The sequence below is a fragment of the Pseudoduganella sp. GW821-FHT11H04 genome (assembly GCF_058807935.1).
Genome location: NZ_JBXARE010000003.1, coordinates 563459 through 674967 on the forward strand (window position 1 = coordinate 563459; position 111509 = coordinate 674967).

The 111509-nt window shown below is 63.0% G+C and carries 107 protein-coding genes, 4 tRNA genes and 1 riboswitch (1 of these 112 cut by a window edge); of the genes, 64 read left to right on the forward strand and 47 right to left on the reverse strand.

The genetic code is table 11. From position 1 onward, the window contains the following. The 11 genes in view from AC1RTP_RS09645 to AC1RTP_RS09695 are tightly spaced (at most 24 nt apart) and all read left to right on the forward strand, a layout consistent with a single transcriptional unit that may run on beyond the window. On the forward strand, window positions 1-55 hold the 3' portion of the coding sequence (locus AC1RTP_RS09645) for a DUF8689 domain-containing protein (RefSeq protein ID WP_498606920.1). The gene continues 1268 nt to the left of window position 1, outside the view; the window shows 55 of its 1323 coding nt (coding positions 1269-1323); its start codon lies off the left edge, out of view; the stop codon is at window positions 53-55. Then, entirely contained in the window at window positions 52-885 is an 834-nt protein-coding gene (gene cpaB / locus AC1RTP_RS09650; protein ID WP_498606922.1) for a Flp pilus assembly protein CpaB, read from the forward strand. The genes AC1RTP_RS09645 and cpaB overlap by 4 nt, the downstream gene beginning before the upstream one ends. A gap of 9 nt (window positions 886-894) precedes the next feature. Beyond that, on the forward strand, window positions 895-2271 hold the full coding sequence (locus tag AC1RTP_RS09655) for a type II and III secretion system protein family protein (protein ID WP_498606924.1): 1377 nt from the start codon (window positions 895-897) through the stop codon (window positions 2269-2271). Continuing rightward, window positions 2268-3671: a pilus assembly protein TadG-related protein gene (locus tag AC1RTP_RS09660; RefSeq protein WP_498606926.1), complete on the forward strand. Its 1404-nt coding sequence runs from the start codon at window positions 2268-2270 to the stop codon at window positions 3669-3671. Before AC1RTP_RS09655 ends, AC1RTP_RS09660 begins: the two co-directional genes overlap by 4 nt. Further along, complete coding sequence (locus tag AC1RTP_RS09665; protein ID WP_498606928.1) at window positions 3668-4105, forward strand: hypothetical protein; 438 nt, start codon at window positions 3668-3670, stop codon at window positions 4103-4105. The genes AC1RTP_RS09660 and AC1RTP_RS09665 overlap by 4 nt, the downstream gene beginning before the upstream one ends. Beyond that, window positions 4095-4655 carry a TadE family protein gene (locus tag AC1RTP_RS09670; protein WP_498606930.1) on the forward strand — a complete coding sequence of 187 codons (561 nt, stop codon included), beginning with the start codon at window positions 4095-4097 and terminating at the stop codon, window positions 4653-4655. The genes AC1RTP_RS09665 and AC1RTP_RS09670 overlap by 11 nt, the downstream gene beginning before the upstream one ends. Before the next feature lie 24 nt (window positions 4656-4679). Beyond that, the gene (locus AC1RTP_RS09675; protein ID WP_498606932.1) at window positions 4680-5855 is read left to right on the forward strand and encodes a CpaE/TadZ family protein; all 1176 of its coding nucleotides are present in this window, start codon (window positions 4680-4682) and stop codon (window positions 5853-5855) included. A 12-nt stretch (window positions 5856-5867) separates the two neighbouring features. Then, complete coding sequence (locus tag AC1RTP_RS09680; RefSeq protein WP_498606934.1) at window positions 5868-7211, forward strand: TadA family conjugal transfer-associated ATPase; 1344 nt, start codon at window positions 5868-5870, stop codon at window positions 7209-7211. 11 nt (window positions 7212-7222) lie between these two features. Then, entirely contained in the window at window positions 7223-8200 is a 978-nt protein-coding gene (locus tag AC1RTP_RS09685) for a type II secretion system F family protein (protein WP_498606936.1), read from the forward strand. Beyond that, window positions 8197-9135: a type II secretion system F family protein gene (locus AC1RTP_RS09690; protein WP_498606938.1), complete on the forward strand. Its 939-nt coding sequence runs from the start codon at window positions 8197-8199 to the stop codon at window positions 9133-9135. Before AC1RTP_RS09685 ends, AC1RTP_RS09690 begins: the two co-directional genes overlap by 4 nt. Before the next feature lie 9 nt (window positions 9136-9144). Continuing rightward, window positions 9145-9720, forward strand: a complete 576-nt coding sequence (locus tag AC1RTP_RS09695) for a LytR C-terminal domain-containing protein (protein ID WP_498606940.1) — start codon at window positions 9145-9147, stop codon at window positions 9718-9720. A 30-nt stretch (window positions 9721-9750) separates the two neighbouring features. On the opposite strand, the gene AC1RTP_RS09700 is transcribed toward AC1RTP_RS09695, so the two are convergent. Both AC1RTP_RS09700 and AC1RTP_RS09705 read right to left on the reverse strand, forming a co-directional pair. Next, entirely contained in the window at window positions 9751-10512 is a 762-nt protein-coding gene (locus AC1RTP_RS09700; RefSeq protein WP_498606943.1) for a GIN domain-containing protein, read from the reverse strand. 28 nt (window positions 10513-10540) lie between these two features. Continuing rightward, the gene (locus tag AC1RTP_RS09705) at window positions 10541-10738 is read right to left on the reverse strand and encodes a hypothetical protein (RefSeq protein WP_498606945.1); all 198 of its coding nucleotides are present in this window, start codon (window positions 10736-10738) and stop codon (window positions 10541-10543) included. A 202-nt stretch (window positions 10739-10940) separates the two neighbouring features. Between AC1RTP_RS09705 and AC1RTP_RS09710 the strand changes: the two genes are divergently transcribed. Both AC1RTP_RS09710 and AC1RTP_RS09715 read left to right on the forward strand, forming a co-directional pair. Beyond that, complete coding sequence (locus AC1RTP_RS09710; protein WP_498606947.1) at window positions 10941-11966, forward strand: sensor histidine kinase; 1026 nt, start codon at window positions 10941-10943, stop codon at window positions 11964-11966. Then, a complete protein-coding gene (locus tag AC1RTP_RS09715) occupies window positions 11963-12718 on the forward strand; it encodes a LytR/AlgR family response regulator transcription factor (protein ID WP_498606949.1) in 756 nt (251 codons plus the stop codon). Before AC1RTP_RS09710 ends, AC1RTP_RS09715 begins: the two co-directional genes overlap by 4 nt. On the opposite strand, the gene AC1RTP_RS09720 is transcribed toward AC1RTP_RS09715, so the two are convergent. Genes AC1RTP_RS09720 through mscL form a run of 4 tightly spaced genes read right to left on the reverse strand, consistent with a single transcriptional unit; the run spans window position 12715 to window position 16060 of the window. Then, entirely contained in the window at window positions 12715-13791 is a 1077-nt protein-coding gene (locus tag AC1RTP_RS09720; protein WP_498606952.1) for a tartrate dehydrogenase, read from the reverse strand. The genes AC1RTP_RS09715 and AC1RTP_RS09720 overlap by 4 nt on opposite strands. Then, complete coding sequence (locus tag AC1RTP_RS09725) at window positions 13788-14480, reverse strand: DUF2461 domain-containing protein (RefSeq protein WP_498606954.1); 693 nt, start codon at window positions 14478-14480, stop codon at window positions 13788-13790. The genes AC1RTP_RS09720 and AC1RTP_RS09725 overlap by 4 nt, the downstream gene beginning before the upstream one ends. A gap of 1 nt (window position 14481) precedes the next feature. Continuing rightward, window positions 14482-15603, reverse strand: a complete 1122-nt coding sequence (locus AC1RTP_RS09730; protein ID WP_498606958.1) for a Do family serine endopeptidase — start codon at window positions 15601-15603, stop codon at window positions 14482-14484. A 31-nt stretch (window positions 15604-15634) separates the two neighbouring features. After that, a complete protein-coding gene (mscL, locus tag AC1RTP_RS09735) occupies window positions 15635-16060 on the reverse strand; it encodes a large conductance mechanosensitive channel protein MscL (RefSeq protein WP_498606961.1) in 426 nt (141 codons plus the stop codon). Between the two features lie 203 nt (window positions 16061-16263). Here mscL and petA point away from each other — a divergent pair, with 203 nt between their 5' ends. The 5 genes from petA to AC1RTP_RS09760 all read left to right on the forward strand — a co-directional run bounded on the left by petA (window position 16264) and on the right by AC1RTP_RS09760 (window position 20360). Then, window positions 16264-16872, forward strand: coding sequence for a ubiquinol-cytochrome c reductase iron-sulfur subunit (petA, locus tag AC1RTP_RS09740; RefSeq protein WP_498606964.1), 609 nt, complete (start codon window positions 16264-16266; stop codon window positions 16870-16872). Between the two features lie 3 nt (window positions 16873-16875). Next, the gene (locus AC1RTP_RS09745; RefSeq protein ID WP_498606967.1) at window positions 16876-18288 is read left to right on the forward strand and encodes a cytochrome b; all 1413 of its coding nucleotides are present in this window, start codon (window positions 16876-16878) and stop codon (window positions 18286-18288) included. Between the two features lie 35 nt (window positions 18289-18323). Then, on the forward strand, window positions 18324-19088 hold the full coding sequence (locus AC1RTP_RS09750) for a cytochrome c1 (protein ID WP_498606970.1): 765 nt from the start codon (window positions 18324-18326) through the stop codon (window positions 19086-19088). Window positions 19089-19201: 113 nt separating this feature from the next. Next, window positions 19202-19813 (forward strand): glutathione S-transferase N-terminal domain-containing protein, encoded by a 612-nt coding sequence (locus AC1RTP_RS09755; RefSeq protein ID WP_090436157.1) that lies wholly within the window; start codon window positions 19202-19204, stop codon window positions 19811-19813. A 61-nt stretch (window positions 19814-19874) separates the two neighbouring features. After that, window positions 19875-20360, forward strand: a complete 486-nt coding sequence (locus AC1RTP_RS09760) for a ClpXP protease specificity-enhancing factor (RefSeq protein WP_498606972.1) — start codon at window positions 19875-19877, stop codon at window positions 20358-20360. A gap of 97 nt (window positions 20361-20457) precedes the next feature. Here the strand turns inward: AC1RTP_RS09760 and AC1RTP_RS09765 are convergent. From AC1RTP_RS09765 to AC1RTP_RS09825, 13 genes are all read right to left on the reverse strand, one after another. Beyond that, window positions 20458-20533 (reverse strand) — tRNA-Thr (locus AC1RTP_RS09765). Window positions 20534-20585: 52 nt separating this feature from the next. Next, on the reverse strand, window positions 20586-21737 hold the full coding sequence (locus AC1RTP_RS09770; RefSeq protein ID WP_498606973.1) for a hypothetical protein: 1152 nt from the start codon (window positions 21735-21737) through the stop codon (window positions 20586-20588). 15 nt (window positions 21738-21752) lie between these two features. Next, a complete protein-coding gene (locus AC1RTP_RS09775) occupies window positions 21753-22907 on the reverse strand; it encodes a DegT/DnrJ/EryC1/StrS family aminotransferase (protein ID WP_498606975.1) in 1155 nt (384 codons plus the stop codon). Between the two features lie 2 nt (window positions 22908-22909). Beyond that, window positions 22910-24097, reverse strand: coding sequence for a carboxylate--amine ligase (locus AC1RTP_RS09780; RefSeq protein WP_498606978.1), 1188 nt, complete (start codon window positions 24095-24097; stop codon window positions 22910-22912). 82 nt (window positions 24098-24179) lie between these two features. Beyond that, on the reverse strand, window positions 24180-24650 hold the full coding sequence (locus AC1RTP_RS09785) for a DoxX family protein (protein ID WP_498606980.1): 471 nt from the start codon (window positions 24648-24650) through the stop codon (window positions 24180-24182). Further along, window positions 24647-24841, reverse strand: a complete 195-nt coding sequence (locus AC1RTP_RS09790; RefSeq protein WP_498606982.1) for a hypothetical protein — start codon at window positions 24839-24841, stop codon at window positions 24647-24649. Before AC1RTP_RS09790 ends, AC1RTP_RS09785 begins: the two co-directional genes overlap by 4 nt. After that, window positions 24834-25571, reverse strand: coding sequence for an HvfC/BufC family peptide modification chaperone (locus AC1RTP_RS09795; protein ID WP_498606985.1), 738 nt, complete (start codon window positions 25569-25571; stop codon window positions 24834-24836). The genes AC1RTP_RS09790 and AC1RTP_RS09795 overlap by 8 nt, the downstream gene beginning before the upstream one ends. Further along, entirely contained in the window at window positions 25568-26386 is an 819-nt protein-coding gene (gene bufB / locus AC1RTP_RS09800; protein WP_498606987.1) for an MNIO family bufferin maturase, read from the reverse strand. The genes AC1RTP_RS09795 and bufB overlap by 4 nt, the downstream gene beginning before the upstream one ends. 20 nt (window positions 26387-26406) lie before the next feature. Next, window positions 26407-26682 carry a BufA2 family periplasmic bufferin-type metallophore gene (gene bufA2, locus AC1RTP_RS09805; RefSeq protein WP_498606989.1) on the reverse strand — a complete coding sequence of 92 codons (276 nt, stop codon included), beginning with the start codon at window positions 26680-26682 and terminating at the stop codon, window positions 26407-26409. A 43-nt stretch (window positions 26683-26725) separates the two neighbouring features. Then, a complete protein-coding gene (locus AC1RTP_RS09810; protein ID WP_498606991.1) occupies window positions 26726-26992 on the reverse strand; it encodes a BufA1 family periplasmic bufferin-type metallophore in 267 nt (88 codons plus the stop codon). Between the two features lie 119 nt (window positions 26993-27111). After that, the gene (locus AC1RTP_RS09815; RefSeq protein WP_498606994.1) at window positions 27112-28395 is read right to left on the reverse strand and encodes a DUF3472 domain-containing protein; all 1284 of its coding nucleotides are present in this window, start codon (window positions 28393-28395) and stop codon (window positions 27112-27114) included. A 98-nt stretch (window positions 28396-28493) separates the two neighbouring features. After that, complete coding sequence (locus AC1RTP_RS09820; protein WP_498606996.1) at window positions 28494-29258, reverse strand: hypothetical protein; 765 nt, start codon at window positions 29256-29258, stop codon at window positions 28494-28496. Beyond that, complete coding sequence (locus tag AC1RTP_RS09825; RefSeq protein ID WP_498606998.1) at window positions 29255-29437, reverse strand: hypothetical protein; 183 nt, start codon at window positions 29435-29437, stop codon at window positions 29255-29257. The genes AC1RTP_RS09820 and AC1RTP_RS09825 overlap by 4 nt, the downstream gene beginning before the upstream one ends. A 179-nt stretch (window positions 29438-29616) precedes the next feature. Here AC1RTP_RS09825 and aqpZ point away from each other — a divergent pair, with 179 nt between their 5' ends. Together aqpZ and AC1RTP_RS09835 are read left to right on the forward strand one after the other, a co-directional pair. Continuing rightward, window positions 29617-30306 carry an aquaporin Z gene (gene aqpZ, locus AC1RTP_RS09830; RefSeq protein WP_498607001.1) on the forward strand — a complete coding sequence of 230 codons (690 nt, stop codon included), beginning with the start codon at window positions 29617-29619 and terminating at the stop codon, window positions 30304-30306. A 48-nt stretch (window positions 30307-30354) separates the two neighbouring features. After that, window positions 30355-30687, forward strand: a complete 333-nt coding sequence (locus tag AC1RTP_RS09835; protein WP_498607003.1) for a cupin domain-containing protein — start codon at window positions 30355-30357, stop codon at window positions 30685-30687. Here the strand turns inward: AC1RTP_RS09835 and AC1RTP_RS09840 are convergent. The 6 genes from AC1RTP_RS09840 to AC1RTP_RS09865 form a co-directional block, all read right to left on the reverse strand. Continuing rightward, on the reverse strand, window positions 30668-32077 hold the full coding sequence (locus AC1RTP_RS09840; protein WP_498607005.1) for an ATP-binding protein: 1410 nt from the start codon (window positions 32075-32077) through the stop codon (window positions 30668-30670). The genes AC1RTP_RS09835 and AC1RTP_RS09840 overlap by 20 nt on opposite strands. Window positions 32078-32132: 55 nt before the next feature. Next, window positions 32133-33140: an NAD(P)H-dependent glycerol-3-phosphate dehydrogenase gene (locus AC1RTP_RS09845; RefSeq protein ID WP_498607008.1), complete on the reverse strand. Its 1008-nt coding sequence runs from the start codon at window positions 33138-33140 to the stop codon at window positions 32133-32135. Continuing rightward, the gene (locus AC1RTP_RS09850; protein ID WP_498607010.1) at window positions 33140-33586 is read right to left on the reverse strand and encodes an SH3 domain-containing protein; all 447 of its coding nucleotides are present in this window, start codon (window positions 33584-33586) and stop codon (window positions 33140-33142) included. The genes AC1RTP_RS09845 and AC1RTP_RS09850 overlap by 1 nt, the downstream gene beginning before the upstream one ends. An 86-nt stretch (window positions 33587-33672) precedes the next feature. Continuing rightward, on the reverse strand, window positions 33673-34164 hold the full coding sequence (gene secB, locus AC1RTP_RS09855; RefSeq protein WP_498607012.1) for a protein-export chaperone SecB: 492 nt from the start codon (window positions 34162-34164) through the stop codon (window positions 33673-33675). A gap of 139 nt (window positions 34165-34303) precedes the next feature. After that, on the reverse strand, window positions 34304-34564 hold the full coding sequence (grxC, locus tag AC1RTP_RS09860; RefSeq protein ID WP_057265991.1) for a glutaredoxin 3: 261 nt from the start codon (window positions 34562-34564) through the stop codon (window positions 34304-34306). Between the two features lie 10 nt (window positions 34565-34574). Next, window positions 34575-34973: a rhodanese-like domain-containing protein gene (locus tag AC1RTP_RS09865; protein ID WP_498607016.1), complete on the reverse strand. Its 399-nt coding sequence runs from the start codon at window positions 34971-34973 to the stop codon at window positions 34575-34577. A 112-nt stretch (window positions 34974-35085) separates the two neighbouring features. On the opposite strand from AC1RTP_RS09865, the gene gpmA reads away from it, so the two are divergent. The 19 genes from gpmA to AC1RTP_RS09960 all read left to right on the forward strand — a co-directional run bounded on the left by gpmA (window position 35086) and on the right by AC1RTP_RS09960 (window position 55567). Then, window positions 35086-35832: a 2,3-diphosphoglycerate-dependent phosphoglycerate mutase gene (gene gpmA / locus AC1RTP_RS09870; protein ID WP_498607018.1), complete on the forward strand. Its 747-nt coding sequence runs from the start codon at window positions 35086-35088 to the stop codon at window positions 35830-35832. A gap of 74 nt (window positions 35833-35906) precedes the next feature. Next, a complete protein-coding gene (locus tag AC1RTP_RS09875) occupies window positions 35907-37286 on the forward strand; it encodes a murein hydrolase activator EnvC family protein (protein ID WP_498607161.1) in 1380 nt (459 codons plus the stop codon). A gap of 16 nt (window positions 37287-37302) precedes the next feature. Continuing rightward, the gene (locus tag AC1RTP_RS09880; protein ID WP_498607020.1) at window positions 37303-38709 is read left to right on the forward strand and encodes a S41 family peptidase; all 1407 of its coding nucleotides are present in this window, start codon (window positions 37303-37305) and stop codon (window positions 38707-38709) included. Beyond that, complete coding sequence (locus AC1RTP_RS09885; RefSeq protein ID WP_498607022.1) at window positions 38706-39455, forward strand: HesA/MoeB/ThiF family protein; 750 nt, start codon at window positions 38706-38708, stop codon at window positions 39453-39455. Before AC1RTP_RS09880 ends, AC1RTP_RS09885 begins: the two co-directional genes overlap by 4 nt. Window positions 39456-39474: 19 nt before the next feature. Then, window positions 39475-41598 (forward strand): amidohydrolase family protein, encoded by a 2124-nt coding sequence (locus AC1RTP_RS09890; RefSeq protein WP_498607024.1) that lies wholly within the window; start codon window positions 39475-39477, stop codon window positions 41596-41598. A 40-nt stretch (window positions 41599-41638) separates the two neighbouring features. After that, window positions 41639-42073: a type II secretion system major pseudopilin GspG gene (gene gspG / locus AC1RTP_RS09895; protein ID WP_498607026.1), complete on the forward strand. Its 435-nt coding sequence runs from the start codon at window positions 41639-41641 to the stop codon at window positions 42071-42073. Then, window positions 42042-42530 (forward strand): type II secretion system minor pseudopilin GspH, encoded by a 489-nt coding sequence (gene gspH, locus AC1RTP_RS09900; protein ID WP_498607027.1) that lies wholly within the window; start codon window positions 42042-42044, stop codon window positions 42528-42530. Before gspG ends, gspH begins: the two co-directional genes overlap by 32 nt. 3 nt (window positions 42531-42533) lie before the next feature. Further along, entirely contained in the window at window positions 42534-42896 is a 363-nt protein-coding gene (gene gspI / locus AC1RTP_RS09905; protein ID WP_498607030.1) for a type II secretion system minor pseudopilin GspI, read from the forward strand. Next, complete coding sequence (locus tag AC1RTP_RS09910; RefSeq protein WP_498607032.1) at window positions 42893-43615, forward strand: PulJ/GspJ family protein; 723 nt, start codon at window positions 42893-42895, stop codon at window positions 43613-43615. Before gspI ends, AC1RTP_RS09910 begins: the two co-directional genes overlap by 4 nt. After that, window positions 43612-44601, forward strand: coding sequence for a type II secretion system minor pseudopilin GspK (gene gspK / locus AC1RTP_RS09915; protein WP_498607034.1), 990 nt, complete (start codon window positions 43612-43614; stop codon window positions 44599-44601). The genes AC1RTP_RS09910 and gspK overlap by 4 nt, the downstream gene beginning before the upstream one ends. A gap of 19 nt (window positions 44602-44620) precedes the next feature. Next, the gene (gene gspL / locus AC1RTP_RS09920; protein ID WP_498607036.1) at window positions 44621-45856 is read left to right on the forward strand and encodes a type II secretion system protein GspL; all 1236 of its coding nucleotides are present in this window, start codon (window positions 44621-44623) and stop codon (window positions 45854-45856) included. Beyond that, window positions 45856-46374 carry a type II secretion system protein M gene (locus AC1RTP_RS09925; RefSeq protein WP_498607037.1) on the forward strand — a complete coding sequence of 173 codons (519 nt, stop codon included), beginning with the start codon at window positions 45856-45858 and terminating at the stop codon, window positions 46372-46374. Before gspL ends, AC1RTP_RS09925 begins: the two co-directional genes overlap by 1 nt. Then, window positions 46371-47144, forward strand: a complete 774-nt coding sequence (gene gspN / locus AC1RTP_RS09930) for a type II secretion system protein N (RefSeq protein ID WP_498607039.1) — start codon at window positions 46371-46373, stop codon at window positions 47142-47144. Before AC1RTP_RS09925 ends, gspN begins: the two co-directional genes overlap by 4 nt. Continuing rightward, window positions 47144-49339 (forward strand): type II secretion system secretin GspD, encoded by a 2196-nt coding sequence (gene gspD, locus AC1RTP_RS09935; protein WP_498607042.1) that lies wholly within the window; start codon window positions 47144-47146, stop codon window positions 49337-49339. Before gspN ends, gspD begins: the two co-directional genes overlap by 1 nt. A gap of 9 nt (window positions 49340-49348) precedes the next feature. Next, window positions 49349-50770 (forward strand): type II secretion system ATPase GspE, encoded by a 1422-nt coding sequence (gspE, locus tag AC1RTP_RS09940; protein WP_498607044.1) that lies wholly within the window; start codon window positions 49349-49351, stop codon window positions 50768-50770. 3 nt (window positions 50771-50773) lie between these two features. Next, window positions 50774-51994: a type II secretion system inner membrane protein GspF gene (gspF, locus tag AC1RTP_RS09945; RefSeq protein WP_498607046.1), complete on the forward strand. Its 1221-nt coding sequence runs from the start codon at window positions 50774-50776 to the stop codon at window positions 51992-51994. Window positions 51995-52009: 15 nt separating this feature from the next. Continuing rightward, window positions 52010-52576 carry a type II secretion system protein N gene (locus AC1RTP_RS09950; RefSeq protein ID WP_498607048.1) on the forward strand — a complete coding sequence of 189 codons (567 nt, stop codon included), beginning with the start codon at window positions 52010-52012 and terminating at the stop codon, window positions 52574-52576. Between the two features lie 143 nt (window positions 52577-52719). Continuing rightward, window positions 52720-54855 carry a patatin-like phospholipase family protein gene (locus AC1RTP_RS09955; protein ID WP_498607049.1) on the forward strand — a complete coding sequence of 712 codons (2136 nt, stop codon included), beginning with the start codon at window positions 52720-52722 and terminating at the stop codon, window positions 54853-54855. 94 nt (window positions 54856-54949) lie between these two features. Beyond that, entirely contained in the window at window positions 54950-55567 is a 618-nt protein-coding gene (locus tag AC1RTP_RS09960; protein WP_498607051.1) for a YceI family protein, read from the forward strand. On the opposite strand, the gene AC1RTP_RS09965 is transcribed toward AC1RTP_RS09960, so the two are convergent. From AC1RTP_RS09965 to AC1RTP_RS10010, 10 genes are all read right to left on the reverse strand, one after another. Next, window positions 55561-56442, reverse strand: coding sequence for a winged helix-turn-helix domain-containing protein (locus tag AC1RTP_RS09965; protein WP_498607053.1), 882 nt, complete (start codon window positions 56440-56442; stop codon window positions 55561-55563). The genes AC1RTP_RS09960 and AC1RTP_RS09965 overlap by 7 nt on opposite strands. Next, the gene (locus tag AC1RTP_RS09970; protein ID WP_498607056.1) at window positions 56432-56635 is read right to left on the reverse strand and encodes a hypothetical protein; all 204 of its coding nucleotides are present in this window, start codon (window positions 56633-56635) and stop codon (window positions 56432-56434) included. Before AC1RTP_RS09970 ends, AC1RTP_RS09965 begins: the two co-directional genes overlap by 11 nt. Continuing rightward, complete coding sequence (gene hslU / locus AC1RTP_RS09975; RefSeq protein WP_498607058.1) at window positions 56635-57969, reverse strand: ATP-dependent protease ATPase subunit HslU; 1335 nt, start codon at window positions 57967-57969, stop codon at window positions 56635-56637. The genes AC1RTP_RS09970 and hslU overlap by 1 nt, the downstream gene beginning before the upstream one ends. After that, window positions 57966-58508: an ATP-dependent protease subunit HslV gene (hslV, locus tag AC1RTP_RS09980; protein ID WP_498607060.1), complete on the reverse strand. Its 543-nt coding sequence runs from the start codon at window positions 58506-58508 to the stop codon at window positions 57966-57968. The genes hslU and hslV overlap by 4 nt, the downstream gene beginning before the upstream one ends. A 63-nt stretch (window positions 58509-58571) precedes the next feature. Further along, entirely contained in the window at window positions 58572-59900 is a 1329-nt protein-coding gene (locus tag AC1RTP_RS09985) for an STAS domain-containing protein (protein ID WP_498607061.1), read from the reverse strand. Between the two features lie 104 nt (window positions 59901-60004). Next, the gene (dksA, locus tag AC1RTP_RS09990) at window positions 60005-60448 is read right to left on the reverse strand and encodes an RNA polymerase-binding protein DksA (protein ID WP_090436115.1); all 444 of its coding nucleotides are present in this window, start codon (window positions 60446-60448) and stop codon (window positions 60005-60007) included. 72 nt (window positions 60449-60520) lie between these two features. Then, window positions 60521-61588: a CobW family GTP-binding protein gene (locus AC1RTP_RS09995; RefSeq protein ID WP_498607063.1), complete on the reverse strand. Its 1068-nt coding sequence runs from the start codon at window positions 61586-61588 to the stop codon at window positions 60521-60523. Between the two features lie 92 nt (window positions 61589-61680). Continuing rightward, window positions 61681-62625, reverse strand: a complete 945-nt coding sequence (locus AC1RTP_RS10000; protein WP_498607065.1) for a tyrosine recombinase XerC — start codon at window positions 62623-62625, stop codon at window positions 61681-61683. Window positions 62626-62629: 4 nt separating this feature from the next. Beyond that, on the reverse strand, window positions 62630-63301 hold the full coding sequence (locus AC1RTP_RS10005) for a DUF484 family protein (protein WP_498607066.1): 672 nt from the start codon (window positions 63299-63301) through the stop codon (window positions 62630-62632). 161 nt (window positions 63302-63462) lie between these two features. Next, window positions 63463-64557 (reverse strand): porin, encoded by a 1095-nt coding sequence (locus tag AC1RTP_RS10010; protein WP_498607068.1) that lies wholly within the window; start codon window positions 64555-64557, stop codon window positions 63463-63465. Between the two features lie 307 nt (window positions 64558-64864). On the opposite strand from AC1RTP_RS10010, the gene AC1RTP_RS10015 reads away from it, so the two are divergent. After that, entirely contained in the window at window positions 64865-66124 is a 1260-nt protein-coding gene (locus tag AC1RTP_RS10015; protein WP_498607070.1) for a tetratricopeptide repeat protein, read from the forward strand. Window positions 66125-66174: 50 nt separating this feature from the next. Here the strand turns inward: AC1RTP_RS10015 and dapF are convergent, their stop codons facing one another. Genes dapF through AC1RTP_RS10030 form a run of 3 tightly spaced genes read right to left on the reverse strand, consistent with a single transcriptional unit; the run spans window position 66175 to window position 68788 of the window. Further along, window positions 66175-67038 (reverse strand): diaminopimelate epimerase, encoded by an 864-nt coding sequence (gene dapF, locus AC1RTP_RS10020; protein ID WP_498607072.1) that lies wholly within the window; start codon window positions 67036-67038, stop codon window positions 66175-66177. Continuing rightward, window positions 67035-67931 carry an LpxL/LpxP family acyltransferase gene (locus AC1RTP_RS10025; RefSeq protein WP_498607073.1) on the reverse strand — a complete coding sequence of 299 codons (897 nt, stop codon included), beginning with the start codon at window positions 67929-67931 and terminating at the stop codon, window positions 67035-67037. Before AC1RTP_RS10025 ends, dapF begins: the two co-directional genes overlap by 4 nt. Then, window positions 67928-68788 carry a lysophospholipid acyltransferase family protein gene (locus AC1RTP_RS10030; RefSeq protein ID WP_498607076.1) on the reverse strand — a complete coding sequence of 287 codons (861 nt, stop codon included), beginning with the start codon at window positions 68786-68788 and terminating at the stop codon, window positions 67928-67930. Before AC1RTP_RS10030 ends, AC1RTP_RS10025 begins: the two co-directional genes overlap by 4 nt. A 190-nt stretch (window positions 68789-68978) precedes the next feature. On the opposite strand from AC1RTP_RS10030, the gene metK reads away from it, so the two are divergent. The 4 genes from metK (at window position 68979) to metF (ending at window position 73068) form a co-directional block, all read left to right on the forward strand. Further along, window positions 68979-70142 (forward strand): methionine adenosyltransferase, encoded by a 1164-nt coding sequence (gene metK / locus AC1RTP_RS10035; RefSeq protein WP_498607078.1) that lies wholly within the window; start codon window positions 68979-68981, stop codon window positions 70140-70142. 126 nt (window positions 70143-70268) lie between these two features. Next, window positions 70269-70336: riboswitch (S-adenosyl-L-homocysteine riboswitch) on the forward strand. A gap of 29 nt (window positions 70337-70365) precedes the next feature. Continuing rightward, window positions 70366-71781 (forward strand): adenosylhomocysteinase, encoded by a 1416-nt coding sequence (gene ahcY, locus AC1RTP_RS10040; protein ID WP_498607080.1) that lies wholly within the window; start codon window positions 70366-70368, stop codon window positions 71779-71781. A gap of 116 nt (window positions 71782-71897) precedes the next feature. Then, complete coding sequence (locus AC1RTP_RS10045; RefSeq protein WP_498607081.1) at window positions 71898-72248, forward strand: phage holin family protein; 351 nt, start codon at window positions 71898-71900, stop codon at window positions 72246-72248. Next, complete coding sequence (gene metF / locus AC1RTP_RS10050) at window positions 72241-73068, forward strand: methylenetetrahydrofolate reductase [NAD(P)H] (RefSeq protein ID WP_498607162.1); 828 nt, start codon at window positions 72241-72243, stop codon at window positions 73066-73068. The genes AC1RTP_RS10045 and metF overlap by 8 nt, the downstream gene beginning before the upstream one ends. A gap of 98 nt (window positions 73069-73166) precedes the next feature. On the opposite strand, the gene AC1RTP_RS10055 is transcribed toward metF, so the two are convergent. Further along, window positions 73167-73751 carry a 5-formyltetrahydrofolate cyclo-ligase gene (locus AC1RTP_RS10055; protein WP_498607083.1) on the reverse strand — a complete coding sequence of 195 codons (585 nt, stop codon included), beginning with the start codon at window positions 73749-73751 and terminating at the stop codon, window positions 73167-73169. A gap of 27 nt (window positions 73752-73778) precedes the next feature. Between AC1RTP_RS10055 and AC1RTP_RS10060 the strand changes: the two genes are divergently transcribed. Genes AC1RTP_RS10060 through AC1RTP_RS10080 form a run of 5 tightly spaced genes read left to right on the forward strand, consistent with a single transcriptional unit; the run spans window position 73779 to window position 79079 of the window. Continuing rightward, a complete protein-coding gene (locus AC1RTP_RS10060; protein ID WP_498607085.1) occupies window positions 73779-75755 on the forward strand; it encodes a lytic transglycosylase domain-containing protein in 1977 nt (658 codons plus the stop codon). A gap of 17 nt (window positions 75756-75772) precedes the next feature. Next, complete coding sequence (locus AC1RTP_RS10065) at window positions 75773-76492, forward strand: glutathione S-transferase family protein (RefSeq protein WP_498607087.1); 720 nt, start codon at window positions 75773-75775, stop codon at window positions 76490-76492. Between the two features lie 5 nt (window positions 76493-76497). Beyond that, window positions 76498-77589, forward strand: coding sequence for a tRNA nucleotidyltransferase/poly(A) polymerase-related protein (locus tag AC1RTP_RS10070; protein WP_498607163.1), 1092 nt, complete (start codon window positions 76498-76500; stop codon window positions 77587-77589). Window positions 77590-77599: 10 nt separating this feature from the next. After that, window positions 77600-78277: a GNAT family N-acetyltransferase gene (locus AC1RTP_RS10075; RefSeq protein WP_498607089.1), complete on the forward strand. Its 678-nt coding sequence runs from the start codon at window positions 77600-77602 to the stop codon at window positions 78275-78277. A gap of 13 nt (window positions 78278-78290) precedes the next feature. Continuing rightward, window positions 78291-79079, forward strand: a complete 789-nt coding sequence (locus AC1RTP_RS10080; protein ID WP_498607090.1) for a substrate-binding periplasmic protein — start codon at window positions 78291-78293, stop codon at window positions 79077-79079. A gap of 1 nt (window position 79080) precedes the next feature. On the opposite strand, the gene AC1RTP_RS10085 is transcribed toward AC1RTP_RS10080, so the two are convergent. Both AC1RTP_RS10085 and AC1RTP_RS10090 read right to left on the reverse strand, forming a co-directional pair. Then, window positions 79081-79860: a hypothetical protein gene (locus AC1RTP_RS10085; protein ID WP_498607092.1), complete on the reverse strand. Its 780-nt coding sequence runs from the start codon at window positions 79858-79860 to the stop codon at window positions 79081-79083. Between the two features lie 2 nt (window positions 79861-79862). Further along, window positions 79863-80384 carry an Lrp/AsnC family transcriptional regulator gene (locus AC1RTP_RS10090; protein WP_028103119.1) on the reverse strand — a complete coding sequence of 174 codons (522 nt, stop codon included), beginning with the start codon at window positions 80382-80384 and terminating at the stop codon, window positions 79863-79865. A gap of 127 nt (window positions 80385-80511) precedes the next feature. On the opposite strand from AC1RTP_RS10090, the gene hppD reads away from it, so the two are divergent. The 6 genes from hppD to AC1RTP_RS10120 all read left to right on the forward strand — a co-directional run bounded on the left by hppD (window position 80512) and on the right by AC1RTP_RS10120 (window position 95813). Next, on the forward strand, window positions 80512-81639 hold the full coding sequence (hppD, locus tag AC1RTP_RS10095) for a 4-hydroxyphenylpyruvate dioxygenase (protein ID WP_498607094.1): 1128 nt from the start codon (window positions 80512-80514) through the stop codon (window positions 81637-81639). A gap of 174 nt (window positions 81640-81813) precedes the next feature. Continuing rightward, on the forward strand, window positions 81814-85362 hold the full coding sequence (locus AC1RTP_RS10100) for an indolepyruvate ferredoxin oxidoreductase family protein (protein WP_498607096.1): 3549 nt from the start codon (window positions 81814-81816) through the stop codon (window positions 85360-85362). 128 nt (window positions 85363-85490) lie between these two features. Further along, window positions 85491-89258 (forward strand): M48 family metallopeptidase, encoded by a 3768-nt coding sequence (locus tag AC1RTP_RS10105; protein ID WP_498607098.1) that lies wholly within the window; start codon window positions 85491-85493, stop codon window positions 89256-89258. A 49-nt stretch (window positions 89259-89307) separates the two neighbouring features. Next, entirely contained in the window at window positions 89308-91062 is a 1755-nt protein-coding gene (locus AC1RTP_RS10110; protein WP_498607100.1) for a M14 family metallopeptidase, read from the forward strand. Between the two features lie 90 nt (window positions 91063-91152). Beyond that, a complete protein-coding gene (locus tag AC1RTP_RS10115; protein ID WP_498607102.1) occupies window positions 91153-93486 on the forward strand; it encodes a GH92 family glycosyl hydrolase in 2334 nt (777 codons plus the stop codon). Then, window positions 93486-95813 carry a GH92 family glycosyl hydrolase gene (locus AC1RTP_RS10120; protein WP_498607104.1) on the forward strand — a complete coding sequence of 776 codons (2328 nt, stop codon included), beginning with the start codon at window positions 93486-93488 and terminating at the stop codon, window positions 95811-95813. Before AC1RTP_RS10115 ends, AC1RTP_RS10120 begins: the two co-directional genes overlap by 1 nt. On the opposite strand, the gene AC1RTP_RS10125 is transcribed toward AC1RTP_RS10120, so the two are convergent. Genes AC1RTP_RS10125 through AC1RTP_RS10140 form a run of 4 tightly spaced genes read right to left on the reverse strand, consistent with a single transcriptional unit; the run spans window position 95794 to window position 99124 of the window. Then, complete coding sequence (locus tag AC1RTP_RS10125; RefSeq protein WP_498607106.1) at window positions 95794-96975, reverse strand: hypothetical protein; 1182 nt, start codon at window positions 96973-96975, stop codon at window positions 95794-95796. The genes AC1RTP_RS10120 and AC1RTP_RS10125 overlap by 20 nt on opposite strands. 55 nt (window positions 96976-97030) lie before the next feature. Next, on the reverse strand, window positions 97031-97933 hold the full coding sequence (ttcA, locus tag AC1RTP_RS10130) for a tRNA 2-thiocytidine(32) synthetase TtcA (protein ID WP_498607108.1): 903 nt from the start codon (window positions 97931-97933) through the stop codon (window positions 97031-97033). After that, a complete protein-coding gene (locus AC1RTP_RS10135) occupies window positions 97930-98328 on the reverse strand; it encodes a dihydroneopterin aldolase (RefSeq protein WP_498607110.1) in 399 nt (132 codons plus the stop codon). Before AC1RTP_RS10135 ends, ttcA begins: the two co-directional genes overlap by 4 nt. 22 nt (window positions 98329-98350) lie before the next feature. Next, window positions 98351-99124 carry an SDR family oxidoreductase gene (locus AC1RTP_RS10140; RefSeq protein ID WP_498607112.1) on the reverse strand — a complete coding sequence of 258 codons (774 nt, stop codon included), beginning with the start codon at window positions 99122-99124 and terminating at the stop codon, window positions 98351-98353. A 53-nt stretch (window positions 99125-99177) separates the two neighbouring features. On the opposite strand from AC1RTP_RS10140, the gene AC1RTP_RS10145 reads away from it, so the two are divergent. Then, a complete protein-coding gene (locus tag AC1RTP_RS10145) occupies window positions 99178-100341 on the forward strand; it encodes a class I SAM-dependent methyltransferase (protein ID WP_498607114.1) in 1164 nt (387 codons plus the stop codon). 12 nt (window positions 100342-100353) lie between these two features. Next, window positions 100354-101301, forward strand: a complete 948-nt coding sequence (locus AC1RTP_RS10150) for a J domain-containing protein (protein ID WP_498607116.1) — start codon at window positions 100354-100356, stop codon at window positions 101299-101301. Here AC1RTP_RS10150 and AC1RTP_RS10155 read toward each other — a convergent pair. After that, complete coding sequence (locus AC1RTP_RS10155) at window positions 101298-101789, reverse strand: chemotaxis protein CheW (protein WP_498607117.1); 492 nt, start codon at window positions 101787-101789, stop codon at window positions 101298-101300. The two genes, AC1RTP_RS10150 and AC1RTP_RS10155, sit on opposite strands and share 4 nt — an antisense overlap. Before the next feature lie 146 nt (window positions 101790-101935). On the opposite strand from AC1RTP_RS10155, the gene AC1RTP_RS10160 reads away from it, so the two are divergent. The 3 genes from AC1RTP_RS10160 (at window position 101936) to AC1RTP_RS10170 (ending at window position 106869) form a co-directional block, all read left to right on the forward strand. Beyond that, the gene (locus AC1RTP_RS10160; RefSeq protein ID WP_498607119.1) at window positions 101936-103516 is read left to right on the forward strand and encodes a DUF3369 domain-containing protein; all 1581 of its coding nucleotides are present in this window, start codon (window positions 101936-101938) and stop codon (window positions 103514-103516) included. Window positions 103517-103617: 101 nt separating this feature from the next. Then, window positions 103618-105270 carry a tetratricopeptide repeat protein gene (locus AC1RTP_RS10165; protein WP_498607121.1) on the forward strand — a complete coding sequence of 551 codons (1653 nt, stop codon included), beginning with the start codon at window positions 103618-103620 and terminating at the stop codon, window positions 105268-105270. 24 nt (window positions 105271-105294) lie between these two features. Further along, window positions 105295-106869, forward strand: coding sequence for an HDOD domain-containing protein (locus AC1RTP_RS10170; protein WP_498607123.1), 1575 nt, complete (start codon window positions 105295-105297; stop codon window positions 106867-106869). A gap of 138 nt (window positions 106870-107007) precedes the next feature. Here AC1RTP_RS10170 and AC1RTP_RS10175 read toward each other — a convergent pair whose 3' ends face one another. Further along, the gene (locus AC1RTP_RS10175) at window positions 107008-110265 is read right to left on the reverse strand and encodes an EAL domain-containing protein (protein WP_498607125.1); all 3258 of its coding nucleotides are present in this window, start codon (window positions 110263-110265) and stop codon (window positions 107008-107010) included. Between the two features lie 198 nt (window positions 110266-110463). Here AC1RTP_RS10175 and AC1RTP_RS10180 point away from each other — a divergent pair. The 4 genes from AC1RTP_RS10180 to AC1RTP_RS10195 form a co-directional block, all read left to right on the forward strand. Beyond that, a tRNA-Tyr gene (locus AC1RTP_RS10180) sits at window positions 110464-110549 on the forward strand. Between the two features lie 50 nt (window positions 110550-110599). Then, window positions 110600-110673, forward strand: a tRNA-Gly gene (locus AC1RTP_RS10185). Window positions 110674-110695: 22 nt separating this feature from the next. Next, window positions 110696-110770: transfer RNA gene (locus AC1RTP_RS10190), tRNA-Thr, on the forward strand. Window positions 110771-110838: 68 nt separating this feature from the next. Continuing rightward, on the forward strand, window positions 110839-111509 hold a 671-nt coding region (locus AC1RTP_RS10195; RefSeq protein WP_498607127.1), incomplete at its 3' end, for a GTP-binding protein.

Consider the following 111509-nt stretch of genomic DNA (forward strand, 5'->3'; position numbering starts at 1 on the left):
TCCCGCTACGCTGGACCAGGCCTGGTCCAGCATGTTCGCCGATGGTGCAGCATGAAAGGCCGGCGCAGTTTGATGATGCTGGGCCTGGCCGCCGTGCTGGGGCTTGCGGCCGTGCTTCTGGCCTCGCGCTGGCTGATGCACCGCGCGGCGCCGTCCACCGTGCGCATTGCAGTCGCTGCAGCGGATGTCGGCCTTGGCCAGCGCCTGGCGCCGGATATGCTGGCGCTGGCCGACTGGCCGGGCAGCAGCCTGCCGGCGGGCGCCCAGCGCGAACTTGCGCCCTTGTCGGGCCGTGTGCTGAAAACCAGCGTGCAGCGCGGCGAACCGGTGACTGCCACCAAGCTGGCGCCGGCCGGAACCCTTGGCGGCTTGTCGGCGCTGATCTCGGAAGGCAAGCGCGCCATTACGGTACGCGTGAATGATGTGGTGGGTGTGGCCGGCTTTGCATTGCCGGGCAACTTCGTCGACATCCTGGTCTATGCGCCGGGGCAGGGCAATCACGCCGACGAACCGGCGCTCTCGAAGATCGTGCTGGAACGTATTCTTGTGCTGGCCGTGGCGCAGGAGGTGGCGCGCGACGACACCAAGCCGCGTGTCGTGAATGCCGTCACCCTGGAAGTCACGCCCGACCAGGCCGAACGCCTGGACCTGGCGCGCAGCGTGGGCACACTATCGCTGGCGCTGCGCAACCAGGTCGACCCGCGCCCCGCCGCAACCGCAGGCGCTACGCGCCACAGTGTGCTGGGTATGCCCGCTGTAACGGACATCGCACCGCCCGCCGCGCCCCGGCTGGCGCGCGCCGTGCTACCCGCACCTCCCGCCGAACCGGCGCGCTACTGCATCGACGTCCTTAACGGCAACCGCAGCAGCAAGGAATGCCTGTGAGGAGCCGCCATGCGATCCACTTTCATCTGCCTGCCGGCCGAGCTGGCCCTGTCTGCCCTGCTGGGCTTCGCCGCCCCGGCCGCCTATAGCGACAGCCTGCGCTGCACGGGCGCTCCCGCCGTGCCGGGCAAGCTGGCGCTGGAACTGGGCAAGTCGACCCTGATGCGCCTGCCCGATGCCGTGAGCGGCCGCAGTATCGGCAACCCGCATGTGCTGCAAGCGACCCTGGTGGCATCGGACACGCTGTATCTGGTCGGCGCGGAGATCGGCAGCACCAACCTGATTGTGCAGGGCAAGAGCGGCGCCTGCAGCGTGGTGGAAGTATCGGTGGGGCTGGATGTCTCGCCGCTGCGCGCCAGCCTTGCCGAACTTCTGCCGCAGGAGAGCGGTATCAGGGTTAGCGCCGCTGCCGATGCCATTGCCCTGAGTGGCAGCGTGAGCGACGGCGCCACCCTGGCCCAGGTGCTGGACCTGGCGCAAGCCTTCGTACGCCGCGCACCGCAGCCGCTGGAGCGCAAGGATGGCGCCGCGCCGCCAGCCTCGCCGCCAGGACCGCGCCTGGTCAACCTGCTGGCGGTCAGCGCGCCGCAGCAAGTCAAGCTGGAGGTGAAGGTCGCCGAAGTCTCCAAGACTTTGCTCGACAAGCTGGAAGCCGGGCTGTCGCTGCGCCATGCCGGCGGCAGCTGGACCGCCATGGTGCTGGCCGACTTCCTGAGCGGCATCCTGGGCAGCGGGGTCTCGCTGAGTAAATCCAACGGCAGCTTTGTGCGCATCGATGCCGAGCGCCAGGATGGGCAGGTGCGCATACTCGCCGAACCGACCGTGATGGCGATGAGCGGGCAGGAGGGCAGCTTTCTCGCAGGCGGCAAGGTCATGGTGCCGGTTGCGCAGGACAATAACCGCGTCACGCTGGAAGAAAAGGAATTCGGCGTTGGATTGAAGTTCACGCCCACCGTGCTGGCGGGTGGCCGCATTAATTTGCGCGTGGCGCCCGAAGTATCGGAGCTCTCGCGCGACGGCATCGGCGTGACAAGCGGCGCCTTTAACGCGCGCGCCATCTTCCCCCTGATTACCACGCGCCGCGCCAGCACCACGGTGCAATTGCAGGATGGCCAGAGCTTCGCCATCGGTGGCCTGATCCGCAACACCACGGTCAATAATGTCAAAGGCGTGCCCTTCCTCAGCGAGATCCCTGTGCTGGGCGCGCTGTTCCGCAGCACGGATTTCCAGAACGACCGCAGCGAACTGCTGTTCGTGATCACGGCTCACCTGATCAAGCCGGAAGGAGAGGGTGCGGGCCTCGATGGCGCAGCAGCTGCGGCGGCACAGGCACGCTACCGCAAGTCCTTCAGCGAGCCGGCGCCGGATACTGGGGAGAAGAAATGATGGGGCGGCGCGAACGCGGTTCGGTGGCCATCATGGCAGCCTTCACGCTGCCTGTTGCGGTTGGCCTCTGCGGCCTGGCGCTTGAACTGTCGCTGGCCTTCCAGCGGCAGGCCCAGTTGCAGCAGTTGGCCGATGGCGTGGCGCTGAGCGCCGCCCAGCAACTCGATAGCACCGCAGGCGGGGTCGCGACCGCCTTCACCAGGGCGCAGCAGACAGCGAACAATCGTAGTATTCGCGGCGTCGGCCATGTCGTGCTGAATACGGGCGCGCTGTCCTTCGCCAGCGCAGCGGAAGGACCCTGGCTGGACTTTGGCAGCGCGTCCGCTACGCCGGCCGGCCTGCGCTATGTGCGCGCCGACATGTCCGCGTTAGGGACGGACTTCACCAACCTGCCCGCGATATTCGGCAGCATTCTGGGTACGCGCGGCGACACCACCGTGGGAGGTCGTGCGGTGGCCGGGCCAAATGGCTTGCGCGTGCTGCCCTTTGCTGTTTGCGCTGCGAGCAGCACACCGATCGCTATCCGCGACAACGGTGGCGGGGCGTTGGAGCAAGTCCATTACGGATTCCGCTTCGGCATTGGCTACAACCTGCTGGCGCTTAATCCTGCCGCCGGTGCGAGCAGCGGCGAATATTTCCTGGTCGATCCCGTCACCGCGCCAGGCGGCGCCGCGGCAGCCGCCAGCACTGACGACAGCCAGGTCGCGCCCTTCATGTGCATTGGCAAGCTCGCTTACTCCTCGCTGGCAGGCCGGCTGCATTTGCGCCGCAATAGCGCGTTCGGCCTGTGGCGGCAGCTCAATTCGCGCTTCGGCAGTTATGGCGGCAGCGATGCCTGCGACCCGTTCACGGCGCCAGCTGATACCAATGTGCGCGAATTCCGCGGCGCGCAGGCAAGCTGGATGAGCAGCTTTCCGCCGCAAGCCTCCGCCGCTTCCAGCACGCCGGCCGCCGGAAAACCCCTGATGACGATTGCCGACAATCCGCCGATCCTGCCGGCCGCGGCGCCGGCGCAATACGGCACGTTGTGGGCTTACGGGCCGGCGCGGCAGTCCGGCGGCAGCAATTTCGCCTTTAACAAATGGAGCGTGCTGTATCCGTCCTCGCCAGTGTTCAGCAATACCGGCGCCCCCTGGTCGAACAGTCCTGCGCCATACGCGGGCTTGGTCACCGCGCCCGGCGCGGACACGCCGAGCCGCAAGGAGCGGCGCTTGCTGTATGTGCCGCTGCTGTCCTGCCCCATCGCAGCGGGAACCCTTGTCGACGGCGCCGTGCTGGCGGTGGCGCGCTTCCTGTTGACGGCGCAGGCCTCGGCCAGCGAGGTGCCGGGCGAATTCGCCGGCATCCTCAGCGTCAAGGAAGCGGCGGCGCTGGCGACCGACGTGGAGCTGCTGCAATGAAGCGCCTGCGCTGCAAAGGCATTGCCGCGATAGAGGCTGCCCTGGTCATGTTTACCGCCACATCGCTGCTGGTGATCTTTGTCCATTGCGGACGCATGGCGCTGAACTGCGCAGCGCTGGACCGTGCTTCCAGCAGCGCGGCGCGCTATCTGGCTGCGGTCCCGCTCGAAGTCCTGCGCGACGCCGCACAGCGCGCACTGGCGCTGGCGGCGGCACAAAAGATAGTGGAGGAGACCCTGTGCGCTGCCAGCGTCGACGTGAGCGAGCTGCAGGTCGATTATCTGTGCGATCCGGCGACCTGCACCTTGCTGGGGCCCGCCAGCACGCCGTCCAGGGTGGGAGTGATGGTGATGGTCCAGTTCCATGATCCACTCTACCTCGATGGGCAGGCGACCCAGTTGTCATCCTATGCGGAGGTTGGCCGTGACAACTAAAGCCAGCATCCAGTGCGGCATGGCAAGCGTCGAATTCGGCCTCGTTTGCCTTCTGGTGATTCCCTTCCTGTTCGCGACGATGGAGTACGGCCACCTGCTGTTCCTCTGGAACGCGCTGCCCGAAGTGACGAGGCGTGCGGCGCGTGCGGCGGCGATCACGGATTTCACCAATGCCGGCGCCATGCAGGCTTTGCGCCGGTCTGCTTTGTTCCGCAGCGACGACAGCCCCCTGCCCCTGGCGCCGAATGTGGGCGGCGCCAACCTGGTCGTCGAATACCTGTGGCAGGACGCCAATGGCAACCTGGCGCCCTTACCGCTGCTGCCGGCCTGCCCGGTGGCCAACCGCATCAACTGCGCGCGCGACCAGCACAGCTCCAGCTGCATCAGTTTCGTGCGCGTGCGCCTGTGCGGGGCCGGCGCCGCTTGCCCGCAACTGGAATACCAGCCGCTGCTGCCTATGGTGCCGGTGCCGGCCCACATGCCGCCGGCCAGCACCCTGGTCCCGGCCGAATCGTTGGGTTACGCGCCGGGCCAGCCGCCTTGCCCTTGAATCAAGTATCCAGAAGGAGGTTCCATGAAAGCGCTGTTGATCAGCAATGACGAGCGGTTGCAGGCGGAGCTGGCGGCTCAGGGATCGGCGCGCCTGCCGGCGCTGCAGCTGGTTGCCGCGCGGCGCGATCTGCGCGACGCGGTCGAACGCCTGCTGCCGCAGCCTCCGGAACTGGTGCTGTTCGATGCCAGCGAAGTGGAGCCGTCCCAGGCCCAATTGCTTGAGCCGTTGGCGCGGCACTATCCCGATGCGTCCTTTATCCTGATGACGCGGGCGCCGCAGCACGAATTGCTGATCCGGGCCATGCGGGTTGGCATGCGCGAAGTCCTGCAGCTTCCACTGGTCCATCGCGCTTTGCACGAGGCGCTGGACCGCATCGAGATCGAGCGCGGCGTAACGGCGGTGCGCGAGGGCAAGGCGCTGGCTTTTATCTCCTGCAAAGGAGGCAGCGGCGCTACCTTCCTCGCCACCAATTTCGGCTACGCGCTGGCTGCGCTGGCCGGGCGCAAGGTGCTGCTGCTGGACCTGCACGGCCAGTTCGGCGACGCCACGCTTTATGTGTCCGACCAGAAGCCGGCCATGACGCTGTCCGATATCTGCAGCCAGATCGGCCGCCTGGACGCGGCATTCCTGGAATCCTGCCTGGTGCACGTTGCGCCCGGCTACGGCGTACTGGGCGCGGCCGACGATCCAACCATGGCCACGCAAATGAAGCCTGACCATATCGACGCCATCCTGCACGTCGCGCGCCACCACTACGACTACATTCTGCTGGACGTCGGCCGCCAGATCGATGCGCTGTCGCTGCGCGCATTGGACCAGGCCGACGCCATCTACCCGGTGCTGCAACTGGCCTTGCCCGATATCCGCGACGGCCGCCGCCTGCTCGACATCTTCCGCTCCCTCGGCTATCCGGGCGGGCGCACCCGCCTGATCGTCAATCGCTACGAGAAGGGGGGCAAGCTGCGGCTGGCCGACCTCGAGCAGGCGCTGGGCGCCGAAGTGCTGCACACGGTGCCCAACGATTACCTGTCCGCCACGGACTCGGTCAACCAGGGCATCCCGCTGCTGCAATTGGCGCGCCATAGCCCGGTGGCGCGCAGCCTGGCGGAGCTGGTGGAAGCGGTGACCGAACGCCGCCTGCCTGAGAGCAAGGGCCTGTTCGACCGCCTGTTCGGCCGCGCGGAAACAGAGCATTGAAAGGAGCCTGACATGAGTTTGCGAGAACGCCTGGCCTTGGGCGAGGATGCGCACCAGGCCCCGAGCGCGCCGGCGATGGCCGATGGCGCTTACCAGGAGCTGAAGAAATCCATGCACCAGATGATTTTGGAGCGCATCGATCTGGAGCGCCTGAAGCGCCTGACCCCGGAGCAGTTCAAGCACGAACTGGCATTGCTGGTGGCGCGCATTGTCGACGACGAACGCATCGTGCTGAACCAGGGGGAGCGCCATAAGCTGGTGCTCGATATCCAGAACGAGATGCTGGGCTTCGGCCCGCTGGAGCCGCTGCTGGCCGATCCTGGCGTTTCCGACATCCTGGTCAATACCCACGCCCAGGTCTACGTCGAACGAACCGGCCGGCTGGAGCTGACCGGCATCACCTTCCACGACAACACGCATTTGATGAAGATCATCGAGAAGATCGTCTCGCGCGTGGGGCGGCGCGTCGATGAGTCGAGCCCGATGGTGGACGCCAGGCTGCCGGATGGTTCGCGCGTCAACGCCATCATTCCGCCTCTGGCGGTGGATGGTCCGATCCTGTCGATCCGCCGCTTCTCGTCGCAGCCGCTGTCGATGGAGCGGCTGCTCGAATTCAAAAGCATGACGCCGCCGATGGCGGAAGTACTCAAGGCGCTGGGCCAGGCGCGCTTGAACGTGCTGATTTCCGGCGGCACGGGCAGCGGCAAAACCACGCTGCTGAATGTGCTGTCCGGCTTCATTCCCGCCACCGAGCGCATCGTCACCATTGAAGACGCGGCGGAACTGCAGCTGCGCCAGCCCCACATCGTGCGCCTGGAAACGCGCCTGCCCAACGTCGAAGGCAAGGGCGAGGTGACCCAACGGGCCCTGGTGCGCAATGCGCTGCGTATGCGGCCCGACCGCATCATCCTGGGCGAGGTGCGCGGCGCCGAAGCAATCGACATGCTGCAGGCCATGAACACCGGCCACGAAGGTTCGTTCGCCACCATCCACGCCAACTCGCCGCGCGATGCCTTGTCGCGGCTGGAAAGCATGGTCGGCATGGCCGGCGCCAACCTGACGCCGCGCACCGCGCGCCAGCAGATCTGCTCCGCGATCACGGTGGTGATGCAGTTGTCGCGCCTGAGCGACGGCGCGCGCAAGCTGGTCAGCCTGCAGGAGGTGACCGGAATGGAGGGCGACACGGTCGCCATGCACGAGATTTTCCATTTCGAGCAAACCGGGGTGGATGCGAACGGCAAGGTGCAGGGGCATTACTACGCCACCGGCGTTCGTCCGCGCTTTGCGGACCGCCTGCGCATGTTCGGCGTGCCGGTGCCGGACAGCCTGTTCGATCCGGGTAGGGTGTACGAATAAGGGAGGCTGCGATGGACTTTGCCTGGACTGGTTTTTCCGTCTTGCTGTTTGCTGCCGTCATCTGCCTGTGCGAGGGCGCCTGGCTGTGGTGGAGCAATAGCCATGGCAACGGCGCGCGGCGCGTGGCCCGGCGCTTGCGGCTGATGTCGGGCCGCACCGACAGCGCGGGCGGCGGCATCAGCATTCTCAAGGAGCGGCGCTATGCCACCGCGCCGGGGCTTGATGCTCTGTTGCGGCGCCTGCCGCAGGCGGTGGCGTTGGACCGCCTGCTATTGCAGTCCGGCCTGCGCTGGCAGGTGGAGCGCTTCCTGCTCCTGCAGGGCGCCGCCGTACTGGCTGCGCTGCTGCTGCCTTGGGCATTGCACTTACCGGCGCTGCCTGCGGCAATCGCCGCGGCCTTATGCCTGGCCGCGCCGTTCGGCGCGCTGCTGCGGGCACGTGCGGCGCGGGTGCGCCGCATCGAGGCGCAGTTGCCCGAGATGGCGGATTTCCTGGCGCGTGCGCTGCGCGCCGGCCATTCCTTCGCGAACGTGATGCAGATGGCGGGCGACGAGGTGGCCGATCCGCTCGGCGGTGAATTCCGCGCCACCTACGAGGAGGTGAACTTCGGCGTCACCATGCAAGATGCGCTGCACAACCTGGCGGCGCGCGTGCCCCTGACCGACTTGCGCTACCTGGTGATCGCGGTGCTAATCCAGCGCGAGTCGGGCGGCAACCTGGCCGAATTGCTGGACAACGTATCGCGCATGACGCGCGCCCGCTTGCAGTTGCTGGCCCAGGTGCGGGTGTCGTCGGCGGAAGGGCGCATGTCGGCCTGGGTGCTGACGCTGATGCCGATTGGCCTGATGGCGGCCATGCAGTTGACCAATCCCAGATACACCGGGGTGCTGTGGCATGACCCTAACGGCCAACGCTTGCTATGGTATGCCGCTTGCGCGGTGGTGGCGGGAATGCTGTGGATGCGCAGGATCGTCAGGGTGCGGGTATGAATCCCATCGACATCGCGATCCTGCTGCTGGTGTTTGCCGTGGTGGCGGGGCTGGCCTGGTGGGCGATGCTGGCCCTTTCCAGCGGGCCGCTGCGGGAGCGCCTGAAATCCTTCACTGGTGGCGCAGATGAAGAACCGACGCCGGGTCCGGGCGAGTGGATCGAGAAGGTGGCACGGGTGGCCGAGCCGTTCAGCCGCCTTTCGCTGCCAGAGCAGGGCTGGCAGCAGTCGGCGTTGCGCACCCGTTTCATGCATGCGGGCTGGCGCAATGCAGCGGCGCCCAAGCTGTACTTCGCGGCCAAGACCTTGCTGGCACTGGCGACGCCTGCCATTGTGGCGATGCTCGTCGCAGCCAACGGTGGCCGGAGTGGCAACCTGTCGCTGCTGCTATGCGCCAGCGCCGCTATCGGCTACTACCTGCCCAATGGCGCCCTGGCGCGCCGCGCCGAACGGCGCCAGCGCGACATCTTCGAGAGCTTGCCCGATGCGCTGGACTTGCTGACGATTTGCGTCGAGGCTGGACTGAGCATGGAGCGCTCGCTGGCCAAGGTGGCGGGCGAGATTCACATCAAGAGCCTGTGCCTTGCGCAGGAGTTGCAACTGGTGCTGATGGAGATGCGTGCCGGCTTTACCAAGGAGCGTGCACTGCGCAACTTCGCGCTGCGTACCGGGGTGGAGGATGTCGATGCACTGGTGGCCATGCTGGTGCAGGCGGAACGCTTCGGCACCAGCATGGGCGAGTCGCTGCGAGTGCATGCGGATAACTTGCGCCGCAAGCGTGCGGTGGTGGCGCAGGAGGCCGCAGCCAAGGTCGCGCTCAAATTGCTGTTTCCCTTGATATTTTGCATTTTCCCGGCGCTGATGATTGTGCTGCTGGGGCCTGCGTCAATCCAGATGAAGACTGTGCTGCTGCCTGCCGTGCAGGCTACGCGTTAGGAGGCTGATATGCGCAAGACCGTAATTGCAGTTTGTGCGGGGATACTGGCGGCGTGCAGCATGCCGGTAATGCCGACGGCGCCCGCCGTGCGGCCAGCTTCGAGCGTCGCACCGCCCGCGCCTGCGGCGTTGGCTGGCGAGGGGCGTTATGCGGAGGCGATTGCGCTGTTGGAGGGGCGTGTGCAGCGCGCCCCTGGCGCGGCCTTGCTGGGCGATCTTGGCTACGCCTACTACCTTGGCGGACGCCTGGAGCAAGCGCAGGCTGCGCTGGAGCGCGCGTGTCTGCTGGAGCCTTCCAGCCCGGTCGCGTGGGAGCGCCCGGCGGCGCGGGCGGAGGCTGGTGCCGCGCCGCTCCGGCTTGAGGTCAGCAACGGCAACGGCGTCCGTGGCATGGCTGCGGCCGTGGCGCAGCGTTTGCGGTCGGAGGGGATGCAGGTGGCCCGCCTGAGCAACACGATCCCGTTCAACGTCGAGCGGACGCGGGTCGAAGTGCGCACCAGCGGTGAGCCGCAATTGCGCATCGTGCTTGGCAGGGACGCGGGAATAAAAAAGCCGCCCGCGACTGGCGGGCGGCAAGCACCGTGAAGCAACTCACGAGTTGGTGGGAAATCTAGCTCAGTTCCAGGACACGCTGCCCAGGCCGCGCGCGGTGGACTGGCGGGTGGCCGGCTTGCCGTACACCGTTGCCGAACCCATGCCGGAGAGGCGCAGGTTGGCGGAAGTCTTTGCGTTGAAGGTGGCGCTGCCAAGGCCGGTCATGTCGGCGTCCACGTTTTCGCTTTGCAGCTGCTTCGCATCCAGGCTGCCGATGCCGCCCAGCTTTGCGAACAATTGCTTGCTCTGGCCGGAGATCGAAATCTCGCCAGCGCCTTTCAGGTTCAGGTCCACCACGTCGGCCTTGGTATCGCTGACGGTCATATGGCCGACGCCGGACAGGCGTACATCGACTTTCTTGAAGCGCGAGGCCACGTTCATTGCACCTGCACCGTCCAGGGAGAGGCGAACTTCATCGCCGTCGAATCCCTTCACGTCAGCCGAGCCCACGCCGGCGGAAACCAGTTCGCGCAATTGAGGCAGCGTCAGTTCCGCCATCAGTTTCGGGCTGCTGAAGTGGATGCCATTTATTTTCTCGGTGCCGATGCGGATCGTGTCGCCGTTCTGGGTCACCGTAATTTTTTGCAGGTAGCGCTTGTCGCCGGAGAGCACCAGTGCCGGTGCGCCTTGCTTCAGCTTCAGGTCTACCACGCCATCCAGGACTACTTTCACGGTACGGCCGTCAACAGTGCGCGCTTCGGTGATGATTTCGTCAGCTTGGGCTGCGCCGCCGGCGGCGAGCATTACTGCGGTCATCATCGTGGCGGTGAAAATCTTTTTCATGTCGAGGCTCCGTGAGGGTCTTATTAAATTACAGGGCAGCTTTTTCAGCAGCGCTCAGGCGCTTGGCGGTTACGGTCACCACTGGCATTGCTTTGGCGTCGGCCTTGGCGATGACGGCTGCCGGTGCGCTATGTTTCAGCGGGGTGGCGGCGGTGGCGAAGCCGGTTGCGCTGATCACTGCTACTGCTGCGAGGAAGATGTATTCCATGTTTTTGGCGATGTTCATTTTGCTCTCCGTTCGGTTGGGTTAAGTTCATTTCGCGTTTCGTTGATTGAACTATAGATATGTGCGGCGTCCAGTACTACCGGTGTGCGACGAAATGCAGAAATGGCGACTTGAAATGCATTAAAGCCGGTGTGACGAAGTTGCCAGCCCGTGTGACGGGGGGCATCGCGCCCCCGGGCCGGGGGTTATATACTCTCCAGCCATGAGAACCTTGCATTTCCTACGTGTCCTGGGCGTGTCCATCCTTGCCTGGGGCTTTATTTGCCTGATTGGCGCCGGATCCTCCTATGGGGCGCTGCTGCAGCGGGGCGCCCATCCAGTGTATTGGGAGCTGCTGGGCGAATGGGTCGGCGCCCACACCCTGATGGTGCTGTTTAGCGCCGTGCTGTTCATCGCACTGGAGTGCTGGCCGCAGTCGCTCGCCAGCCCGCGCGGGATAGTGCGCACTTACCTGCTGGTGCTGGTCTTTTTCCTGCCCCTGGAATGCGGCTTCGTCTCGCTGCAGCAGGAGCGGAGCTGGTTCGCTGTCTTCCTCGAGCTGACCTGGACAACCTTTACCTTCGTGACGGTGGCCGGGACCCGCATCTGGCAAATGCAACGGGCGCGCGAAACCGACAACCTGTCGCTGCGCCTGGAGCTCGAGCAGCAGCGCCTGGCGGCCCTGCGCGGCCAGTTGGAGCCGCATTTCCTGTTCAATGCACTGAATGCCGTCAGCGCCCTGGTACGCATGGACGACAAAGGCGCCACCCTGAGCGCCATCAGCCGTCTGAGCGGCCTGCTGCGCTACGCCCAGTCGGCCAGCTCGCGCGACTGGGTCACGCTGGCGGAGGAGCTGCAATTCGTGCGCGACTACCTCGCCTTGCAGTCCATGCGTTACGGCGAGCGCTTGAATGTGACCATTGAGGGCGACAGCGGCGCCGTGCTTGCGGCTGATTGCCCGCCCCTGCTGCTGCAACCGCTGGTGGAAAACGCCTTGCGCCACGACCTCGATTGCCACGACGGCGCCGGCGATATCCAGATGCGCTTCGCAGAGCAGGGCGGCATGCTGCATATCCACGTCAGTAATTCTGTGCGCGAGGTGCCGCCCAATCCCGGCATGGGCATGGGCTTGCGCCATATCGAGGCGCGCCTGCGCATGGCTTGCGGTAACGGAGCCGAGCTGCGTACAGCACGCGCCGATGGCCGTTTCGTCGCCGAAATCAATATGCCGATGTACTTTGCCGCATGAAGATCCGCGCCCTGATCGTCGATGACGAGGAGCCTGGCCGCATCAACCTGCGCTACGGCCTGGCGCCGCACGCCGAGTGGCAACTGGTGGGCGAGTGCGCCAACACCGCAGCAGCGCGCGCCATGCTGGACGCGCAGGAGGTCGACGTTATCTTCCTCGATATCCAGATGCCGCAGGAAACCGGCCTGGCGTTCGCGCGCGAATTGGCCCAGCGCGAAGAGCCGCCCCTGGTCATCTTCGCCACTGCCTACAACGAGCACGCTATTGAAGCCTTTGAAGTGTTCGCACTGGATTACCTGCTCAAGCCTTTCGATGACCAGCGCCTGGCGCAGGCGCTGGGCCGGGCTGCCTCCATGCTGGAGCAACGCCAGCGCGCCGCTTACGCCCGCGCCATGCGCGCCTTCGCGGCGCCGGAGCAAACCTGGCTGCAACAGCTCAATGTGCGCTCGGTGGGCCGCATCGAGTGCGTGCAGGTGGAGGAGGTTTTGTGGATCGAGGCCGCAGGCAATTACGTCGAGCTGCGCCTGGCGCAGCGCCGCGTTCTGCACCGGGTGCCGCTGGCGAAGCTGGAGCAGCACCTGGACCCGTCAAGCTTCCTGCGCGTGCACCGGCGCGCGCTGGTGCGCAGGAGCGAGGTCGCTTCGCTGGAGCGCGATACGGAAGGAACAGGCCAGCTGCTGCTGCGCTGCGGCGACCGCGTGCCGGTCAGTGAGCGGCATTTGGCGGCGGTGAAGGCTTTGCTGGGCGCTTAAATCAGGGCCGCGATGGCCGTTCCCATCTCGGTGGTGGAAGCCGCGCCGCCCATGTCCGGCGTGCGCGGACCTTGCACCAGGACAGCTTCGATGGCGCGCATGATGGCGTCCTGCGCCTGGGTATACTTCGCGTCGCCGTTGCCGAGGAAGTCAAGCATCATCGCGCCTGACCAGATCATGGCGACCGGGTTGGCGATGTTCTTGCCGTAGATATCCGGCGCCGAACCATGCACCGGCTCGAACAAGGAAGGCAGGGTGCGTTCCGGGTTCAGGTTGGCCGATGGCGCGATGCCGATGGTGCCGGCGCAGGCCGGGCCAAGGTCGCTCAGGATATCGCCGAACAGGTTGGACGCCACCACCACGTCAAAGCGCTCCGGGCTCAGGACGAAGCGCGCTGCCAGGATGTCCACGTGGTATTGGTCCCAGCGTACATCGGGATAAGAGGCAGACATCGCCTTCACCCGCTCATCCCAATACGGCATGCTGATCGCGATGCCGTTCGACTTGGTGGCCGAGGTCAGGTGCTTCTTGGGCCGCGACTGCGCCAGCTCGAAAGCGAACTGCAAGATGCGGTCCACGCCCTTGCGCGTGAATACAGCTTCCTGCAGCACGGTTTCGCGCTCGGTGTTTTCGAACAGGCGGCCGCCGACAGCGGAATATTCGCCCTCGGTGTTCTCGCGCACCACGTAGAAGTCGATATCGCCGGGCTTTTTCCCAGCCAGCGGGCAAGGCACGCCCGGCATCAGGCGCACCGGTCGCAGGTTCACATACTGGTCGAACTCCCGCCGGAACTTGATCAGCGAGCCCCACAGGGAGATATGGTCGGGCACCGCATCGGGCCAGCCGACTGCGCCGAAGTAGATGGCATCAAAGCCTTTCAGCTGGTCGAACCAGTCATGCGGCATCATCTGGCCGTGCTGCACGTAATAATCGCAGTTGGCCCATTCGAAGGTCGTGAATTCCAGGCCCAGCCCAAAGCGGGCTGCGGCTGCGTGCAGGACACGCAAGCCTTCCGGCATTACTTCCTTGCCGATGCCGTCGCCGGCGATGACCGCGATGCGGTGGGTGTTCATGCGGCCTCCGCTTCCTCGACCGGGGCCGAGCGCATCCACTGCACCAGCGGCCAGGCATCCTTGAAGGCGCCGGCGATCATGCCCAGCAGCTCGTCCGGCTTATTCAGCGGCAGCTTCACTTCCTGGTAGACGAAGAAGCTTTTCAGCTTGATGAACTCAATGTGCTCGTGCTCCGGATCGAAGCCCTTTGGCGGGCGCTGCAGCTTGTGTTCTTCGGTGATCGTGCCGTAACGCGCCTTCAAGGCCTTGTTGTTCAGGGCTTTCTTGAAACCGGCGGCGTCGTTGACCATGTGCTTGCGCAGGGCCTTCAGGCGGTGCGGCGGCGGGATATATTCGCCGGCGCCGATGCCCAGCACGCCGTCAGGGCTGATCTGGAAATACCAGGTCGGGCCGCCGGCCATGCTTGGGCGGCGCATATCGTTGGGCGCAATTGCGGCCGAGAAATGGGTCTTGTAGGGGCTCTTGTCGTGGGCAAAGCGCACGTCGCGGTTGATGCGGAACATGGCCTTCTTCGGGTTGCAGAACTTGACCTGGGCGTCGAACTTGCCCAGCTCCGCGATCACCTGGGTCACCAGCTCCAGGAATTCCTCGCGCAGGATGTCGTAGCGCGGCTTGTTCATGACGAACCAAGGGCGGTTGTTGTTATCGGTCAGTTCCGTCAGGTAGCGGGTAAGGTCGCGCAGGTGCATATTATTTTTTGACTGGGGGGCGTTTGCCCACGGTGAGTTGGAGTTCGCTCTCGCGGCTCTTGCGCAGGATGCGCAGGGTCGACTGGCCGCCTGGCGACAGCTGGGCGATCAGGTTCAGCATTTCATTGGTGTCCTTGACCGGCTTGCCGTCCACCGACAGCAGGATGTCGCCGGGCTTCATTCCCGCCTTGTCGGCCGGGCCGTTGCGCACCACGCCGGCGATGATGGCGCCGGTGTCGCGCTGCAGGCCAAAGCTGTGCGCCATCTCCGGCGTGATTTCCTGCGATTCGACGCCGATCCAGCCGCGCACCACATGGCCATCCTTGATGATGGCCTCCAGCACCGAGCGCGCCGTGCTGACCGGGATCGCAAAGCCGATGCCGACCGAACCGCCGGTCTGCGAGTAGATCGCCGAATTAATCCCGAGCAGGTTGCCCTGGCTGTCGATCAGGGCGCCGCCCGAATTGCCGAAGTTGATCGCGGCATCGGTCTGGATGAAGTTTTCGAAGTGGTTGATGTGCAGGTTGTTGCGGCCCAGGGCGGAAATAATGCCCATGGTGACCGTCTGGCCTACGCCGAACGGGTTGCCGATGGCCAGCACCACGTCGCCCACCTTGGCCTGCTCCACCTGGCCCAGGGCCACCACCGGCAGCTTGTCCAGCTCAATGCGCACCACGGCCAGGTCGGTTTCCGGATCGGTGCCGACCAGCTTGCCGGCGGCCTTGCGGCCGTCAGGCAGCACCACCTGGATTTCGTCGGCGCCTTCCACGACGTGGTAATTGGTCAGGATGTAGCCCTGCGGGCTGACGATTACGCCCGAGCCCAGGCTGTTCTGGTCATCTTCCTCGTCACGGTCGCCGAAGAAACGCTTGAAGAATGGGTCTTTTGACAGCGGATGGCGCTTGCGCACCGCCTTGGAGGTGAGGATATTGACCACGGCCGGCATGGCGCGGCCGGCGGCATTGCGGTAAGAGCCTGGGGCGGCTGGGGTGACCGCCGCGATGGCAGAAGGCGCAGCGGGGACGCCGTTCAGAGGCGCCGGCCGCTGCACGGCCGCATAAACAAAATACAGTGCCAGTGCGATGGTCACCGTTTGTGCAAACAATAACCAGAGTCTTCGCATGGCGCTATTGCTACAAAATGGGAGTTAACTCCTATTTTCGCAAAGAATCGCGAATTTCGCGCAGGAGCACGATATCTTCTGAAGGTGGAGCAGGTTCTGCCGCCGCGGCAGCCGGTGCTTCGGCGCGACGCAGCTTGGCCACCAGGCGCACCATCTGGAAGATGACGAAGGCCAGGATGATGAAGTTCAGCAGGATGGTGAAGAAGTTGCCGTAAGCCAACACCGCGCCCAGCTTCTTCGCTTCGACCAGGCTCAGATTGTGCGCCTGCCCGTTGAGAGGAACGTAATAGTTGGCGAAATCCAGGCCGCCCAGCATTGCGCCGATCGGCGGCATGATCACGTCGGCCACCAGGGAATCGACGATTTTGCCGAAGGCGGCGCCAATGATCACACCGACCGCCAGGTCGATCACATTGCCTTTCATTGCAAATTCTTTAAATTCTTGCATCATTCCCATAGCAGATTCTCCCAGGAAGTTTATGGATTTGTATCAACTTTGCTGCAAATTCATCGAACACGCAAGGGGCGCAACATTGGGATGGATTAGCTAAATGCAAGGTTTTGCTTCAAATCGCCTTGGCACTCCTCTATAATTTAAGGTTGCTAGAAGCTTTGTTATTGCTTAATAAAGATTTCGGATTTTTACTGATTGGGGTTTGTATGAGTATCGAAAAGCAGGTCGATTCCAGCCGGCGCGGTCTGCTCGTCGCAACGTGTGCGGCGGGTGGCGTGGTTGGTTTGGGTGCTACTGGCGCCCTGGTAAGCACTTTCCAGCCTTCCGAGCGCGCGAAAGCGGCCGGTGCGCCAGTGGAAGTGGATATCTCTTCGCTGCAGCCTGGCGAGAAGAAAATCGTGGAATGGCGCGGTAAGCCAGTCTGGATCCTGAAGCGTACCCCGGAAATGGTGGCATCGCTGGCAAAGGACGAAGCTGACCTGGCCGACCCGAAATCCGAGCGCTCCCCCGACGACCTGACCCCGGAATACGCCCGCAACCAGCACCGTTCGATCAAGCCGGAAATCCTGGTTGCTGTGGGCATTTGCTCGCACCTGGGCTGCTCCCCATCGGACAAGCTCTCCCCTGGCCCGCAGCCTTCGCTGCCGGACAACTGGGAAGGCGGTTTCCTGTGCCCATGCCACGGTTCGACCTTCGACCTGGCCGGCCGCGTGTTCAAGAACAAACCAGCACCGGACAACCTGCAAGTCCCACGCCATATGTATATGGGCGATACCAAGCTGGTGATCGGTAAAGACGAGAAAGGCGAGGCATAATCCATGGCCGCATTCAAGGAAACCAAATTCCCGGCCGACGCACCGGCCGCGCAGAAGGCACTGGGCTGGGTCGACGACCGCTTCCCGCTGACCAAACTGTGGAACGACCAGTGGGGCAAATACTACGCTCCTAAGAACTTCAACTTCTGGTACATCTTCGGCTCCCTGGCCATGCTGGTCCTGGTGCTGCAGATCGTTACCGGTATCTTCCTGACCATGCACTACAAGCCGGACGCTGGCCTGGCATTCGCATCGGTTGAATACATCATGCGCGAAGTGCCATGGGGCTGGCTGGTGCGTTATATGCACTCGACCGGCGCCTCGGCCTTCTTCATCATCGTGTACCTGCACATGACCCGCGGCCTGATGTACGGTTCCTACCGCAAGCCACGTGAACTGATCTGGCTGTTCGGTTTCGCCATCTTCCTGTGCCTGATGGCCGAAGCGTTCTTCGGCTACCTGCTGCCATGGGGCCAGATGTCGTACTGGGGCGCCCAGGTGATCGTCAACCTGTTCGGCGCGATTCCGCTGATCGGCCCTGACCTGTCGCTGTGGATCCGTGGCGACTACGTGGTGTCCGACGCGACCCTGAACCGCTTCTTCGCTTTCCACGTGATCGCTATTCCCCTGGTCCTGCTGGGCCTGGTGGCTGCTCACCTGATCGCACTGCACGAAGTGGGCTCGTCCAACCCGGACGGCATCGAAGTGAAAGAAAACCTGGGCGCCGACGGCCACCCAGTGGATTCGATCCCATCGCACCCGTACTACACCGTGCACGACCTGTTCGGCGTGTCCGTGTTCCTGACCATCTTCTCGGCTGTGGTGTTCTTCGCGCCTGAGATGGGCGGCTACTTCCTGGAGTACAACAACTTCCTGCCGGGCGATTCGCTGAAGACCCCGAACCATATTGCGCCGACCTGGTACTTCACCGCCTTCTACTCGGTGCTGCGCGCCACCACTTCGCAGTTCCTGTGGGTGCTGATGGCCGGTATCGCTGGCTACACCGCCTTCCTGTGGCTGAAGTCCAAGCTGTCGGGCATGGTCAAGATCGCTGTCAGCGTGATCGCGCTGCTGATGATCGTCGGCATGCTGCCAGGCGCACTGGATGCGAAATTCTGGGGCGTGGTGTTCTTCGGCGGTTCCGTGGTGATCCTGGCCTTCCTGCCATGGCTGGACCACTCGCCGGTGAAATCGATTCGTTACCGTCCTGACTGGCACAAGTATGTGTACGCTGGCCTGGGCATCGCCTTCGTTGCCCTGGGCTACCTGGGTACCCAGCCGCCAAGCCCTGTCGGCACGATCATCGCGCAGATTGCGACCCTGTACTACTTCAGCTTCTTCCTGCTGATGCCATGGTGGAGCGAGATGGGTACGTTCAAAAAAGTGCCGGACCGCGTTGTATTCCACGCGCACTAATCGAACGACCAGAACGCTAAGCAAAGGACTAATAAATGATCTTTTCCAAGAAACTGCTGGCTCTGCTGGCCCTGGTACCGGCGCTGGCCTTCGCTAACGAAGGCGGCTACCCGCTGGACAAGGCCCCGGACCGCTCGCACAACATGGCTGCCCTGCAAAACGGCGCCAAGCTGTTCGTGAACTACTGCCTGAACTGCCACAATGCTTCGTCCATGCGTTACAACCGCCTGCGCGACCTGGGCCTGACCGAAGAGCAGATCAAGAACAACCTGCTGTTCACCGGCGAAAAAGTGGGCGAAATGATGACCACTGCCATGCCGGCCAAGGACGCCAAGGCATGGTTCGGCACCGTGCCGCCGGACCTGTCCGTGATCGCCCGTGCCAAGGCCACCCCGTCGGCAAGCGGCAGCGATTACCTGTACACCTACCTGCGTACCTTCTACAAGGACGAGACCCGCCCAACCGGCTTCAACAACATGGTACTGCCGAACGCGGCAATGCCACACGTGCTGTGGGAATTGCAAGGCGTGCAAGCGGCCAAGTTCGAAGAAGTGGAAGATCCGCATGAACACGGCAAGAAGGTGCACAAGTTCGCAGGCTTCGAGCAAGTGAGCAAGGGCACCATGAGCAAGCTGGAGTACGACACCGCCGTAGCCGATATCGTAGGCTACATGGAGTGGATGGCCGAGCCTGCAGCACAGAAGCGCAAGCAGCTGGGCGTATGGGTGCTGATCTTCATGTCGATCTTCGCCACCCTGGCATGGCGCCTGAACGCGTCGTACTGGAAAGAAGTTAAATAATCAGCGTGCGCCGGCTTGTCCGGCGCGTGTTTGCGTCGTCCGATTCGTCGGTCGGCCCAACTGGGGTGAACCGTTCGCGGTCTCGCCCCCTTTGTTTCTAAGGAACTAGGAAAATGATGGTTCTCTATTCGGGCACTACCTGCCCATTCTCCCAGCGCTGCCGCCTGGTTCTGTTCGAAAAGGGCATGGACTTTGAAGTGCGTGATGTTGACCTGTTCAACAAGCCGGAAGATATTTCGACCATGAACCCATATGGCCAGGTACCCATCCTGGTCGAGCGCGAACTGATTCTGTACGAATCGAACATCATCAATGAATACATTGATGAGCGCTTCCCGCATCCACAGCTGATGCCGGCCGACCCGCTGATGCGCGCCCGTGCCCGCCTGATGCTGTTCAACTTCGAGAAAGAGCTGTTCGTCCACGTGCACACGCTGGAAAGCGAGCGCAACAAGACGAACGACAAGAGCCACGACAAGGCCCGCGCAGAAATCCGCGACCGCCTGACCACCCTGGCTCCGCTGTTCCTGAAGAACAAGTACATGCTGGGTGACGAGTTCTCCATGCTGGACGTGGCCGTGGCCCCACTGCTGTGGCGCCTGGACCATTACGGCATTGAGCTGTCGAAGACCGCAGCGCCACTGATGAAGTACGCCGAGCGTATCTTCTCGCGCCCTGCCTATATCGAAGCGCTGACCCCGTCCGAGAAAGTAATGCGCCGTTAATCGCGGCCCCTGCGGCGCGCGCCTTGCTTGCAATGTGCGCGCTGCAACCTAAAGTTTGAACATGGCAGACATCTCCACCAAGCCCTACATGCTGCGCGCCATCTATGAATGGTGCACCGATTGCGGCTATACCCCATACCTGGCCGTCAAAGTCGATGCTGCGACCCAGGTACCGATGGAATACGTCAAAAAGGGCGAAATCGTCCTGAATATCAGCTTCGGCGCCACTTCCGGCCTGAAGATGGATAACGACGCGATCCACTTCCACGCCCGTTTCGGCGGCGTGTCGCGCGAAATCTACGTTCCGGTCAACAACGTGATGGCGATTTACGCCAACGAAAACGGCCAGGGCATGGCGTTTGAACCGCTGCTGGACCAGGCGCCCGCACCTAAAGCGCCTGCGCCAGTCGAAGAAATCACGGCCGTGCCGACCCTGTCTTCCGTTCCCACCGCGCCGGTTCAGCGCGCCGACGATGACAATGGCCCGGACGACGGCGGCGAGCCACCAAAAAAAGGCGGCCGCCCAACACTGACGCGCATCAAATAACACCGATGTGCCTGGTGCAATGGCCTGCGTGGCAACACGCAGGCCATTTGTTTTTTATACGGGCAAAAAAAAACTCAAGCATCAGCTTGAGTTTCTATGGTGCCCCCGTCAGGAATCGAACCCGAGACCCCCTGATTACAAGTCAGGTGCTCTACCAACTGAGCTACAAGGGCGGACTTGAGATTATAGCGGACCTGGCCGGGCTAGGCAATGATCAGCAGTTCGTCATCCGATGTTGGTGATGCGGTCGAGGTTCTGTTCCAGCATCAGGCCGTCCATGAAGAACTTGGTGGCCCAGTTCGGGTAGCGGTAGGTCATGTAGCCGCCGTTGATCGGGTGGGAGCCTTTCATGGCGCCGCGCACTTCCAGGAAGTCGGTCTCGATGTTCTGGATGCTCATATTGAAGCGGTTGGCGCGTTTCGCGTGTTCGATCAGCGCTTTGTCGCCGGTGACCTGCGACAGGCGCAGCCAGCAGATCGCCATTTGCGAATTGCCCGTGACGCAGGTCCAGGGCACGAAGGTATTCCATTCCGGCGTGTAGTAGGCGGGCAGGGCGCCGTCTTCGCGCTGGCGCGTGGCGACGTGCTTGGCCATGCGGTGCGCGTGTTCGATCAGGTCCTTGCGGTCCGCCGCCAGGCCCACCTCCAACATGCCGCGGATTGAGTAGGCGATGGTGTGCGTCAGCGCTGTCAGGTCGGCGTTCGTGGTCAGGCAGTTATCAGGCAGCCAATCGTTGGCGGCTGCGCGGGACACTGCCCAGTCGACGTTCTTCAGGGCCGCTGCCAGGTAGGGGGTGTCATGGCCCAGCGCCTGGTGGGCGCGGACCAGGCCGAAGGCCGAGCGCGTGTTGTAACTGTTCAGGTGCGAGGTCGTGAACGGCGAGTGGAAGCGGCGCCAGGCCCCGTCATCGTCCAGCGCTGCGACCAGCCAGTCGGACGCGCGCACCAGGGACGAGCGGAAGCGTTCGTCGCGCGTTTCGACGTAGGCGCGGGCCCAGCCAAACAAGGCTTGTCCGGTGTTGAAGATGGTCGGCACGACGACTTCGGCGGCCATGGTGCCGGCGCGCACGCCGCCGCCTTCCAGCTGGATATCGCTTTCCCAGGCCGTCATCTTGCGCGCCGCTTCGGCGTAGGCTGGAGCGTTATACAGCTTGGCGTAGTCGTACAGGGTCGGGATGATGTAGCCCGTCGTTTCCGGGTACGACGCAATCCATTTGCCTTTCTTGATGTCGTAGCTGTGGGCTACGCCGTCATCCGGCGTACCGGCCTGCGCACGCAGGATCCATTGTGCGGCTTCCGACAAATGGCGCTCGATCGTATCGACCGGGCGGGTGCCGGCGCCGACTTTATCGATAATGAGCTGTTTGATGTGTTTCATTTACTTCGCTCCAAATCACTGTGATCGAATCGCCCGCTGCAGGCTGCTGCAGATGGCATCTATTTCCGCTTTCGGCATGTCGCCCCGGAAGGGCAGGCCGAGTAATTGGGTGTTCCAGGCCGCATCGGCCTCCCGCGGCACGGTATAGGCCAGGCGGCTTTGCACGCCCTCGCCTTGCAGGGTCGCGCGCAGGCGTGGCAAATCCACATCTGGCGGCAAGGTCACCACTACGCGCGACAGGCAGCGTCCCGGTCCATATTGTGGGAACTCGACTCCGATTGCCTGCAAGGCTTGACGGTAACGCTCCACGGTCGCTACGCGGGCTGCATTCAATCGGGCCAGGCGCTCGAACTGGGCCAGCGCAATGCCTGCTTCCAGGTTGCTGATGCGGGCGGGTCCGGACACCTGCGGCGCCTGCAGTCCCAGCTTGGCAAACAGGCGCGCCAGGTAATAGCCGGACTTGCCGGTGTAGCCCTCCCACAGATAGTTCCACACGAATTCGGTCAGGGCGCGCAAACGTCCGCGCGGTACGGGCAGGGCGGCGACGGCAGCGGCCAGTTCCGCATCGAGCTCCGGGTTATTCACCAGCAGCACGCCGCCGGAACCACGGATGCCCGTCACCACGCCTTTCGACTGGGCGAAACTGAGGATGCCAACATCGCCCCAGGTGCCAAGCAAGCGGCCCTCGTGCTCGACGCCTGCCAATTGGGCGGCATCGTCGACCAGGAACACGCCTGCAGCTTTGCAGGTGGCCGCGATTTCGCCGATGGCGGCGGGGCAGCCGTACATATGCGGGACGATGACGGCAAGTGTGCCGGGGCCGATGCAGGCGCCAAGGCGCTCCGGGTCGAGGTTGAGGTCGACGCGAACCGGCGCCCAGACGACTTCCAGGCCCTGCGCGCGGACGGCCTGCGGCACGCTTGGACAGATAAAAGCTGGCACGACGACCTGCTTGCGTTCGGGCGCGCGCCGCACGAATGCGGTCAAGGCAAGGCCGATCGCCACGTGGCCAAAATTGACCGGGTAGGCGCGGGAAGGCGCGTAGCGGCGCGCCAGCGTTTCCGCCAGGCGCTGCGGCTGCGCGCCGTGCGCAATGCGCCCGCCCAGCACCGAGCGCAGGACGGCGAAATACTCTGCGGCGCCCCACTCGGCGTAGCTCAGACGGTACATGTTCAGCCTTGCAGGCCCAGCTTACCGGCCAGGCGCGCCAGGAAGAAATGGGCCCAGGGGCGCGGATCGTTCCAGCGCCAGTAGGCGTCGCATACCTGGTGGCTGGCGGAAGCGGTATCGATTTCGCGGCCGCCTTCTTCGAAGGACCAACGGTCTGGCACGGGGTCGCGCCACATCACGATTTTCCCGGCCCGCGCCACCGGTGCTTGCTCCAGTCCCAGCTCATAGCAATAGGCGGCGTAAGGCAGGTTGACGCCGTTGACGGTGGCAACTTCTTCCTGGAAGTCGGTGCGCGCCACGGTCGGTTCGACCATGTAGAACTTGCCGTCGCGCGTGTCGCGCTTGTATTCCATGCTGCCCATGCCGGTAAATCCGACCTGGCGGAAGAAGGCGGCCGTCATTTCACTGAGTTTGGCGTCGTGCTCCCACGCCGCGGTGCAGCTGGCCGTGCCGCCGATCCGGGGCGGCCAGGAGCGGATCTTGCGGCCGCTGAAGGAAGCTGCGGGCGTGCCGTCCTCGCCCACGTACTGAAGGCAGAAGTAGATTTCGCTGTCCGGGCCTTCGATCCATTCCTGCACGACCATATCAGGCTGCACGGGAGCGATTTCGGCATACAGGCGTTCGACTTCTTCCACCGAATTGACCTTGTAGGCTTTCTTGAAGCGCGCGCCGTATTCGTAGTTCTTGTTGCTTGGCTTGAAAACGCAGGGGAATTTCAGGCCCGCCACCTTGGGCAGGTCGGCCTGCGATTCCAGCTGCACGGTGCGCGGAACGGGCGCTGCAACTTCTTCGGCCAATTGCTGGAAACCCTGCTTGTGCATCAGCGCCATCAGGCGTTCATGCCCGGGCATGCGGATCTTGAAATGCGGCGCAAGCTGTTCGCGGAAGAGCGAGGCGGCGACCACGGTCTTTTCTTCGGTGATAAACAGCACGGCGGGGCCGCCGATTTCGCGCGCAAGGGCCAGCATGGAATCGACCCAGCCCTGTCCTTCCAGCACAGGCATCACGCGTTTGCGGCCATAGCGGGTGCGCATTGCAGGTGAACCAAGGCGGTCATTGACGACGATGACCGGCACGCCCGCCATGCCCAGGCTGCGCACTACGCCCAGGGCATTCAGGCCGCCACCGACCACCACGGCCGGTGCCGCATTGCGACGTGTTTCAGGCTTCGGCTTTAATTCTGTCTTCATCCCGACAGCTTAGCGCAATCGCAACTATTTGGGGATCAAAGTAGTGGTAAAAATGTAAAAATTGATGTAATTCTGCAAATATTCATCGACGCAATAGTTGGTCGAGCGAGAACTTGCCGCCGCCTTGGGCGATCAGGGGCAGCAGCAGGGCGGCCCAGCTCAGGTGGGTGGGCCAGGCTTGCGGGTAGACGAAGATTTCGATGACGGCGGCCATGCCAAGCAGGCCGAGGGCCGCGCAGCGGGTGAACAGGCCGGCGACCAGGAGCAGGGGCAGGGCGTGTTCGGCGAAGGCGGCCATCGGGGCCGCGATTTCGGGCGGGACCAGGGGCAGCATGTATTCATAGCGGAACAGGTCGATGGTCGAGTCTTTCAGCGTGAACCAGCCTTCGACCTTGGTGCGGCCTGAAAGGAAGAAGATCGCGGCAACGGCGATGCGGGCGATGAGCAGTTGCACGGATGCGGGCAGCAGCCGGGCGGCGAGGGCTTGCAGCGCGGCGATGCGCTGTGGAGCGGAGCGGCTGGCCGGGCTTGCGGTGGCGGCGTTGGTGTTCATGATGGTCTCCGTGTTGTGATGTGTAGCCGTGCCATCTGGTTTGGCTGGGCGGTCGTTACGGCGCGCAGGGTTTCTGTGGCGCTGCTGGTCGGCAGCGCGGCGCTGATCAGCGTGGGTGCGAAGGTGATGCTCGCGGTGCCTGCGAGCGCGCTGAGGGTGCATAGCAGGAGCAGGCGGTGGGAGTCATTCATTTTCGACTCCCGTGATCAATTCGCTGCCAAGCCAGTCGGCCAGCAATGCGCCGGCGTTGGCGATGCCTTGTTCTTCGCCGAGGCTTTCCACCAGTAGTGCGCAGAGCCCGACGAAGCTGCCTTCGCGTTGCAGCTGCGTCAGCGCCGCGTATTCGATGGTGTCCAGCGTGCGCAGGCAGGAGACGAAGCCGCGCCGCCAGACCAGCAGGCCACCGGGGGCTGGAAGCATTTCGGCTTCCGCAGGTTCGCCGTCGCGCAGGGCGAAATAGAGGTCGGCGGCGTTCGTCGTGGACGCCCGCAGTTGCAGGGTGGGCGTCAAATGCAAGCGCGCTTCGTCCCAGTCGATCGCGGCCAGCGCGTCAGCCGCGACGGGGGACGCGTCGGGGGCAATGAAGGCTTGTCCGAGCGCGTGTTCGATCCACGCGAGTTCGTGCAGGTCGGGGTTGTCGGGGAAGACCGCTTGCAGGGTGTCGCAGAAATCGTCGGCGTAGGCGTCAATCGTCCACGAATGCGGCGGACGGCGGGTGACGTGCGCGACGGCGGCTTGCAGGAAGGCCTCTTCGCCGATGAAGGCGCGCAGCAAGGGGTAGCTCTCTTCGAGGCAGCCAAGCAGCTGCGCGCGGTAGTTGTTCCGGTAGACGGCGCGGCCCAAACCGTCCGGCACGCCGGTGGCGGGCGCGGAGGCTGCGAGCATGGCGTGGAATCCGCTCTGGATATCGGCGAGGTTCATGCTGCCTCCCTGTGCGCTGCAAGACTGCGGGCGACATCGAGTTCGGCCAGCAACTCGGCCAGCGGCGGAATATCGCCATCGCGCTCGATCATGGTGGCCACCGGCCCGCAGCGGGAAATGGTTTGCGCATACAGCGACCAGACCGCGTCGTTGACGGCGCTGTCGTGCGTGTCGATCAGCAGCCCATCGCCCTGGCTATGGCCAGCGAGGTGGATCTGGCAAACGCGGTTCATCGGCACGCCGCGCAGGAAATCAAGCGGGTCGAAGCCATGGTTGCTGGCGCTGACGAAGACATTGTTCACGTCCAGCAGCAAGCCGCAGCCGGTGCGCTTGGCCATGGCGGAAATGAATTCCCATTCCGTCATGCTCGACTCGGCATACGCCAGGTAGCTGGAGGGATTCTCGACCAGCATGGTGCGCCCCAGCGCTTCCTGCGCCTGGTCGATATTGTTGCAGACAATGTTGAGCGCCTCCTGCGTGTATGGCAGGGGCAGCAGGTCGTGGGAATTGAAGCTGCCGATGCGCGTCCAGCTCAGGTGATCGGATACGAACATCGGTTCGATCTCCTCCACCAGGACGCACAAGCGGGCCAGGTAGTCCGGCCGCAAACCATCGGCCGAACCAAGCGACATCGACACACCATGCAGCACCACTGGATGGCGCTGGCGTACGCGGCGCAGGATATCGCGCGGCTGGCCGCCGGCGACCATGAAGTTCTCCGAAATCACTTCCACGAAATCGACGTCAACCTCGCCTTCGAGGAAGTCGCGGTAGTGCTCGCGGCGCAGGCCGAGGCCAAAGCGATGGGCGTGCATGGTGTGCCTCCGTCGTGTGCTTACTTGGCTTCGGTCAGGGTGCCGCCCAGCGCCTTGCACTCGGTTGGGGTTTTCAGCAGCACACCCATGCCCTTGCACTCGTTCTGGCCTTTGCACTGGTTCTTGGCGGTAGCGCACAGGCTGCTGCCCTTGCAGGTGTTGATGCCGTAGCAGCGGCTTGGTTCTTCCTTGGCTTTTTCGGCGGCGAAAGATGGCGTGGACAGCGATGCGGTAGCCAGTGCGATGAGGGCTGCGGCGCCGGCCAGGCTGGCGCGGGATTTGGTGGTGATGGACATGGTAGGTCTCCTTGAGTGAAGTTGCGGTGGTGGTGGGGTGGTGTTACTTAGCCTTGAGCGAGCCGAAGCCCTTTGGCGTTTTGATGGTGGTGCAAGTGCCCTTTTCGACCAGCATCCAGGCGTCGGACTGGTAGTCGACCTTGGAAGTGCCGGCGCAGGAACTGCCTGGGCCCGCGGCGCAGTCGTTATGCCCGGCTTTTGCAACGCCGTAGCACTTTTCCATTTCTTTCTTTGGTTCTGCGGCGTGTGCGGCGGATGCGCACAGTGCGATGGCCAGGGTGGCTGCGATTCCCGCGTAGGTGGTCTTCATAATCTTGGTCTCCTTGGTTAGGTGCGACCAGATTACGGGGGCGGTGTGTACCGCTTGTGTCGATAGAGTAGAAGTTGTGTATCTGGCATGGAGCCAGATACACAGGGATACAAAAATGTTTAAGGCAGGGTGCTTACGTCAACCGTGGGCGCCTGTCCGGTCGCTGGTCGAGTGAAGTTCTGGTTGATCGGCACGCTCGGGCTGAAGAAACCGCCGTTGCGCAGGTAGAAGCTGCCATTCTGCAGGCCGCCGGCGTAGTCCATGCGCTGGGCGTTGGCGGCGGTGGCGTCGCCGGTGAAGCGTGCCGTGACCAGTTCGCTCCAGGTGCCGCTGGTGCTGCGCGCCCACTGCTTGTTGAACTGTACGCTGCGGCCGAGGTAGCCGTTGGTGTCGATGAAGTTCTCCAGGAAGGAGTACACGCCGGCGTGGTAGGTGGTGGTGGCTGGACGCTTCCAGGTGGCGATGAAGCGCCATGCATTGGTTTCCGGGGCATAGAACCAGGCCGAGAAGTCGGTGCCGCCAGCGCCGTCAGGCAGGATGCGGGTGATGAAGCGATAGGTATTGCCGGCCACCCAGTTGTACAGCAGGTAGGACTGGCCGCCGGTGCCTTCGCCGCCAAAGCTGTTGTCGTTCACGTTCGGGCCCTTGCGCACCAGCGTGGTCTTGGCGCCGTTGTCGGCGTCCCATACCGAGAACAGCACCCGGCGCTCGGTCGGCGAATTGACCTGGATGCCGAAGTAGCCGCCGTTAAAGCCGTTCGACATGAAGTAGGAGCCGATCTTGTCTTCGCCCAGCGGCACCGTGACTTCGTTGTAGAAGTACTCGGTATTGGCCGGCACGGTGTAACCCATGTGGACCGAAGGGCCGCGGCGCGACCAGTAGTAATTGGCCGAGTCGTTGGCATAGTTCAGCGCCGTGGTGGTGTTGACGCGTACCGCAGCCACTTCGCCAAAGTAGGTGCCGGATTTGCTGATGCCTTGCAGGTCAACGCGTACATAGCCGGCGGCCGGCACATTGATGGTGCCGACGGCATAGGTCTGCGTGCCGCCCCTGCTCAGGTTGACCTCGAACGGCGTGCCATTGGCGGTCACGCGGATCTTGCTCGATTTGCCGCCCGTCAGGCTGGCATCCAGCGTCAGCGTGGCGCTGCCGGCGGCGGACATGCGGAACCACACGCTGGTGACGGTGCTGGCGCTGGTCCAGTTGGTGAGGCCGTTGTTGTTGATGACTTCCGTGGCGCCGGTACCGGCGGTGGTGACAAAGCCGTTGCCGGCCAGGGCAACCGCGGAACCCGAGGCCGCCACGGTGGCTTTTTTCAGCATGGCGTCAAAACTTGCCGGCTGGGCGGCAAGGGCGCTGGCAGCGGAAAACGCAAGTAATAGCAAATAAATCCTTCGTTTCATCTCCGTATCCTTTCATATTATTGGTTAAGCGAAAGGTAAACTACGCTTTCGCGAAAGTAAACGCAACAGAAATCGCGAAAGGGAGAAACGAAAGTGGTTTATTGACGCAGGTCGGCGATGGCTTGCTGCACGCGGGCGCTGTCGACGCGCTGCGCCAGCTTGCGGCCTTGCTCGCGCAGGCGCTCGAACGCTTCGTCGAGTTCCGCCGGGCGCGGTTGCAGCGGCGCCAGCGAACGCGCCAGCTTGGGCAAGATCGCGCGTTGCAGGAAGCGTTCACCCATCTGGCTTAGTTGCCAGGCCACGGCGCCAAGGCCGAGGAAGAAGGCGATGATGAAACCCTTGTCCAGGTTTTCCGGCGCCTGCTGCTTCAGTGCGGCGAGCACCACGGCGCAGAATGCGAACGCGCCGCCGATCGACCACCACACTTCACGGTCGAGCTGGATCGTTGCGTCGTAAACTTCGAGCGCGTCGGCCTGCAGGCGCAGCGCCGCATCGATCTGGCGCCGGCGTTCCGCTTCGTCGAGCAGCAGCGGCGCTTCGCGCAGGCGCGCGGCGGCGGCCAGCGCATCGGCGTGGCGGATCGATAAATGGGGATTGGTGGCTTGTTCCAGCGGCAGCAGCGGCAGTTGTTCGGGGCTCAGGTGGCTGTAGTGCCCGACTTCCATCGGCAGCACCATGCCGCAATCGCAGCACGTGCGCTGGTATCCCGCCAGCTCGCCTTTGGTGACCGTGATGTAGTACAGGTGCCAGGCCATGCCGATGCGTTGCACTGAGAACGCGCGGGCCGCCCGGCACACAGGGCAGTAGTCTGCGACATAGCCGGCGTGGGTGTAGACCGGCTTCCTGCCCCAGACGAAGATCATGCGTGCTTGTGGGCGGCAGCTTTTGCAGTCTTGTGGTGCGCAGTCTTCTTGCTTGCCACGTGGTGCTTGGTGGTGTGGGCCTTGTGGTGCGCGGTGGTGGTCTTTGCGTGCGTGGTGGTCTTGGCAAATGCAGGGACGGTCAGTGCGAGGGCCATGGTGGCGACGATCAGGTGTTTCATGCAATTCTCCGAGGGCGGCAAAAGCGTGCCGGTGCGCTCAGCCATTATAGGCGTCGACACGATTGAATTTCCATAGGTGCAAGCCTTACATTCTGCAGCGCAACACATCATACTGTTGTCATTTCCGCTATTTATAGTTAGTCTGTTTGCACAATTACTAACTGTCAACGGAGGCAGAAATGCAGAAACTGGGTGCGGAATTCTTTGGTACGTTCTGGCTGGTGCTGGGCGGTTGTGGCAGCGCGGTACTGGCGGCGGCATTCCCCGGCGTGGGGATAGGCCTGCATGGCGTGTCGCTGGCCTTCGGCCTGACGGTGCTGACCATGGCCTACGCCATCGGACATATTTCCGGCTGCCATTTGAATCCGGCAGTCTCGGTGGGCTTGTGCCTGGGCGGCCGTTTCCCGGCCAAGGACTTGCCTGGCTATATCGTGGCACAGGTGCTGGGCGGCCTGGCTGCGGGAGCCGTGCTCTACCTGATCGCCAGCGGCAAGGCCGGCTTTGACGTGGCGGGCGGCTTCGCTTCCAACGGCTATGGCGAGCATTCGCCGGGCGGTTACGGCCTAGTCGCCGCGCTGGTGACGGAAATCGTGATGACGGCCTTCTTCCTGGTCGTGATCCTGGGCGCGACCGATAAACGCGCGCCGGCCGGCTTCGCGCCGATCGCCATCGGCCTGTGCCTGACCCTGATCCACCTGATTTCCATCCCTGTCACCAATACCTCGGTCAATCCGGCGCGCAGCACCGGCGTGGCGCTGTATGTCGGCGGATGGGCCGTGGCGCAGCTGTGGCTGTTCTGGGTGGCGCCGCTGCTGGGCGCTGCAATCGGCGCGGGCATCTACCGCTTCATCGGCGGCGAAGAGAAATAAGGCGGCGGGGCGCCTGCTGCTATCATTGGATCAATCCAGGGAGGGCATATGGCGCTACCGCATGCAACATCGGGCCAAGTGGTCCGGCTTGGCCGCGAGGCCGGTGAAAGCCTGTCGCAGTTTTCTTCCATCGCGCTGGCCAAGACGCAGCAGATGGAGTTGATACGCATGACCGTGCCCGCGGGCCGCGCCTTGGCGGAACACGCGGTGCGCGGCCAGATCACGCTGCAATGCCTGGAAGGGGAAGTGGCGTTCGACGCCCATGGCCGTACCGCGATCCTGCGTGCGGGCGAGATGCTTTTCCTGGAAGGCGGCGCGCCCCATTCACTGCGGGCCAACGCCGACTCCCTGTTGCTGCTGACTATTCTGCTGGCGGATTGAGCGGCAGCACGAAGGTAAAGCGCGTGCCTTCGCCTGGCTTGCTGTCCAGGCTGACGCTGCCCTTCAGGATGGCCTGCACCGCATTCAGCACGACGGCCAGCCCCAGTCCCTGGGCGCCTGCGCCAACCCGCGTGGTGAAGAAGGGATCGAACACCCGCGGCAGGATGTCCGCCGCGATGCCTTGGCCATTGTCTTCCACCACCAGCTCCACCGCATCGCCGTGCGCGCTGGCGGCGATGCGCAGGCGGCGCTCGCCGCGCCCGGCAAAGGCATGCACGATCGCGTTGTCGACCAGCCGTGCCAGGATCTGCTCGATATGGCCGGGATAGCTGTTCATGTTCAAGCCCGGCGGTACCGCGACGTCCAATTGCAGCCCGGCGCGCTGGATGGCCGGAGCCAGCGCGCGCAGCAGGCTGGCGATGGTGTCGTCCAGCATGAAGCTGCGCCGCTCCTGCCGGTCCTGATCGACCGCCACCTGCTTGAGGCTCGCGATCAGTTCGCCGGCGCGGCTGCCGTTGCGTTCGATGACCGCGCAAGCCTGGCGGCCATCGTCCAATAATTGGCGCAGGCCGGCCTGCGTCAGGCGCTGCTCGCTGGCCTGGATGCTGATCGCGCCCAGGCGGTCGGCCAGCGAGGTGGCGCCCAGCATGATATTGCCCAGCGGGGTGTTCAGCTCATGGGCGAGGCCGGTCACCAGGCGGCCAACCGTGGCCATCTTTTCCGCCACCAGGATTTGCTCCATCGCTTTTTGCAGCTCGGCGGTGCGCTCGGCCACGCGCTCCTCCAGGTGGTTGTTCAATTGCTGCAGCTGGTGCAAGGCGCGCTGTTCGCCGGCGCGCAGCACGGCAAATTCGGCGCGCACCCGCTCCGCTTCGTCGGCGCGCAGCAGGGCGTCTTCAAGGGTGCGCTGTTCGCGCTGGTAGATTTGGCTCAAGTCGCGCTCGACCACGCCGCGGAACTGTTCCAGCAGGCGCATGTGCAGGTCGCAATAGGCGTTTTCCTTGCGGTCGAGCACGCAGATGGTGCCGAAGACATGGGTGTCGGGCCAGAGCAGGGGCAGGCCCAGGTAGGAGATCATGCCGAGTTTGATGTCGGGGTTCTGGCTCCAGTCCGGATCGCTCAGCGCATTCGGCACCAGCAGCTGCGTGCGGCGCGCCATCACGGTTTCGCAATACAAGCCGGTGTTCAGCGGTGCTTCCTCATCTTCCTCATAAGGATTGCCGGCCGAACGGCTGGACAGGAAGACTTTGATATGCGGCGGCTCGACCCGCATGATGAGGGCTGCCGGCACGCGCACCAGGCTGGCGATCAAGTCCAGCACCTGCTGCCACTTCTCCGCTACCACGGTATCGATGGGCAGGCTGGTGGTCGCTACTGCGAAGCTGTTCATAATCGCCTCTTGTCAAAAGACATGGGGCGATTATAGGCGGAGGCCGCCGCTGCGGCTACTTGCCAGTCGCCTGTTCGGCACGCGGGTCGCGCGCCAGCAAACCCTGCACCAGGTCAAGCGGTTTCAAGCCGTCGAACAGCACACTGGCCACGGCATTGGTGATCGGCATCTCCACCCCGAGGCGGTGCGCCAGTTCGCGCACGGCTTTGGCGCAAGGCACGCCTTCGGCCACATGGCCCAGCTCATTCACGACGGCTTCCAGCGACTTCCCTTGCGCCAGGCCCAGGCCCACGCGCCGGTTGCGCGACAGGTCGCCGGTGCAGGTGAGGATCAGGTCGCCCATGCCGGTCAGGCCCATGAAGGTTTCAATCTGTCCGCCCAGCGCAGTGCCAAGGCGGGTAATCTCGGCCAGGCCGCGGGTGATCAGCGCGGCACGTGCATTCAGGCCCAGGCCCATGCCGTCGGCTACGCCGGTGGCAATCGCCAGCACGTTCTTCACCGCACCGCCCACTTCCACGCCGACGATGTCGTCGCTGGAGTAGACGCGCATGCTGCCGCCATGGACAGCTGCGACCACCAGCTCGCACAGGGCAGCGTCGCTGGAAGCGATGGTCAGTGCGCACGGCAGGCCCTTGGCCACTTCCTGCGCGAATGATGGGCCGGACAGGGCCCCGGCCGGTACTGCATCGCCCAGCACTTCGCGTACGATCTGGTGCGGCAGCATGCCGGTGTCGTATTCAAAGCCCTTGCACAGCCAGACAATGTTCGGGATCGCCTTGCCTTGTAAGGCGTGCAGCAGCGGGCGCAAGCCGGCCACCGGGCAGGCCGCGATCAGCAAGCCGTCCTGGCCTGCGTGGGCGACGGCGGCGTCGAAATCGGCGCTCACTTTCAGCGCTGGCGGCAATGGGTAGCCTGGCAGGTAGTCGGTGTTGTCGCGGGTGGCCGCCATTTCAGCCATGGCTTCGGCATTGCGGCCCCACAGCACGACGTCATGGCGGGCGGCGACGGCAATCGCAACCGCCGTGCCCCAGGCGCCGGCGCCCAGCACACTGATCTTGTTCATTAAAAGCCCCAGATGTCGTTGCTATGTACGTAGCCGGCCAGGCCATCGCGGTGCTTGACCTTAGTCCAGCCGTTGGACGCGGGCTCGGCCAGTTCCAGCAGTACGCCCTTATCGGCGATGAAGACCACCGGCGAAGCATCGTCGGCGGAGCCGCGTACCTTGGTGTTGGCGCTGCGCACGATCACATTGCGCTGTTTGGCGCTCAGGCCTTTTGCTTCAGTCCAGGCCAGGTCGCCGCTCATATCGCGCACCTTGACCCATTCGCCATAGGTCAGCACGATTTCCAGCGGGGCGCCGGAGGGCACGATGTACTGCTTGGCAGCCCTGGTCGACGGCGCGCCGTACAGCACGGCGGGATTGGCGCCGACCGAACGGAAGTCGATTGCCTGGGCGCTGGCGCAAGCCAGCAGCGCGGCGGCGAGGGCGACAAAGCGGCGTAAATTCATGCAAAAAGACCTTAAAAATGCGCAAAGGCCCGCGGGGGCCTTTGCATGCCGGGGAACCGTGGTCCCCCAATAGTATCGCAGAAGTATTACTGCACAGTTGCCGAGCCTTCGACGGCGGTGGCGCCGGCTTCAGCAGCTTGCTGCTGGGCGATGGCTGCCAGGCGCTGCTGGTAAAACACTTCGAAGTTGATTTCGGCCAGGTGGATCGGAGGGAAACCAGCGCGGGTGATCATGTCGGCGATGTTCGAACGCAGGTACGGGTACACAATGTTCGGGCAGCCGATGCCCAGCAGTGGGTCCAGCTGTTCAGCTGGAATGTTGCGGGCTTCGAAGATACCGGCTTGCTTGCCTTCAACCAGGAAAGCGACCTTGTCTTTGACCTTGGCGGTCACGGTGACGGTCACGGTGGATTCGAAGATGCCTTCGGACAGCGGCTCAGCGTTCACGTCCAGCGCCACTTCGATAGCAGGGGCTTCCTGTTCCAGGAAGATAGCTGGGGAATTCGGCTGTTCCAGCGACATGTCTTTCAGGTAGACGCGTTGAATTTGGAACACAGGTTGCAGGTTTTCTTCAGACATGGAACGCTTTCGAATGAGTTATATAGTTAATGCTTGTCCAGGCCACAGGGATTAGCCCAAGTCAAACGCGACGGCAATTGTAGCAAAACTGGTTTATTTTCAAATGTTTTGCCAGCCTGTCCGTTGTATTTGGGGACGTTTAACCTTTTAACAAGGGGTCGAGGCCGCCAGCCTGGTCCAGCGCATATAAATCGTCAAAACCGCCCACGTGGGTGTCGCCAATATAGATCTGCGGCACGGTGCGGCGGCCGGTCTTTTCCATCATCAGCTGGCGCTGGGCCGGGTCGAGGTCGACGCGGATTTTATTGATGGCGGTGACACCCTTGCTTTCCAGTAAACGTTCGGCGCGCACGCAATACGGGCACACCAGGGTGCTGTACATGGTTACGTTGGCAGTCATGGTGGGTCCTTTACTTGGTCAGCGGCAAGTTTTGTGCCTTCCAGGCATCGATCCCGCCTTCCATCACGACAACGTCGGAGAAACCGGACTTTTCCAGCATGCGGGCGGCGCTGAAGGCGCTGATCCCTTTATCGCATACCACCACCAGGGTCTTGTTCTTGAACTTTTCCAGTTCGCCCATGCGGTTGCCCAGTTCGGCCAGTGGTATGTGCTTGGAGTCGATGATACGGCTTTCGGCCTTGTCCTTGGCGCGCACATCGATCACCGTGGCTTTGCTGCGGTTGATCAGCAGGGTCACCTCGGCTGGGGAGGCCTTTTTACCGCGCTGTGTCAGGATTGGGAAGAGCAGGGCGCCACCGGACAGGAGGACGATGGCGATCAGAAAAATATTGTCGAGGATGAATTTCACAGGATTCCAGTTATTCAAATGGTTGAACTCAATCCCATCATTATAAAATAGATGCTTGTTCGTGGCTTCGGCGGCGATTTTCACCCATTTCCAACTCTATTGTTAAAGCTCTATGTATAAAATCGTATTCATGCGTCATGGCGAGTCCACCTGGAACCTGGAAAATCGCTTCACTGGCTGGACCGATGTGGACCTGACTGAAAAAGGCGTCAACGAAGCCAAATCCGCTGGCAAAATCCTGAAAGATGCCGGCTTCTCCTTCGACCTGTGCTACACCTCCGTGCTCAAGCGCGCCATCCGCACCCTGTGGCTGACCCTGGACGGAATGGATGAGATGTACGTGCCGATCAAGCACGACTGGCGCCTGAACGAGCGCCATTACGGCGCCCTGCAAGGCCTGGACAAGGGCGAAACCGCCGCCAAGTTTGGCGATGCGCAGGTGCTGGTATGGCGCCGCAGCTACGACATCCCGCCGCCAGCGCTGGAAGCCGGCGACGACCGCACCTCCTTCAACGACCCGCGCTACGCTGGCCTGCCGAAAGATTCCATCCCGCTGACCGAATGCCTGAAAGACACCGTGGCGCGCGTGATGCCAGCCTGGAACGATGACATCGCCCCGGCCATCAAGGCCGGCAAACAAATCCTGATTTCGGCCCACGGCAACAGCCTGCGCGCCCTGATCAAGATGCTGGACGGCATCAGCGACGAAGAAATCGTCGGCCTGAATATCCCGAACGGCCAGCCGCTGGTATACGAACTGGATGCCGACCTGAAGCCAATCAAGCACTACTACCTGGGCGACCCAGCCGCCATCGCCGCCGCACAGGCTGCCGTGGCCAACCAGGGCAAGGCCAAGTAATCCCCGTGGCGGTTTATCCGACTCGCCGCGCCTTGCGTGGCGCAGCGCTGGCAATCTTGCTGCTGTTGGGCGCCATGCACGGTTCCTATGCCGCACCGAAACCGACTGAACGCAGCAAGCAAAAAGCTGCGGCCGAGACGGAACGGGCGGCGCTGGCACGCAAGCTTACCGACCTGAAGGCGGAAATCGGCAAGACCGAGAGCGCCAAGGACGACGCGGCCGACACGCTGGCCGAGTCGGAGGCCGCCATTTCCGACGCCAACCGCACCTTGCGCGAGCTGGCGTCGGAACAAACCCAGATCAATAGCAGGGTGGCCGAACTGGCCGCCGAGCAGCTGCGCCTGTCCGCCACCGTGGCGGCGCAGAAGCAGCAACTGGCCAAGCTGCTGCGCGAGCAGTACCTGGCCGGCAATGAAGACCGCATCAAGCTGCTGCTATCGGGCGACAACCCGAACCGTATCAACCGCGAACTGCAGCTGATGGCCTATGTGTCGCAATCGCAGGCCAAGCTGCTCGATTCGCTGCGCGCCAACCTGAAAAAGGTCGAGGAAAACCAGGCCGAGGCGCAGGAGTCCAAGCAGGAGCTGGACGAAATCGCGGACGAAGAAAAGCAGCAGAAGAACAAACTGGAGCAGGAGAAGGGCCGCCGCGCGGCAACCCTGGCCACCCTGTCCAAGAAGCTGGTCAACCAGCGCAAGGAAGCCGGACGCATGGAGCAGGATGCCCAGCGCCTGGACAACCTGGTCGACAAGCTCAACAAACTGATCGAGGAACAGGCGCGTATCGCCGCCGCTGAAAAAGCCCGCCAGGAAAAGCTGGCCGCCGAACGTGCGGCCAAAGCGAAGGCGGAAGCGGAAGCACGCGCCCTGGCCCGCGCCAAGGCCCAGGCCGAACGCGAGCGCCTGGCGCAGGAAGCGAAAAAAGCCGGCAAGCCGGCGCCGAAACCGCTGCCGGCCGAGGACGAGCCGAAGCTGGCCTCCAGGCCGGAGCCGTCCGGGCAGCGCGACGAGAAGTCGCCGCGTCCATCCGACGTGGCGCTTGCGCCCGTGGTGGCGGACGGCGTATTCGCCCGTTTGAAGGGCGACCTGCCGATGCCGGTCTCCGGCAAGGTGGAAAAGCGCTTCGGCAGCAAGAATGCCGATGGCGTGGCCTGGAAGGGCATGGTGGTCAAGGCCGGCGCCGGCGCCGAAGTGCGCGCCGTGGCGGCGGGCCGCGTGGTGCACGCAAGCTGGCTGCGCGGTTACGGCAACTTCATTATCATCGACCACGGCGGCCAGTACTGGAGCGGCTACGGCTATAACGAGACGTTGCTGAAACGGGCCGGCGACGTGGTCAAGGCGGGCGAGGTGATCGCCACCGTCGGAAATACCGGCGGTTACGAAGAATCGGGTTTATACTTTGAAATGCGCCACCAGGGCAAGCCGATAGATCCGGCCGGGTGGGTCAAGTTCTAGCGGCAGAAAGCAATCAATGGGCAACAAAACGAAGAGTCTGGGCCTGGTCGGCCTTGGTATGGCGGCGGGTATCGCCGTCTCGATGCAGTTTTCCGCCCTTGCGCAGAGGCCAGGTTCGCCATTGCCGCTGGAAGAACTGCGCACATTGACCGAAGTCTTCAGCTTGATCAAGTCCGACTACGTCGAACAGGTCGACGACAAGAAGCTGCTGCAGGACGCCATCGCCGGCATGGTTTCCTCGCTCGATCCCCATTCCACCTACCTCGATAAAGCCGCATTCAAGGAAATGCGCGAGTCCATCCACGGCAAGTTCGTCGGCATCGGCATCGAAGTGGGCGTGGAAGATGGCTATATCAAGGTGGTGGCGCCGATCGAGGATTCGCCAGCCTGGCGCGCCGGCATCAAGCCCGGAGACCTGATTACCCGTCTCGACGGCCAGCCGCTGAAAGGCCTGTCGCTGGATGACGCGATCAAGAAAATGCGCGGCGAGCCCCGCACCAAGGTGGTGCTGACGGTTTCGCGCAAGGATGAAGACAAGCCGCTGCTGATTCCTATCGTGCGCGAAGAAATCCGCGTACAAAGCGTGAAGGTGAAGATGGTGGAACCGGGCTACGCCTGGCTGCGCATCTCGCAATTCCAGGAGCCGACGGTGGAAGACATGGCGAAGAAGCTGAATGCCCTCTACGCCAAGGATCCTAATATCAAAGGCCTGGTGCTGGACCTGCGCAATGATCCGGGCGGCGTGGTGCAGGGCGCGGTCGGCGTGTCGGCGGCCTTCCTGCCGAAAGACTCGCTGGTGGTGTCCACCGACGGCCAACTGGCCGATTCCAAGCAGGCTTTCAACGCCAATGCCGAAAACTATTCGTTCCGCAGCGGCAGCGATCCTCTTTCCAAGCTGCCGGCGGCGCTGAAGTCGGTGCCGATGGTGGTGCTGGTCAATGGCGGCTCCGCCTCGGCTTCCGAAATCGTGGCAGGCGCGCTGCAGGACTACAAGCGCGCCATCATCATGGGCAGCCAGACATTCGGCAAGGGTTCGGTGCAGACGCTGCGCCAGATCACCGCCGATTCGGCCGTCAAGCTGACCACCGCGCGCTACTTCACGCCGAAGGGCCGCGCCATCCAGGCCAAGGGCATCGTGCCGGACGTGGCGGTCGATGAAACCGCTGAGGGCGACGCCATCAACAGCCTGCGCCTGCGTGAAGCCGACCTGCAAAAGCACCTGGCCAATGGCGACGGCGAAGAGGTGGCGCAAGGCCGCATCCGCCGCGACGAGCTGGAAGAAGAGCAGCGCCTGCTGGCCGCTGCGAAAAAGCAGAAGCCGTTCGAGTTCGGCGGCAAGGATGACTTCCAGCTGGAACAGGCGCTGCGCCATTTCAAAGGACTGCCGGTGAAAACCGCCAAGCCTGAACTCGCGGCGAAATGAACGACCAGCAGCTGCTGCGTTATTCGCGCCACATCCTCCTCGATGAAATCGGCATCGAGGGGCAGCAGGCGATCTTGAACGGCCGGGCGCTGGTGATCGGTGCGGGCGGGCTGGGTTCGCCGGCTTCGCTCTACCTGGCATCGGCCGGTATCGGCCAGCTCACCATCGTCGACCATGACAGCGTCGACCTCACCAACCTGCAGCGCCAGATTGCCCACACCACCGAACGTGTCGGCCACCCCAAGGCGGAATCGGCGCGCACCACCCTGAATGCGATTAATCCGGAATGCCAAGTGACGGCGCTGGTGGAGCGCGTCGACGATGCGCGCCTGGCCGCGCTGGTGGCGCAGCACGATGTGGTGCTCGACTGCACCGACAACTTCAAGACCCGGCATGCCGTCAACCGCGCCTGCGTGGCGCATCGCGTGCCGCTTGTCTCCGGCGCCGTGATCCGCTTCGACGGCCAGGTCAGCGTGTTCGATACGCGCACCGAAGGACCTTGCTACTCCTGCCTGTTCCCGCAAGACCAGCCTTTCGAGGACGTGGCCTGCTCCACCATGGGCGTGTTCGCGCCGCTGGTCGGCGTGGTCGGCGCCATGCAGGCTGCCGAAGCGCTCAAGCTGGTGATGGGCATTGGCGAATCCCTGTCCGGCCGCTTGCTGATGCTGGATGGCTTGCGCATGGAGTGGAACAGCATAAGCATCGGCCGCAATGAAGCCTGCCCGGTCTGCGGCGCCCCACACTAATAACACTGGAGATCCCTCAATGAAGCGAGTTTCGGCCGTCATGGCGCTGGCTGTCGCTAGTGCATTCGCACAAGCAGCAGTGACTCAAACCACCCGCTACGTCTTTATTTCCGAAAACAATGGAAAGCAGATGGGCGAGCAAGTGGTGGAAAACCATGACGACGGCCTGACCAAGGTTCGCTACATTTACAAGGACAACGGCCGCGGCCCCGAGCTGACGGAGGAATTCCGCCTGGCTGCCGACGGCACCATGTCGGAATACCACGTCAAAGGCAATTCAACCTTTGGCGCCGTGGTGGACGAACACTTTGAACGCAAGGGCGGCAAGGCGCAGTGGAAGTCCACCAGCGAGGTGGGCGCGAAGGATGTCGCCGGCCCGGCCGTGTACGTGCCCTTGAACGGCAGCTTTGAATCCGATTCGCGCGCCATCGCCGCACTGGCCAAGCTGCCGTCGGCCAGCATTTCCCTGCTGCCTAACGGCACCCTGAAGCAAATGGTGCTCGACGAGGCGCAGGTCACCGGCCCCAATGGCCAGAGCCAGCAGGTGCAGCTGGTGGCGCAGACCGGACTGGGACTGAGCCCGAAATTCCTGTGGATTACCAAGGGCGCCAATCCTTCCCTGTTCGCGGCGGTAGCGCCGGGCACGTTCGTTTTTGCGATTGAAGGCTGGCAGGATAACGGCAAGCTGCTGGCCGAGCGCCAGAAAATCGCCGAAGCCAAGCTGTTGAACGATATGGCCGCCAAGCTGCAGCACCCGCTGCCCGGCCTGACCGTGGTGAAGAATGCCCGCATCTTCGACAGCAATAAGGCCACCGTCGGCGCACCGTCCGACATCTACCTGCTGCGCGGCCGCATCAGCGCCATCGTGCCGGCCGGTACCGAGGTGCGCGGCGCCGCCAACCAAATCGACGCCGGCGGCCGCATCGTGCTGCCAGGCCTGTTCGATATGCACGGCCATATCACGCGCTGGGAAGGCGCGCTGCACGTCTCCGCCGGCGTCACCTCGCTGCGCGATATGGGCAACGACAACGCCCAGCTGCAGATGATGATCGACGAGACTGCGGGCGGCAAATTGCTGGCGCCGCAAATCGTGCCGGCCGGTTTCCTGGAAGGCGAAAGCCCGTATTCTTCCATCAGCGGCTTCGTGGTCAAGACGCTGGACCAGTCCAAGCGCGCCATCGACTGGTACGCCGAGCATGGCTACCCGCAGCTGAAAATTTACAACTCCTTCCCGAAAGAGATCCTGAAGGACACCGTGGCTTACGCCCACCTGCGCGGCATGCGCGTGTCCGGCCACATCCCGGCGGGCCTGCGCGCCCAGCAGGCGCTGGACGCCGGCTACGACGAGATCCAGCACATCAACCAGGTCATGCTGAACTTCCTGTTCAAGCCGGGCGTGGAAACCCGCAGCCTGGAACGCTTCTACCTGCCGGCTGAAAAAGTGGCGGGCCTGGACTTCAATTCCAGGGAAGTGAAAGACTTCATCGCCACGCTGAAGAAAAAGCAGATCGTGATCGACCCGACCCTGGCTGCTTTCGCTTTCCTGAAGCAGAAAGACGGCGATGTCAACGAGCCATGGGCTGCCCTGGAAGGCAATATGCCTCCCGACGTGGCGCGCGGCTTCCATGTCGGCACCATGAAAATTCCGGACGCCGCCACCCAGGCGCGCTACGACAAATCTTTCGCCAAGATGGTGCAGTTCGTCGGCATCCTGTACAAGGCCGGCGTGCCTATCGTGGCCGGCACCGACGACCTGGCGGGCTTCACCCTGCATTCGGAGCTGGCCTTGCTGGTGAAAGCCGGCCTGACGCCGGCCCAGGCGATCCAGGTCGCCACCCGCAACGGCGCGCGCTACACCCGCACCAGTGCGGAACGCGGCAGCATCGAGACCGGCAAGCTGGCCGACCTGGTGCTGGTGGACGGCGACCCGACCAGGGATATCGAGGATGTACGCAAGGTCTCGGCTGTGATCACCCGCGGCCAGATCGTCTATCCTAAGGAAGTGGACGAAGCGCTGGGCATCAAGCCTTTCGTTTCCGGGGCGCCCGCGGTGAAGCCGCTGGAGGCCGTGCCGTCGAATATTGCGGGCTCAAACGACGCGGTGTTGCGTCATATCGGCGCAATTGGCCGCAAGCACGACTGAATCACTTATACTCGCAGCAGTTTAATTTTTAGTGAATCTTATGCAAATATCAAGCAAACGCCGCTCGCGCGGTTTTACGCTGATCGAGATCATGGTTGTGGTGGTGATCATGGGCGTTCTGGCCGCACTGGTTCTGCCGAAGGTGATCAACCGCGTAGGCGAGTCCAAGACTGCCGCCGCCAAGGTCGAGATCTCCACGATCATGCAGGCGCTGAAGATGTACAAGCTGGATAACCAGCGCTACCCGACCACGGAACAGGGCTTGCAAGCCCTGATGGCCAAGCCGACCACCGGCCCTGCGGCCAATGGCTGGAAAGCTCCTTACCTGGAAAAAATGCCTAAGGACCCGTGGGGTAACAACTATCAGTTCCTGTCCCCTGGCGTGAAGGGTGAAATCGATGTGTTCTCGTATGGCGCCGACGGCCAGCCAGGCGGCACCGGCGATGATGCTGATATCGGCTCCTGGGAAATCTAAGCGGCTGCAGCGCGGCTTTACGCTGATCGAGCTGCTGGTGGTGCTGGTCATCGTCGGCATCACACTTGGCCTGACCGTGATCAGCGTCGCCCCGAGCCAGGCCAAGGCCATGCAGAAGGATGCGCAGCGCATCGCGCTCCTGCTGCAACTGGCGCGCGATGAAGCTATCGTGCGCAACCGGCCAGTCGCCTTCGAGGCGGGACCGGACAGCTACCGCTTCCTGGTGCGTAATGAAAAGACCTGGGAGCCGCTATCGAAGGACGATATGCTGCGCGAACGCAGCTTCGACCTGGCGCCGGTGACCCTGATGCTCGACCCGCCGACCAATGTGCCGGGCAATATGCGCATCGTATTCGGCCGCGAACCGGTCGACCGCCCATTCTCGCTGACCCTGGCCAGCGGCGATTTGCGCGCCACCATTCGCGCCGACGGCGTCGGTCATTTCACTGTGGACTGAAGAATGCGGCAACGAGGCTTTACCCTGCTGGAAGTGCTGGTAGCGCTGCTGATCGTCGGCACGGCGCTGGGCGCGGCCCTGCGCGCCATGGGCAGCCTGACCCAGAACAGCGAGGGCCTGCGCACGTCCATGATGGCCACTTGGTCGGCCGAGAACCGGCTGGTGCAGGTGCGCCTGGCCAAGAACTGGCCTGCGACCGGCAAAACCAGCTTTGAATGCCCGCAAGCCGACTTGCACTTCGTATGTGAAGAAGAAGTTATCGCCTCGCCAAACCCGCGCATGCGCCGGGTCGAAGTGAGCGTATTTGAAGCCAGCACGCCCGAGCGGCGCATCATCAAGCTGGTGCAACTGGTGCTGCAGGAATGAAGCGCGCGCACGGCTTTACCCTGATCGAGCTGCTGGTGGCGATCACCGTGCTGGCCATTGTCGCCGTAATGGGCTGGCGCGGCCTGGACACCATCGTGCGTTCGCGCGAGCAGCTGACCCAGAATATGGAACAGACGCGCGGCATCCAGCTCACCTTCGCCCAGCTGCAAAGCGACCTGGAACAGATTTCCGACAAGAGCCTGCTGCGCGACCACCAGAACATCCTGGCCGATAACTCGCGCCTGGTCTTTATCCGTAATGTGATGTCCGAGAATTCGGCGACGCAGCTGCAAGTGGTCAGCTACGTGATCCGCGAAGGCGTGCTGTCGCGCAGCGAGTCGCCAGTGACACGCGACCTGGTGCAGCTCGATTCCATATGGCAGGCCGCGATCGGGCAAGCTGGCGCGCAGGCGACGGTGGCCCTCCATTCCGGCGTGAGCGCCATGCAAGTGCGGGTGTGGGAAGGTGGCGGCTGGAAGTTGCCGGAGAATTCCTCGTCTTCGTTCAGCAGTGCCCAGCCTAATGTGGTGTGCGCCGATCCGCAGCCGGGCGCCTGCGATGCGCAGGGCAACCCGACCGGCACCGGCAACCCGCCTGGCAAGACCCCGTTGCCGGCCCAGGTGCCGCAGCCGACTGGTCCGACCGGGCTGGAAATTTCGCTGCAAATCCAGGGCCAGCCCGCGCCGCTGACCAAAGTTTTCCTGCTGGGGGCCGTATGAAAATGCGCTCCCGAGCCCGCCAACGCGGTGTCGCTGTTGTTACGGCGCTACTCCTGACCACCCTGGCAGTGTCCATCGTGGCCAGCCTGTTCTGGCAGCAGCAGGTGCAGGTGCGTTCGATGGAAAACCAGCGCCTGCACTTTCAGACGCGCTGGATTTTGCGCGGCGGCCTTGATCTGGTGCGGCTTATCCTGCGCCAGGACATGATGGACAGCCGTACCATGACGCGCGCCGACGGTATCTGGGCCACGCCTTTGGCTGAAACGCGGCTCGACCAGTTCGTGGAACGCGAGCGGGTAGAGGGCGAAAGCTTCGACGCCGCCATCTCCGGACAGACTTACGACGCACAGTCGCGCTACAATCTTGCGAATCTGGCCAGTACGGCGGGCGCGGGCGGCATCAATAAGAAGCAGTTGGCGGTCTTTGCACGCCTGCTGCAAAACCTGCAACTGAACCAGACGCTGGCCAAAGTGGTGGCGACCCAGGTGGCGCGCAGCGAAGGCGCCGGCCAGATCCAGCAGCAAGGAGGCCAGCCGCCATCGCCGGACGTGGAGCCGGTGCCGCCGGGCAGCGGGCAGCCGATGAAGATGCTGCGGGTGGAGGATTTGCTGGCGGTATCGGGCTTTGACCAGCAAGCCATTGAGAAGCTGCGCGAATTTGTGATCGTACTGCCGAAGCAGACGCCGATCAACGTCAACACCGCATCGCCGGAACTGCTGGCGGCGCTGCTGAACAGTTCGGTGTCGGAAGGGCAGAACCTGGTGGTGGCGCGCAAGCGCACGCCGTTCACCGACGTGAATAACTTCAAGAGTTATCTGCAGTCGATGGGGAAGCAGGCCGTGTTGGCCGATAGCGAAATGGATACGCGCAGCGACTTTTTCCTGGTATTGAGCCGGGTGCGCCTGGATCGCGCGGAATTGATGTCCTGGTCCCTGATCCAGCGTGAAGCGGCAGGCACCAAAGTAGTCTGGATTCGGGAAATTTAAGGAATAGGGAAGGCAAGCTTTGACAACACTCTACATTCGCTATCCGGCCCGCGCCGCAGCCGCCGACAACGGCGTGCCGTCCAGCTGCCAGTTTGCGCTGGTGGGCGATGGCGGCAATGTGATGCAGCAGGGCGCCGGTGCGCTGGGCAACCTGGGCGAGCTGGTGTCGACCGCGCGCCGCGTGGTGCTGTTGCTGGCCGCCGCCGATGTCTCCCTGTTGAAAGTCAAAGTACCGCCGCTGTCGGGCGCCAAGCTCAAAGCGGCCCTGCCCAACCTGGCGGAAGAACAAGTGCTGGGCGATCCGTTCGACTGCGTGATGGCCTTGGCTCCCGCCAGCGGCGACAGCGACGAACGCGTGGTGGCCGTGGCCAACCGCGCTTGGCTGGAAGTGCTGGTCAAGGCCCTGGTGGCGCAAGGCGCGCACGGCGTATCGGCCGTGCCGGTGCAACTAAGCCTGCCGCTGGCGCCTGGCAGCGCCTCCGCCGCCCTGGGCCTGGACGACGCCGGCCTCGAACTGACCCTGCGCAGCGCCCCGCATGAAGGCCTGGGCCTGACCCTGCCGAATGCGCCCGAAGCCGCGCTGCACACCCTGCGCGCCCTGGCAGGCGACGCACCGGTGACGCTGTACGTGGCGCCGGCCCAGCATGCCGAATATGCCGCCTTGGCGGCCAATGTGCAGGGCATCACGCTGGAAGAAGACAGCTGGGTGCACCGCGTCGCTGCAGCGAAAGCGGTGCCTTTCGACCTGGCGGCCGGTCTCGGCGCGGTCAGCGGCGCCTCCGCCCGCGCCTGGGCGCGCTGGAAATGGCCGCTGCGCATCGCCGTCGCGGCCGTGGTGGTTAATATCGTGGGCCTGAACTGGGAATGGATCCGCCTCAAGCGTGAAGAAAATGCCGTGCGCCAGAACATGCAGCAGGTCTTCCGCTCCGCCTATCCGAACCAGCCGATGATTGGCGATCCTGCAGACCAGATGCGCCAGAATATCGCCCGCGCGCGCGCCGCTGCCGGCGGCGGCGCCGACACCAGTGAATTCACCAATATGAGCGCCGCCCTTGGCGAAGCGCTGTCCGTGCTGCCCAACCGCGAAGCGGTGGCCGGCATGGAATACAAGGAACGCAGCATGACGGTCAAGTTCAAGCCGAACAGCGTGGACGCCAACGCCCTGGCGCAGATGCAGTCCGCGCTGTCCCAGCGCAAGCTGAGCGCCAGCGAAAGCGGCCCGGGCGTGTGGACGGTGAAAGCGGGAGGCAAGTGATGGCGGGCCTGAACGACAAAATCAACGCAGTCCGCGCCAACGCTGCAGTCTGGTGGAGCGCGCGCACCGAACAGGAGCAGCGCATGCTGTCGATCGGCGGCGCCGTGTTGGCACTGGGCCTGGTGTGGGGCGTGCTGATCGACCCCGCGCTGACTGGCCGCGCCAGGCTGGAAAAAGACCTGCCGATGAAGAACCAGCAATTGGCTGAAATGCAGGCCCTGGCCGGTGAAGCGGCCCAGCTGGCGCAGCAACCGGTGGCGCAGGCGCAACCGCTGTCCAAGGATGGCGTTGCGGCGCGGCTGCAATCCATCGGCCTGACCACGCAAAACCTGGCGGTCACGGGCGATTACATTAAAGTGGAATTCAAAGGCGTGCCGTTCGCCGGCCTGGTGAGCTGGCTCGATGCGATGCGTCGCGAACAGCGGGTGATGGTGCAGGAAGGCAGCGTGACGCAGCAAGGCCCGGCCGGACAGGTGGATGCCAACCTGACGCTGCGCCAGGAGTCCGCAGGCCGATGAAGCGCGTCGTTTTGTGGCTGCTGGCGATCGTGCTCAGTGCGGGTGTGACCGTGCTGGCATTCTTGCCGGCCAGCTGGATGGGGCAGATCGTCGAAAGCCAGAGCGGCGGACGTTTGACCCTGGGTGATGCGCAGGGTACGCTGTGGCGCGGTTCCGCCTTTATCGGCGGCGCCGCCAGCAAGGATGGCGCGGTAACGCCGCTGCTGCCCGGACGTTTCAGCTGGCGCCTGTCGCCGCTGATCGTGTTCGGCAGCGTTGACGTGGAGCTGCAAAACCCGGACGCGCTGACGCAGCCAGTCACATTGCGCGGCGGCTTGAGCAGCTGGGACGTCAGCCCGGCCGCCCTGATGCTGCCGGCCGACGGCCTGGCGGGCCTGGGCGCGCCACTGAACACGCTGGCGCCGAGCGGCCGCCTGAAGCTGTCCTGGTCCTCGCTGCAACTGCTGCGCGAAGGACCGGCGGTGTCGCTGCAAGGCCGCACCACGCTGGAAATGCAGGACATGTCGTCGCGCCTTTCGCCGTTGAAGCCCCTGGGCAGTTACCAGCTGGCGTTCGACTGGAAAGGCCAGCAAGCGGGGCTGGCGCTGAATTCGCAGCGCGGCCCGCTGCTGTTAAGCGGCGCAGGAAAATTCGAGCGTGGCCGGTTGCAGTTTTCCGGCCAGGCGCAAGCGGCAACAGGATTTGAAGACCAGTTGGGCGGCCTTTTGAGCATGCTGGGCCAGCCCAAGCCAAATAGCGGTAAAAACGTCATTGCACTAGAGTTCCGATAATGAAAACACACACTGCAAGCCCAAACACCTTCCCGGCACTGCGCCGCCTGAGCGCCGCGGCGCTGCTGTGCTGCGCGCTGGCGCCCGCCGCCGCACCGGTCACGGCCTGGGCCCAGCCCAATGACGAAGCCGCGCTGAATTTTGTCGGCGCCGATATCGAATCGGTGATCAAGGCCGTTGGCCACTACACCAATATCACCTTCCTGATCGACCCGCGCGTCAAGGGCACCCTGACCCTGGTGTCGGAAAAGTCGATCACCAAGTCGCAAGCCTTCCAGCTGCTGGCCTCCGCCCTGCGCCTGCAAGGCTACGCCATCGTCAGCGGCGACGGCTACGCGAAAGTGGTACCGGAAGCGGAAGCCAAGCTGCAGGCCTCGCCGACCGTGGTCGGCGGCCAGAAAAGCCCGCAGGGCGACCAGGTGGTGACCCAGATCTTCCACCTGAACCACGAAAACTCGGCCAACCTGGTCACTGTGCTGCGCCCGCTGATCACGCCGAACAACACCATCAACGCCAACCCGGGCAACAACACCCTGGTCATCACCGACTACTCGGACAACCTGAAGCGCCTGGCCAAGATCATCGCTTCGCTGGACGCGCCGTCGAGCGCCGACATGGACGTGGTGCCGGTGCGCTACGCCATCGCCAGCGACCTGGCGGCCATGATCAACAAGCTGATGGAACCAGGCGCCGGCGGCGACGCCGGCCGCGTGACCCTGGTGCCCGACCCGCGCACCAACGCGCTGGTGGTGCGCGCACCGTCGGCAGCCCGCGCCAACCTGGCCAAGTCCCTGATCTCCAAACTGGACCAGCCGACCGCGCAGGCGGGCAATGTGCACGTGGTCTACCTGAAGAACGCGGAAGCGACCAAGCTGGCCGAGACCCTGCGCTCGGTAGTGTCGGGCGACAGCGGCGGCGGCAGCCAGTCCGGCAACGGCAGCCTGTCCTCGCAGGGCCTGAACACCGGCAACAGCCAGATGGGCCAGGGCGGCATCGGCCAGACCTCGCAAAGCGGCACCGGCTCAGTCGGCCCAAGCAACCCGGCGCTGCAAAGCGGCAGCAGCAACCGCTCGCAGCAATCGCTGGGCGGCGGTGCGGCTGGCTTCATCCAGGCCGACGCCACTACCAATACCCTGATCATCACCGCACCGGAAGCCGTCTACCGCAACCTGCGTTCCGTGATCGACCAGTTGGACGTGCGCCGCGCGCAGGTCTATATCGAATCGATGATCGTCGAAGTCAATGCAGCCAAGCTGTCCGAGTTCGGCGTGCAGTGGGCCGGCCTGCAGGGCAGCGGCCACACCTACCGGGTCGGCGGCGGCACGACCTACAACAATGTCGGCGGCGCCAACAGCATCGTGAGCCTGAATGGCCTGTTGAGCGGCGCCGCCGACCCGACGCCGCCGGGTTCGGGCCTGACCCTGGGTATCTTCAAGCAGCTGGCAAACGGCAAACTGGGCCTGGGCGCGGTCGCCCATGCGCTGGGCGCGGACGACGACAGCAATATCCTGTCCACCCCGAACATGCTCACACTGGATAATGAAGTGGCCACCATCAAGGTCGGCCAGAACGTGCCGATCGTGACGGGTTCGTTCACCACCACCGCGGGCAGCGCCGGCAACCCATTCACGACGGTCGACCGCAAGGACATCGGCATCACGCTGAAAGTGCGCCCGCAGATTTCCGAGGGCGGCACCATCAAGCTGGCGATCTACAACGAGAGCTCCAGCATCGACACCTCCGTGGCCTCGAACTCGACTGGCCTGATCCTGAAGAACCGCACCATCGAAACCAATATCATCGCCGACGACGGCCAGATACTGGTGCTCGGCGGCCTGATCCAGGACGACACCAGCGACGGCGTGGAAAAAGTGCCGGGCCTGGGCGACATCCCGCTGATCGGCAACCTGTTCAAATACCAGAAGCGCAACCGCAGGAAAACCAATTTGATGGTGTTCCTGCGCCCAGTGGTGGTGCGCAACCGCGAACAGGGCATGAGCCTGACCGCTGACCGTTACGACTACATGCGCGCCACGCAGGAAGCGTCCGCGCCGGAACCGAGCATCGTGGTGCAGAACCTGGGCGCGCCGATGCTGCCAGCGCTGCAGAACGGCCAGCCGACCACGGGCGGCCAGCTGGCGCGCCCGGTGCCGCCTGCCGCTCCGACCGTGCCCGAACAGAAACAGCAACAGTAAAAGCCAGCAATGACGAACCTCCTGCCCTACGCCTTCGCGCGCGACTTCCTGGTGCTGGCGCAGCCCAGCGCCGAAGCCGAGCACGCGGTTGATGTGATGATGTCGAACGCGACGCCCGCTTCCGCGATTGCGGAAGTGTCGCGCCGCTTCGGCCGCATCAACCTGAAACACATGTCGCGTGCCGACCTGGAAGCTGCGATTGCCGCGGCCTACGCCAGCGCTTCCGGCGATGCGTCGCAGGTGGCGGAAGAATTCGATTCCGACCTGGACCTGACCAAGCTGCTGCAGGACGTGCCGGCCATCGAGGACTTGCTGGAATCGTCCGATGACGCGCCGGTGATCCGCATGATCAATGCGCTGCTCACCCAAGCCCTGCGCGACAGCGCGTCTGACATCCACATCGAGCCGTTCGAACAGACTTCGGTGGTGCGCTTCCGCGTCGACGGCGCGCTGCGCGACGTGGTGCGTCCGCGCAAGGCGATCCACGGTTCGCTGATTTCGCGTATCAAAATCATGGCGCAGCTGGACATCGCCGAAAAGCGCTTGCCGCAAGACGGCCGCATCACCCTGCGCGTGGGCGGCAAGCCGGTGGACGTGCGCGTCTCGACCCTGCCGACCGGCCATGGCGAGCGCGCCGTGCTGCGTCTGCTGGACAAGGAAGCGGGCCGCCTCGACCTGTCCCACCTGGGCATGAGCGAAAAGATGACGGGGCAGTTCAATAGCCTGATCAACCAGCCGCACGGCATCGTTCTTGTTACCGGCCCGACCGGCTCGGGTAAAACGACCACGCTGTACGCTGCGCTGTCCATGCTGAATAACACCTCCACCAACATCATGACGGTGGAAGACCCGGTCGAGTACGACCTGCAAGGCGTGGGCCAGACCCAGGTCAACGCCCGTATCGACATGACCTTCGCCAAGGCCCTGCGCGCCATCCTGCGCCAGGACCCGGACGTGATCATGATCGGCGAGATCCGCGACCTGGAAACCGCGCAGATCGCGGTGCAGGCATCGTTGACCGGCCACCTGGTGCTGGCGACCCTGCACACCAACGACGCCGCCGCTGCCGTAACCCGCTTGCTGGACATGGGCATCGAACCCTTCCTGCTCTCGTCTTCCCTGCTCGGCGTGCTGGCCCAGCGCCTGGTGCGCAAGCTGTGCCCGACCTGCAAGACCTTCGACGGCACGCAGTGGAAAGCCGTCGGCTGCGAAAACTGCGGCAACACGGGCTACCAGGGCCGCGTCGGTATTTACGAGCTGCTGCAGACGGATGAACATATCCGCGCCCAGATCCACGACCGTACTTCGGAAGCCGAGATCCGCGTGACCGCCCAGCAGCATGGCATGGCCACCATGCGCGAAGACGGCGAGCGCTGGCTGCAGCAGGGCGTCACGACGTCGGCTGAATTGCTGCGCGTGACGAAGGACTAAGCGATGCCGGCCTTCCGTTATGAAGCCGTTGATGCGACAGGCGCCAGCAAAAAGGGCGTCGTCAACGCCGACAGCGCCCGCTCCGCCCGCGCCGACCTGCGTTCGCAGGGACTGGTGCCGATCAAGGTCGACGCGATCTCGTCCCAGGTCGACGCCAGCGGCGCCACCGCGCGCCGCGGCTTCGGCGAAAAACTGAGCACAACCGAGCTGGCCCTGTTCACGCGCCAGCTGGCCAGCCTGCTGGAAGCGGGCCTGCCGCTGGAGCAAGCTTTCACCGCACTGCTGGAACAGGCCGAGCGTCCTTACGTGCGCGACCTGGTGGCCTCGATCCGCTCGGAAGTGATGGGCGGCTCGTCGATGTCGGACGCCTTGTCGCGCCATCCCCGCGACTTCCAGGAAATCTACCGCGCGCTGGTCGCCTCCGGCGAGCAGATCGGCCAGCTGTCGCGCGTGCTGTCGCGCCTTGCCGATTACATCGAGCGCCGCAATGCGCTGGTGCAGAAGGTCAAGCTGGCCTTTACATACCCGGCCATCGTGACCGTGGTGGCGTTCCTGATCGTGATCTTCCTGCTCACCTATGTGGTGCCGCAGATCGTGTCCGTGTTCGCCAACACCAAGCAGAAACTGCCGCTGCTGACGGTGATCATGCTGGCCATTTCGGATTTCGTGCGCAGTTACGGTTTCGTGATGCTTGGTGTTTTAGTTGCGGCCGGCGTCATGGTGCGCAAGATGCTGCAGAACCCCGACGTCAAGCTGCGCTGGCACACCTGGCTGCTGACGGCGCCGCTGTACGGCAAGTTTGAACGCAGCCTGAATACTTCGCGCTTCGCCAGCACGCTAGCCATTACCACCGGCTCCGGCGTGCCTATCCTGCGCGCGCTGGAGACCAGCCGCGACACGCTGTCCAACGTAGCCATGCGCCAGCTGGTGGAACAGGCCAGCGACTCGGTGCGGGAAGGCGCCAGCCTGGCCCGCTCGCTATCCGCGCAAAAACACTTCCCGCCGATGCTGATCCACATGATCCGTGCCGGCGAAATCACCGGCGAACTGCCCGCCATGCTGGACCGCGCCGCAAGCGCGCAGGAATCGGACCTCGAGCGCCGCACGCTGACCATTGCCGGCTTGCTGGAACCGATGCTGATCCTGGCCATGGGCGTGGTGGTGCTGCTGATCGTGCTGGCCGTGCTGATGCCGATCATCGAGATCAACCAGCTGGTGCACTGAACCTGGAGAATTGAATTGAAACGTTTGCCTTTGATCTGCAGTGTGGCCGCCGTCGCGGTGCTGTCTGCCTCGCTGGCCTACTGGGGCATGCAGCTGTTCAAGCCGAAGCAGCGCCCGATCGCGGCGATGCCGGTGCAGCAGCAGCCGGAAGCGAACATGGATGCGGCGCGCGGCCTGTTCGGTGGGAATACCGCAGTGGCGGTGGCCAGCAATTACCAGCTGCGTGGCGTGGTGGCCGATACCCGCGGTCGCGGCAGCGTGGCGATCATTGCGGCGGATAATCAGCCGGCCAAGGCTTATCCTGTTGGTTCGGAAGTGGGGCCTGGCGTGAGCGTGAAAGATGTGCAGCCGCGCTTTGTGATCCTGATGGAAGGCGGCATGCAGAAACGGATTGATTTGCTGAACGACCAGGGCGTGAGTTCGTCGGGCGGAATGGTGACGCCTATGCCACCTGGCGTCAGCGGGCCGCAAGAGCCGCCGCCTGTTCCACTGCCGCAGCCGGCCACGCCGATGACCGGGCCGCCGGTGCAGATGGCGCCGGCGCAACCGCCGACGGTTTCGCAGCCGCCGCAGGCGCGATGAGGCGGATCGCCCTAATCCTTTTCCTTTGCGCCGGTTTCGCCTGCGCTGCTGAAACCCAGCAAGGCGAGGTCAGACCCAAGGGTCAGACCCAGTATCCGCGGCCGCCGCAGGCCGAGGGTCTGACCCTTGGGTCTGACCCAGGTTTGCCGGGTTCAAAGCGCCCCAAAATAGCCCTGGTCCTTAGCGGCGGCGGAGCAAGGGGCTTCGCCCACATCGGCGTCCTGCGCACCCTGCAGGACCTGCACATCCCCATCGACATCGTCGTCGGCACCTCCATGGGCAGCGTGATCGGCGGCGCCTATGCCGCCGGCGCCTCGGTCAAAGACCTCGAGACCATGGCTGCCACCACCGACTGGGACAGCGTGGTAGCCGACCGTCCCGCGCGCGACCAGCTGCACTTCCGCCGCCGCGACGAAGATATCCTGATCCCGTCTCGCATCGAATTCGGCATTACCCTGAAAGGCGTGCAAGGCCCGCCCGGCGCCGCCGGCAACGCCGCCCTGGAAATGGCCCTGCAACGCCTGCTGCCGCGCGGCACGCGGGACATGCCGGTGAGCCAGTTGCCGCTGCCATTCCGCTCCGTCGCCTCCGACCTGCTGACTGGAGAGTTGGTGGTGCTCGACAACACTCCGCTGTTCCAGACCATCCGCGCTTCGCTGGCCGTGCCGGGCGTTTTCGCGCCGGTGCGCATCAAGGACCACTTGGTGGTGGACGGCGGCCTGGTACGCAATCTGCCGGTCGACATGGCACGCTCGATGGGTGCCGATATTGTTATCGCAGTCAACGTCGGCACACCGCTGGCCCCCGAAAAAGAGCTGCACAGCGCCCTGGGCGTCGCCAACCAGATGCTGCAAATCCTGACCGAGCAAAACGTGCAGCGCTCCCTCAGCGAATTGCGCAAGGACGATATCCTGATCGCGCCCAAGCTTGACGGCGTCAGTTTCCTCGATTTCTCGACGCACGAGAAAGCCATCGCCGCCGGCGAGGCCGCGGCGCGCGAGCTGGCTCCGCGCCTGGCCGCCCTCGCCATGCCAGAGCGCGAATTCATCGCCCTGGAAAGCCTGCGCCTGGCCACCCCGGTCGATTCCGACCGTCCGGTGAAACTGGCCAAGGTGCAGATCCAGGGCACGCGCGACGTCAATCCGGAAGTGCTGGTCAACCAATCCGGCTTGCAGACAGGCCAGCCGACCACGCGCGAGCAGGTGCGCCAGGCTGCCGTTGCGCTGTACGGGCGCGGCGACATGGCGCGCGTGGAAACCGATATCGATGACGTAGATGGCGACCGCACCGTCACCATCCGTGCTACCGAGGCCGAATGGGCGCGCAGCAGAATGCGCGTCGGCCTGGAGCTGGCAAGCGACTTTCGCGATTCGAATAACTTCGCGATCAAGGTCATGCATGTGCGCTCGGCCTTGAACAGCTGGGGCGGCGAGCTTCGCACGGAAGGCCGCTTGGGCAATGAGCGCGGCATCGGCATGCAGTGGTGGCAACCGCTGGGGCCGGGCTCGCAGTGGTTTGTCATGCCGGCCGCGCAAATCGGCAAGATCGCCGGCGATATCTTCGAGAAGGAGCGCCGCATGGCGCGCGTGTCCTACAGCGCGCGGGCTGCTTCGTTTGCGCTGGGGCGGCAATTCGGCAACTGGGGCGAGCTCTCGGTGGGCGTGGCGCGCCAGGCCTATTCGGTGCGGCCGCTGATCCCGCAGGACCCAGGTGCGCCGGTCAACCGCATCTACAACACCCGGACTTTCGCCCGCTTCCGCGTCGACACACTTGATTCGCTGGCATTCCCGACGCGCGGTACGTTGGTGACGATTGGCCGCGAACAGACGCCGGGCAGCGGCAAGAGCGTCGGCACGGCGGGCAACTGGAGCGCCACGGCGTTGCAAGCCTTTTTGTGGAATGACTGGGCCGGACATGTTTCAGCGGAATGGGCCAAGGCGCAGACCGGCGCTTCGCCGGTGACGCTGGGCGGCTTCCTTCGCCTGTCGGGAACGCCGACCGATTCCATCCAGGCGCCTAATGTGATGCTGGGCCGCGTGGTATTGGCACGGCGTATCGCCTCACTGCCGAGCGCCTTCGGCGGCACCATGCGCGCCGGCTTCTCGCTGGAGACGGGCGGCGGCTTTGACCGCGATGCGTCAGCAACCGGCCGCGCGCTGAAGCAGGCAGGCAGCGCCTTCCTCTCGGTGGAAACGCGCTTTGGCCCGCTGTTCCTGGGCACCGGCGTCACGCGCCATGGCGAGGAAACCTTGTATCTCTTCCTCGGCCCGATCTGGTGATTCAGCAAAATTCAGAACTTTTCAGGCCGTTTTCAGGACTTTGCAGGCGGGTGGCGGGTAAAAAGTGGGCTCCAACCACTTGAAGGGAGTCCGTATGTTCCGCCATGCCGCACTGTGCGCCGCCTTGTTCGTCGCAACCGCCGCGCAAGCCGCGCCAGTTACTTACACCATCGTCAGCAAGCTCTCGAAAATCAACTTCAGCCTGGAGCACCAGGGCTTTATCCCGGTATCGGGCACGTTGAAAATTGCGCCGGGTACTTTTGTGTTCGACCACGAGGATTGGTCGAAGTCTTCAGTGATGGTCAGCATGCCGACCAGTATGCTGGACATGGGCGATGGCCTTTGGAATGGCCAGATCCGCGGCGATGAATCCTGGATGGCCCTATTCAAGCAGCCCGACATCCGCTTCCGCAGCACCCGCGTCGAGCGCAAGGACGCCATGAACGGCGTGCTGCATGGCGAATTGACGGTCGCTGGGGTGACGCGGCCGGTGGCGCTGATGATGAAGGTCAATAAGGTTGGCATGAACCGCGTGAGCGACAAACCGTCGGTCGGCATCACGGCCAGCAGCATGATCAAGCGTTCCGAGTTCGGGCTGGATGCCTATATGGACCTGGTGGGCGATGAGATTGCGGTGCAGATCCAGCTGGAGGCGGCGGTGGAACCTGACACCGCCGCCCCGAAGGAAATGCCGATGAACGGCACTCACTGAATCTTGGCGGCGGCCGCGCGGCAGACGGCGCCGGCGATTTCGTCCTGGATGGCGAGCTTGTCGCCTGGTGTGCGGTCGTAGCTGTCGGACCAGACCACGAAGCCGTCGGCGGCGCGCGTGAGGCGGGCGGAGATGCGCAGCGCGCTGCCGGAGCGGCGGATGCTGCCATCCAGTACGTAGGCCACTTTGAGCGCACGTGCCGCTTCGGCGGCGGCGTCGTGTTTGTTCTTGTAGTAGTAGGAGGCGCCGGGCGGGGCGACTGACAGCCCGGCTAGTTTGCTCAATTTGCCGATCAGTTCTTCGCTGATGCCGTCGGCGAAAGGTTCCTCATTCATTTCGTCCGTCAAATCGAGGAAGGGGAGCACGGCGACGGAGCGCGTGCTGCCCGTTCGCGCCATCGGCAGCGCAACCAGTGCGCCAGCTAGCGCCGCGATGCCGGCGCCAATGGCTATGCGGCGGCTGCGCGACGGCGCGCGTTCGGGGCGCGGCGTCAGCGTCTGTTCGGCAGGATCGCCAGCAGGGGCGGGCGCGATCTCCGTTGGCGCAGCGTCGTGCGCGACGTGTGCGACCAGCCGATAACCGCGGCGCGGCACAGTGGCGATATACGCTGGATTGCGCGCATCGTCGCCGAGCGCGCGGCGCAACTGCGTAATGGCCTGGTACAGCGAATCGGGAGAAACAACCACGCCAGGCCAGGCGTGGGCCAGCAATTCGTCGGCGGACAGCACCTCGCCGGCACGGTCGGCCATAAAGGTCAACAACAGGAGGGTGCGTTCTTCGAGCCGCTGGTAAACGCCATCGCGCGCCAATACGCCGGTGAGGCGGTCGAGGGTCCAGGCGCCCACGCGCAGCGTGGCGGCCGGCTTATTCGTCATCGGACCCGCTGAGTTTTTTGTCGATCAGCTTTTTCGCAGACTGGCGGTCGGCAGTCGTTCGGTTCTTGTCGTGCGGGCCCGCGGCGCGTGCTTTGGCCAGCGCCGCAATCGGATTGCGGGGCTTGCCAAAGTTTTGCGAGGGCTCGACGCGAATCCGCATCTTCTGCCGTGTAGCCAGCTGCTTGTTTGCCATTACAGTACGTAGCGTGACAAATCCTCGTTGACGGCCAGCGCATCGAGGCGCTGGTTCACATAAGCCGCATCGATGGTAACAGTTTTGTCGCCTGTTTCGGACGCCGTATAGGAGATTTCTTCCAGCAGCTTTTCCATCACCGTGTACAAGCGGCGCGCGCCGATATTTTCGGTGCGCTCGTTGACCTGGAAGGCAATCTCCGCCAGGCGGTTGATGCCGTCCGGCGCGAACTCCAGGTGCACGTCTTCGGTCGCCAGCAAGGCCTGGTACTGCTTGGTCAGGCAGGCGTCGGTACTGGTCAGGATACGTTCGAAGTCCGCGATGGACAGCGACTCCAGCTCCACGCGGATCGGGAAACGGCCCTGCAGCTCAGGGATCAGGTCCGACGGCTTGGCCAGATGGAAAGCGCCCGACGCGATGAACAGAATATGGTCGGTGCGCACCATGCCGTACTTGGTGTTGACGGTTGTGCCTTCCACCAGCGGCAGCAGGTCGCGCTGCACGCCGGCGCGCGACACGTCGGCGCCGCCCGCTTCCGAGCGCGAGGCGATCTTGTCCACCTCGTCCAGGAAGACGATGCCGTTCTGCTCCACGTTGGTGAGCGCCTTCTTCTTCATCTCGTCTTCGTTGACCAGCTTCGCCGCTTCCTCTTCGAGCAGGAATTTCATGGCTTCCTTGATCTTGACCTTGCGCGCCTTTTTTCGGCCGCTGCCCATACCCGAAAACATGGACTTGATCTGCTCCGTCATTTCTTCCATGCCCGGCGGCGCCATGATTTCCATGGTCGGGCTTTGCTCGGCCAGTTCGATCTCGATTTCCTTGTCATCGAGCTCGCCCTGGCGCAGGCGCTTGCGGAAGGTCTGGCGCGTAGCATCGTCGGTGCGCGGCTCGCTGCCGCCGGTGGCGAAGCCGAAATCGCGCGGCGGCGGCAGCAGGATGTCGAGCACCCGGTCTTCCGCCGCATCTTCGGCGCGCGCACGCACCTTGGCCATTTCCGATTGGCGGGTCTGCTTCACGCCGATGTCGATCAGGTCGCGGATGATGGTGTCCACGTCGCGGCCCACATAGCCTACTTCGGTGAACTTGGTGGCTTCGATCTTGATAAAGGGCGCGTCTGCCAGCTTGGCCAGGCGGCGCGCGATCTCGGTCTTGCCGACGCCGGTCGGACCGATCATCAGGATGTTTTTCGGGGTGATCTCATGGCGCAGCGGTTCTTCCACCTGCTGGCGGCGCCAGCGGTTGCGCAGTGCGATGGCGACGGCCTTCTTGGCCTTGCCCTGGCCGACCACGTGCTTGTCGAGTTCGCCGACGATTTCTTGAGGGGTCATGTTCATACGTGGTCCAGGGTTTCGATGATGTGGTTCAGGTTGGTGTAGATGCACAGCTCGCCGGCGATGGTCAGCGATTTTTTCACCACGTCGACCGGGGAAAGGTCGGTGTTTTCGATCAGGGCCTTGGCGGCCGACTGGGCATAGCTGCCGCCGGAGCCGATGGCGCCGATGCCGCCTTCCGGTTCCAGCACGTCGCCATTGCCCGTGATTACTAGGGTGGAATCCTTATCGGCTACGAGCAACATCGCTTCCAGGCGTCGCAGCACACGGTCGGTGCGCCAGTCCTTGGCCATTTCGACCGAGGCGCGCAGCAGGTGGCCCTGGTGCTTTTCCAGTTTGGCTTCAAAGCGGTCGAGCAGGGTGAAGGCGTCGGCGGTGCCGCCGGCGAAGCCGCACAGCACTTTGTTCTGGTACAGCTTGCGCACCTTGCGAGCGGTGCCTTTCATGACGATGTTGCCGAGGGTTACCTGGCCATCGCCGCCGATCGCGACATCGTTGCCGCGACGCACGCACAAGATGGTAGTGCCGTGAAATTGTTCCATGTTAATGCCTTTGGGTTGGGATTAACGCGGTACTTTGGGGCCGAGGCCCCAAAATTCAACTGCTCAGTATTTGTGTGGGAACAAGCGAGCAATATCAGCATACCCCAGCAAACGCATTAACGCTGCGACGAGGTGGTTCAGGTCGCGGAATTCAATGCGGCGGTCGCCGGCCGACAGTTCCATCACCTTGGATTGCAGCGCGCTGGCGGCGCCGAATTCCATGCGCGCCAGGCGGCTGCAGTCGAACACCAGGGCTTGCGCCTGGCTTGCGTATTTGTCGATGGCGCCCAGCAGGGCCGTGACGTCGCCCTCGATCACCGCCGGCAGCATGAAGCGGTCGGAGGCGGCGGCCGTGGATTGGCGCGGTGCATTCGCTACCTTCTTCGGCGCCACGAATGGCGGCGGCGATACTTCGAAGGTCACGCAGTAATCCATCGACGACTCTTCGAACTCCTTCTCGCGGTTCAGCAGGCGCAGCAGCTCAAGATAGAGCAGCCACGGCGCTTCGCCGACATCGCGGTTGCCGATGATCAGGATGGAGCGCACTTGCTCGGACAATTCGGCGGCGGCAACCACGATCAGGTCGCGGTCGCCGGCTTGCACCTTCTTCAGGGCCGCCAGCAGCAGGGCGCAGCCTTCCGTCTCGACGCCATTCACGCGCGAGAAGTCCAGACGCAGCGGCTGCTTCTTGTCCATGTCTTCCAAGCGCTCCAGCTGCGGAGCAACCGAAGCATTCAGCGTGCCGGCCAGCCCCAGGGTTGGCGCCAAACCGGCATAGCCGCCCTTGGCCACCGGGGCCGCGCTGGCCGCCGCCGCCGGCGGTATCCAGGATGGCGGCGAAGTCTCGTACTGGCTGGCGTAGTCGATCGAAATGTTCTCGAACGACTCCTGCTTGTTCAGCACCTGGTACAGGTCGAACAGCATCCACCACACCGTGCGGTCTTGCGTAGCGTCCGGCAGGCTGCCCAGCAGCATTTGCTCGGCCACTTCCGCCTGGCCATTGGAATACAGGATGGCGATCTCTTCGACGATCGGCGCGCTTTCGGCGGCCGCCGCTTCGAGAGGCATATCCTCGTCGCCCAGGAGCTCGGTGGTGTACTGGTCCAGCATCGGCAGGGTCGCCTCGCCATTGGCGGCGGGGGCGGCTTGCAGCGGGCGCGGCTTGCGGGCCCAGGCTGGTTCCGGTTCGTTAAAGATGTCCGCAGCCATCGCCGCCTCGATCGCGTCGATCTTCATGGCGGTGGCGCGTGCTATTTCGCGTTGCAGGTCCGACTGTTGCGCGCGTTGGCGCTCCAGTTCGCTGTTCGCGGCCAGGCGTGCAGTGTCGACGTCGTCATCTTCGACGGCGTTTTCGTCAACCTTGCCTTTTTTAAAAATCGAGAACAGTCCCATAGGATCACTAGTGTAGCCCAATGGAAAATTATAAGGGCGTACCGTAGGAAAGTAGACAAGAAAAAAGCACGCCTTAGCGTGCCTTTTTCTTGATTTGTGGCAAATCAGTCGCCGTACAGCTTCTGTTTCAGTTCACGGCGCTGTTGTGCTTCCAGCGACAGGGTAGCCGTTGGACGTGCAATCAGGCGTGGAATACCGATCGGTTCGCCGGTTTCTTCGCAATAACCATAGTCGTTATTGTCGATGGCAGCGATCGATTGCTGGACTTTTTTCAGCAGCTTGCGCTCACGGTCACGGGTACGCAGTTCCAGTGCGTGTTCTTCCTCGATGGTGGCGCGGTCGGCAGGATCGGGCACCAGCACGGTTTCGCGCAGGTGTTCGGTGGTTTCGCCAGCGTTTTTCAGCAATTCTTTTTCAAGGTTTTGCAGTTTATTCTTGAAAAACGCCATCTGGGCCGGGTTCATATAGTCCTTTTCGCTCATCTTCAGAATTTCTTCTTCGGTGAGCAGGACGTCTGCGGCGGGGGTCGATTTATTTGCTTTTGTCATGACTTCGCTTACCTTCGATACGACAGAGTTTTCAAATTTCAGCTTGGGTGGCGTCAAAAAAAACGCCTTAGTTTATACCAAACATTGTTCAAGGCCAGTAATAAAGATGTCTTTTGGGAGATTTTTGCCAATAAACACCATTTTGCTTGCCCGTGTCTCGTTTTCGCCCCATTTTGCACCAAGGTCGCTGCCCATGAGCTGGTGTACGCCCTGGAATACAACTTTCCTTTCTGCGCCCTGCATCAACAATACGCCTTTGTAACGCAACATGCGAGGACCGTACACATCAACGAGACCGCCCAGGAATTCATCCAATTTGGCCGGATCGAACGGGCGTTCGCTCTTGAAGACGAAGGCTGCGATATCGTCGGTGTGATGGGCATGGTGGTGATCGTGACTATGGTCGTGGCCGCAGTGCTCGTCGTGCACATGGCCATGCTCGTGGTCATGGTCGCAATGTTCGTGATCGTGATCGTGATCGTCTTCGGCCAGGAAGTCGGGGTCGATTTCCAGCTTTTCGTTCAGATTGAAGCCGCGCAGGTCCAGCACCTCGGTCAGCGGGGCCTTGCCGAAATCGGAGCGGCTGATCGGCGCGCGCGGGTTGATGCGCTTCAGGCGGGCGATCAGAGCGTCGACGGCAGCAGCATCCACCAGGTCGGTCTTGGACAGCAGGATCTTGTCGGCAAAGCCAACCTGGCGCTGGGCTTCTTCGTGCTCGTCCAGCTGCTGCATGGCGTGGCGCGCATCGACTACCGTCACCACGGCGTCGAGCAGGTAGTTGGCGCCCACTTCTTCGTCGACGAAGAAGGTTTGCGCTACCGGGCCGGGGTTGGCAAGGCCGGTGGTTTCAATCACCACGCGGTCGAATTCAATTTCACCGGCGGCGCGGCGTTTGGCCAGGTCGCTCAGGCCGATAATTAAATCGCCGCGTACGGTGCAGCAAATGCAGCCGTTATTCATTTCCACGATTTGCTCGCGCGATTCCTGCACCAGGATTTCGTTGTCGATATTTTCCTGGCCGAATTCGTTTTCGATAACGGCGATTTTCATGCCGTGCTCTTCACGCAGAATGCGGTTCAGCAGCGTGGTTTTGCCGGCTCCGAGGAAGCCGGTCAAAATGGTAGTTGGGATCATTGCCATAATCTTGGGAAAAGCGTTGGGAATCGGTCGATTATGCCGGAATTCCAGAAATGCTGGTAAATGGGAAAACTTGAGCTGGATCAAGTTCCCGGTTATTTAATTTTAGCCCTGGGATGGGCCTTGTCATAGACCAGCGCCAGGTGCTGGAAATCCAGGGCGGTATAGACCTGGGTCGAGGTAATGCTGGCGTGACCCAGCATCTCCTGGACGGCCCGGAGGTCGCCCGAAGATTGCAGCACATGGGAGGCAAATGAGTGACGCAGCATATGCGGGTGCACCGCCACCGGCGCGCCGGACTGGATGCCATGCGCCTTCAGCCGCAGCTGCACCACGCGCGTGCTGACCCGCTTGCCGCGCTCGTTGACGAAGAGGGCGCCGCTGCCATCGGTCGGCGCGGGGCGCACGTCCAGCCAGGCTTTCATCGCCTCGAGGGCGGCGCTGCCCACCGGCACGCGGCGCATCTTATTGCCTTTGCCGGTCACCACCACTTCCGCGTTTTCCAGTTCCAGCCAGCCCAGCGAGGCGGGCTGGCCGTCGACGGCTTTGCGGAATTCGCGGTCCAGGCCGGCCAGTTCGGAGACGCGCAGGCCGCTTGAATACAGCAGCTCGAACATGGCGCGGTTGCACAGGCGAGCCGGTTCCCCGTCGCCGGCGCTTGGAATGTTCGGCGCCACCAGCTGTACCGCGTCATCTACCGACAGGGCTTTGGGCAGGGTCTGGGCGCGCTTGGGCGCGCGCACGCCTTCCACCGGGTTGGCGGGCAAGGTGCTGTGCTGGCCCAGCCAGGCGAAGAAGCCGCGCCAGCCGGACAGCTTGCGCGCGATCGTGCGTGCGTCCTGGCCGCGGCTATGCAGCTGGGCCGCGTAGCGGCGGATATCGAAGTGGGTGAGGGCGTCCCAGGCTTTGCCGTCGGACAGGGTGGCCAGTTCGCGCAGGTCGCGGCCGTAAGCGGCGACCGTGTGCGCGGACAGCTTGCGCTGCGTGGCCAGGTGGGCCAGGTAGGCGTCGGCCTGTTCCAGCTTGCCGGCGCCTGTCATGGCGTCAGGCCAGCAACGGGGCCAGCGCAACGCTGGCGGTTTCGCCGATGTGGACCAGGAAATCGGTCGCCATCAGGGAGGTGAAGCGTTCAGGGTCCGGCGAGCCCATGATCAGCAGGCCGAAGGCAGCGCCCTTGGCGCCCGGCTTGCGCAGCGGCAGGATCACGGCGGACTTGATGTGCTCCGCGTCGTCCAGCCAGCGCACGGCTTCGAAATCGTTATTGCTGCCGCAGTAAGGGGCCATCAGGCTGTTGGCGAACAGGCGCGCATCTTCCGATACGCCGCTGGCGAACCATCCGCCGGCGAACTCCGGCGCGACCTGGAACAGGCGCAGGGTGGCGGCCGGCACATGGAAACTGTCGATCAGGCCTTGCACCACGGCGCGTGGCACTTCGGCATCGGCGCGCGTCTGCAAGATGGACTGGTTCCAGCTGTGGAAGCGGTTGGCGATGGCGGCGTTGGCTTCGGCGTGGCGGGTCAAGTCGGCCATGCGCAGTTCGAGCGCCTTGTACTTGTCGCGCATGACTTCCATCTGGCGTTCCTGCAGCGAGACGGCACGGCCGGTCAAGGGGCTGGACAGCCGAACGTCGCCAAGCAGGTTGGCATGTTCTTCGAAGAAGTGGGGATTGTCGGCCAGGTACTGCGCGACGATTGCGGAATCCAGGGTGTCGGTCATTGTTGATGTCACATCGAATGTTGCAGGCGAGGACATTTTAACTGAATCCAACCCGGCAAGGCAGGGTCAGACCCATAGGGTCAGACCCTCAACGGTCTTGAAGCCCGCGGCAATAGTGCAGATAGTGTCAGACCCTCGGGTCTGACACTGTTTTGCCGGGTTTAGAAGTTGTGGTGAATGCCCAGCGCGTAGTGGTTCTGGTTCGAGTCGGTCGTCGCGGCCGGGGTGAGCGGCAGCTTCTTCTGCGACAAGTCGAGGTACAGGTAGGTACGCGGCGACAGGTTGTACTCGTAGCCGACCGAGAACTGCTTGGTCTTCAGCTGGCCATCGGTATCCTTCTGGCCGTAGCCGAGGCGGAACATGCCCGGGCCATAGGTGTAGTTAGCACCCAGCATCCAGGCCCTGATCGAGTCGTTGGTGGCGGCGATGCTGCTCAAATCCTGCTTGCCGTAGCTGGCCATCAGCTTCAGGTCCGGAATCGGGCGGAAGTATGCGCCGATCGAATGCCATTTGACCTCGGTCGCATTGCGCTCGGTACCGATGTAGACGGCGTACATCGGCAGGTTGCCAGGCGCCATATAGGTCGCGCTGACCGAGTAAGGGTGGTCGCCGGCGGTCGAGCCGACCGGGTACTGTGGCGTAGCATTGGTGCCGCGGCCGACGATAGGCACGGTGAAGCCATTGCTCTCGCCGCTGGCAAACGTCACATTCAGCTGGAAGCCGTTATACACCGGCGAGTTGTACCAGACTGCATTGGCGAAGCGGTTGCCGGAGTTGCCGGTTGCGCCCAGTGGGTCGGAACCGCTGCCTGGCAGCGCGGTACGGTAGCCGGCCACCATGATGTCGGTCTGGTAGCCAGCCTGGTTAGGCATGCCGGACCATGGCTCGAACATGGTGCTGGTTTCTTGCAGCGAAGTCAGGCCACGGCCCAGGCGCACGGTGCCGAAACCGCCTTGCAGGCCGACACGGCTCTGGCCCTGGAACAGCGGACGGTTGCCGCCTTCGATGATGCCGGTGTCGGCGTCAAAGCGGATCTCGAGCTGGAACAGGGCCTTCAGGCCGCTGCCCAGGTCCTCCACGCCGCGGAAGCCCAGCTTGTTGTTGTCGCGCTTGCCCTCTTGCACTGCCGTGTTGCTGGAATTGGTGGTCTTGAGGATGCCGGCATCCAAAGTGCCGTACACAACGACGGAGGATTGCGCAAAGGCAGCACCGCTGAAGGCGCCCATCAAGGCCAGGGCCAATAACGATTTCTTCATGTGTTCTTCCTTTTTATGAGTCAAACCGGGTACAGGGATGGTTATACGATAAGTGGATATAGCGCGCGATTCGCGCCACTTGGTCATTTATCCGCACGGAAAGCAGTTAAAACCGCTTAAACCGGCTTGCTCTGTTGTATTTTTGAAACGCTTGTCAGCCTGCTCAGATAGTGCAAGAGCTGTAAGGAAGCCGAAAGCTCAGCCTGTCACATTGGTCACATATGAAAAAGTCCGGGAGTCGCGTGCCTTTGGATTGTGCGGCGGCTAAACTGGACAAGCAGCTTATTCCTTGGACCCGGATAGATCGATGGCGAATCGAGAAGAGCTGGTGATCATCAGGGGAGCGCGGTCAGGAGACGCCGCAGCCCAGTTGGCTCTGGGCAAACTCTACCTGTTTGGCGGGGCCAGCCTGCCGCAAAACGTGCCGACTGCTTTGCATTGGCTTTGCCGTGCCGCGACCCAGGGGGGGGACGAGGCCTGGCAGCTGATTGGCGCCCATATCCCATTCGAAGTGGCGCGGGGGGCGCGTGCCCAGGCGTTGCCGTGGTATGTGCTGGCCGCCCAGGGCAGGGTTCCCGGTGCGGCACAGGTTCTGGCGCAGTTGCGCGAAATCGAACCCTGTGCGACGGCCGTCGCGCCGGAGCCGGCTTCGTCGCAGAATGAAGCGACCGCAGTGGCTACCGTGGACAAAATGACCATTGCGCCAGCCGCGGACGCCAACCAGGATGCCTGGCGAACCTTGGCGTGCGAAGCGGACGCCGATCCGGGCGAACTCCTGCGCTTGCGCACCCTGGCAGCCCAAAGCGGGGACCGCGATGCGCAATTGGCCTTAGGCCTGGACCTGGCGCGCATGAATAGCGAAGGCGACCGTGTGCAATCGAGCCGCGGCGCTGTCAACTTCAAGCGTGCATTGCGCTGGCTGGCACAGGCTGGCGAGCAGGGGCTGGCCGATGCCTGGTTTGCCATGTCGCGTATTTATGTCCGTCCCGAGTTTTCCCAGCGCAGTGCAAGCGAGGCACAGGCTTGCCTGGAACGCGCGGCGGACATGGGCCATAGCGGGGCGCAGCTGGAATGCGGCATCCACGCCTGGCGTGCGCGGCGCGGCGCCGAGGATAATGATGTGCGGGCCGTGTATTGGCTGCAGAAGGCGGCGGCCCAGGGGAGTTCCGAGGCGCAGCAGGCCTTGGACCGGATTTGCCCGCAGCCATCGTCGTTCGGCTGGGCTGATCCCCTGCTGCCTTTGTTGACGCGGGATTTGCTGAGCAGCCAGCCTTTGCTGGCGGCGCGTATTGAGCTGGCAGCCATGTTCCGGCTGACGCGGGCGGAGGCCTTGCTGCTGGATTTGAAGGCTGCAGACCAGGGGCATTGCCTGGTGGTGGATATCCGCGCCAGTTATGGGCGCAGCAAGCGCAGGCTGGTGCTGGTGCGTACTGCGGCGGAGCGGCAGAAGCTGGATCGGATGGTGCGGCTGTTCGAGCAGGTGGGGGTGGATGTGGAGGGGAATTATCGGCAGCGCCTGTACCGGCTGAAGAGTTGGGTTGGCGCTGATTTGATGGCGGCTGCCTGAACCCGGCATATCTGGGTCAGACCCAAGGGTCAGACCCAGGTTTACCGGGTTTAGATGTTGATCTCGCCCTCAAACACAGTCACCGCCGGCCCCGTCAAATAAACCGGCTGCCCCTCGCCCGCCCAGGCGACCGACAACTGCCCGCCGCGCGCATCGACGCGCACCGGCGAATCGAGCAAGCCGCGGCGAATCCCCGCCACAACCGCCGCGCAAGCCCCCGTACCGCAGGCCAGCGTCTCGCCGGCCCCGCGCTCGAAAACGCGCAGCTTCACATGCTTGCGATCGACCAGCTGCATGAAGCCGGCATTCACCCGCTTCGGGAAGCGTGGATGGTGCTCGATCAGCGGCCCCACCAGTTCCACCGGCGCGGTATCCACATCCGCCACCACCTGCACTGCGTGCGGGTTACCCATCGACACTACGGACACCTGCACCGACTCGCGCTGGCCGCCCAGTTCCAGCACCAGCGGCCACAGGGTTTCGCGGCCCTCCGGCTGGCCTTGCAGGCCCTCAGCATCGAACGGCACTTGCGCCGCTTCGAGCACCGGCGCACCCATGTCGACCGTGATGCTGCCATCTTCTTCCAGGCTCGGCGCGATGATGCCGGCCATGGTATCCACCGTGATCTTGCGCGCCGAGGTCAGGCCTTTTTCAACCACGAACTTGACGAAGGCACGCGAGCCATTGCCGCACTGCTCCACCTCACCGCCATCGTTATTGAAGATGCGGTAGCGGAAATCGCAGCCCGGCTTGTCCGACTTTTCCACCACCAGGATCTGGTCGGCGCCCACGCCAAAGCGGCGGTCGCCCAGGTGCTTCCACTGGGCTGGAGTGAAGTCGATCTTCTGGTTGATGGCGTCAATGACCACGAAATCATTGCCGGCGCCGTGCATCTTGGTGAATTTGAGTTTCATCGTTTGTTCGAATAGAAGGAAGGTTCGCCTTCCGGGCGGGTCTTGAAGCGCTTGTGGGTCCAGAAGTATTCGGCCGGCGCTTCTTTGACGCGTTCTTCAATAAATTCATTCATACGGCGCGTTGCCGCGACCATATCGGGGCCTGGGTAATTCTCCCACACCGGGTAGAACTTCACACGATAGCCTTCGTAATTAGGCAGGAAAGTCGCAATCACCGGCATCACCTGGCCGCCGGTGGAGGCGGCGATGCGCGCGGTAGCGGTCAAGGTGGCGGCGGGAATGCCGAAGAAGGGCACGAATTCGGCATCCTTGTCGCCAAAGTCCATGTCCGGCAGCATGAAGTAGGGCAGCTTTTCCTTCAGTGCGCGGAAGATGGGCTTGATGCCGTCCTGGCGCGTGAACAGCTTGACCGGCTTGAAGCGCGCGCGGCCCATGCGCAGCACCTCGTCGAACACCTTATTCTTTTGCGCGACGTACATGGAAGATGCCGATGCTTCCATGGCGATGGCGGCGCCGCCCACGTCCAGGCAGACGAAGTGGGGGCACAGCAGGATGGTCGGTTTTTCCGTCATCGCAGCGACCGGGACTGCGCCCGGCGGCATGCCGGCGCTGGTCTCAATCTTGATCAGCTTGCGCAGGCGCGCTTCCGGCGCCCACCACAGGATTGAGCGCTCCAGCACGCTGCGCGAATACGCCTGGAAGTGCTGGCGCGCGATTTCGCGGCGCTGCTCTTCCGTCAGTTCCGGCATGGTCAGGCGCAGGTTGGTCAGGGTAATCTCGCGGCGCGGGCCCATCACGATAAACAGCAGGCTTCCCATGCCTTTGCCAATACGGCCGAGCACCGGCAGCGGCAGCCAGTGGAGCAGCCACATCAATCCCAACAGCAGCCTCATGCCGATGCCTCCTGCGCAGCGGCGCCAGGGCCTGCGACGCCGGCGGGTACTTTATAGCGGTTGTAGCTCCAGTAGTACTGGGCCGGGCAGCGCGCGATCAGTTTTTCCATTTCAGCGTTGATGGCGCGCGCCTGGGTGGCGGAATCGCCTTCCAGCGAACCTTCGAACGGCACGAAGCGCACCACGAAGCCTTTGCCGCCCGGCAGGCGTTCGGCGTAGACGATCAGGACCACGGCATCGCCCAGCTGGGCCATCTTGGCCGGCAAGGTCATGGTGTAGGCACTGCGCCCGAAGAAGTCGGCCCACACGCCTTCGCCTTCCTGCGGCACCTGGTCGGGCAGCAGGCCGATCGGCTGGCCTTTCTTCAGGAACTTGGCCAGCATGCGCACGCCGCCCATATTGGCTGGCGCCAGCAGCAGGTTCTTGCGGGCGCGCGCGCCTTCGACCAGCGGCTTCAGGGCTTCCTTGCGCGGCGGGCGGTACATCACCATCAGTTCGGTACGATGGGCAATTTCCTGGGCGGTGATTTCAAAACAGCCCAGGTGCGGGGTCAGGAAGACGATGCCCTTGCCGGCATCCAGGTATTGCTGCACCAGGTCCCAGTTTTCCACGGTGGCGCTGCGGCTTACACGCTGCGGGTCGGCGCACCAGATGAAAGGCAGCTCAAACATGGCCTTGCCGGCCTCGCCCACGGCGCTGCCCAGGTGGGCCGAAAACCCGGCCTGGGCCATATTGCTGCGCATGCGGCGGCGGTAGGAAGGGGACAGCAGATAGACCAGCCAGCCTAGCCCTACGCCGATGGCGTGCAGTACTGGCAGGGGGAAAATGGAGAAAAAGCGGAATATTCTTAACAGCATTTATAAGTATATAAGAGCATTTTATACGTTGCTCTGCACAAAAATTTTTTAAGAAGCGTAAAATACCACGTTGCAGTAGCCGCTGAGTTAACAGACAACTTGCGAGGCGGGATACAAACTTCGCTAAAGCGTCGCAAGCTTTATTGGTTTTGCGACAACGTTATTTTTTGAACCAATCCAGGAGCTTGCGATGTCCAATGATTTCCTTTTCACCTCTGAATCCGTCTCTGAAGGCCACCCGGACAAGGTAGCCGACCAGATTTCCGACGCGATTCTGGATGCTATCCTCACCCAAGACCCAACTGCCCGCGTTGCCGCAGAAACCCTGTGCAACACCGGCCTGGTCGTGCTGGCAGGTGAAATCACCACCCACGCCAACGTGGATTATATTCAAGTAGCCCGCGATACCATCAAGCGTATCGGCTACGACAACACCGAATACGGTATCGACTACAAGGGCTGCGCCGTGCTGGTTGCTTACGACAAGCAATCGCCGGATATCGCCCAGGGCGTCGACGAAGGTGCAGGTATCGACCTCGACCAGGGCGCCGGCGACCAGGGCCTGATGTTCGGCTACGCCTGCGACGAAACCCCGGAACTGATGCCAGCGCCGATTTACTACTCGCACCGCCTGGTCGAGCGCCAGTCGCAGCTGCGCAAGGACGGCCGCCTGCCATGGCTGCGTCCTGACGCGAAATCGCAGGTCACCCTGCGCTACGTCGATGGCCGCCCAGTGTCGGTGGACACCGTGGTGCTGTCGACCCAGCACGCGCCTGAGATGAGCCATTCGCAGATCGAAGAAGCTGTGATCGAAGAGATCATCCGCCCAGTGCTGCCGACCGAATGGATCAAGGACACCAAATTCCTGGTCAACCCGACCGGCCGTTTCGTTATCGGCGGCCCGCAGGGCGACTGCGGCCTGACCGGCCGTAAGATCATCGTCGACACCTACGGCGGCGCAGCTCCGCACGGCGGCGGCGCGTTCTCCGGCAAGGATCCTTCGAAAGTTGACCGTTCGGCAGCCTACGCTGCCCGCTATGTGGCCAAGAACGTGGTGGCTGCCGGCCTGGCGCGCCAGTGCCAGGTGCAGGTGTCCTACGCGATCGGCGTGGCACGCCCGATCAACATCACCGTGTACACCGAAGGCACCGGCGTGATCTCCGACGAGAAGATCGCACAGCTGGTGCAGGAACACTTCGACCTGCGCCCGAAAGGCATCGTGCAGATGCTGGACTTGCTGCGCCCGATCTACGCGAAGACTGCGGCTTACGGTCACTTCGGCCGTGAAGAGCCTGAGTTCAGCTGGGAGCGTACCGACAAGGCGGCAATCCTGCGCGCTGCTGCTGGCTTGTAAACCGACACCCCGGTGCCTGACCCGCAGGGTCAGGCACCGTTACGCGGCTGCCGCTGGCCGAGTGCCTGACCCTGCGGGTCAGGCACTGGTTTACCGGTTCTGGCCGGCACAGTGATACAATCTACCCCCTCCGAGGAGCGCTGCGACCAGCAAGCCTGGCCAGGCTCGGAACATCAACACCGCGCTCACGTTACTTTTTTCAACACACTGAAAGGAGGGCGTGATGAACGCCGTACTCAAAGATTCCCAAGACTACATCATCGCTGACATCGGCCTGGCCGCATGGGGCGAAAAAGAGATCAAGATCGCCGAAACGGAAATGCCAGGCCTGATGGCAATCCGTGAAGAATTCGCTGCTGCGCAGCCGCTGAAAGGCGCGCGCATCACCGGCTCGCTGCACATGACCATCCAGACCGCAGTGCTGATCCGCACCCTGGAAGCACTGGGCGCGCAAGTGCGCTGGGCATCCTGCAACATCTACTCGACCCAGGACCACGCCGCAGCCGCCATCGCAGCCGTCGGCACCCCGGTGTTCGCAGTCAAAGGCGAGACCCTGGCCGACTACTGGGACTACACCCACCGCATTTTCGAATGGCCGGGTGAAGGCGTGTACTCCAACATGATCCTGGACGACGGCGGCGACGCAACCCTGCTGCTGCACCTGGGCGCGCGCGCTGAAAAAGACATCTCGGTCCTGAACAACCCAGGCTCGGAAGAAGAAATCTGCCTGTTCAACTCCATCAAGGCCCACCTGGCCAAGGACGCGACCTGGTACTCCAAGCGCCTGCCGGCAATCCTGGGCGTGACCGAAGAAACCACCACCGGCGTGCATCGCCTGTACCAGATGCACAAGGAAGGCAAGCTCGCCTTCCCAGCCATCAACGTGAACGACTCCGTCACCAAGTCCAAGTTCGACAACCTGTACGGCTGCCGCGAATCCCTGGTGGACGGCATCAAGCGCGCTACCGACGTGATGGTGGCCGGTAAGATCGCCGTTATCGCCGGCTACGGCGACGTGGGCAAGGGTTCCGCCCAAGCGATGCGCGCCCTGTCGGCGCAAGTCTGGGTGACCGAGATCGACCCAATCTGCGCACTGCAGGCTGCAATGGAAGGCTACCGCGTGGTGACCATGGATTACGCCGCTGAACACGGCGACATCTTCGTGACCTGCACCGGCAACTACCACATCCTCACCGAAGCGCACATGCTGAAGATGAAGGACCAGGCGATCGTCTGCAATATCGGCCACTTCGACAACGAGATCGATGTCGCTTCCCTGAAGAAGTACCAGTGGGAGAACATCAAGCCGCAGGTTGACCACGTGATCTTCCCTGACGGTAAGCGCATCATCCTGCTGGCCGAAGGCCGCCTGGTGAACCTGGGTTGCGGCACTGGCCACCCATCGTACGTGATGTCGTCCTCGTTCGCGAACCAGACCATCGCGCAGATCGAACTGTTCGCCAACACCAAGGCGTACCCGGTCGGCGTGTACACCCTGCCTAAGCACCTGGACGAGAAAGTCGCCCGCCTGCAGCTGAAGAAGCTGAATGCGCAGCTGACCACCCTGACCGAAGAGCAGGCAGCATACATCAACGTTAAAGTCGAAGGCCCTTACAAGCCTGAGCACTACCGTTACTAAACCCTGTAAACGCGGGTCAGACCCAAGGGTCAGACCCCTTCTGCGGCTCTGGTAAAGGAAGGGTCAGACCTTTGGGTCTGACCCAGATTTACCGGGTTAACAAATCGAGCAATATTATGCGTTTGGTTCTCACCTGGATAATCAATGCCACCGCGCTCTTCGCGGTGCCTTTCCTGATGCATTCCGTCAATGTCACAAGCATTGGCGCCGCTTTGGTTGCTGCCCTCTTGCTTGGCCTGGTCAACACCCTGGTGCGTCCTGTGCTGCTGTTGCTGACATTGCCCGTTACCGTGCTGTCGCTCGGCCTCTTCATCTTCGTGATCAACGGCTTCATGTTCTGGCTGGTGGCGAAAGTGGTTGAAGGCTTCCACGTCGACAGCTTTGGCTCTGCCATCCTCGGCGCGCTTTTGTACAGCGTGATTTCCTGGGCCTTGTCTACCCTCCTGATGAAAGACAATGATGGCTAACCATAATTTCAGTATTGAGTTCTTCCCGCCGAAAACGCCGGAAGGGGCAGAAAAGCTGCGCGCCGTGCGCGCCAAACTGTCCGAGCTGCACCCTAAATATTTTTCCGTGACCTTCGGCGCCGGCGGTTCGACCCAGCAGGGCACCCTGGACACCGTGCTGGAGATCATGGCTGCCGGCGAAGACGCCGCGCCGCACCTGTCCTGCATCGGCGGTACGCGTGAATCGATCCGCGCCATCCTGCAGCAGTACAAATCGCACGGCATCAAGCGCCTGGTGGCGCTGCGCGGCGACCTGCCATCCGGTTACGGCATGTCGGGCGAATTCCGTTACGCCAATGAGCTGGTGGAATTCGTGCGCGCCGAAACGGGCGACTGGTTCCATATTGAAGTGGCTGCATATCCTGAGATCCATCCGCAGGCGCGTTCGCCGCAGGATGATATGCAAGCGTTTGTCCGCAAGGTGAACGCCGGCGCGAATGCCGCCATCACCCAGTACTTCTACAACGCCGACGCGTATTTCCATTTCGTTGATGCCGCGCAGAAGGCCGGCGTGAATGTGCCTATCGTGGCCGGCATCATGCCGATCACGAACTACACGCAGCTGATGCGATTTTCGGATATGTGCGGCGCGGAGATCCCACGCTGGGTGCGTTTGAAGCTGGCGTCGTTTGGCGACGATTCGGCGTCGATCAAGGCCTTCGGCCTCGACGTGGTGTCGGACCTGTGCGAACGCCTGCTGGCCGGCGGCGCGCCGGGCCTGCACTTCTACTCCATGAACCAGGCCGTCGCCACGACGGCTTTGTGGAACCGTCTGGTCTGAAACCGGTAAACCAGTGTCAGGCACAAGAGCCTGACACTTGCCCGCGGCCGCCGCGGACCGGTGTCTGACCCTGCGGGTCAGACACCGGGTTGCCGGTTTTAGTTTTCAGTAATGATACGGTCGAGCGCCACATCATGCCCATCCGATCCAAACTCCGCCATTAAGCACCGATACGCCACCCCCACGGTGGCCGGGCGCGGTTCACGCGCCAAGGTGCGGTCGTAGAACCCGCCACCGTAGCCAAGCCGGTAGCCTTGCGGATTGTACCCAAGGCAGGGGATCAATAAAGCCGGCGGATATTCCTCTACAATCCGCAGCATGGCCGGCACCGCCACTCCCATCGAATCCTTCACCATCGGTTCCCCGATCGACCACTCGCTGAACGCTAGCGGCGCATGTTTTTCCAGTACCACCGGCAACAGCAATTTCACACCGAGATCCGCCAGCTCCGCGTAACAGGCGTGCAGGTTCGGTTCATCGCGCAGGGGCCAATACACACCCACCGCACCGACACCGGATTCACGCCACCACTGGACCACCTTCGCACCAATTTCCCTGTCCCATTGCGCGCGTGTTTCCGGCGCCAGCGCGCGGCGTGCCGCCAGCATGATCTTGCGCAGTTCCGCCTTGCTGGAGGCTGGCTGGCCGTCGGTGTTGCGTGGTATGCTAGTTGGGCTGGACATATCGTGAATTACCTTGAGAGTCGTACATTGATTTCCACCTCGAAATGGATAGCCGGCGCACTGATGGTCGCAGCATGCGCCGCGTCGCCGATGGCCTTGGCGCAGGATAACGCAAGCGGCAACCGCAAGGAAGATGATGCTTTCCTTCTCTTGCGCGATTCTGTTCGGCGCGACGATGCCGCCAAGGCGGAGTTCTACGCCGCCCAACTGGGCGATTACACAATTCCCTCCTACGTTGATTATTACCGCCTGAAGGCACGGTTCAAGGACGCATCGAATCCTGAAGTGCGCGCCTTCCTGAGCAAATACCAGGGCAGCGCCATCGCTGACCGCATGCGCAACGACTGGCTGCTGGAGCTGGGCCGCAAGCGCGACTGGGCCACCTTCGACGAACAGTATCCACAATTCGTTCTGCAGGACGACACCCAGGTCAAATGCTACAACCTGCTGTCCAAGCTTTCGAAAGGCCAGAACGTCGCCGCCGATGCGCGCGCGCTGCTGGTCTTCCCGCCTTATTACGGCGAAGCTTGCGGCTCCCTGATCGCCTCGCTGGCGCAAGCCGGCCAGTTCACGGAAGACGACTTGTGGACGCAGGTGCGCCTGGCCGGCGAGACCAATTCCACCGGCCCCGCCAAACGCACCGTGCTGCTGCTGAACGGCTCGGACAAGAAAATGGCGCAAGCCGTGGACTTGCCGACGCTGGCGCTGGCCAAGGGCGCAGGCGCCACGCGCGCCGAACATGAAACCTTCCTGGTGGCCGTGGGCCGCAGCGCTCGCACCAGCATGGCCCTGGCCAAAATGGCGCTGGAAAAGAACTCGCCGAAACTGACGCCGCAGGAACGCGCCATCGGCTGGGCCAATATCGCACTGGTCTCGTCCTACTCGTTTGCGCCGGAAACTTCGGGCTATTGGGCCAAGGCCGCAGGCGCCCCGCTGTCGCTGGAGCAGATCCAGTGGAAGACCCGAATCGCCCTGCGTGAGCGCGACTGGAAAACCGTCAAGGCCACCATCGCCGCCATGCCGCAGCAGCTGCGCAAGGACCCGGCCTGGATTTACTGGAACGCGCGCGCCACCGCGGCCGAAGCGGGCAGCAACACGCCGGAAGTGCTGGCTGCTTATCGCAGCATCGCCGACCAATCGAGCTATTACGGCATCCTCGCCGGCGAGGAGCTGGGCACGCTGGTGACCATTCCGCCGCCGGGCGTCGCGCCGACGCCGGCCGAAATGGCCGCCATCGCCGCCAATCCCGGCCTGCAGCGCGCGCTCAAATTCTTCGAGATGCGCCTGCGCTTCGAAGGCACGCGCGAGTGGAACTGGGAAACCCGCAGCCTGAGCGAGCGCCAGCTGATCGCCGCCGCCGAATTTGCGCGCGAAAAGCATGTGCTGGACCGCATGGTGTACACCTCCGAGAAGACCCGTGTGCAGGCCGACTATACGCACCGCTACCCGGTGCCGCATGACGACATCATGCAGCCGACCACCAGCACGCTCGGCCTGGATCGCGCCTGGGTGTATGGCCTGATCCGCCAGGAGTCGCGCTTTGTGATGGATGCGCAATCGGCCGTCGGGGCTTCGGGCCTGATGCAGGTGATGCCATCCACCGGCCGCTGGGTGGCGCGCAAGATCGGGTTGACCGACTTCGTGCAGGGCATGCTGTCGGACGTGAAGACCAATATCCTGCTGGGCGCGAACTATATGAATATGGTCCTGGGCAGCATGGATGGCTCGCAAGTGCTCGCGACTGCCGCCTACAACGCGGGTCCGGGCCGCCTGCGCTCCTGGCGCACGCAGCTGACCAAGCCGATGGACAGCACCATCTTCATCGAGACGATTCCCTATTTTGAAACGCGCGGCTACGTGAAAAACGTGATGGTCAACGCCACCTATTACGCCGCTTTGTTCGAGGGCCGTCCGCAATCGCTGAAGGCGCGCCTGGGCAGCACGGTCACGCCAAAGGGCTACACCGAAACAGAACAACAGGAAGCCGCTTACGGCGGCCGTTAAGCAACCAGAGGAGAACCATGCAGACCACAGAACTCGACCCGAAACTTGCCGAAACCCTGGCCGCTGCGCGCGAACCGGGCCTGACTCTCATCATCGGCAACAAGAACTATTCATCGTGGTCGATGCGTCCTTGGGTGGCGATGAAAGCCTTCAATATCCCCTTCACCGAAGTGCGCGTTCTGCTGGACCAGCCTGACACCTCGAACAATATCGCCAAGTACAGCGCAAGCGGCCGTGTGCCGGTGCTGCTGGCCGGCGAACTGGCGATCTGGGACAGCCTTGCAATCTGCGAATACCTGGCCGAACAATTCCCCGACAAGCCAATGTGGCCGCGCGACGTCGCTGCACGCGCACTGGCGCGCTCGGTGTGCGCCGAGATGCACAGCTCCTTCGGCAGCTTGCGCACCACCATGTCGATGAATATCAAGGGCAGCTATCCGGGCAAGGGCCGCACGCCGGCCACCCAGGCCGACATCGGCCGCATCAGCGAAATGTGGGAAGAGTGCCTGAGCCGCTTCGGCCATAACGATTTCCTGTTCGGCGAGTTCTCGATTGCCGATGCCTTCTTTGCGCCCGTCGTCTGCCGCTTCAAGACCTACGGCGTGGTGCTGCCGCCAGCGCTGGCCGCTTACTGTGAGCGCATGCGCAATCATCCGGCCGTCGACGCCTGGATCGCGGGCGCCCTGGCCGAAACCGAAACCGCGCCATTGCACGACGCGGAGATGCCGGACGACTGATGGTGATGAAGACTTACGTGGTTGGCGGCGCGGTGCGCGATGAATTGCTTGGCTTGCCCGTCAAAGACCATGACCATGTGGTGGTAGGCGCCACGCCGGAAGAAATGGTGAAGGCCGGCTTCCGCCCCGTGGGCAAGGATTTCCCGGTTTTCCTGCACCCGAAAACGCAGGAAGAATATGCCCTGGCGCGCACCGAACGCAAAACGGCGCCTGGCTACAAGGGCTTCGTGTTCCACACCTCCAGCGACGTCACCCTGGAAGAAGACCTGGTGCGGCGCGACCTGACCATCAACGCCATCGCGCGCGGCGATGATGGCACGCTGGTCGACCCTTACAAGGGCCGGCAGGATATCAAGGACCGCATTTTCCGCCACGTGTCCGACGCTTTCGCCGAAGACCCGGTGCGCATCCTGCGCGTAGCGCGCTTCGCCTCGCGATTCCCGGATTTCCGCGTCGCACGCGAAACCAATGCGCTGATGCAGCGCATGGTGGAAGAGGGCGAAGTCGATGCCCTGGTGCCTGAACGCGTCTGGCAGGAAATCGCGCGCGGCCTGATGGAGCAAAAGCCTTCGCGCATGCTGCAAGTGCTGCGCGAATGCAGTGCGCTGTCGCACATCATTCCGGAAATCGGCGACGGCCTGGCCGTGGAGCCGGTGGTTGACCGCTCCGCCGCGCAGGGCGCCGAACTGCCCGTGCGTTTCGCCGCATTGACGCTCGCGCTGCAAGTGCCGCAAGTCGAGCAAGCCAGCAAGCGCCTGAAAGTGCCGGCCGAATGCCGCGACCTGGCGGTGATGACGGCACGCGAGCGCGCCAGTGTTGAAAGGGCGCTGGAGCTGGACGCCGCTGCCCTGGTCAGCCTGTTCGAGCGCAGCGATGGCTACCGCAAGCCCGCCCGCTTCGCGCAGATGGTGGCCGCCGCCGAATGCGCCGGCGCCGCATTGTCTCCGCAGCGCGAGCTGTTGGCCAAGGCGCTCGACGCCGCGCGCGCAGTGAACGCCGGCGAGATCGCCCAGCGTTCGTCGGACCAGCCGCAAAAGATTCCCGAGCTGGTACGCGCAGCCCGCGTGCAAGCGGTGCATGAGGTGCTTGGCGTTTAGGAGGTGCACGATGACGAGCCTTAACTTCTTCCGCAATCCCCTGCGCGGCCTGTTCGGCGGCAAGGACCGGCCGACCGTGCCGGTCAAGGAATTGCGCGAGCGTGACCGGCGCCGCATGCTGAAGCACTTCCTCACGCTGGAGCAGCGCGATCGCCTGCTGCGCTTCGGCAGCCCGGTCAACGACGAACAGATTACGCGCTACGTGGGCGGTATCGACTTCGACCGCGACCTGGTGTTCGGCGTCTACAACCGCATGTTCAAGCTGGTGGCAGTCGGCCACCTTGCCTTTGCCGACCGCGACGCCGACAAGCACAAGGCCACGGAAAAGGACCAGGTGGCTGAATTCGGCGTCTCCGTCTCCAAGTCCGCGCGCGGGCTGGGCATCGGTTCGAAGCTGTTTGAACGCGCCAATATCGCCTGCCGCAACAACGACGTCGATACCCTGTACATGCACTGCCTGTCTTCCAACGCGACCATGATGCACATCGCCAAGAAGGCCGGCATGGCCATCCATCGCGACTACGGCGAAGCGGACGCCTACCTCAAGCTCGGCCCCGCCGACCCGGCCAGCGTGCTGCAGGAAGCGATGGAAGAGCAGCTTGCCTCGCTCGATTACGCGCTAAAAGCCAACGTTCGCGCAGCCACCAAACTCCTCGACAAGATTCCTGGCGTAAAATTGGACGAATAAAGAGGAGGCATTCATGCCGTTCGCCCTGCGCAGCATAATTCTGGCTGTGACAATTGCCGCCGCCCAGGCGCCGGCTTGGGGCGCGCCTCTGAATTTCTGTTACGAAGACATCCCCCAGGCACCGTGGACCATGCCCGACGGCAGCGGCCTGAATATCGAGTTGCTGAAGCGTGCCGCCAAGCTGGCCGGAGAGCAGGTCAACTTCATTGCCCGCCCCTGGCGCCGCTGCGAGGAAGAGACCCGCACCGGCGTGATGGACGCCATGGTCGGCCCCTCGGACAATCCGCGCCGCCGCGTCTACAGCGTCCCGCCGCGCAAGCCGGACGGTACCCAGGATCCTGAGCGCTCCATGTACCGCGACCATGTCGACCTTTACCTGCGCGTAGACAGCGGCGCAAGCTGGGATGGCAAAACCCTGGTCAATCCACGCAAATTGGTGGTGGCGCAGCGCGGCTACTACATTGTGGACATGCTGCAGGCGATGGGACAGAAGGTTATCGATACGCCCAAGTCGGCGGAAGATGGTCTGCGCCTGCTGGCCGCGGGCAGCGCCGACGTGGCCGTATTGATGGGGCGCGAGGCGGAAAACCTGCTGAGAGAAGACCCGCGCTACCAGGGCCGTGTGGTGCTGGCAAAGTTACCCTTTGCCAGCTTCGACTTCCACCTGATGGCGGGCCGCAAATCCTACGACAAGGACCCCAAGCGTTTCGAGGCGATGTGGAGCGCCATCGCCAAGGTGCGCGCTACGGCCGACTACCAGCGGCTGGAACAGTCACTGGTGCGCCAGCACGAACACGAATAATTCACTGCACGGAACACATATTGTTGCAATTGCTGCTGTCCATGGCCTGGATCACCTTGTCCAGGTCAGCGGCAAACGCCGCAGGCACTTTTGCTTTCGTCGCAGCCGCAAGTTGGCGCAGCTGGCGGCGCTGCGCCAACTGCATGATGGATGCGTAGGCCGGCGCCACTTCCGCCATCGTGCCGGACATGCGCCGCAGGTTGGCGTCCTTGATGCCGCTGCCGGTAATCATGGTGAGATAACCGGAATAGGCGCTGAACGCGCCATTCTGGACCTGTCGCACGCCGCCCTTGCGGATGTCGGTGAATTCTTCCGGCGGCAGCGTACGCAGGAAGTCCTCCAGCAACGGCGCCATCCTGGCCTGGCAGCGCAGGGTGAAGGGCATGACGAGGGCCAATTCGTCCTGGTACTCGAAGACGTTGCGCATCGCCACCGCCTGCATGGCGCGCGCCGCAGCCTGCACGTCGTTTTTGTCGATGCCCGCCATGCTTTTATCAAGCCCGTGCAGCATGTAGGACACGCCGATGCGGTTGGCAACGCCGCAGACTTCCATCAACGGCGCCATATCAGCCGAAGTAAAAGGATGTTTGTCCAGGAAGGTTGCGCTGTCGCCGAGGATATCCAGAAGGGCCGGACCGATCGGATCCTTCAGGCGCGGCAACTCCCGCATGGCCTGCAGGGTCTTGCTGGCCTGCAGGTAGGGCTCGAAATCGTGGGCGCCGGCCGGCAGGGCCGCCATGCCGCACAGTGCCGCAAGCAATAGGGAAAAAAGGCGGCTCATGATTACACCAGCGGCAGGGCGGTGGTGTCTTTGATGCGCTGCAGGGCGAAGGAGGACTTCACGTCCAGCACCGCCGGGTGGCGCAGCAGCGTCGCCATCATGAAGCGCGAGAAGTGGTCCATGTCTTCCACGTGCACACGCAGCAGGTAATCCATTTCGCCGGTCATGGCGTAGCAGGCCACGACTTCCGGCCATTGTTCGACCGCCACCGCGAAATCGGCGCGCGGCGAGGTGCCGGTCGGGTTCACGCCCAGGGCGCGTGCGTTGCTATGGGCCGCCGCGTCGCTGTGCTTTTCCAGGCGCACGTTCACATAGGCCAGCAGGCCCAGGCCGATTTTGTCCGGGTCCAGCAGCGCCACGTACTGGCGGATCACGCCTTCCTCTTCCAGGCGCTTGATGCGGCGCAGGCAGGGGGAGGGGGAGAGGTTGACTTGCTCTGCGACATCCTGATTGGACAGGCGCCCATCGGTTTGCAAAATGGACAAAATCTTGCGATCCGTTTTATCCAGCGCAATCTTAGTCATAAATTCCTCATATGTTCTTGGTTCTGGCAATATTATTGCTCAATCCGGTCGCCACTGGGAAATATTTGCAATTTAATGTCGCAGGGTGAAGACTATACTGTGCGCAATTCTAAATGGGAGACGCACCATGAAATTCACCCCCTGGGAAAACCCAATGCGCACCGACGGCTTCGAGTTCGTCGAGTTCGCGGCACCCGATCCAAAAGCCCTGGGCAAGCTGTTCGAAAACATGGGCTTCACCGCTATCGCCCGTCACCGCCACAAGGATGTGACGCTGTACCGCCAGGGCGATATCAACTTCATCATCAACGCCGAGCAGGATTCCTTCGCCCAGCGCTTCGCCCGCCAGCACGGTCCTTCCGTGTGCGCCATCGCGATCCGCGTGGACGATGCGGCCTTCGCATACAAGCGCGCGCTGGAACTTGGTGCGTGGGGTTTTGACAACAAAACCGGTCCGATGGAGCTGAATATCCCTGCCATCAAAGGCGTGGGCGACTCCCTGCTGTATTTAGTCGACCGCTGGCGCGGCAAGAATTCGGCCGACGGCAAGCCGACCGGCGCGATTGGCGATATCTCCATTTACGACGCGGACTTCGTGGCCATTGAAGGCGCCGAAGCCAACCCGGTCGGCAATGGCCTGACCTATATCGACCACCTGACCCATAATGTGCACCGTGGCCGCATGAAGGAATGGGCTGACTTCTACGAGCGCCTGTTCAACTTCCGCGAAGTGCGCTATTTCGACATCGAAGGCAAGCTGACCGGCCTGAAGTCGAAGGCCATGACTTCGCCTTGCGGCAAGATCCGTATCCCGATCAATGAATCGTCGGACGACAAGTCGCAGATCGCCGAGTACCTGAACGAGTACCACGGCGAAGGCATCCAGCACATCGCGCTGGGGACCGACCGTATTTACGATTCGGTGCAGGGCCTGCGCGACCAGGGCATCGTGTTCCAGGACACGATCGAGACCTACTATGAGCTGGTGAACCGCCGCCTGCCGAACCATGGCGAGAACGTTGAGGAACTGCGCCGCCTGCGCATCCTGATCGACGGCCACTCGAACGAATCCGAACGCGAACTGCTGCTGCAGATCTTCACCCAGAACGTGATTGGCCCGATCTTCTTCGAGATCATCCAGCGCAAGGGCGACCAGGGCTTCGGCGAAGGCAACTTCCGCGCGCTGTTCGAATCGATTGAGCTGGACCAGATCCGCCGCGGCGTGCTGGACGATCCTTCGAAGTCGGCCGCCTGAACCCAGTAAGGCGGGGTCAGACCCAAGGGTCAGATCCAGCCACTGCAAGCCGCGCAGACAGGGTCCGACCCTTGGGTCGTACCCAGGTTTACCGGGTTTAAAGAATTCCGGCAGCCCCGCACTTAAGACAGGGCGCCGTTCTAAATTTTTGAAAAGTTTTTGGAGACACACCTGATGAACGCACCCGTCAAGAGCGGCGAGCTATCGCCCGCGCACGACATCACCCTCGACGACAAGTGGACCCTGGAGCGCGGCCGCGCCTTCATGACCGGCACGCAAGCCCTGATCCGCCTGCCTATGCTGCAGCGTGAGCGCGACCTGAAAGCCGGCCTGAATACCGCCGGCTACATCACCGGCTACCGCGGTTCGCCAGTCACCTCGGTCGACATGACGGCGATGAAGGCCAAGAAGCACCTCGACGCGCACCATGTCAAGTTCCACCCTGGCATGAACGAAGACCTGGCGGCGACCGCCGTCTGGGGCACCCAGCAAACCAACCTGTTCGAAGACGCCAAGTACGACGGCGTGTTCTCCATGTGGTACGGCAAAGGCCCAGGCGTTGACCGCTGCGGCGACGTCTTCAAGCACGCCAACAACGCCGGCTCCTCCAAGCACGGCGGCGTGCTGGTGCTGGCCGGCGACGACCATGCTGCAAAATCGTCCTCCACCGCCCACCAGTCGGACCACATCCTGAACGCCTGCGGCATTCCGGTGCTGTACCCGGCTTCGGTGCAGGAATACATCGACTACGGCCTGCACGCCTGGGCCATGAGCCGCTACACCGGCCTGTGGGTGTCGATGAAGTGCGTGACCGACATTATCGAGTCGGGCGCCGTGGTTGATTTCGACCCTGACCGCGTGCAGATCCAGATGCCGGACGACTTCGAGCTGCCGGCCGGCGGCCTGAATATCCGCTGGCCGGACACCGTGCTGGACATGGAAGTCCGCATGAACAGCTACAAGTGGTACGCCGCGCTGGCCTACTGCCGCGCCAATAAGCTGAACAAGATCATCTGGGATGCGCCGAAGCCGAAGATCGGCATCATCACCGCCGGCAAGTCCTACCTGGACACCCGCCAGGCGCTGGCCGACCTGGGCATCGACGAACAAGCCGCTGCCGATATCGGCATCCGCCTGTACAAGATTGGCATGACCTGGCCGTTGGAAGCGGACGGCGTGCACGAATTCGCCAAGGGCCTGGACGAGATCCTGGTCGTGGAAGAAAAGCGCCAGATCCTGGAATACGCGCTGAAGGAAGAGCTGTACAACCTGCCGGACGGCGAACGCCCGCGCGTGGTCGGCAAGTTCGACGACACCGGCGAGTGGAGCAACAAGGGCAAAACCGGCCACGGCGACTGGCTGCTGCCCGCGACCTATGAGCTGAACCCAGCCCAGATCGCACGCGCCATCGCTTCCCGTATCGAGCACTATTGCAAGGACCATCCGGTAGCGGCACGCGTGAAGGAGCGTATCGCCTTCCTGGAAGCCAAAGAAGCCGCGCTGAAAAACCTGCCGGCCAAGGCTAACCCGGAAACCGACCGTATCCCTTACTTCTGCTCCGGCTGCCCGCACAACTCATCGACCAAGGTGCCGGAAGGTTCGCGCGCGATGGCAGGTATCGGCTGCCACTACATGGTGCTGTGGATGGACCGCGAAACGTCCACCTTCACCCATATGGGCGCGGAAGGCGTGACCTGGGTCGGCCAGGCGCCGTTCACCAACGAGAAGCACGTCTTCACCAACCTGGGCGACGGTACCTACTTCCACTCGGGCATCCTGGCGATCCGCGCGGCGGTTGCGGCGAAGGTGAACATCACCTACAAGATCCTGTACAACGACGCCGTGGCAATGACCGGCGGCCAGAACGTGGACGGCCCGCTGGATCCAGGCATGATTTCGCGCCAGATCGCCGCGGAAGGCGTGACCCCGATCATCGTGGTCACCGACGAACCTGAAAAATATCCGGACGATTACAACTGGGCGCCAGGCGTCACCGTGCGTCACCGCTCCGAGCTGATGGACGTGCAGCGCGAACTGCGCGACAAGCCGGGCGTGTCGGCCATGATTTACGACCAGACCTGCGCTTCCGAGAAGCGTCGCCGCCGCAAGAAAGGCGAGTTCCCTGACCCGGCCAAGCGCGCCGTGATCAACGAAGCCGTGTGCGAAGGCTGCGGCGACTGCTCCGTGCAGTCCAACTGCCTGTCCGTGGAGCCGCTGGAAACTGAACTGGGCCGCAAGCGCCAGATCAACCAGTCCAGCTGCAACAAGGACTTCTCCTGCGTGAACGGCTTCTGCCCGTCCTTCGTGACGGTGGAAGGCGGCGGCCTGAAAAAGCCGAAGAAAGCCGCAGCAGCCGGCGGCGGTGAAGTGCCAGCCCTGCCAGCACCTGCACTGCCTTCGACCGAGAACCCATACGGCATCCTGATCACCGGTATCGGCGGCACCGGCGTGGTGACCGTTGGCCAGATCCTGGCCGTGGCTGCCCACGTTGAAGGCAAGGGCGCCATCGTGCTGGACATGTCCGGCCTGGCCCAGAAGGGCGGCCCTGTGATGTCGCACGTACGCCTGGCCGACAAGCAGGCCGACCTGCATTCGACCCGCGTAGGTACCGGCAGCGCCGACCTGGTGATCGGCTGCGACCAGATCGTGACCGCATCGAAAGACGCGCTGTCGCGCATGGGCGAAGGCCGCACTTACGCAGCCATCAACTCGACCGGCGCTACCACCGCAGCTTTCGTGAAGAACCCTGACTGGCAATTCCCAGGCACTTCTTCGCAGGCCGAGATCAAGCGCGCCTGCGGCGAGTCCAATGTGGACTTCGTCGATGCAGGCAAGATCGCGACCTCGCTGATGGGCGATTCGATTGCCACCAATATGTTCATGCTGGGCTACTCCTTCCAGAAAGGCCACGTGCCGTTGTCGGAAGCTTCGCTGATGAAGGCGATCGAACTGAATGGCGTATCCGTGCCGTTCAACAAGGCAGCCTTCAACTGGGGCCGTTACTGCGCGCACGACACCGCAGCCGTCGCCAAGCTGGCGACCCCTGCAACCGTGATCGAATTCAAGCGCAGCCAGTCGCTGGAAGAAGTGATCGCCAAGCGCGTGGAACTGCTGACCGCCTACCAGAACGCCGCGTACGCCAAGCAGTACAGCGACTTCGTGGCGCAAGTGCAGGCCGCGGAAGACAAGGTCGGCGGCAAGAAGCTGACCGAAGCGGTAGCCCGCTACTTCTACAAGCTGATGGCCTACAAGGACGAGTACGAAGTGGCACGCTTGCACAGCGACAAGGCCTTCCGCGCCAAGATTGAAAACATGTTTGAAGGCGACTACAAGGTGAAATTCCACCTGGCCCCTCCGCTGCTGGCGAAGAAGGACAAGGAAGGCCACCTGGTCAAGCAGGAATTCGGTCCATGGATGATGAAAGCCTTCGGCGTGCTGGCCAAGTTCAAAGGCCTGCGCGGCACCGCCCTCGACGTCTTCGGCTACACCGCGGAGCGCAAGATGGAACGCGCCCTGATCGGCGAATACCGCAAGACCGTGGAAGGCCTGCTGGGCAAGCTGACTGCCGATAACGTGGCAACCGCCGCGGCGATCGCGCGTATTCCAGAAGACATCCGCGGCTATGGCCACGTGAAGGAGCGCCACCTGAAGGCAGCCAAGCAGAAAGAAGCATCGCTGCTGGCTGAATTCAGCAAACCGGCTGTCGCAACACACGCAGCCTGAGTTTTAGTGCTTGCGTAAAAAGCCGGGGCAAGTCCCCGGCTTTTTTATACGCTGCCTTGTTGTAAATTATGATTACTATATTTACAAGCAAATAGTTACTCCATAGAATCGTTGCATGCAATAATTCTATGGAGTTCATCATCGAAACCGCCATTCCGAACCAGCCCGCATTACTGGCTGAACTGACCCGTCCAACTGCCGGGTACCGGCGCAGCGCCCGCCTGGCCGTGGCCGGTCTACTGGTCTTTGTCCTGCTGTACTTCGGCCTCGCCGGCTGGTTACTGTACAGTGCATGGCACATGATCCAGGCCACCCTGCATGGTGGTAATGCCCTGGTCAATTGGTGTACCGCCATCATCGCCGTGCTGCTGGCGGTGGTCATGCTGAAGGCAATTTTCGCCGTGCGCAACTCCATGTCGCCCGGCATGGTCGAAGTCAAGCGGGAAGAACAACCTCGCCTGTTCGATTACCTGATGGCCCTTGCGGATACGGCCGGCGCGCCGCGCCCGCACCGCGTGTTCCTGTCGAACCGCGTGAATGCGGCGGTGTTTTACGACCTGTCGCTGCTGAACCTCATTTTCCCATCCAAGAAAAACCTGGAAATCGGGCTGCCGCTGGTGAACGCCTTGCCGCTGGGCGAGCTGCGTGCCGTGCTGGCCCACGAATTCGGCCACTTCGCGCAGCGCTCGATGGCGGTAGGCCGCTGGGCCTATGTGGCGCAGCAAGTGGTGCAGGAGATGGTGGCGCGCCGCGATGCGCTGGACGAATTCATCGAACGCGTTGGCAATGTCGATATTCGCCTGCGCCTGGCGGTTTGGGTGGTGCAGCTTATCGTCTGGTCGTTGCGCTCCCTGGTGGAGCAAGCCTTCCGCTTGGTGGTGCTGATGCAAAGGGCCCTGTCGCGCGAGATGGAAATGCAGGCTGACCTGGTAGCGGTTTCCCTGACCGGCAGCGACGCGCTGGTGCACGCGCTGCATCGCCTCGGCGCGGCGGACGACGCCTGGGAGCGCACTGTCGGCTTCGTGTTTGGCGAACATGGCTCTGGTCGCGCGACAAGCGACGCCTTTGCAGTGCAAAACCACATCACGGCGCGCATGGCAGGCATCCTGGACGATCCGTTCTACGGCAAGGTGCCGCCGCTGCCGGAGCAGCTACCGGAACAGCACCGCGTCTTCAAGGTGGAACTGGGCCAGCCGCCGCGCATGTGGCAAACCCACCCGCAAAACCATGAGCGCGAGGAAAACGCCAAGCGCCGCTACTTGCCTGCCGTCATCGACCAGTCCAGCGCGTGGTCGCTGTTCGACGATGCCGCCGGCCTGCGCCAACGCATGACCGCCCATTTGCTGGAAGGGCAGGACGGCAAGGCCGAGCCGGTCGAACTGGAAGAAAGCCTGAAGCGACTGGCCAAGGAATACCGCCGCGAACATTTCCAAAGCCGTTACTGCGGCGTGTACTTTGGCCGTTCGCTGACGCGCCATGCCGCCAAAGCCGCGGAGCTGCGCGCTTCCCGCGATGCGCAGCCTGCCGTCGAAGCCAACGCGCTTTACCCTGTCTCGCTGAAGGACGATGTGCGCCAGCTGCGCCAATTGCAGGAGGAGCATGCGCAGCTGTCGGCACTGATCAAAGGCCATACCAAAGTGCAGGGCAACCGCGTGCAACTGGGCGGCGAAGAATACAAGTTGAACCAGCTGCCGGCTGCGATGCAGAAAACAGATGAACGTATCGACCATCTGGAAGAGAAGCTGCGCCGACATGACGCTAGCGTCCGCGCCTGGCATTACACGGCGGCGCAGAAACTGGGCGAAGGCTGGCCGGCTTACCTGGATAGCCTGCTCGACGTCCTGCATTACGCTGAACACACGGCCGCCAACTTGCGCGACGCCTGGGAACTGGTCTTGAACACCCGCGCCGTCGTCACGGCCGTAGCGCACCAGAGCGAATCGAATATCCGCCGACTGATCGACGATTGCGGCGCCCTGTACGTGGTGCTGGACGAAGTCTATCGCGGCAATGGTTCGGTGCAGCTCGATCCGCAACTGATGGAACGCCTGGAGATGACCGAAAGCTGGCAGGTCACGCTGCAGAAATTCACCCTGCCTCCGGTCACGCGCGAGAACATCAACGACTGGCTGCAGGGCGTTGCAAGCTGGACGTCCCACACCACTGGCTGGCTGGGCGCCCTGCGTGCCGCGGCGCTCGAACAATTGCTGGTGTGCGAAACCCTGCTCGCAAGCCATGCGCGCAGCGGCCAGGCCATTGCCGCTGCGCCTGAACCGTGCCAGGTCCCGCGCGACTACACCGTGCTGCTGCATGGCGGAGAGCGCAAGCTGCAAACTTCCCTGGACTGGTGGGCGCGCTTCCAGCGCGCGGATGGCTGGCTGGCCGGCGGTGCACGCCTGGCCGTCGCCAGCGGCATCGTGGTGAGCGTGCTGGGCATGGGCGTCTCGCTCGGCTCGTCGACCGTTATCGTTTACAACGGCCTTGCTACTCCTGTGCGCGTGACGATCGATGGCAACTCCAAAACCGTTGAACCAGGCCATGACACCAGGATCGATGCCAGCCTGGAGACCAGGCATAAGGTTGAAGCGCACTTGCCGGATGGCCGCCTGCTGGAAAGCTTCAGCGGGGAAGACGGCGATGGCCAGTCGATTTACAACGTTGGCAGCGGTACTGTCATGGCCAGTTACGTCGTCCACTACGGCGGCAAGGGTGGCGACGAGCAGAGTACGTTGCTCGGCGCGCCGCGCTGGTTCCAGAACGATGCCGACGTCATCTTCCAGGAGCCGCCACAGTCGGTGAGCAGCAAGACGAAGAGCTGGCGCAAGGTGCTTGTGGCCGCAGCGGGCCTGGACCCGCAATCGATGTGGAGTAATGTCAAGGACGAAGCTCAGCGCAAAGCCATGCTGTTTAACCATGCGCAATGGGACAAGCTCGAACTGCCAGCGACCGCGGAATGGCTAGGGATCGCATTCGAAAATGGCGCTGGCGATGCTTTGGCGCAGCGCCTGAAGGATAATCCTGAACATGTGCAGCTGCGCCGCATGGAGCAGCGCTTTGCGAACGAATCGCCGGAAATTTGCGCGGCGGCGAACGAGCGGTCGAAAGCCCGTCCCGATGACGGCGACCGCCTCTACCTGGCCCTGCGCTGCAATAAGAGCGCCAGCAAAGAGGAAATCGCCGCTGCAATCGTGCGCTTCCCGAACAATCCATGGCTGACGTTCCTGCAAGCCCACAAACTGATGGACATCGGCGCCTGGGAAGAATCGCTGGAACCGCTGCGCAAGGTGCAGGGCAAGCTGCCGTATGAGAACGAGGAACTGGAGGTGGAGCTCGAGCGCGTGCGGCGTATGGTGGATGGCGAAGTGAAGTCGCGCTCCCAGCGCCATGGTTCACGTGCCCTCGCGCTGGTGCAAATGGAAAGCGACCCTGAAAGCCCGTTTACCGCCCTTGCGCACGGTGACTTGAACAAGGCGCTGGATGCATCGCGGGCTGACCCAGCGAAGGCAGCGCGCATGCGCTTGCTGGTTGCGGCATCGGATGGCGCCACTGCCACCCAGGTACAGGCCGCGCTGGACCAGCCTATGGCCGACGGGAGCAATCCGGACACCCTGATCATGAGCGCACTGGCAATGCGCTATGGCCGAAATGCCGAGCCTTATTGGGCCAACGCCACGGCGCTGCGCGAATACGCACCAAAGCTGCGCCGCTTCCTGGAAGCCGCCAAAGCCGGCAAATACATGGAAGCAGACCAGGAGCTGGGCGCAATCCAGATGGAGGTCCGCATCCTGGCTTACAGCGCTGGAGTGGTGGTGGCCGGACCCTCTGCGCCGGCCCGTTGGCGCAAGACTGCGCGCCTGATGCTGTTCGTCGGCGAGCGCCCATACCTGCGTTCCTGAAGCGCACTATAATGCTCCGGCGTTTTCCAACAACCGCCGGAGCATTGAGATGATTCGTCCTGCTGTACTGCTTTCTCTTCTTGCCGCATTCCCTCTGGCGCATGCTGCGCCCGATCTCACCACTGTCGCCGAACGCTCCGGCTACCACGCCACCGGCCGCTATGATGAAGTGCAGCGCCTGTGCGCCGACTACCAGAAGTCGTATCCGAAAGCCGTGCGCTGTTTTACTTTCGGTGAAACGCCGGAAGGCCGCCCGATGCTGGCGCTGGCGGCGTCGCGCACAGGCGCGTTGACCGCTGCAGCGGCGAAGCAGCGCAAACTGCCGGTGCTGCTGGTGCAAGGCGGCATCCACGCCGGTGAAATCGACGGCAAGGACGCCGGCTTCTGGGCGTTGCGCGAAGCGCTCGATGGCAAGGCCGCCGCCGGCGCGCTGGACAGGCAGGTCGTGCTCTTCGTCCCCGTCTTCAACGTCGACGGCCACGAGCGCTTCGGCAAAAACAACCGTCCCAACCAGCGCGGCCCGGTGGAAATGGGCTGGCGCGTCACCGCGCAGAACTACAACCTCAATCGCGACTATGTGAAGGCCGATGCGCCGGAAATGCAGGCCATGCTCAAGCTGGTCAACGAGTGGGACCCGCTGGCCTACATCGACCTGCACGTGACCGACGGCGCCAAGTTCCAGCCGGACGTGTCGATCCAGGTGGAGCCGGTGCATGGCGGCGATGCAGCGCTGCTGGCGCTGGGCAAGGACTTGCGCGAAAACGTGATGGCCGACTTGCGCAAGCAGGGCTCCGACCCGCGCCACTTCTACATTTCCTTCGACAAGACCGACCAGCCGGATTCCGGTTTCGTCGACAGCATGTCCACGCCGCGTTTCTCGACCGGCTACTTCCCGCTGCGTAACCGCTTCGCCATGCTGGTCGAGACGCACTCTTGGCGCGATTACCCGCACCGCGTAAAGGTCACGCGCAACACCATCGTCTCGCTGATGGACCAGTTCGCGCTGCACGGCGCTGCCTGGGCCAATGCCGTAGCCGAAGCCGACGCACGCGCTGCCAGGCTGGAAAATATGGCGCTCAGCTACAAGACCACCGAGCGCAGCACCATGATCGACTTCCCTGGCTACGAATACACGCGCACCCCATCCGACGTATCGGGCGGCACGTGGACCAGGTACGACGAAAGTAAGCCGCAGAAATGGACCGTCCCGCTGCGTGACGAAGTGGTGCCGGACATGGTGGCCATCGCCCCTGCTGGCGGCTACTTGGTGCCGGCCGCGCAAGCTTCGCTGGTCGAGCCGAAACTGAAGGTGCACGGCATCAGTTACAAGGTTCTCAAAACTGCGCCGGGCAAGGTTGCGGTGGAAACCTTCCGCGCCGATGAAGCCAAGCTGACCGCCAATTCCTTCGAAGGCCACCAGTTGGCCACGTGGAAGGGCGCGTGGAAACCGGAGCTGCGCGAAGTCGGCAAGGGCGCCCTGTTTGTGCCGATCGCCCAGGCAAAATCGCGCCTCGTTATGACCATGCTGGAGCCGGCCGGTGCCGACTCGCTGGCGGCCTGGGGCTTCTTCAATAATTATCTGGAACGCAAGGAGTACATGGAGGAGTACGTGGCCGAAGAAGCGGCGCGCGAGATGCTGGCCGCCGATCCGGCGCTGGCAGCGGCCTTCAAGGCAAAGCTGGAGAACGACCCGGCCTTCGCGAAGAACCCCCGTGCGCGCCTGGACTTCTTCGCCCGCCGCCACCCGACGTGGGACGAGCGCCACAACCTGTATCCGGTCTACCGCAGCAGTGTTGTTTACTAAACAGACCTAAATTAGGGGTGTTTTAGCGGTTTTCGATTGCGGGGGAAAATGCAGTAGCGCTATAAAAGCAGCACTATAAAAGGAGACACCATGGGTATTCGACCTTTCGTGGCGCTGTGCACAGGCGCGCTGCTGGCCGCTTCCGGCAATATAGCGCTGGCGGCGTCCCCCGGCACCCCAGCCGCCGCCGTCAACGTGTTTATCGGCACCGGCGGCGACGGCCACACTTTCCCCGGCGCCACCAGGCCATTCGGCATGGTGCAGCTGAGCCCGGATACCCAGGTGCGCCATTTCCGCCAAAGCTATCCCTGGGCGGCAGGCTACCGCTACGAGGACACATCCATCCTCGGCTTCTCCCACACCCACTTTTCCGGCGCCGGCCACTCCGACCTGGGCGATATCCTGCTGATGCCATATTCCGGCGAAACCAAGCTGGAACCAGGCTACCCCGAGCGGCCCTTCAGCGGCTACCGCTCCCGCTTCCGCCACGAAGACGAGCGCGCGGAGCCGGGTTATTACGCGGTGCGCCTGCAGGACCACGACGTCAATGTCGAACTGACCGCCAGCGAGCGCGTTGGCCTGCACCGCTACCGCTACGCCAAGGGCGCGGACGCCAAGGTCATTCTCGACCTGCGCCAGAGCATCTACGACTACGGCGGCAAGAACCTGTGGTCCTCCATGCGTGTGCGCGACAACAGCACCATCACCGGCATGCGTGTCACGCGCGGCTGGGCGCCAGGCCGTCAGGTCTACTTCGCGATGAAGTTCTCGCATCCGATGGCTGGCCGCGTGCTGCTTAACCGCGAAGAGGGCGTTGAGTACAAGGGCTTCGCCGGCCCGGGCAAGTCGGCCGCCGACAAGGCACAGGTGGAAGGCAAGGCCCTGGTGGCCGCGCTGGACTTCGGCAAGCCGGCGGATGGCAGCTTACTGGTGAAGGTCGCCCTGTCCGCCGTCAGCGAAGACGGCGCCTTGGCCAACCTCGAAGAAATGCCGGGATGGGATTTCGACGCTGAACGCCAGCGCGCGAGCGCTGCTTGGAACGATGCGCTGTCCGCGGTGGCAATCGAAGCGCCGGCCGATATGCGCACCATGGTCTATACGAGCCTGTACCACGCCATGCTGGCGCCAAGCCTGTTCATGGACCGCGACGGCAAATACCGCGGCCCGGACAACCAGGTGCACCAGGCCAACGGCTTCCGCTATCACTCGACGTATTCGCTGTGGGACACCTACCGCGCCCTGCACCCGCTGCTGACGCTGGTGCAGCCGGAGCAGCGCAACGCCGACTTCGTGAACTCGCTTGTCGCCTCGCGCCAGCACAGCCCTTACGGCATCCTGCCGGTATGGGCTTTCCACGGCCTGGAAACCTGGTGCATGATCGGCTACCACGCCGTGCCGGTGATCGCCGACGCCTACATGAAGGGCATCAAGGGCATCAACGCCGACGAGGCGCTGGCCGCCATGGTCGCCAGCGCCGAATACGGCCCATATGGCGGGCTTGAGCACTACATGAAGCTGGGCTATGTGCCGATCGACCTGGAGCCAGAAGCCGCCTCCAAGACCGTGGAGTACGCCTTCGACGACTGGACCATCGCCCGCATGGCGGAGAAGATGGGCAAGAAGGAAATCGCGGCGCGCTTTTACAAGCGCGCGCAGAACTACCGCAATGTGTTCGATACCAAGACCGGCTTTGTGCGCGCCCGTAAATCGACCGGCGAATTCCGCGAGCCGTTCAACCCGGTGCAGTCCAATTTCGGCAGCGATTACACCGAGGGCAGCGCCTGGCAGTATTCCTGGTATATGCCGCACGATAACGCGGGCCTGGTCAGCATGCTGGGCGGCGACGCCGGCCTGCAGTCGAAGATCGACCAGGTCTTCGACGCCAAGGTCGACGAGAACGTTTATGCCCACATGGAAGACATCTCCGGCCTGATCGGCCACTACGCCCACGGCAACGAGCCTTCGCATCATGTGGCTTACCTGTACAACTACGCCGGTGCGCCGTGGAAGACGCAGGCGCGCCTGGCGCAGATTGTCGCCAGCCAGTACCACGACAAGCCGGACGGCCTGGCAGGCAACGACGACCTGGGACAGATGTCGGCGTGGCTGACCTTCACCGCGCTGGGCTTTTACCCGGTGGCGCCGGGCAGCAATGAATACGTGATCGGACGTCCTTTCGTGGAGAAGGCCGTAATGAACCTGCCGAACGGGAAGCGCTTCACTATCCGCGCCGAGGGCCTGGGCGCCGCCAATGCCTACGTCGGCAGCGTCACGCTGAACGGCAAGCCGCTGGCGCGCAGCTTCCTGCGCCACGAAGACATCATGGCCGGCGGCGAACTGACGTTCCGCATGCAGGCCACGCCGAACAAAGAGTGGGGCCGCGAACGCAGCGCCCGTCCATATAGCCAAACGGGGTATCAATAATGAGTGACACCATCTTCCGCGCCAGCCTGGCGCTCGTCATGGCCGCGGCCATGCCGCTGGCGTCCGCGCAATTCGTCGGAAAAGTCAGCGACCCGGTGGAGTGGGTCAACCCGCTCATGGGCACCGCCAGCAAGCCAGAAATGTCGAACGGGAATACCTACCCGGCGGTGACCGTCCCGTGGGGCATGAATCTGTGGACCCCGCAAACCGGCAAGATGGGCAATGGCTGGGCCTACCAGTACGACGCCGACAAGATGCGCGGCCTGAAGCAGACGCACCAGCCTTCGCCTTGGATGAACGACTACGGCCAGTTCTCGGTCATGCCGGTCACCGGCGCCAAGCGCTTCACGGAAGACGACCGCGCCAGCTGGTTTTCGCATAAGGCCGAAACGTCCAAGCCTTACTACTATAGCGTGTACCTGGCCGATGCCGACGTGACCGCCGAACTGACGCCGACCGAACGCGCCGCGCAATTCCGTTTCACTTTCCCGGAATCGGACAAGAGCTACGTGGTGGTGGATGCTTTCGACAAAGGCTCCTACATCAAGATCATTCCCGAGCAGCGCAAGGTGATCGGTTACAGCACGCGTTACGCGCGCGGCCCGCTGCCATCTTCTTTCCGCCTGCACTTCGTCATGGTGTTCGACAAGCCATTCACCTCCACCGATGTGTGGCGCGGCAAGGAGCTGGTTGAAGGTGAGCTGGAAATGCAAAGCGAGCACAGTGGCGCCATCGTCGGCTTCAAAACCAAGCGCGGCGAACAGGTGCACATGAAGGTCGCATCCTCCTTCATCAGCCAGGAGCAGGCTGAATTGAACCTGCAGCGCGAACTGGCGAAGGATGATTTCGACACCACCCGCGCCCGCGCTAAAGCCGCCTGGAACAACGCATTGTCAAAAGTGGAAGTGGAGGGCGGCACCATCGACCAGATGCGCACCTTCTATTCCAGCTTGTACCGCATGGTGCAGTTCCCGAACAAGCTTTACGAAGTGGATGCAGCCGGCCAGCCGGTGCACTGGAGCCCATACAACGGCAAGGTGCTGCCTGGCTTCCTGTACGGCGGTACCGGATTCTGGGATACCTTCCGCGCCCTGTACCCGTTCCTGAACCTGGTCTACCCATCGATCAACCGCGAAATGCAGGCCGGCCTGGCCAACGCCTATCGCGAAGGCGGCTGGCTGCCCGAGTGGTCCAGCCCGGGCTATGCCGACATCATGGTGGGCAATAACTCCGCCTCCGTTGTCGCCGATGCATGGATCAAGGGCAGCCGTGGTCCCGACATCGAAACCCTGTGGGAAGCGCTCAAAAAAGGCGCCAATAACGAAGGCCCGATGTCGGCCGTCGGCCGCGCCGGCGTTAAGTACTACAACGAACTTGGCTACGTGCCTTACGACGTCAAAATCAACGAGAACGCCGCCCGTACGCTGGAGTATGCCTACGACGACTTTGCGATTTACCAGCTGGGCAAAGCGCTCGGCAAACCGGAATCGGAAATCGGCATCTACGCCCAGCGCGCCATGAATTACAAGAAGCTGTTCGATCCGGAGACGCGCCTGATGCGCGGCCGTAACAAGGACGGCAGCTTCCAGACGCCATTCAATCCGGTCAAATGGGGTGACGCCTTCACTGAAGGGAATAGCCTGCACTACACCTGGTCCGTTTTCCACGACATCGACGGCCTCGTGAACCTGATGGGCGGCCGCACCGCCTTCGTCGACAAGCTGGATTCGGTGATGAGCACCCCGCCGACCTTCGACGACAGCTATTACGGCTCGGTGATCCACGAGATCCGCGAAATGCAGGTGGCGAACATGGGCCAGTACGCGCATGGCAACCAGCCTATCCAGCACATGCTCTACCTGTACAACTACGCAGGCGCGCCGTGGAAGTCGCAGTACTGGATCCGCGAAACGCTGAACCGCATGTACAAGGCGACGCCGGACGGCTACTGCGGCGATGAAGACAATGGCCAGACCTCGGCCTGGTATGTGTTCTCGGCGCTGGGCTTTTATCCGGTGACGCCGGCTGTCGGCCAGTACGTGGTGGGCGCGCCGCTATTCCAGCACGCCACCGTGCACCTGGAGAACGGCAAGCAGCTGCGCATCAACGCGCCGGGCAACGGCGCCGACAAGCGCTACATCCGCTCAGCCAAACTCAATGGCCGCGCCATGCAACGCAATTGGCTGGGCCACGACGAAATGCTGCGCGGCGCGACCTTTGATGTGGAGATGTCGGCGCAACCGAACCAGCAGCGCGGCACCGCTGCGGCCGATGCCCCGTACTCGTTCTCGCGCGCCGAAGCGGCGGCTACTTCGCCGAAACGATAGTGTCAATCATTTGCTGGGAATAGGCAGCGCCCGTCGCTTCGGTCGCCTCCATCATGGAGCGCCAAAGCGGGACGATGCCGACGCTCAGCTTATCGAAGCGCACAAGGCCGCAGGCATAAATGCCATCATAGGTATCGACTGTGTTGTTGAGCTTCTCGCAGGTCGCAAGCTGTTTCGCGCGGTAGGCCTTCACCGACTCTTCGCCATAAACGCCCGTCTGGAGCAGGGCATCGAGGGCCATGGCCTCCGCACCGCCCTCATGGATCCACGGATCCTGCTCACCCATGCCACCCCGGGCGACCGCCAACTGCCAAACGTGCGCCATCTCGTGTGCAACGTTGTGGGCCGCCATCTCACGCAGTTTCGGATGGTCGAGCAGCACCTGCTTGCCTTCCAGCCGGTAGGAAACCTGGCCCTGGCCCAAAATGGCGCCTCCCTTCATCGAAAAGCCCGACGACTCAAAGTTGTCCACCGAAATCAATATCAGCAGTTCGTCCTTTAGCTGCCGCTGATAGGCCTTTTCGTAATAGGCGGAGACCTTCGCGCCGACATCGAGAATCGTTTCGCGCAGCCACTGCGGGGTTCGTGGATCGATCAGAACTTTTACCGCGCCGGCAGGGACAGCCTGCGCCGGACCAAAGTAGGCATAGCCACGCGCTGAACCTGGTTCCAGGCGGTTGGCCGGCGGAGCGATCAGGTTCTCCTGCGCCAGGCCAAACAGCTTGATATCGGTGTGCATGGAGCGTGTCTTTTTGCCTTGCTCGACGTCGCCCTGCAAGTGGCCGAGGTAGACCGTCGTCCCGCCATCGCCAAAGCGGTTGAACGAGACATACTCCTTCGGCGACCAGCCATCGAAAGTCTTGATCTGCACGCTGGCCGTCTTGAACGGCTTGCCCTTGGCCGCAATGACATCGGAGTCCTCGTCGGATGTCATGCCCATGCCGGGCGTGAGCACCTTCCACTCCTGTTGCCGGAACTTGCCGATGGAATGAAGCTTGACCGCCGTAACAGGCTGCGCAAACCGGTAATCCACGCGCCACAGGTCTTTCGCCACATGGTGCACGTCCACCGCCACGGCAAGCCCAGGCTGTTCCTCCGCATGCACAAGCGGAGCAGCGCACAACATCAGCAAGACGGCGCAAAGGCCAAGGAAACGACGCATCGGGAGGTCCCTTCAATGTTCATGAAGGGACCTATTCTAACCGGAGGAGTTGCTTTTATTGCAAATTGACGAGAGGGATCGTCGTAGGAGCTGGCGTGGAGCATGGCTCCTCATCGAAGGCGATGTCGCCCAGCGGGTTGGCGATGCCGTCGGTCTTGAGGTCGGTGAAGCCGAACAGCTCGCGGTCCATCAGGTGCGAAGGAATCACGGTAGACAGGGCGGAGAAGGTGCTCTCCACGCGGCCCGGGTGCTTCTTCTCCCATTCGCGCAGCATGGCCTTGATCTGCTTGCGCTGCAGGTTTTCCTGCGAGCCGCACAGGTCGCACGGGATGATCGGGAAGTTCTTCACCGCGGCATAGCGCTCGGTGTCTTCTTCCTTCACATAGGCCAGCGGGCGGATCACCATATGCTTGCCGTCGTCGGACACCAGCTTGGCCGGCATGCCTTTGATCTTCCCGCCGAAGAACATATTCAGGAAGAAGGTCTCGAGGATGTCGTCGCGGTGGTGGCCGAGGGCGATCTTGTTGCAGCCCAATTCATCGGCCACGCGGTACAGGATGCCGCGGCGCAGGCGCGAGCACAGGGAGCAGGTGGTTTTGCCTTCCGGGATCAGGCGCTTCACGATCGAGTAGGTGTCCTGGTTCTCGATATGGAACGGCACGCCCAGCTTTTCCAGGTAAGCCGGAAGTATGTCGGCCGGGAAGTTCGGCTGCTTCTGGTCCAGGTTGACCGCGACGATCTCGAAGTTGATCGGTGCGCGTTCGCGCAGCGTCATCAAAATATCGAGCAGGGCGTAGGAGTCTTTGCCGCCGGACAGGCAGACCATCACCTTGTCGCCGTCTTCGATCATATTGAAGTCGCCGATGGCCTGGCCCACCAGGCGGCACAGGCGCTTGTGCAGCTTGTTGTTTTCGTAGGCGACTTTGTCCTCGGCCTTGGTGTCCACTACTGCGTTCATTCTGCGTCCTTGATACGGAAGACTTCCACGCCCACGCCTTCGCAATCCGGGTAGACGTCAGGCTTCATGGTCGACACGCGCGCCGCGCGCACGCTCGGGTGGGCCAGCATGGCCTGCACCACGTCGTCCACCAGGGTTTCCTGCAGGTGCACGTGGCCTTCCGCCATGCGGCGCGCGATGGTCTCGCGCATGAAGTCGTAGTCGACCACTTCGTGCAGCTCGTCGGCCTTCGGGGTCGACACGGACAGCGGAATGTACAGGTCAACGTTGATCAGTACGCGCTGCTCGCCTTTCTTCTCGAAATCGTGCACGCCGATGTTGATCAGCACTTCATAGTTGCGCAGGAACAGCCGGCGGCAGTCTTGCAGTTGCGGGTGAATCAGGGCGGACAGCATGGTGCTAATCTTTCAAAAGTATTTATTTAGCCAGGAACATCACGTCGCGCGGCGATGGCAGCAAGTGCTGGCCGCCATCGACCAGCAGGGTAGTGCCGGTCATCGCACGCGCGCCCGCCGCATACACCACGGCGTTGGCAATATCCTCGGGAGTGCTGGAGCGACCCAGCGGCGTCTGGGTATGCGCTTTCTCGAAGCCTTCCTCGCTCTGGTCACCGGACACCATCGTGATGCCGGGCGCCACGCCTACCACCCGGACCTTGGGCGCCAGCGACTGGGCCAGCATGGTATTGGCCGCTGCCAGCGCCGCCTTGGACAGGGTGTAGGACAGGAAATCAGGGTTGAGATTATAAAGCTTCTGGTCCAGCAGGTTCACAACGACGGCCTGGCCGCCTTCCGGCGTGGCGTCGTACAGGGCGCGCGCCAGCTGGACCGGCGCTGCCACGTTGGCGTGCATATGGGCGTCGAGCCGGGCCTGCGTGAAATTCAGGTCGCTGTCGTAATCGAACAGGGAGGCGTTGTTGACCACGCAGTCCACGCGGTCCAGTGCGGCGATCGCCTGCGGCAGCAGGCCGCCCACGGCTTCCTCGTCGGACAGTTCGCATTGCAGCGTGACGGCGCGGCGGCCGAGGGCGGCGATTTCCCGCGCCACTTCACGTGCTTCGTCGTGCGAGTTGCGGTAGTGGACGGCGATATCCCAGCCGGCGCGCGCCAGGCCGAGCGCGATCTCGCGTCCCAGTCGGCGGCCGGCGCCGGTCACCAGGGCCACGCGCGGTTTTTCTTCAGAAGTAGTCATAGTCAATATGCGCAAAATGGCGCCGGGCAGCGCTGAACCGCTACAATGCCGGCATGTCTTTACCAGCACCTTCTCCTGACGCGCTGGCCGCGTCCCAAGCCTTGCAGCGCCTGATCGCCGATGAAATCTCACGGCAAGGCGGCGCCATCCCGTTCTCCCGCTTCATGGAGCTGGCGTTGTATGCGCCGGGCCTGGGCTACTACAGCGGCGGCGCCGCCAAGCTGGGCAAAGATGGCGATTTTACAACCGCGCCCGAGATGAGCGCCCTGTTCGGGCAAACGCTGGCGCATGCCGCAGCCGCTATTATGGACCAAAGCGCGCCGCACATCCTCGAATTTGGCGCCGGCACGGGCAAGCTGGCCAAGGATATTCTGACCGAGGCGGCGAGCGCCGGCATCGCGGTCGAGAGCTATTCCATTGTCGAATTGTCCGGCGAACTGCGCGCCCGCCAGCAGGAGCTGCTGCGCGAGTTCCCGCAAGTGCGTTGGCTCGACGCGCTGCCCGCCTCGTTTGAAGGCGCCGTATTCGGCAATGAAGTGCTGGATGCGATGCCGGTCGACGTGGTCACCCTGACCGAAGAGGGCTGGCAGTCGCTGTATGTGGCCGCAGCGGCCGACGATGCGGGCGGCGCGCGCTTCGCCTGGCGCCTCACGGCAGCCGACGCCGCGCTGCTGGCGCAGGTCGAACGCCAGATTCCCGACGCCGGTGCGCTGCCGGTCGGCTACGTCACCGAAGTGCACGGCGCCGGCTGCGGCTTCATGGCCACCTTGGCCGGCATGCTGGCGCAAGGCAAGGGCGCAGCCTTCCTGTTCGACTACGGCTTCCCGGCCCGCGAGTTCTACCTGGGCGACCGCGCCACCGGCACCCTGATGTGCCATTACCGCCATCACGCCCACCCCGAACCGTTCTACCTGCCGGGCCTGCAGGACATCACCGCCCACGTCGACTTCACGGCAATGGCGCTGGCCGCCCAGGACGCCGGCGCCGACGTCATGGCCTACAACAGCCAGGCCGGTTTCCTGATCGGCGCCGGCATCGGCGAGCTGATGCAGCGCTTTGACCCGGCCGACGCCCTGAACTACCTGCCGCACGCCAACGCACTGCAGAAATTGCTTTCTCCCGCCGAAATGGGAGAATTATTCAAGGTGCTGGTGATTGGCCACGGTGTCGAGTTGCCTGAGCGGCTTCTGCGTAGCGACCGCAGCCACCGTTTGTAATATGATTGAGAGATGGGAAAGATACATACTCACTATGACAACCTGAAGGTCGCGCGTGGCGCGCCACAGGAAGTCATACGTGCTGCTTACAAGGCTCTGAGCCAGAAATATCATCCTGACAAGAATCCCGGGGATGAGAAGGCGGCCCGCATCATGGCGATCGTCAACACGGCCTATGGCACGCTGTCCGATCCGCAACGCCGCAAAGAGCACGATGAGTGGATCACCCAGGAAGAATTTGAAATCGAGTGGCTGGAAAGCACCAAGCATGAGCCAGCCCATGAACCGGGCTGGTCGGACCAGCTCGATTTGCCGCGCCGGCGCCGGGTCCTCAAATCCTGGCGCTTCTGGGGCACGGTCAGCGGCGCCGCTGCCGCCGGTTGGCTGGGCGGCGTGCTGACGGTGACCGAGCCGCGCGCCATGTCCAGCGTACTGGCCGGCGCCTGGGGCGGCAAGCCTCCCGCCGAGTTGACGGCCACGGCTTCCGCCACCCCGAAAATCCACCCGCCGCGCGTGGAAAAAGTCACCCCGGATGATGGCTGGGCCGTCGCCAAGCCCTACTCGCCGGAACCATCGGTAACTACCGCCGCGGCACCGCCGATCAAAGTGCTGGCCTTGTCCCAGGTGGTTCTGCCCAGCGCAGCCGTCGACTGCGAAGCCGATGTCGCGCCGCCGGTCGCGCCGAACGGCGAACCATGGCCGGCGCAATCCGGTTATGTGGAAGGCTTCCCGGTCGGGAACAAAGGCGAAGACATGCAGCTCACGCTGGACAACAGCTCCAACGCGTCGGCGGTCTTCATCAAGGTGTACGATCTGGAGCGTCGCTCCAATGTGCGCTACGTCTATGTGCAGCCGCACGACAAGCTGGTGGTCGACCAGCTATCGAACGGCAAATACGAAATCCGCTACCAGAACTTGAACCTCGGCCCAGGCCAGAACGGCTGCGCGCACAAAGGTTAGGCAGCGCCGGCGGCCAGCGTTTCGCTCAGGCCCATCTCGGAGCTGGTCATCAGGCGGTAGATGTCCACCAGGATCAGCATGCGCTCGTCGATCGTGCCGAGGCCGATCATGTATTCCGAGCTGAAGGCCGTGCCCATGTCCGGCGCCGGCTTGATCTGGTCCGGCATCAGCGTGGTCACGTCGGACACCGAATCCACCACCATGCCCACCACACGGCCATTGATGTTCAGGATGATGACCACCGTAAACTGGTCGTACACCGGTTCGCCCAGCTTGAACTTGATGCGCATGTCCACCACCGGGATGATGATGCCGCGCAGGTTGATCACGCCCTTGATGAACTCGGGCGCGTTGGCAATGCGGGTCACCGCTTCGTAGCCGCGGATCTCCTGCACTTTCAAAATATCAATGCCGTATTCCTCGGCGCCCAGCTTGAATGCCAGGAATTCCTTGCCTTGGCTAGCGTCTTCTTGCGCAGTAACTTGCATGGTTTTTTTTCCTTTAGCAAAATCTGTGTTGTCAAAGCGTATCAGAGTGCAAAGTGATTTACGAGGGGGTAATTTTTAATTGCTAGCTAAGTCAAATCTGATTATGCTGGATGTAAAGATTAGCGCAATTAAATCAAGGAGACTTCATGGCGGACCCCCAAGCCGTCGATGATAACTGGCTGCTGGAAGAAGACGAAGAAGATAAGCAGCCAACATCGGCCGGATCCCCTGAACAGCGCCTGTGGCGCGTGCTGATTGTGGATGACGACCAGGACGTGCACGCGGTCACCCGCCTGGCGCTGCGTAACGTCAGCTTCAAGGGACGCGAACTCGAGCTATTCTCGGCCTACAGCGGCCGCGAGGCGTTTGAAATCCTGCGCGACACGCCCGATATCGCCCTGGTCCTGCTCGACGTCGTGATGGAAACCGACGATGCCGGCCTGCTGCTGGCGCGCCGTATCCGCGAAGAGCTGCATAACTCCATCGTGCGCGTTGTGCTGCGCACCGGCCAGCCGGGCCAGGCGCCCGAGCAGCGCGTGATCATCGAATACGATATCAACGACTACAAGGCCAAGACCGAACTCACCACGCAAAAGCTGTTCACCACGGTCATCTCGGCGCTGCGCGCTTACGAGAGCCTGAATATGCTGGAGCGCTCGCGTATTGGGCTGGGAAAGATCCTGGCCGGCGCAACCAACCTTTACCAGATCCATTCCCTGCGTGAGTTCGCCTCCGGCGTACTGAACCAGGTGTCCGCCATCCTCGACGTGGGAGCGGACGGCGTGCTCTGCCTGATGCAAGTCGATACCGGCGAGACTACCGTGGTAGCTGCCACCGGCGGCTACGCGCCGCTGGCGGAATCCGAGCGCATGCCGGATAACCATCCGCTTTGGCCGACCATCCACAAGGCTTTCAAGGAAAAGAAAAGCCAGTTTGAGCATCCAGCCAATGTGCTTTATATCCACACGCAGGAAAACCGCGACGTGCTGATTTCGGTCACGCCGCCATGGCCGCTGGCCCAGATCCAGCGCGACTTGCTGGAAGTGTTCTGCGAGCGTATCGCTGCGGCCTTCGACAACCTGTATATGTTCGGCCAATTGCGCAAGGCGCAGGAAGCCACCGTGGTGGCCCTGGCCGACCTGGCGGAGTTCCGCGACGGCTGCACTGGCGGCCATGTGCGGCGCGTGCAGCAGCTGTCCTCCGCCATCGCGGCGCGCATGAAGGAGCGCGGCACTTACGACGACGAATTGACGCCGCAGCTGGTCGACATGATCGGCCTGGCTTCCATCCTGCATGACGTGGGCAAGGTCGCTACGCCGGACCATATCCTGCTGAAGCCGGGCCCGCACACGGATGAAGAACGCACCCTGATGCAAACCCACGCCGCTGTCGGCCGCAGCGTGCTGGAACGCGCGGCCAATATGGTCGATGGCGTCAGCTACCTGACTTATGGTGCGGAAATCGCCGGCGGCCACCATGAGCACTGGGATGGCGGCGGCTACCCGAACCAGCTGAAGGGCAAGCAGATTCCGCTGTCGGCGCGCATCGTGGCTGTGGTCGACGTGTTCGACTCGCTGCTGCACGAGCGCCCATACAAGGAACCATGGCCCTATCCGGAAGTCATGACTTATATCCGCGACCGCTCTGGCACCCAGTTCGATCCGGAAGTGGTGGCAGCCCTGAACGAGGTCGTCGAACGTACGCCCGGCCTGGGACACAGCTCCTAAGACATGGCAGCGAGGCAGCCGCGCCGCGCTGCCGCGTTCATTCTCACAACAATACACGGCGCGTATAAAATAAGGGCAGCCCTTGTCCTACGCCGAAAGCCATGAATGAACTAAAGGGTCTGACAGCGCTGGTCATCGAGCCCAATCCGAGCATGCGCGCCAGCTTGCACAATATGCTGAGTTTGTGCGGGCTGGACCGTATTGAAGACGCAGCCAGCTCCAACCAGGCGATCCGCGCCCTGGAACACCGGACCTACGACCTGATCTTTTGCGAGTACGCCCTCGAGGGCGGCCAGGACGGCCAGCAAATGCTGGAAGACTTGCGCCATCACCGCCTGATCAATGCCACCACCATCTTCTTCATGGTCACTGGCGAAGGCCAGTTCAGCAAGGTGGTCAGCGCCGCTGAGCTGATGCCCAACGATTACATCCTGAAGCCGTTTGCCGCCGACGCCATGCTGGAGCGAATCTCGCGCGCCCTCGACCGCCGCAATGCCTTGCTGCCAGCGCACCAGCTGGTTGAGATGGGCGACTTGCGTGCCGCTATCGAAGCATGCGAGGCGGGCGAGGCGGCCAAGCCGCGTTTTGCCATGGATTTCCGCCGACTGCGCGCCGAGCTGCACATCCAGGCCGGTGAGCCGGAGTTGGCCGAGCCCATCTACGCCGAGCTGTGGGCTGGCCGCCAGGTGCATTGGGCGCGCCTGGGCCAGGCCAAGACCCTGTATTTGCGCGGCCGTTATGACGAGGCGCGCGAACTGCTGGAAGAACTGCTGGGCAAGAACAGCCGCTTCCTCGATGCCTACGACTGGCTGGCGCGCACCCATGAAGCGAACGGGGACCTGGCGGCAGCGCAAGCCGTGCTGGGCAACGCGGTCGAGCTCTCGCCACACGCCGTGCGTCGCCTGCGCCGCCTGGGCGAGGTGGCGCTGGAGGCGGGCGATGTCGACGGCGCCGAACGCGCCATGAAGCAGGTAGTCAGCAAGACCCGCTACTCTGAATTCCGCACGCCGGAAGACCACGCCAAGCTGGCGCAAACCCTGGTCAAGAAAGGCGACCCGGTGCAGGCGGCCGCCGTGATCCGCGACCTGGACAAGTCCATGGCCGGCTCGCCCAATACCGAAGTGTGCAGCGCCATCGCTTCGGCAGCGCTGCATGAATTCACTGGCAATACGGTGCGCATGAATGCGTCGATCGACTCGGCGCTGCACGGCGTGCGCGAGGCCAACGGCCTGTCGAATGAATTGAAGATGGAACTGGTGCGCACCTGCCTGGATGTGGGCAAGGAAGAGCAGGCCACAGAAATCATGCGCGACGTGATGCGCAACTCCGCTACGCCGGGCGCCATGGCGCGCGCGGTACGCATGCTGGAACAGAAGGGCCGCGGCGAACTGGCGCAGCGCCTGGCCGATGAAAGCCGCAACGAGGTGGGTGAGATGGTGGCGGCAGGCGCCGCGCTGGCGAAACAGGGCGACTTCCGCGGTGCGGTGGATCTGATGCTGGAGGCCGTCGCCAAGCTGCCGGACAATGCGCAAGTTGCCTTCAATGCGGCGGTGGCTATCCTGAAATGCCTGGAGAACGAGGGCTGGGACGAAAAGCTGGGCCGCCATGCGCTGGCGCTGGTTGCCACGGTGCGGCGCCTCGATCCGGGCAACACTAAGCTCAATGCACTTGCCGGCCTGCACCAGGACATATTGAAGAAATACAACATCCGGCCTGTTGCGCGGCGCGAGTCTGGCGTACGCCTCGCGATCTGATAGCTGCTGGCGCTACAATGGGCTATGAACACTAGCCACACACCCGAAGAACGCCCGGTCCGCGCCTACCTGCTGAAAAAACTGTGCAGCGACGACGAGGGCTTGTTTGCGCTTGGCGTTTCGATGGCGCGCGTGGTGCAAATGGCCGATTCGGACGACCAGGGCACGCAAAGCCTGGCTTACCACGTGCTGTCCGACGTGGCGCTGACCCAGAAAATCCTGCGCCTGGCCAATACCCCGCAATTCCGCCAGGCTTCCGGCGCGCCGGTCACCACCATTTCCCATGCGATTTCGCTGCTTGGCTTCGATAATGTGAAGACCACGGCGCTGGCCATGATGCTGGTGGATACCATGTCCAATAGCAAGCATGCGAAAAGCGTGCGGGTGGAACTGGAGGCGGCGCTGTGCGCCAGCCTGGTGGGGCGCGAACTGGCGCGTTACAGCCCGTATCAAAAGGCTGAGGAAGCTTCCATCGGCGCGCTGTTCAAGAACCTCGGACCGTTGATGATCGCTTCGCGCGAACATGAGCGCTTCCGTGAAATCAATGCACTGATCGAGTCGGGTGAGCATTCGCATGGCCAGGCTTCGCAAATGATCCTGGGCAGCACTTATGACACGCTGACGGCGACCGTGCTGCGTGAATGGAAGATTCCCGAGGTGATCATCCGCTCGCTGCAACCGATCTTTGGCAGCGTTTTGCGTCCGCCGGCCGACCGCGCGGAATGGATACGCCAGGTGGTGACCTTCAGTATCGAAGCGGCGCGAGCGCTGACCCGGATGGGCGGCGTGAAATCCGATGATGTGCGCGCCCTGTGCGAGCGCTTCGGCGGCTCGCTGGGGCTGGAACGCGAGCAGATCACGGCTGTGCTGACGCGTGCGCGCAGCGGCATGGATGCTTTGCTCAACAGTATGCAGCTGGATGGCGGCGTGGGCGGCAAGTATGGTGAGCCAGGCGATCCTTATGCGGAATCGGAAAAGCAGCCAGCTGCGGCGGAGGCGGATGCTGGGGGTTCCTTGCCAAGCGTGCTGGCGCTGGCCAGCCTGGATTCAGGGTCGAAGGAGGGCGCTTATCCAAGCGGCAAGCCTTACGATGCGCGCGAGCGTTTGCTGGCGGGCGTGCAGGAGCTGACGGAGATGCGGGTCGAGGGCAAGGCCAAGGTTAACGAGCTGGTGCAGGCGGTGCTGGAGACTTTGTACCGCAGCATGGGTTTCCGTTTCGCCACCGTGTGCCTGAAGGATCCGAAGTCGGGGCAGTTCCGGGCGCGTATTGCGCTGGGGGATAAGCTGGCGGCTCGGCAGGATAGTTTTGTGTTTCCCTTGCAGGGGAAGGATTTGTTCCATCTGGCGCTGGATAATGATGCGGACCTGATGATCGCGGATGCGAGCACGGCCAAGATCCAGGATCTGCTGCCGCAGTGGCATAAGGAATTGCTGCCGGATGCGCGCAGTTTTATCGTGCTGCCGCTGGTGGTGCAGGGCGTGCAGCTCGGCTTGTTCTATGCTGATAGGTCGCAGCCGGCGCCGGAAGGGGTGCCGCCGGATGAGACTTCCTTGATTCGGGCGTTGAAGGCGCAGGTGTTGGCGGCTTTGTCACCCTAAAACCGGTAAACCAGGGTACGACCCGCAGGGTCGGACCCCGTCAGCGCAACGGCCGCATGTGTAGGTTGTGCGCCGTTGATCTTTTCAAAAAGTCAAAAGCCTGGAACCAACCCCGCGGCCGTAAGACCGTACGGGGTTTCAGGCGGGTTCGGGCAAGCTACCAGCAAGAGCCTCAAACTCCCCCACCGGCATCGGCCTTGCAAACAAATAGCCCTGCGCCTCATTGCACGACTTCCCGCGCAAGAACTCAAGCTGCGCCTCAGTCTCCACGCCCTCGGCCACCACACCCAGCCCCAGCGAATGCGCCAAGCCAATCGTCGCAGACACAATCACCGCATCATTCGGATCGCTCTCGATATCCTTCACAAACCCCCGGTCAATCTTGATCCGGTCAATCTCAAACAATTTGAGATAGCTGAGCGACGAATACCCCGTCCCAAAATCATCGATCGCCACCTTGATCCCGCGCGCCCGCAGTTCGCGCAGCAAATCGCGGCTGCGCTCAGGATCCTGCATGGCCGCCGACTCCGTAATTTCCAGCTCCAGCAGCGAAGGATCAATCCCGCTCTCCTTCAGCAGACGGTCAAGTAAAGGCAGCAAGGCGCTGCCATTGCATTGGCGCGCAGACAGGTTGACCGCCAGCCGCATCGAGCCTTCCCAACGGCTGAGCAAATCCACCGTCTGCTGCAGCACCCACTCGCCCAGCGGCAAGATCAGCCCCGATTCTTCCGCAATCGGGATAAAGCGGTCAGGACTCACCATGCCCAGCTCGGGATGGTGCCAGCGCAGCAGCACTTCCGCGCCGATCACGCGGCGGCTGGCCAGTTCCACTTGCGGCTGCAGGTAAAGCTCGAACTCCTTGCGCTCCAGTGCTTGCCACAAACGGTTCTCCATCAGCAGGCGCTCATGCGTTGCCGCATTCATGGCCGCTTCGAAGAACTGGAAGTTGCCGCGCCCCTGGCTCTTGGCGGCGTACATGGCCGTGTCGGCGTGGCGCAGCAGGGTAGCACTGTCGTGGCCATCCGGCGGGAACATCGCCACGCCGACACTGGTGCCGGTGTGGATGGTCTTGCCAGACAGCTGGAATGGCTCAGCTAACGCAGCTACAACGCGCTGCGCGATCTGGGCGGCATCGGCCGGTGTGACTGTACCTGCCGTGACAACGATGAATTCATCGCCGCCAAGGCGCGCGATGGTGTCGACTTCACGCAGCAGGTCGCGCAGGCGGTCGGCCACTGCGACCAGCAACTGGTCGCCCGTGGCGTGGCCGTGGGTGTCGTTGATTTTCTTGAAGTGGTCGAGGTCGAGGAACATCACGGCCGCCGCGCCTTGCGCGCGGCGGGTTTGCGCCAGCAGCTGGTCCAGCCGCAGGTTCAGCGACAGGCGATTGTCCAGCCCGGTCAGCGGGTCGTGGTGGGCCAGCTTGTAGATGCGTTCCTGCGCACGCTGCTGCTCAGTCAGGTCGTGCAGGATGGCGACGAAGACGTTGCCATCTGGTAGCTCAACTTCGCTCACCGAAGCGGCGATGGGGAAGATGCTGCCGTCCTGGCGGCGCCCGCTCGACTCGTGCTCATGCGTCGCGCCGATGGCAATATTCCTCAGCAGGCGTGCGGCGCTATCGCTTTCCGCTTCCGGCAACAGGCTGGCCAAGGGCATGCCAACCAGTGCTTCCTGCGGATAGCCGAACAGTCGGCAGGCGGCGCCGTTGGCCGACACCAGCGAGCCGTCGGCGCCAATGGTCAGGATGGCGTCGGCGGCTTTGTCGAGGATGGCTTGCAGGCGCGCTTCGCGTTCGCGCAGGCGGGTGGTGGATTCCTGCACCTGCAGTTGGATCTGCGCCCGCTCGCCACTGGTCAGCAACATCAGCGCACCCAGCAGGCCCGTCAGCATCAGGCCTGCGCTCAGCACGAGCCAGCTCTGCCAGCCGTGCTGGTGCACCATGTAAGCGGCGGAGGGCGCCAGCACCAGTTCGTATTCGCGCCCGCCAAAGCTGAGCTTGCGCCAATAGTCGTCATCGTTCGGGGCGCGCGATAATTGGTCGACCAGCGTGGTCGGTCCTGGCAGGCTGCGGTCCACCAGGCGCGCCTGCAAATGCGGGAAGTCGGCGCCGGCCAGCGCCCCCGTCACGTAGGAGTCAATCTGCATTGCCAGCATCAGCATGCCGGCCGCCGGTTGCCCATCGCCGGGATCGACTGCCTGCAGCAGCACCACGCCGCTGCCTTCGCCAGGCTGCGACAGCATGACCGGTGCGCTGACAATCGGTTTGCCGGTGCGCAGTGCATCGCGTACGGCATGGGCGCGCACCGGCTCTGCCAGCCAGTCCATGCCCAGATAGTGGCGGCGTGAAGCAGGCTCGATGAAAAGCGTCACCATATGCGCGCCGGCCGCGGGTGCCGCATGGCCGTGGCCGCCATGCTTGTGCGTGTGGCCGGGCTCGCTGGAGGGAGCGATGATGCGGAAATCGGGCCCGATCTGCTCGCGCGCCCAGGTCTCGAACGCGGGACGTTCCGCTTCGGATACCGGGCGCAGCCACGCCATCGACAGCAGCTCCGGCCGCTGGTCGAGATAGCCGTGCGCGATATTCTCGAAGCCTTGCGCCGACATAACGCGGCCATAACGATTGATGGCGCGCGCCATGGCGAATACATAGCGTTCATGTTCGCTGAAGCGCGCTTGCAGCAAGTCGCCCACTTGCTGCGCCTTGAGCCGGAAGCCTTCCAGGTGCTGCCGCGTTTCCCAGCGCGCCACCAGCACATAGAGCAACACGCACAGCGTCACCAGCAGGACTTGCGGCAAACCTACCAGCAGGCGGCGCCGCTGCCACAGCGCGCGCGGCCGGCCAAAGATCACCCAGCACAGCGGGGCTGCCAGCAGCACGCCGATGGCATCGCCAATCCACCAGGTCAGCCAGCTGGTCAGCAAACCGTTGCGTTCAATCGCACCGACAGCCACGGCCACGCCATTCGACACGGTGCAGCTGACCAGCGTCACGCACACCGACAGCAGCAAGAAACGCAGCACGTCGCGCCCGGCGCCGATTTCGGGACGGATCGCACGACGGAAATACAGCATGCCCAGCCAGGCTTGCAGCGCCGAGCCCACGGCGGCGGCGAAAGCAGCGAGTCCCTGCGGCAGGGGGGGCAGGCTGAGCGGATTAGGAGCGCCCGGCAGGGGCAGGAAATTGATAAGCAGGGCGCCGATGGCGACACCAGGCAGCAGGCGCGGCCCGAATGTGACGACGGCGGCCAGCGCAATCCCGGCTGGCAGGAAGAGAGGGCTGGCATAGCCTGGGGCCAGCGACAGGTAGAGGCAGAAGCGGCCCACAACCGAATAAACCGCCACGAGCAGCAGGTTGGCGGCCAATGTGCGTGGCCAGCTGGGGGACGGATTCTTCACAGAATAAGCGCTCCGGAGCACGGGATAAGTTGACCGATTCTAAAGCAAAATGTGCAACGCAAAAACAACACTTGCAAATTTGCAGGAGTAGCCATTACAATCTCGCCCCGAAGCGCACGTCATGCAGCGTTTGCGAAATAAGCAAATAACGTTCTTGACAGTGTAAGAAAGTTGCTTCATACTCTGCGGTTCCTTCGCGGAGGGGTGGCCGAGTGGTTAAAGGCAGCAGACTGTAAATCTGCCCTCTTATGAGTACACTGGTTCGAATCCAGTCCCCTCCACCAAAGCTTGCAGGAAGCTGAGTGAAGTTGTAGTCGAAAGAAGTCGGAACCTCGCGGGTGTAGCTCAATGGTAGAGCTGAAGCCTTCCAAGCTTATGACGAGGGTTCGATTCCCTTCACCCGCTCCATGCAGCACAGTAGTAAAAATAAGCCCTTGTAGCTCAGTGGTAGAGCACTCCCTTGGTAAGGGAGAGGCCACGTGTTCAATCCACGTCAAGGGCACCAGAATTCTGCAGTATCCATCTGATTAGTCGGGCGCGTGCCCAGCAACTCACATTTGTTAGGAGTCTAAAATGGCAAAAGAAAAGTTCGAGCGGACTAAGCCGCACGTGAACGTTGGCACCATCGGTCACGTTGACCATGGCAAGACCACCCTGACCGCTGCTATCGCAACCGTCCTGTCGAAGAAATTCGGCGGCGAAGCTAAAGCTTACGACCAGATCGACGCTGCTCCAGAAGAAAAAGCACGCGGCATTACCATCAACACCGCCCACGTTGAGTACGAGACTGCAAACCGTCACTACGCTCACGTTGACTGCCCAGGCCACGCCGACTACATCAAGAACATGATTACCGGTGCTGCGCAGATGGACGGCGCGATCCTGGTTTGCTCCGCAGCTGACGGCCCAATGCCACAGACCCGCGAGCACATCCTGCTGGCCCGCCAAGTTGGCGTTCCATACATCATTGTGTTCCTGAACAAGTGCGACCTGGTCGACGACGCAGAACTGCTGGAACTGGTCGAAATGGAAGTGCGCGAGCTGCTGTCCAAGTACGAATTCCCAGGCGACGACCTGCCAATCATCAAAGGTTCGGCACGTATGGCACTGGAAGGCCAAGCTGGCGAAATGGGCGAAGCTTGCATCGAGCGCCTGGCTGAAGCCCTCGACACCTACATCCCAACCCCAGAGCGCGCAGTTGACGGCGCCTTCCTGATGCCTGTGGAAGACGTGTTCTCGATCTC

What these genes read in the sequence shown, in the direction of transcription:
- cpaB (WP_498606922.1), top strand. Translation starts at nt 52, where the DNA reads ATGAAAGGCCGGCGCAGTTTGATGATGCTGGGCCTGGCCGCCGTGCTG.
- AC1RTP_RS09655 (WP_498606924.1), top strand. Translation starts at nt 895, where the DNA reads ATGCGATCCACTTTCATCTGCCTGCCGGCCGAGCTGGCCCTGTCTGCC.
- AC1RTP_RS09660 (WP_498606926.1), top strand. Translation starts at nt 2,268, where the DNA reads ATGATGGGGCGGCGCGAACGCGGTTCGGTGGCCATCATGGCAGCCTTC.
- AC1RTP_RS09665 (WP_498606928.1), top strand. Translation starts at nt 3,668, where the DNA reads ATGAAGCGCCTGCGCTGCAAAGGCATTGCCGCGATAGAGGCTGCCCTG.
- AC1RTP_RS09675 (WP_498606932.1), top strand. Translation starts at nt 4,680, where the DNA reads ATGAAAGCGCTGTTGATCAGCAATGACGAGCGGTTGCAGGCGGAGCTG.
- AC1RTP_RS09680 (WP_498606934.1), top strand. Translation starts at nt 5,868, where the DNA reads ATGAGTTTGCGAGAACGCCTGGCCTTGGGCGAGGATGCGCACCAGGCC.
- AC1RTP_RS09685 (WP_498606936.1), top strand. Translation starts at nt 7,223, where the DNA reads ATGGACTTTGCCTGGACTGGTTTTTCCGTCTTGCTGTTTGCTGCCGTC.
- AC1RTP_RS09690 (WP_498606938.1), top strand. Translation starts at nt 8,197, where the DNA reads ATGAATCCCATCGACATCGCGATCCTGCTGCTGGTGTTTGCCGTGGTG.
- AC1RTP_RS09695 (WP_498606940.1), top strand. Translation starts at nt 9,145, where the DNA reads ATGCGCAAGACCGTAATTGCAGTTTGTGCGGGGATACTGGCGGCGTGC.
- AC1RTP_RS09700 (WP_498606943.1), bottom strand. Translation starts at nt 10,512, where the DNA reads ATGAAAAAGATTTTCACCGCCACGATGATGACCGCAGTAATGCTCGCC.
- AC1RTP_RS09705 (WP_498606945.1), bottom strand. Translation starts at nt 10,738, where the DNA reads ATGAACATCGCCAAAAACATGGAATACATCTTCCTCGCAGCAGTAGCA.
- AC1RTP_RS09710 (WP_498606947.1), top strand. Translation starts at nt 10,941, where the DNA reads ATGAGAACCTTGCATTTCCTACGTGTCCTGGGCGTGTCCATCCTTGCC.
- AC1RTP_RS09715 (WP_498606949.1), top strand. Translation starts at nt 11,963, where the DNA reads ATGAAGATCCGCGCCCTGATCGTCGATGACGAGGAGCCTGGCCGCATC.
- AC1RTP_RS09720 (WP_498606952.1), bottom strand. Translation starts at nt 13,791, where the DNA reads ATGAACACCCACCGCATCGCGGTCATCGCCGGCGACGGCATCGGCAAG.
- AC1RTP_RS09725 (WP_498606954.1), bottom strand. Translation starts at nt 14,480, where the DNA reads ATGCACCTGCGCGACCTTACCCGCTACCTGACGGAACTGACCGATAAC.
- AC1RTP_RS09730 (WP_498606958.1), bottom strand. Translation starts at nt 15,603, where the DNA reads ATGCGAAGACTCTGGTTATTGTTTGCACAAACGGTGACCATCGCACTG.
- mscL (WP_498606961.1), bottom strand. Translation starts at nt 16,060, where the DNA reads ATGGGAATGATGCAAGAATTTAAAGAATTTGCAATGAAAGGCAATGTG.
- petA (WP_498606964.1), top strand. Translation starts at nt 16,264, where the DNA reads ATGAGTATCGAAAAGCAGGTCGATTCCAGCCGGCGCGGTCTGCTCGTC.
- AC1RTP_RS09745 (WP_498606967.1), top strand. Translation starts at nt 16,876, where the DNA reads ATGGCCGCATTCAAGGAAACCAAATTCCCGGCCGACGCACCGGCCGCG.
- AC1RTP_RS09750 (WP_498606970.1), top strand. Translation starts at nt 18,324, where the DNA reads ATGATCTTTTCCAAGAAACTGCTGGCTCTGCTGGCCCTGGTACCGGCG.
- AC1RTP_RS09755 (WP_090436157.1), top strand. Translation starts at nt 19,202, where the DNA reads ATGATGGTTCTCTATTCGGGCACTACCTGCCCATTCTCCCAGCGCTGC.
- AC1RTP_RS09760 (WP_498606972.1), top strand. Translation starts at nt 19,875, where the DNA reads ATGGCAGACATCTCCACCAAGCCCTACATGCTGCGCGCCATCTATGAA.
- AC1RTP_RS09770 (WP_498606973.1), bottom strand. Translation starts at nt 21,737, where the DNA reads ATGAAACACATCAAACAGCTCATTATCGATAAAGTCGGCGCCGGCACC.
- AC1RTP_RS09775 (WP_498606975.1), bottom strand. Translation starts at nt 22,907, where the DNA reads ATGTACCGTCTGAGCTACGCCGAGTGGGGCGCCGCAGAGTATTTCGCC.
- AC1RTP_RS09780 (WP_498606978.1), bottom strand. Translation starts at nt 24,097, where the DNA reads ATGAAGACAGAATTAAAGCCGAAGCCTGAAACACGTCGCAATGCGGCA.
- AC1RTP_RS09785 (WP_498606980.1), bottom strand. Translation starts at nt 24,650, where the DNA reads ATGAACACCAACGCCGCCACCGCAAGCCCGGCCAGCCGCTCCGCTCCA.
- AC1RTP_RS09790 (WP_498606982.1), bottom strand. Translation starts at nt 24,841, where the DNA reads ATGAATGACTCCCACCGCCTGCTCCTGCTATGCACCCTCAGCGCGCTC.
- AC1RTP_RS09795 (WP_498606985.1), bottom strand. Translation starts at nt 25,571, where the DNA reads ATGAACCTCGCCGATATCCAGAGCGGATTCCACGCCATGCTCGCAGCC.
- bufB (WP_498606987.1), bottom strand. Translation starts at nt 26,386, where the DNA reads ATGCACGCCCATCGCTTTGGCCTCGGCCTGCGCCGCGAGCACTACCGC.
- bufA2 (WP_498606989.1), bottom strand. Translation starts at nt 26,682, where the DNA reads ATGTCCATCACCACCAAATCCCGCGCCAGCCTGGCCGGCGCCGCAGCC.
- AC1RTP_RS09810 (WP_498606991.1), bottom strand. Translation starts at nt 26,992, where the DNA reads ATGAAGACCACCTACGCGGGAATCGCAGCCACCCTGGCCATCGCACTG.
- AC1RTP_RS09815 (WP_498606994.1), bottom strand. Translation starts at nt 28,395, where the DNA reads ATGAAACGAAGGATTTATTTGCTATTACTTGCGTTTTCCGCTGCCAGC.
- AC1RTP_RS09820 (WP_498606996.1), bottom strand. Translation starts at nt 29,258, where the DNA reads ATGATCTTCGTCTGGGGCAGGAAGCCGGTCTACACCCACGCCGGCTAT.
- AC1RTP_RS09825 (WP_498606998.1), bottom strand. Translation starts at nt 29,437, where the DNA reads ATGAAACACCTGATCGTCGCCACCATGGCCCTCGCACTGACCGTCCCT.
- aqpZ (WP_498607001.1), top strand. Translation starts at nt 29,617, where the DNA reads ATGCAGAAACTGGGTGCGGAATTCTTTGGTACGTTCTGGCTGGTGCTG.
- AC1RTP_RS09835 (WP_498607003.1), top strand. Translation starts at nt 30,355, where the DNA reads ATGGCGCTACCGCATGCAACATCGGGCCAAGTGGTCCGGCTTGGCCGC.
- AC1RTP_RS09840 (WP_498607005.1), bottom strand. Translation starts at nt 32,077, where the DNA reads ATGAACAGCTTCGCAGTAGCGACCACCAGCCTGCCCATCGATACCGTG.
- AC1RTP_RS09845 (WP_498607008.1), bottom strand. Translation starts at nt 33,140, where the DNA reads ATGAACAAGATCAGTGTGCTGGGCGCCGGCGCCTGGGGCACGGCGGTT.
- AC1RTP_RS09850 (WP_498607010.1), bottom strand. Translation starts at nt 33,586, where the DNA reads ATGAATTTACGCCGCTTTGTCGCCCTCGCCGCCGCGCTGCTGGCTTGC.
- secB (WP_498607012.1), bottom strand. Translation starts at nt 34,164, where the DNA reads ATGTCTGAAGAAAACCTGCAACCTGTGTTCCAAATTCAACGCGTCTAC.
- grxC (WP_057265991.1), bottom strand. Translation starts at nt 34,564, where the DNA reads ATGACTGCCAACGTAACCATGTACAGCACCCTGGTGTGCCCGTATTGC.
- gpmA (WP_498607018.1), top strand. Translation starts at nt 35,086, where the DNA reads ATGTATAAAATCGTATTCATGCGTCATGGCGAGTCCACCTGGAACCTG.
- AC1RTP_RS09875 (WP_498607161.1), top strand. Translation starts at nt 35,907, where the DNA reads ATGCACGGTTCCTATGCCGCACCGAAACCGACTGAACGCAGCAAGCAA.
- AC1RTP_RS09880 (WP_498607020.1), top strand. Translation starts at nt 37,303, where the DNA reads ATGGGCAACAAAACGAAGAGTCTGGGCCTGGTCGGCCTTGGTATGGCG.
- AC1RTP_RS09885 (WP_498607022.1), top strand. Translation starts at nt 38,706, where the DNA reads ATGAACGACCAGCAGCTGCTGCGTTATTCGCGCCACATCCTCCTCGAT.
- AC1RTP_RS09890 (WP_498607024.1), top strand. Translation starts at nt 39,475, where the DNA reads ATGAAGCGAGTTTCGGCCGTCATGGCGCTGGCTGTCGCTAGTGCATTC.
- gspG (WP_498607026.1), top strand. Translation starts at nt 41,639, where the DNA reads ATGCAAATATCAAGCAAACGCCGCTCGCGCGGTTTTACGCTGATCGAG.
- gspH (WP_498607027.1), top strand. Translation starts at nt 42,042, where the DNA reads ATGATGCTGATATCGGCTCCTGGGAAATCTAAGCGGCTGCAGCGCGGC.
- gspI (WP_498607030.1), top strand. Translation starts at nt 42,534, where the DNA reads ATGCGGCAACGAGGCTTTACCCTGCTGGAAGTGCTGGTAGCGCTGCTG.
- AC1RTP_RS09910 (WP_498607032.1), top strand. Translation starts at nt 42,893, where the DNA reads ATGAAGCGCGCGCACGGCTTTACCCTGATCGAGCTGCTGGTGGCGATC.
- gspK (WP_498607034.1), top strand. Translation starts at nt 43,612, where the DNA reads ATGAAAATGCGCTCCCGAGCCCGCCAACGCGGTGTCGCTGTTGTTACG.
- AC1RTP_RS09925 (WP_498607037.1), top strand. Translation starts at nt 45,856, where the DNA reads ATGGCGGGCCTGAACGACAAAATCAACGCAGTCCGCGCCAACGCTGCA.
- gspN (WP_498607039.1), top strand. Translation starts at nt 46,371, where the DNA reads ATGAAGCGCGTCGTTTTGTGGCTGCTGGCGATCGTGCTCAGTGCGGGT.
- gspD (WP_498607042.1), top strand. Translation starts at nt 47,144, where the DNA reads ATGAAAACACACACTGCAAGCCCAAACACCTTCCCGGCACTGCGCCGC.
- gspE (WP_498607044.1), top strand. Translation starts at nt 49,349, where the DNA reads ATGACGAACCTCCTGCCCTACGCCTTCGCGCGCGACTTCCTGGTGCTG.
- gspF (WP_498607046.1), top strand. Translation starts at nt 50,774, where the DNA reads ATGCCGGCCTTCCGTTATGAAGCCGTTGATGCGACAGGCGCCAGCAAA.
- AC1RTP_RS09960 (WP_498607051.1), top strand. Translation starts at nt 54,950, where the DNA reads ATGTTCCGCCATGCCGCACTGTGCGCCGCCTTGTTCGTCGCAACCGCC.
- AC1RTP_RS09965 (WP_498607053.1), bottom strand. Translation starts at nt 56,442, where the DNA reads ATGACGAATAAGCCGGCCGCCACGCTGCGCGTGGGCGCCTGGACCCTC.
- AC1RTP_RS09970 (WP_498607056.1), bottom strand. Translation starts at nt 56,635, where the DNA reads ATGGCAAACAAGCAGCTGGCTACACGGCAGAAGATGCGGATTCGCGTC.
- hslU (WP_498607058.1), bottom strand. Translation starts at nt 57,969, where the DNA reads ATGAACATGACCCCTCAAGAAATCGTCGGCGAACTCGACAAGCACGTG.
- hslV (WP_498607060.1), bottom strand. Translation starts at nt 58,508, where the DNA reads ATGGAACAATTTCACGGCACTACCATCTTGTGCGTGCGTCGCGGCAAC.
- AC1RTP_RS09985 (WP_498607061.1), bottom strand. Translation starts at nt 59,900, where the DNA reads ATGGGACTGTTCTCGATTTTTAAAAAAGGCAAGGTTGACGAAAACGCC.
- dksA (WP_090436115.1), bottom strand. Translation starts at nt 60,448, where the DNA reads ATGACAAAAGCAAATAAATCGACCCCCGCCGCAGACGTCCTGCTCACC.
- AC1RTP_RS09995 (WP_498607063.1), bottom strand. Translation starts at nt 61,588, where the DNA reads ATGGCAATGATCCCAACTACCATTTTGACCGGCTTCCTCGGAGCCGGC.
- AC1RTP_RS10000 (WP_498607065.1), bottom strand. Translation starts at nt 62,625, where the DNA reads ATGACAGGCGCCGGCAAGCTGGAACAGGCCGACGCCTACCTGGCCCAC.
- AC1RTP_RS10005 (WP_498607066.1), bottom strand. Translation starts at nt 63,301, where the DNA reads ATGACCGACACCCTGGATTCCGCAATCGTCGCGCAGTACCTGGCCGAC.
- AC1RTP_RS10010 (WP_498607068.1), bottom strand. Translation starts at nt 64,557, where the DNA reads ATGAAGAAATCGTTATTGGCCCTGGCCTTGATGGGCGCCTTCAGCGGT.
- AC1RTP_RS10015 (WP_498607070.1), top strand. Translation starts at nt 64,865, where the DNA reads ATGGCGAATCGAGAAGAGCTGGTGATCATCAGGGGAGCGCGGTCAGGA.
- dapF (WP_498607072.1), bottom strand. Translation starts at nt 67,038, where the DNA reads ATGAAACTCAAATTCACCAAGATGCACGGCGCCGGCAATGATTTCGTG.
- AC1RTP_RS10025 (WP_498607073.1), bottom strand. Translation starts at nt 67,931, where the DNA reads ATGAGGCTGCTGTTGGGATTGATGTGGCTGCTCCACTGGCTGCCGCTG.
- AC1RTP_RS10030 (WP_498607076.1), bottom strand. Translation starts at nt 68,788, where the DNA reads ATGCTGTTAAGAATATTCCGCTTTTTCTCCATTTTCCCCCTGCCAGTA.
- metK (WP_498607078.1), top strand. Translation starts at nt 68,979, where the DNA reads ATGTCCAATGATTTCCTTTTCACCTCTGAATCCGTCTCTGAAGGCCAC.
- ahcY (WP_498607080.1), top strand. Translation starts at nt 70,366, where the DNA reads ATGAACGCCGTACTCAAAGATTCCCAAGACTACATCATCGCTGACATC.
- AC1RTP_RS10045 (WP_498607081.1), top strand. Translation starts at nt 71,898, where the DNA reads ATGCGTTTGGTTCTCACCTGGATAATCAATGCCACCGCGCTCTTCGCG.
- metF (WP_498607162.1), top strand. Translation starts at nt 72,241, where the DNA reads ATGGCTAACCATAATTTCAGTATTGAGTTCTTCCCGCCGAAAACGCCG.
- AC1RTP_RS10055 (WP_498607083.1), bottom strand. Translation starts at nt 73,751, where the DNA reads ATGTCCAGCCCAACTAGCATACCACGCAACACCGACGGCCAGCCAGCC.
- AC1RTP_RS10065 (WP_498607087.1), top strand. Translation starts at nt 75,773, where the DNA reads ATGCAGACCACAGAACTCGACCCGAAACTTGCCGAAACCCTGGCCGCT.
- AC1RTP_RS10070 (WP_498607163.1), top strand. Translation starts at nt 76,498, where the DNA reads ATGAAGACTTACGTGGTTGGCGGCGCGGTGCGCGATGAATTGCTTGGC.
- AC1RTP_RS10075 (WP_498607089.1), top strand. Translation starts at nt 77,600, where the DNA reads ATGACGAGCCTTAACTTCTTCCGCAATCCCCTGCGCGGCCTGTTCGGC.
- AC1RTP_RS10080 (WP_498607090.1), top strand. Translation starts at nt 78,291, where the DNA reads ATGCCGTTCGCCCTGCGCAGCATAATTCTGGCTGTGACAATTGCCGCC.
- AC1RTP_RS10085 (WP_498607092.1), bottom strand. Translation starts at nt 79,860, where the DNA reads ATGAGCCGCCTTTTTTCCCTATTGCTTGCGGCACTGTGCGGCATGGCG.
- AC1RTP_RS10090 (WP_028103119.1), bottom strand. Translation starts at nt 80,384, where the DNA reads ATGACTAAGATTGCGCTGGATAAAACGGATCGCAAGATTTTGTCCATT.
- hppD (WP_498607094.1), top strand. Translation starts at nt 80,512, where the DNA reads ATGAAATTCACCCCCTGGGAAAACCCAATGCGCACCGACGGCTTCGAG.
- AC1RTP_RS10100 (WP_498607096.1), top strand. Translation starts at nt 81,814, where the DNA reads ATGAACGCACCCGTCAAGAGCGGCGAGCTATCGCCCGCGCACGACATC.
- AC1RTP_RS10105 (WP_498607098.1), top strand. Translation starts at nt 85,491, where the DNA reads ATGGAGTTCATCATCGAAACCGCCATTCCGAACCAGCCCGCATTACTG.
- AC1RTP_RS10110 (WP_498607100.1), top strand. Translation starts at nt 89,308, where the DNA reads ATGATTCGTCCTGCTGTACTGCTTTCTCTTCTTGCCGCATTCCCTCTG.
- AC1RTP_RS10115 (WP_498607102.1), top strand. Translation starts at nt 91,153, where the DNA reads ATGGGTATTCGACCTTTCGTGGCGCTGTGCACAGGCGCGCTGCTGGCC.
- AC1RTP_RS10120 (WP_498607104.1), top strand. Translation starts at nt 93,486, where the DNA reads ATGAGTGACACCATCTTCCGCGCCAGCCTGGCGCTCGTCATGGCCGCG.
- AC1RTP_RS10125 (WP_498607106.1), bottom strand. Translation starts at nt 96,975, where the DNA reads ATGCGTCGTTTCCTTGGCCTTTGCGCCGTCTTGCTGATGTTGTGCGCT.
- ttcA (WP_498607108.1), bottom strand. Translation starts at nt 97,933, where the DNA reads ATGAACGCAGTAGTGGACACCAAGGCCGAGGACAAAGTCGCCTACGAA.
- AC1RTP_RS10135 (WP_498607110.1), bottom strand. Translation starts at nt 98,328, where the DNA reads ATGCTGTCCGCCCTGATTCACCCGCAACTGCAAGACTGCCGCCGGCTG.
- AC1RTP_RS10140 (WP_498607112.1), bottom strand. Translation starts at nt 99,124, where the DNA reads ATGACTACTTCTGAAGAAAAACCGCGCGTGGCCCTGGTGACCGGCGCC.
- AC1RTP_RS10145 (WP_498607114.1), top strand. Translation starts at nt 99,178, where the DNA reads ATGTCTTTACCAGCACCTTCTCCTGACGCGCTGGCCGCGTCCCAAGCC.
- AC1RTP_RS10150 (WP_498607116.1), top strand. Translation starts at nt 100,354, where the DNA reads ATGGGAAAGATACATACTCACTATGACAACCTGAAGGTCGCGCGTGGC.
- AC1RTP_RS10155 (WP_498607117.1), bottom strand. Translation starts at nt 101,789, where the DNA reads ATGCAAGTTACTGCGCAAGAAGACGCTAGCCAAGGCAAGGAATTCCTG.
- AC1RTP_RS10160 (WP_498607119.1), top strand. Translation starts at nt 101,936, where the DNA reads ATGGCGGACCCCCAAGCCGTCGATGATAACTGGCTGCTGGAAGAAGAC.
- AC1RTP_RS10165 (WP_498607121.1), top strand. Translation starts at nt 103,618, where the DNA reads ATGAATGAACTAAAGGGTCTGACAGCGCTGGTCATCGAGCCCAATCCG.
- AC1RTP_RS10170 (WP_498607123.1), top strand. Translation starts at nt 105,295, where the DNA reads ATGAACACTAGCCACACACCCGAAGAACGCCCGGTCCGCGCCTACCTG.